Annotated in this window: 82 protein-coding genes, 2 tRNA genes and 2 CRISPR repeat arrays (1 of these 86 running past the window's edge); of the genes, 60 read left to right on the top strand and 24 right to left on the bottom strand. The window is 49.9% G+C overall.

Going from position 1 to position 115,343, the window contains the following annotated elements:
* A protein-coding gene (gene hglS, locus AC2A06_RS12740; RefSeq protein WP_484380530.1) for a 2-oxoadipate dioxygenase/decarboxylase HglS crosses the window boundary here: on the bottom strand, positions 1 to 779 show its 5' portion. Its footprint begins 634 nt before the window's first position; the window shows 779 of its 1,413 coding nt (coding positions 1–779); the start codon lies at positions 777 to 779; the stop codon falls past the left edge of the window.
* 795 nt (positions 780 to 1,574) lie between these two features.
* On the opposite strand from hglS, the gene AC2A06_RS12735 reads away from it, so the two are divergent.
* The 4 genes from AC2A06_RS12735 to AC2A06_RS12720 all read left to right on the top strand — a co-directional run bounded on the left by AC2A06_RS12735 (position 1,575) and on the right by AC2A06_RS12720 (position 4,193).
* Positions 1,575 to 1,796, top strand: a complete 222-nt coding sequence (locus tag AC2A06_RS12735) for a cold-shock protein (RefSeq protein WP_023489339.1) — start codon at positions 1,575 to 1,577, stop codon at positions 1,794 to 1,796.
* A 465-nt stretch (positions 1,797 to 2,261) separates the two neighbouring features.
* Positions 2,262 to 2,444, top strand: coding sequence for a Trm112 family protein (locus AC2A06_RS12730; protein WP_023489337.1), 183 nt, complete (start codon positions 2,262 to 2,264; stop codon positions 2,442 to 2,444).
* On the top strand, positions 2,441 to 3,190 hold the full coding sequence (gene kdsB, locus AC2A06_RS12725; protein WP_484380529.1) for a 3-deoxy-manno-octulosonate cytidylyltransferase: 750 nt from the start codon (positions 2,441 to 2,443) through the stop codon (positions 3,188 to 3,190). Before AC2A06_RS12730 ends, kdsB begins: the two co-directional genes overlap by 4 nt.
* Before the next feature lie 106 nt (positions 3,191 to 3,296).
* The gene (locus tag AC2A06_RS12720; RefSeq protein WP_473195506.1) at positions 3,297 to 4,193 is read left to right on the top strand and encodes a YcbJ family phosphotransferase; all 897 of its coding nucleotides are present in this window, start codon (positions 3,297 to 3,299) and stop codon (positions 4,191 to 4,193) included.
* On the opposite strand, the gene elyC is transcribed toward AC2A06_RS12720, so the two are convergent.
* On the bottom strand, positions 4,194 to 4,973 hold the full coding sequence (gene elyC / locus AC2A06_RS12715) for an envelope biogenesis factor ElyC (RefSeq protein ID WP_484380531.1): 780 nt from the start codon (positions 4,971 to 4,973) through the stop codon (positions 4,194 to 4,196).
* Between the two features lie 149 nt (positions 4,974 to 5,122).
* Here elyC and cmoM point away from each other — a divergent pair, with 149 nt between their 5' ends.
* The 7 genes from cmoM to AC2A06_RS12680 all read left to right on the top strand — a co-directional run bounded on the left by cmoM (position 5,123) and on the right by AC2A06_RS12680 (position 16,009).
* Positions 5,123 to 5,908, top strand: a complete 786-nt coding sequence (cmoM, locus tag AC2A06_RS12710) for a tRNA uridine 5-oxyacetic acid(34) methyltransferase CmoM (RefSeq protein WP_484380528.1) — start codon at positions 5,123 to 5,125, stop codon at positions 5,906 to 5,908.
* Positions 5,905 to 7,227, top strand: coding sequence for a chromosome partition protein MukF (mukF, locus tag AC2A06_RS12705; protein ID WP_023489332.1), 1,323 nt, complete (start codon positions 5,905 to 5,907; stop codon positions 7,225 to 7,227). The genes cmoM and mukF overlap by 4 nt, the downstream gene beginning before the upstream one ends.
* Complete coding sequence (gene mukE / locus AC2A06_RS12700) at positions 7,208 to 7,939, top strand: chromosome partition protein MukE (RefSeq protein ID WP_484380527.1); 732 nt, start codon at positions 7,208 to 7,210, stop codon at positions 7,937 to 7,939. The genes mukF and mukE overlap by 20 nt, the downstream gene beginning before the upstream one ends.
* Positions 7,936 to 12,390, top strand: a complete 4,455-nt coding sequence (mukB, locus tag AC2A06_RS12695) for a chromosome partition protein MukB (RefSeq protein WP_473195504.1) — start codon at positions 7,936 to 7,938, stop codon at positions 12,388 to 12,390. Before mukE ends, mukB begins: the two co-directional genes overlap by 4 nt.
* 164 nt (positions 12,391 to 12,554) lie before the next feature.
* Positions 12,555 to 14,396 (top strand): L,D-transpeptidase, encoded by a 1,842-nt coding sequence (gene ldtD / locus AC2A06_RS12690; RefSeq protein WP_484380526.1) that lies wholly within the window; start codon positions 12,555 to 12,557, stop codon positions 14,394 to 14,396.
* A gap of 326 nt (positions 14,397 to 14,722) precedes the next feature.
* A complete protein-coding gene (mepK, locus tag AC2A06_RS12685; protein ID WP_484380525.1) occupies positions 14,723 to 15,271 on the top strand; it encodes a peptidoglycan L,D-endopeptidase MepK in 549 nt (182 codons plus the stop codon).
* Positions 15,272 to 15,361: 90 nt separating this feature from the next.
* On the top strand, positions 15,362 to 16,009 hold the full coding sequence (locus tag AC2A06_RS12680; RefSeq protein WP_484380524.1) for an MBL fold metallo-hydrolase: 648 nt from the start codon (positions 15,362 to 15,364) through the stop codon (positions 16,007 to 16,009).
* 131 nt (positions 16,010 to 16,140) lie between these two features.
* Here AC2A06_RS12680 and AC2A06_RS12675 read toward each other — a convergent pair whose 3' ends face one another.
* The 6 genes from AC2A06_RS12675 to AC2A06_RS12650 form a co-directional block, all read right to left on the bottom strand.
* Positions 16,141 to 17,331 (bottom strand): amino acid aminotransferase, encoded by a 1,191-nt coding sequence (locus AC2A06_RS12675; protein WP_484380523.1) that lies wholly within the window; start codon positions 17,329 to 17,331, stop codon positions 16,141 to 16,143.
* Positions 17,332 to 17,580: 249 nt separating this feature from the next.
* The gene (gene ompC / locus AC2A06_RS12670) at positions 17,581 to 18,717 is read right to left on the bottom strand and encodes a porin OmpC (RefSeq protein WP_484380522.1); all 1,137 of its coding nucleotides are present in this window, start codon (positions 18,715 to 18,717) and stop codon (positions 17,581 to 17,583) included.
* A 306-nt stretch (positions 18,718 to 19,023) separates the two neighbouring features.
* Positions 19,024 to 20,424 (bottom strand): asparagine--tRNA ligase, encoded by a 1,401-nt coding sequence (asnS, locus tag AC2A06_RS12665; RefSeq protein WP_484380521.1) that lies wholly within the window; start codon positions 20,422 to 20,424, stop codon positions 19,024 to 19,026.
* Positions 20,425 to 20,722: 298 nt separating this feature from the next.
* Positions 20,723 to 21,928, bottom strand: coding sequence for a nicotinate phosphoribosyltransferase (gene pncB / locus AC2A06_RS12660; protein WP_023489323.1), 1,206 nt, complete (start codon positions 21,926 to 21,928; stop codon positions 20,723 to 20,725).
* A gap of 252 nt (positions 21,929 to 22,180) precedes the next feature.
* Complete coding sequence (locus AC2A06_RS12655; protein WP_484380520.1) at positions 22,181 to 23,887, bottom strand: GGDEF domain-containing protein; 1,707 nt, start codon at positions 23,885 to 23,887, stop codon at positions 22,181 to 22,183.
* Positions 23,888 to 24,081: 194 nt separating this feature from the next.
* Positions 24,082 to 25,161 carry a YeiH family putative sulfate export transporter gene (locus tag AC2A06_RS12650; protein ID WP_484380519.1) on the bottom strand — a complete coding sequence of 360 codons (1,080 nt, stop codon included), beginning with the start codon at positions 25,159 to 25,161 and terminating at the stop codon, positions 24,082 to 24,084.
* A gap of 131 nt (positions 25,162 to 25,292) precedes the next feature.
* Between AC2A06_RS12650 and yieE the strand changes: the two genes are divergently transcribed.
* The 3 genes from yieE (at position 25,293) to AC2A06_RS12635 (ending at position 29,702) form a co-directional block, all read left to right on the top strand.
* Positions 25,293 to 26,183: a DNA-binding transcriptional regulator YeiE gene (gene yieE / locus AC2A06_RS12645; RefSeq protein WP_484380518.1), complete on the top strand. Its 891-nt coding sequence runs from the start codon at positions 25,293 to 25,295 to the stop codon at positions 26,181 to 26,183.
* 159 nt (positions 26,184 to 26,342) lie between these two features.
* Complete coding sequence (locus tag AC2A06_RS12640) at positions 26,343 to 27,818, top strand: amino acid permease (protein ID WP_023492156.1); 1,476 nt, start codon at positions 26,343 to 26,345, stop codon at positions 27,816 to 27,818.
* A gap of 513 nt (positions 27,819 to 28,331) precedes the next feature.
* Entirely contained in the window at positions 28,332 to 29,702 is a 1,371-nt protein-coding gene (locus AC2A06_RS12635) for an APC family permease (RefSeq protein ID WP_473195495.1), read from the top strand.
* A 69-nt stretch (positions 29,703 to 29,771) separates the two neighbouring features.
* Here the strand turns inward: AC2A06_RS12635 and sbcB are convergent, their stop codons facing one another.
* On the bottom strand, positions 29,772 to 31,199 hold the full coding sequence (gene sbcB, locus AC2A06_RS12630) for an exodeoxyribonuclease I (protein WP_484380517.1): 1,428 nt from the start codon (positions 31,197 to 31,199) through the stop codon (positions 29,772 to 29,774).
* Between the two features lie 312 nt (positions 31,200 to 31,511).
* Here sbcB and tmaR point away from each other — a divergent pair, with 312 nt between their 5' ends.
* The 6 genes from tmaR (at position 31,512) to AC2A06_RS12600 (ending at position 36,478) form a co-directional block, all read left to right on the top strand.
* A complete protein-coding gene (gene tmaR, locus AC2A06_RS12625) occupies positions 31,512 to 31,829 on the top strand; it encodes a PTS system regulator TmaR (protein ID WP_023492162.1) in 318 nt (105 codons plus the stop codon).
* Positions 31,830 to 32,221: 392 nt separating this feature from the next.
* The gene (locus tag AC2A06_RS12620; protein WP_484380516.1) at positions 32,222 to 33,367 is read left to right on the top strand and encodes an MlaE family ABC transporter permease; all 1,146 of its coding nucleotides are present in this window, start codon (positions 32,222 to 32,224) and stop codon (positions 33,365 to 33,367) included.
* Positions 33,361 to 34,161: an ABC transporter ATP-binding protein gene (locus tag AC2A06_RS12615; RefSeq protein WP_484380515.1), complete on the top strand. Its 801-nt coding sequence runs from the start codon at positions 33,361 to 33,363 to the stop codon at positions 34,159 to 34,161. The genes AC2A06_RS12620 and AC2A06_RS12615 overlap by 7 nt, the downstream gene beginning before the upstream one ends.
* A 3-nt stretch (positions 34,162 to 34,164) precedes the next feature.
* Positions 34,165 to 35,106, top strand: coding sequence for an MlaD family protein (locus tag AC2A06_RS12610; RefSeq protein WP_484380514.1), 942 nt, complete (start codon positions 34,165 to 34,167; stop codon positions 35,104 to 35,106).
* Complete coding sequence (locus AC2A06_RS12605) at positions 35,103 to 35,744, top strand: ABC-type transport auxiliary lipoprotein family protein (RefSeq protein WP_484380513.1); 642 nt, start codon at positions 35,103 to 35,105, stop codon at positions 35,742 to 35,744. Before AC2A06_RS12610 ends, AC2A06_RS12605 begins: the two co-directional genes overlap by 4 nt.
* Positions 35,745 to 35,995: 251 nt before the next feature.
* The gene (locus AC2A06_RS12600; RefSeq protein ID WP_023490964.1) at positions 35,996 to 36,478 is read left to right on the top strand and encodes a glutathione peroxidase; all 483 of its coding nucleotides are present in this window, start codon (positions 35,996 to 35,998) and stop codon (positions 36,476 to 36,478) included.
* On the opposite strand, the gene AC2A06_RS12595 is transcribed toward AC2A06_RS12600, so the two are convergent.
* Entirely contained in the window at positions 36,475 to 37,917 is a 1,443-nt protein-coding gene (locus tag AC2A06_RS12595; RefSeq protein WP_484380512.1) for a protein adenylyltransferase SelO, read from the bottom strand. The genes AC2A06_RS12600 and AC2A06_RS12595 overlap by 4 nt on opposite strands.
* A gap of 309 nt (positions 37,918 to 38,226) precedes the next feature.
* On the opposite strand from AC2A06_RS12595, the gene AC2A06_RS12590 reads away from it, so the two are divergent.
* The gene (locus AC2A06_RS12590; protein ID WP_484380511.1) at positions 38,227 to 38,898 is read left to right on the top strand and encodes a hypothetical protein; all 672 of its coding nucleotides are present in this window, start codon (positions 38,227 to 38,229) and stop codon (positions 38,896 to 38,898) included.
* Positions 38,899 to 39,114: 216 nt separating this feature from the next.
* Here AC2A06_RS12590 and AC2A06_RS12585 read toward each other — a convergent pair whose 3' ends face one another.
* Entirely contained in the window at positions 39,115 to 46,764 is a 7,650-nt protein-coding gene (locus AC2A06_RS12585; protein ID WP_484380510.1) for an autotransporter outer membrane beta-barrel domain-containing protein, read from the bottom strand.
* A 784-nt stretch (positions 46,765 to 47,548) separates the two neighbouring features.
* Here AC2A06_RS12585 and AC2A06_RS12580 point away from each other — a divergent pair.
* Complete coding sequence (locus tag AC2A06_RS12580; RefSeq protein WP_484380509.1) at positions 47,549 to 48,235, top strand: PRC-barrel domain-containing protein; 687 nt, start codon at positions 47,549 to 47,551, stop codon at positions 48,233 to 48,235.
* Positions 48,236 to 48,671: 436 nt separating this feature from the next.
* On the opposite strand, the gene AC2A06_RS12575 is transcribed toward AC2A06_RS12580, so the two are convergent.
* Together AC2A06_RS12575 and AC2A06_RS12570 are read right to left on the bottom strand one after the other, a co-directional pair.
* Positions 48,672 to 49,166: a YbaY family lipoprotein gene (locus AC2A06_RS12575; protein ID WP_484380508.1), complete on the bottom strand. Its 495-nt coding sequence runs from the start codon at positions 49,164 to 49,166 to the stop codon at positions 48,672 to 48,674.
* Between the two features lie 172 nt (positions 49,167 to 49,338).
* On the bottom strand, positions 49,339 to 49,710 hold the full coding sequence (locus tag AC2A06_RS12570; RefSeq protein WP_484380507.1) for a PRC-barrel domain-containing protein: 372 nt from the start codon (positions 49,708 to 49,710) through the stop codon (positions 49,339 to 49,341).
* A 334-nt stretch (positions 49,711 to 50,044) separates the two neighbouring features.
* On the opposite strand from AC2A06_RS12570, the gene AC2A06_RS12565 reads away from it, so the two are divergent.
* The 3 genes from AC2A06_RS12565 to AC2A06_RS12555 all read left to right on the top strand — a co-directional run bounded on the left by AC2A06_RS12565 (position 50,045) and on the right by AC2A06_RS12555 (position 52,624).
* Positions 50,045 to 50,596: a lipid-binding SYLF domain-containing protein gene (locus tag AC2A06_RS12565; RefSeq protein WP_484380506.1), complete on the top strand. Its 552-nt coding sequence runs from the start codon at positions 50,045 to 50,047 to the stop codon at positions 50,594 to 50,596.
* Positions 50,597 to 51,059: 463 nt separating this feature from the next.
* On the top strand, positions 51,060 to 51,689 hold the full coding sequence (locus tag AC2A06_RS12560) for a Crp/Fnr family transcriptional regulator (RefSeq protein ID WP_484380505.1): 630 nt from the start codon (positions 51,060 to 51,062) through the stop codon (positions 51,687 to 51,689).
* 200 nt (positions 51,690 to 51,889) lie between these two features.
* Positions 51,890 to 52,624: a Crp/Fnr family transcriptional regulator gene (locus AC2A06_RS12555; RefSeq protein ID WP_484380504.1), complete on the top strand. Its 735-nt coding sequence runs from the start codon at positions 51,890 to 51,892 to the stop codon at positions 52,622 to 52,624.
* A 358-nt stretch (positions 52,625 to 52,982) separates the two neighbouring features.
* Here AC2A06_RS12555 and AC2A06_RS12550 read toward each other — a convergent pair whose 3' ends face one another.
* The 5 genes from AC2A06_RS12550 to AC2A06_RS12530 all read right to left on the bottom strand — a co-directional run bounded on the left by AC2A06_RS12550 (position 52,983) and on the right by AC2A06_RS12530 (position 55,289).
* Positions 52,983 to 53,159, bottom strand: coding sequence for a YMGG-like glycine zipper-containing protein (locus AC2A06_RS12550; protein ID WP_484380503.1), 177 nt, complete (start codon positions 53,157 to 53,159; stop codon positions 52,983 to 52,985).
* Positions 53,160 to 53,255: 96 nt separating this feature from the next.
* Positions 53,256 to 53,738, bottom strand: a complete 483-nt coding sequence (locus AC2A06_RS12545) for a hypothetical protein (RefSeq protein WP_484380502.1) — start codon at positions 53,736 to 53,738, stop codon at positions 53,256 to 53,258.
* Positions 53,739 to 54,021: 283 nt separating this feature from the next.
* Entirely contained in the window at positions 54,022 to 54,354 is a 333-nt protein-coding gene (locus AC2A06_RS12540; protein WP_473195478.1) for a BON domain-containing protein, read from the bottom strand.
* Between the two features lie 219 nt (positions 54,355 to 54,573).
* Positions 54,574 to 54,720 (bottom strand): lmo0937 family membrane protein, encoded by a 147-nt coding sequence (locus AC2A06_RS12535; protein WP_484380501.1) that lies wholly within the window; start codon positions 54,718 to 54,720, stop codon positions 54,574 to 54,576.
* Between the two features lie 493 nt (positions 54,721 to 55,213).
* A tRNA-Asn gene (locus tag AC2A06_RS12530) sits at positions 55,214 to 55,289 on the bottom strand.
* Positions 55,290 to 55,922: 633 nt separating this feature from the next.
* Between AC2A06_RS12530 and AC2A06_RS12525 the strand changes: the two genes are divergently transcribed.
* From AC2A06_RS12525 to AC2A06_RS12505, 5 genes are all read left to right on the top strand, one after another.
* Positions 55,923 to 68,828 carry an autotransporter outer membrane beta-barrel domain-containing protein gene (locus AC2A06_RS12525; RefSeq protein WP_484380500.1) on the top strand — a complete coding sequence of 4,302 codons (12,906 nt, stop codon included), beginning with the start codon at positions 55,923 to 55,925 and terminating at the stop codon, positions 68,826 to 68,828.
* A gap of 289 nt (positions 68,829 to 69,117) precedes the next feature.
* A complete protein-coding gene (locus tag AC2A06_RS12520) occupies positions 69,118 to 70,725 on the top strand; it encodes an ABC-F family ATP-binding cassette domain-containing protein (protein WP_484380499.1) in 1,608 nt (535 codons plus the stop codon).
* Between the two features lie 154 nt (positions 70,726 to 70,879).
* Complete coding sequence (locus tag AC2A06_RS12515) at positions 70,880 to 71,194, top strand: ArsR/SmtB family transcription factor (RefSeq protein ID WP_023491716.1); 315 nt, start codon at positions 70,880 to 70,882, stop codon at positions 71,192 to 71,194.
* 2 nt (positions 71,195 to 71,196) lie between these two features.
* Positions 71,197 to 71,679 carry an SRPBCC family protein gene (locus AC2A06_RS12510; protein ID WP_484380498.1) on the top strand — a complete coding sequence of 161 codons (483 nt, stop codon included), beginning with the start codon at positions 71,197 to 71,199 and terminating at the stop codon, positions 71,677 to 71,679.
* Positions 71,676 to 72,092 (top strand): GFA family protein, encoded by a 417-nt coding sequence (locus tag AC2A06_RS12505; protein WP_484380497.1) that lies wholly within the window; start codon positions 71,676 to 71,678, stop codon positions 72,090 to 72,092. The genes AC2A06_RS12510 and AC2A06_RS12505 overlap by 4 nt, the downstream gene beginning before the upstream one ends.
* A 373-nt stretch (positions 72,093 to 72,465) precedes the next feature.
* On the opposite strand, the gene AC2A06_RS12500 is transcribed toward AC2A06_RS12505, so the two are convergent.
* A complete protein-coding gene (locus AC2A06_RS12500) occupies positions 72,466 to 73,779 on the bottom strand; it encodes an SGNH/GDSL hydrolase family protein (protein ID WP_484380496.1) in 1,314 nt (437 codons plus the stop codon).
* 111 nt (positions 73,780 to 73,890) lie between these two features.
* On the opposite strand from AC2A06_RS12500, the gene AC2A06_RS12495 reads away from it, so the two are divergent.
* The 15 genes from AC2A06_RS12495 to csm6 all read left to right on the top strand — a co-directional run bounded on the left by AC2A06_RS12495 (position 73,891) and on the right by csm6 (position 92,360).
* A complete protein-coding gene (locus AC2A06_RS12495) occupies positions 73,891 to 74,832 on the top strand; it encodes a LysR family transcriptional regulator (protein ID WP_484380495.1) in 942 nt (313 codons plus the stop codon).
* Between the two features lie 598 nt (positions 74,833 to 75,430).
* A complete protein-coding gene (locus tag AC2A06_RS12490) occupies positions 75,431 to 76,144 on the top strand; it encodes a restriction endonuclease subunit S domain-containing protein (protein ID WP_484380494.1) in 714 nt (237 codons plus the stop codon).
* Positions 76,141 to 77,196 carry a PDDEXK nuclease domain-containing protein gene (locus AC2A06_RS12485; RefSeq protein WP_484380493.1) on the top strand — a complete coding sequence of 352 codons (1,056 nt, stop codon included), beginning with the start codon at positions 76,141 to 76,143 and terminating at the stop codon, positions 77,194 to 77,196. Before AC2A06_RS12490 ends, AC2A06_RS12485 begins: the two co-directional genes overlap by 4 nt.
* Positions 77,193 to 77,549, top strand: a complete 357-nt coding sequence (locus AC2A06_RS12480; RefSeq protein WP_484380492.1) for a hypothetical protein — start codon at positions 77,193 to 77,195, stop codon at positions 77,547 to 77,549. Before AC2A06_RS12485 ends, AC2A06_RS12480 begins: the two co-directional genes overlap by 4 nt.
* Positions 77,533 to 78,408 carry a type I restriction endonuclease gene (locus AC2A06_RS12475; RefSeq protein WP_484380491.1) on the top strand — a complete coding sequence of 292 codons (876 nt, stop codon included), beginning with the start codon at positions 77,533 to 77,535 and terminating at the stop codon, positions 78,406 to 78,408. The genes AC2A06_RS12480 and AC2A06_RS12475 overlap by 17 nt, the downstream gene beginning before the upstream one ends.
* A 638-nt stretch (positions 78,409 to 79,046) precedes the next feature.
* Positions 79,047 to 79,637: a YcxB family protein gene (locus tag AC2A06_RS12470; RefSeq protein WP_484380490.1), complete on the top strand. Its 591-nt coding sequence runs from the start codon at positions 79,047 to 79,049 to the stop codon at positions 79,635 to 79,637.
* A 603-nt stretch (positions 79,638 to 80,240) separates the two neighbouring features.
* A CRISPR array of direct repeats spans positions 80,241 to 81,602; the repeat unit is 36 nt; unit sequence GTCTTAATCCCTTTAAAAGCAGGGCACCATTATTAC.
* Positions 81,603 to 82,169: 567 nt separating this feature from the next.
* Positions 82,170 to 83,303: a type III-B CRISPR module RAMP protein Cmr1 gene (gene cmr1, locus AC2A06_RS12465; protein ID WP_484380489.1), complete on the top strand. Its 1,134-nt coding sequence runs from the start codon at positions 82,170 to 82,172 to the stop codon at positions 83,301 to 83,303.
* Complete coding sequence (gene cas10, locus AC2A06_RS12460) at positions 83,300 to 85,219, top strand: type III-B CRISPR-associated protein Cas10/Cmr2 (RefSeq protein ID WP_484380488.1); 1,920 nt, start codon at positions 83,300 to 83,302, stop codon at positions 85,217 to 85,219. Before cmr1 ends, cas10 begins: the two co-directional genes overlap by 4 nt.
* Entirely contained in the window at positions 85,216 to 86,352 is a 1,137-nt protein-coding gene (locus AC2A06_RS12455) for a type III-B CRISPR module-associated Cmr3 family protein (RefSeq protein WP_484380487.1), read from the top strand. Before cas10 ends, AC2A06_RS12455 begins: the two co-directional genes overlap by 4 nt.
* Positions 86,349 to 87,230 (top strand): type III-B CRISPR module RAMP protein Cmr4, encoded by an 882-nt coding sequence (gene cmr4 / locus AC2A06_RS12450; RefSeq protein WP_484380486.1) that lies wholly within the window; start codon positions 86,349 to 86,351, stop codon positions 87,228 to 87,230. The genes AC2A06_RS12455 and cmr4 overlap by 4 nt, the downstream gene beginning before the upstream one ends.
* A 2-nt stretch (positions 87,231 to 87,232) precedes the next feature.
* The gene (gene cmr5, locus AC2A06_RS12445; protein WP_484380485.1) at positions 87,233 to 87,628 is read left to right on the top strand and encodes a type III-B CRISPR module-associated protein Cmr5; all 396 of its coding nucleotides are present in this window, start codon (positions 87,233 to 87,235) and stop codon (positions 87,626 to 87,628) included.
* Positions 87,621 to 88,772 carry a type III-B CRISPR module RAMP protein Cmr6 gene (gene cmr6 / locus AC2A06_RS12440; RefSeq protein WP_484380484.1) on the top strand — a complete coding sequence of 384 codons (1,152 nt, stop codon included), beginning with the start codon at positions 87,621 to 87,623 and terminating at the stop codon, positions 88,770 to 88,772. Before cmr5 ends, cmr6 begins: the two co-directional genes overlap by 8 nt.
* Positions 88,769 to 89,692: a CRISPR system precrRNA processing endoribonuclease RAMP protein Cas6 gene (cas6, locus tag AC2A06_RS12435; protein WP_484380483.1), complete on the top strand. Its 924-nt coding sequence runs from the start codon at positions 88,769 to 88,771 to the stop codon at positions 89,690 to 89,692. Before cmr6 ends, cas6 begins: the two co-directional genes overlap by 4 nt.
* A 78-nt stretch (positions 89,693 to 89,770) precedes the next feature.
* Entirely contained in the window at positions 89,771 to 91,012 is a 1,242-nt protein-coding gene (locus tag AC2A06_RS12430) for a Card1-like endonuclease domain-containing protein (RefSeq protein WP_484380482.1), read from the top strand.
* Positions 91,013 to 91,073: 61 nt separating this feature from the next.
* Positions 91,074 to 92,360, top strand: a complete 1,287-nt coding sequence (gene csm6, locus AC2A06_RS12425; protein WP_484380481.1) for a CRISPR-associated ring nuclease Csm6 — start codon at positions 91,074 to 91,076, stop codon at positions 92,358 to 92,360.
* A 282-nt stretch (positions 92,361 to 92,642) separates the two neighbouring features.
* Positions 92,643 to 93,652: direct repeats of the CRISPR family, unit length 36 nt; unit sequence GTAATAACGGTTCCCTGATTTGAAAGGGATTAAGAC.
* Positions 93,653 to 94,019: 367 nt separating this feature from the next.
* Here the strand turns inward: csm6 and AC2A06_RS12420 are convergent.
* A tRNA-Asn gene (locus AC2A06_RS12420) sits at positions 94,020 to 94,095 on the bottom strand.
* A 155-nt stretch (positions 94,096 to 94,250) separates the two neighbouring features.
* Entirely contained in the window at positions 94,251 to 94,946 is a 696-nt protein-coding gene (dpiA, locus tag AC2A06_RS12415; RefSeq protein WP_473195452.1) for a two-component response regulator DpiA, read from the bottom strand.
* Between the two features lie 436 nt (positions 94,947 to 95,382).
* On the opposite strand from dpiA, the gene citC reads away from it, so the two are divergent.
* The 11 genes from citC (at position 95,383) to AC2A06_RS12360 (ending at position 107,486) form a co-directional block, all read left to right on the top strand.
* A complete protein-coding gene (gene citC / locus AC2A06_RS12410; RefSeq protein WP_484380480.1) occupies positions 95,383 to 96,441 on the top strand; it encodes a [citrate (pro-3S)-lyase] ligase in 1,059 nt (352 codons plus the stop codon).
* 11 nt (positions 96,442 to 96,452) lie between these two features.
* A complete protein-coding gene (gene citD, locus AC2A06_RS12405; RefSeq protein ID WP_484380479.1) occupies positions 96,453 to 96,761 on the top strand; it encodes a citrate lyase acyl carrier protein in 309 nt (102 codons plus the stop codon).
* The gene (gene citE, locus AC2A06_RS12400) at positions 96,745 to 97,665 is read left to right on the top strand and encodes a citrate (pro-3S)-lyase subunit beta (RefSeq protein ID WP_023492526.1); all 921 of its coding nucleotides are present in this window, start codon (positions 96,745 to 96,747) and stop codon (positions 97,663 to 97,665) included. Before citD ends, citE begins: the two co-directional genes overlap by 17 nt.
* Positions 97,662 to 99,167: a citrate lyase subunit alpha gene (gene citF / locus AC2A06_RS12395; RefSeq protein WP_484380478.1), complete on the top strand. Its 1,506-nt coding sequence runs from the start codon at positions 97,662 to 97,664 to the stop codon at positions 99,165 to 99,167. The genes citE and citF overlap by 4 nt, the downstream gene beginning before the upstream one ends.
* A gap of 4 nt (positions 99,168 to 99,171) precedes the next feature.
* Positions 99,172 to 99,717, top strand: a complete 546-nt coding sequence (gene citX, locus AC2A06_RS12390; RefSeq protein ID WP_484380477.1) for a citrate lyase holo-[acyl-carrier protein] synthase — start codon at positions 99,172 to 99,174, stop codon at positions 99,715 to 99,717.
* Positions 99,698 to 100,627 (top strand): triphosphoribosyl-dephospho-CoA synthase CitG, encoded by a 930-nt coding sequence (gene citG / locus AC2A06_RS12385; protein WP_484380476.1) that lies wholly within the window; start codon positions 99,698 to 99,700, stop codon positions 100,625 to 100,627. Before citX ends, citG begins: the two co-directional genes overlap by 20 nt.
* Before the next feature lie 30 nt (positions 100,628 to 100,657).
* Positions 100,658 to 102,121, top strand: coding sequence for an anion permease (locus AC2A06_RS12380; RefSeq protein ID WP_484380475.1), 1,464 nt, complete (start codon positions 100,658 to 100,660; stop codon positions 102,119 to 102,121).
* 263 nt (positions 102,122 to 102,384) lie between these two features.
* Positions 102,385 to 103,614 (top strand): bifunctional glucose-1-phosphatase/inositol phosphatase, encoded by a 1,230-nt coding sequence (agp, locus tag AC2A06_RS12375; RefSeq protein ID WP_484380474.1) that lies wholly within the window; start codon positions 102,385 to 102,387, stop codon positions 103,612 to 103,614.
* 132 nt (positions 103,615 to 103,746) lie between these two features.
* On the top strand, positions 103,747 to 104,394 hold the full coding sequence (alkB, locus tag AC2A06_RS12370; protein ID WP_484380473.1) for a DNA oxidative demethylase AlkB: 648 nt from the start codon (positions 103,747 to 103,749) through the stop codon (positions 104,392 to 104,394).
* 664 nt (positions 104,395 to 105,058) lie between these two features.
* Positions 105,059 to 105,484 (top strand): hypothetical protein, encoded by a 426-nt coding sequence (locus AC2A06_RS12365; protein WP_473195444.1) that lies wholly within the window; start codon positions 105,059 to 105,061, stop codon positions 105,482 to 105,484.
* 1 nt (position 105,485) lies between these two features.
* Complete coding sequence (locus AC2A06_RS12360) at positions 105,486 to 107,486, top strand: FKBP-type peptidyl-prolyl cis-trans isomerase N-terminal domain-containing protein (protein ID WP_484380472.1); 2,001 nt, start codon at positions 105,486 to 105,488, stop codon at positions 107,484 to 107,486.
* A 100-nt stretch (positions 107,487 to 107,586) separates the two neighbouring features.
* Here AC2A06_RS12360 and AC2A06_RS12355 read toward each other — a convergent pair whose 3' ends face one another.
* Positions 107,587 to 109,044, bottom strand: coding sequence for an AMP nucleosidase (locus AC2A06_RS12355; protein ID WP_484380471.1), 1,458 nt, complete (start codon positions 109,042 to 109,044; stop codon positions 107,587 to 107,589).
* A 69-nt stretch (positions 109,045 to 109,113) separates the two neighbouring features.
* Positions 109,114 to 110,010 (bottom strand): LysR family transcriptional regulator, encoded by an 897-nt coding sequence (locus AC2A06_RS12350; RefSeq protein ID WP_484380470.1) that lies wholly within the window; start codon positions 110,008 to 110,010, stop codon positions 109,114 to 109,116.
* Between the two features lie 112 nt (positions 110,011 to 110,122).
* On the opposite strand from AC2A06_RS12350, the gene AC2A06_RS12345 reads away from it, so the two are divergent.
* Both AC2A06_RS12345 and AC2A06_RS12340 read left to right on the top strand, forming a co-directional pair.
* Entirely contained in the window at positions 110,123 to 110,413 is a 291-nt protein-coding gene (locus AC2A06_RS12345) for a putative quinol monooxygenase (protein ID WP_484380469.1), read from the top strand.
* A gap of 91 nt (positions 110,414 to 110,504) precedes the next feature.
* Positions 110,505 to 111,518, top strand: coding sequence for a zinc-dependent alcohol dehydrogenase family protein (locus AC2A06_RS12340; RefSeq protein ID WP_484380468.1), 1,014 nt, complete (start codon positions 110,505 to 110,507; stop codon positions 111,516 to 111,518).
* Between the two features lie 117 nt (positions 111,519 to 111,635).
* On the opposite strand, the gene AC2A06_RS12335 is transcribed toward AC2A06_RS12340, so the two are convergent.
* Positions 111,636 to 113,033: an ABC-2 transporter permease gene (locus AC2A06_RS12335; RefSeq protein ID WP_484380467.1), complete on the bottom strand. Its 1,398-nt coding sequence runs from the start codon at positions 113,031 to 113,033 to the stop codon at positions 111,636 to 111,638.
* Positions 113,034 to 113,816: 783 nt separating this feature from the next.
* Here AC2A06_RS12335 and tssB point away from each other — a divergent pair.
* Complete coding sequence (gene tssB / locus AC2A06_RS12330; protein WP_023492511.1) at positions 113,817 to 114,314, top strand: type VI secretion system contractile sheath small subunit; 498 nt, start codon at positions 113,817 to 113,819, stop codon at positions 114,312 to 114,314.
* A 36-nt stretch (positions 114,315 to 114,350) separates the two neighbouring features.
* On the top strand, positions 114,351 to 115,343 hold a 993-nt coding region (gene tssC / locus AC2A06_RS12325), incomplete at its 3' end, for a type VI secretion system contractile sheath large subunit (RefSeq protein ID WP_484380466.1).

Genomic DNA, 115,343 nt, shown 5'->3' with positions numbered 1-115,343 from the left:
CACTTGCGCAGTGGTGGGCCTTCAATCACTGCTTTAGGGCAAATGCCGCGCTCAGGCATGGCAGACTGAACCCGGTCAATGTCCAGCGTTCTGGGTGTTAAGTGGTTGATATGCGGCCCTTTGAAGGCGACAACATCGGCAATTAAACGATGTTGATCGTGCAATTGTTGATATTCGCTCGCGCTGACTGTGGCCACACTATGCCAACGGAAGGTTTCAAGGGCTTGTTCAACAAACTCATTGGCTTGCTCAGTGGTTAATCCGCCCTCAGCCTCGTGTAGTGCGATCAGCTCCTGTGTTCTGGTGGTGAAAATAGAACGCTGTGCCAGTAACTTTTCAGCTTGTTGGCGCAATGGCGGGTTTTCGATCAGTTCAAGCCTGAGTAACGAAGTGAACACGCGAAATGGGCTGACTTCCAGATCAGACTCGTGTACCGCACGAAATGCAGTTGAATGGACAGGCACTCCTGCAGTTGACAAGTCATAGTAACCGACCGGTGACATCCCCATCACGTTGAACAGCTGCCGCAACGTTTGTAACTCTTGCGCTGTTCCGACACGGATAGCGCCATGGCGCTCCATTGTTAACCGGCCAATCTCGCCAGTAATTTGCAGGCAGTGCACTAAAGCGGCATCTTCACTCAACATCTGTCGGTTGGTTTCCGCTACTAGATCAAGTAATTCGCCGTACAACGGAACCTCTTTCTGATACATGGCCGAGAGAGCCCGCGAGAATTTGGCGCGAATGTCATTAGGTGAGACGAAAGGCGAGCCACTCATATGCTTGCTCCTTAACGTTAAGAATTTGAAAACTCGGTCTTGCGCTGCGCGGATAATAGGGTAACCGGCAGAAAGCATTGTTCGTCATACTTGAGTTCATTCAAACGGTTGGGGAGTCGCTTAGCTCCTGACTATAATTCAACTTATCTAGAGTATAATCACTGGGATAAAATGTTATGGTGTAATTTATTGAGAAAAATGTGATAAACCTCTTGTATTGATTAATGGTTTATGAGTTAATGCGTCTCCCCTTGCTATGCAGCTGGGTTTGAGTTTAGAAAAATAGGGTTTAGAAAGTAAGAGTTAGAAGTTAAGATTTAGACGCTAAGATTTATGAAGTTAGCGTTAAGCAGTTCCTCGCCAGATGTCATCATCCGATTACGCTGCAAAGATGAACCTCCTAAGTCCTTCCTAATAAGTAATGATTCTGAAACCAGTGATTTGCCGGAAGATAGCTTTCATAACTGTATTGATACTCAAAATAATTCCAGTGGTTTGACAAAACGCTGAGCATTGGTGCTTGTCCCAGTCAGGGTGGAACCCAGAGGGGCAGGTCACAGAACATGGCTGACAAACATGCAACATAAAGTAGGTTTATTTGTCATTAAATTGCCATATTGCTGGAATAGGCTTGCTTTATTGAGCAAGTGATCGCGTATTAACAGTAAGTGCTAGTACGTTTTTTATTTTTGCCCACGAGAGCTCTGTCACCAGAAACTCAAGTAGGGGCTGATAGCATCCGGACGATAATAAAAAAAGTGTTGTTAAGGGTGCACAAATGTAAGGAATTAAATAATGTTTAAAAATAGTGGATTAAAAATGGGCCGAGTGAAATGGTTTGATCAGGCTGAAGGCTATGGTTTTATTTCTCCGGTCGATGGTAGTGACGAAATTTATGTTAGCCGTCGGGCGATCGCCAATACCAACAAAAAATCGTTAAACGAAGGCCAGAACGTTGAGTTCTCAATTTATCGTAGTTCTCACGGGCTGACCGCAGCAGACGTTATCGCGTTCTGATCCCCACTTTCTCACCAGTGCCGGAGTCGCTCCCCTATGCACTGGTGATGAAAACCCCGCCAATATCCTCTATACACGTCATACTTCAAGAGGCAGTGGTGTTGGCTGCTGTTACTCGTCTCATCCATGAGACTCGCCCCTTACGGCGCCGCCGCCAGCGGCGTTCAAATCCGCTGCATACGGATTTGTCGTTCACCCTAGTCACATAGTTAGCTATGCTCCTAGGGATTCGCTCAGTTGCCGCCTACAAGCAACTCGAATTATTTTGTGTATCTACCTGTGACCAATCAAGCCGCGCAGTTAGCCACCGCATGGGGGCAGTGGCGGGATGAAAATGCTTAAATACGCACCTGGCGATGATTTAGCTCATTCCTTAAGTTGATCAGACGATGATTAAATAGTGCTATAGCGTTATGCTATTCTCTGACAAAATTCCCTGAAGATAGCTCTTCCCTTGGAGAAAGCATGGATCACCGTTTACTCGAAATCGTTGCCTGTCCGCTGTGCAATGGCAAGCTCTATTACAATAAAGCTCATCAGGAGCTGGTTTGCAAATTGGACAGCCTGGCCTATCCATTGCGCGATGGCATCCCAGTATTGCTGGAGAATGAAGCGCGTTCACTGTCATTAGATGAGAAACCTGCATGAGTTTTATTGCTATCATTCCTGCGCGTTATGCCTCTACCCGTTTGCCGGGTAAACCCTTGGCGGATATTCACGGAAAACCGATGGTGGTGCATGTGATGGAACGTGCACGTGAATCGGGTGCGTCTCGCGTTATTGTCGCCACTGATCATCCCGATGTGGCGCAAGCGGTAGAAATGGCGGGGGGTGAGGTGTGTATGACCCGTGCTGACCATCATTCCGGTACTGAACGCTTGGCGGAAGTGATTGAAAAGTACGCCTTTGCGGATGACCAAATTATCGTCAACGTACAAGGGGATGAGCCCCTGATCCCGCCGGTTATTGTACGCCAAGTGGCAGAAAATCTGGCGGCTTGCCGTGCTGGCATGGCGACGCTTGCCGTGCCGATAACCACGGCGGAAGAAGCCTTTAACCCGAATGCGGTTAAAGTGGTGATGGATGCACAAGGGTATGCCCTCTATTTTTCCCGCGCCACCATTCCTTGGGATCGCGAACGTTTTGCCCAATCGAAAGCGAGTATCGGCGATAGCTTATTACGCCACATTGGTATCTACGCGTATCGTGCCGGGTTTGTGCGCCGTTACGTCAGTTGGCAACCTAGCCTGCTTGAACAGATTGAATTACTCGAGCAGTTGCGTGTGCTGTGGTACGGCGAAAAGATCCACGTTGCGGTAGCCCATGCTACCCCGAGCGTCGGGGTCGATACGCCAGAAGACTTACAGCGGGTGCGAGACAGTTTAAAGTCGTAAGCCGGTTTTGGCCGGACAACAATGTTATACCCAAGCCGATTCAAGCGCAGCGCATACCGCGACCGCTTGAATGGCGGGTTTTTCTTAATCTGGAGGACCCCATCCCATGGAGCAGTTGCGTGCCGAATTAAGCCTTGTTTTGGGGGAGCCGATTAGTCGCTTGGAGCGCGTCAGTGAGCAGCCCTATGCGCATATGTATTCATTGTACGACCAGCAGGATCATGCGATCCCGTTGATGGCGAAAAGTTATGTTTGTGAAGGTATTGCACAACAGGAAGCCTACAAACTCTCGATGCTGTCACGTGAAGGGGATATACGCTTACCCACGGTTTTTGGTGTGGTCTATAGCCATCAGTCCTCCTATAAAGAGATCATGCTAATCGAACGGTTGCGTGGTGTCTCGGTTGAAGCCCCAACGCGGACACCTGACCGTTGGAATGTTCTGATGGAGCAGATTATCGATGGGGTATTAGCCTGGCATCGTATTGATAGCCATGGCTGTGTCGGTACTGTAGATAGTACGCAGGAAAATGACTGGTTCAGTTGGTATCAACAGCGTGTCGAAGTTCTGTGGTCCAGCGTGAGCAATATGAACTCACCGTTATTGACCATGGCGGACCGTCGTCTGCTATATCGCACGCGTGAAATGTTGACGACGTTTTTTGCTGGTTTTGATGACCCTTGTGTGTTGGTTCACGGTAACCTTTCGTTACGCAGTATGCTCAAAGATGTCAAAACCGACCAATTGCTGGCAATGCTCAATCCAGGAATGGTGCTGTGGGCACCCAGAGAATATGAGCTGTTCCGGCTGTGTGAAGCAGGTATGCCTGAACAGTTGCTGTTCCGTTACTTACAACGAGCGCCAGTAGCCGACTCTTTTTTATGTCGGCGTTGGTTATATGTGGTGTGGGAAGCGGTGGCGAGAATGATCCATACCGGCAAGCTCGACCGGCCGCTGTTCGATCAAGCATCGAAACAATTGCTGCCTTGGCTGGCCAATTAATCATTCCTGTTCGCTGGCGCTATTATTGCTGCTTTTTAACCGCTGCCAGAGCCTACCCAGGGTTTCATATACTGCGCGTTCGCTGTGGCCAAGGAACATGGCAGATGGCATCACGCGATCCCAGATGTTCAAGGGGGAGCTGATCGCCAACTGGTTGGCAGGTGCCGGGATAGGGTGTAACCCAAGCGCGGTAAAGAACACCATGGCACGTGGCAGATGATTGGCCGATGTCACCAGAAGAAAAGGCTGTTGCCCGACTAATTTAGCAACCTGTTCGGCTTCTTGCTCGGTGTCTAACGGGCTCTCCAGCATGACAATATCGCTAGCGGGAACCCCCAGGCTTTCAGCGACACGGGCTGCGGTGGCAGCGCTACTCAAGGTATTGGCACCACGTCCGCCAGTAAACACCATCTTGCTACCAGGATGTGCCAGATATAACCTGACACCCTCGGTGACCCGTGGCAGGCTGTTGTTAAGCAGATTTGAGCTGGGTGCCCAATCTGGATTAAACGTGTAACCGCCACCCAGCACGACGATATAGTCAATCGGGTCGTTGCCACGATAGGTCATATAGTCTGATTCCAGTGGGCGTAACAGGCGATCGGCGATGGGTTGCAGGCTGAGTAGCAGTAACAGCAACCAACTGAGGCTTAAAATAATTTTGCCGCTTTTTTGCCAGCGAGTGAACCACAGCAGTGACAACGCCAGCCCCATCAGCAATAACAACATGGGCAGGGGCATCATCAGGTTGCCGATGAGTTTTTTTAGATGAAATAACAGCAAAAAACGCTCCTTTTGGGCGAAAAAACGCCATTCAGGCGCAATTATGTCGTAAGAAGATTTATTCTAAGCCAGTCTGTGCAAAAATAGCAGGTTTGAATGGGGGTATTTTGCTGCAAACCAAGATAGAATCAGCGGAGCCGTTGAGCATGCATGATCGCAATTTTGACGATATAGCTGACAAGTTTGCACGTAATATTTACGGCACCACCAAGGGGAAAATCCGTCAGGCGGTGCTCTGGCACGACTTGACCCAGTTGTTGGCCCAGTTGCCGCAGCGGCCGTTGCGTATTCTGGATGCCGGTGGCGGAGAAGGCCATATGGCTTGCCAACTGGCTGAATTAGGGCATCAGGTCTTGTTGTGTGATCTTTCTGGTGAGATGATCCAGCGTGCTGCGTTGCTGGCAGAGCAGAAAGGTGTGCGCCACAAGATGCAATTCATACAGAGTTCGGCACAAGAGATAGGTCAGCATTTGGAACAGCCCGTTGACTTGATCTTGTTTCATGCGGTGCTGGAGTGGATTGCGCAGCCGCAAGCGGCATTGCAGGCGTTATTTGAATGCCTGTCACCCGGTGGCGCACTGTCGCTGATGTTTTTTAACGCCAACGGGTTGTTGATGCGCAATGTGGTGTTGGGTAATTTCCAACTGGTCGACCCTGAAGTGAGACGGCGTCGCAAACGTTCGCTTTCGCCGCAGTATCCACTGAATCCACCCCAGGTTTATGGTTGGTTGGAACAGATGGGGATGCAGATTTCAGGGAAAACCGGCGTGAGGGTTTTCCATGATTATCTGCAAAGCAGGCAATTGCAGACACAAAAATTTGACGAGTTACTGGCGCTTGAGCAGCACTATTGCCGGCAAGAACCGTATGTGAGTTTGGGGCGCTATATTCACGTCATGGCGCATAAAGCAAACCTGAAGGACGAACTATGAGTGAGTTTTCCCAGACTGTACCCGAACTGGTCGCCTGGGCACGGAAAAATGATTTCTCTATTTCGCTCCCGACTGAGCGTCTTGCGTTTCTGCTCGCCATCGCCACGTTAAATGGTGAGCGGTTGGATGGTGAGATGAGCGAAGGCGAGCTGGTTGATGCATTTCGCCATGTCAGCAAAGGGTTTGAACAGACGCATGAAACTGTAGCGATACGTGCTAACAATGCGATAAACGACATGGTGCGCCAGCGTCTGTTGAACCGGTTTACCAGTGAATTGGCGGATGGCAACGCCATCTATCGCCTGACCCCACTGGGCATCGGTATTACCGATTATTATATTCGTCAGCGTGAGTTTTCTACTCTGCGCCTTTCCATGCAACTATCCATTGTGGCGGAAGAGCTCAAGCGTGCAGCAGATGCGGCGGAAGAGGGCGGCGACGATTTTCACTGGCATCGTAATGTCTTTGCCCCATTGAAATATTCAGTGGCGGAGATTTTTGACAGCATTGACTTGACCCAACGCCTGATGGATGAACAGCAGCAGAGCGTCAAAGAAGACATCGCCGCGCTGCTCAATCAAGATTGGCGCGCAGCGATCTCCAGTTGTGAGTCGCTGCTATCGGAAACCTCTGGGACCTTGCGTGAATTACAGGATACGTTGGAGGCCGCAGGTGATAAACTCCAGGCCAATTTGTTGCGTATTCAGGATGCCACGCTGGGTGATGGGGAGTTAGGGTTTGTTGATAAGCTGGTATTTGACCTGCAAAGCAAACTAGACCGCATTATCAGTTGGGGCCAACAAGCCATCGACCTGTGGATCGGTTATGATCGTCATGTTCACAAGTTTATCCGTACCGCTATCGATATGGATAAAAACCGCGTATTTGCCCAACGCCTGCGTCAATCAGTACAAAATTATTTCGACTCCCCCTGGGCGCTGACCTTTGCCAATGCCGAGCGTCTTTTCGATATGCGCGATGAAGAATTGGCACTGCGTGGTGAGGAAGTGACCGGTGAATTGCCACCGGATCTGGAGTATGAAGAGTTCAGTGAGATCCGTGAACAGCTGACATTGATGATTGAACAGGCACTGAAGGTTTATCAGGAACAAAAAATGCCGCTCGATTTAGGCGCAGTGATGCGCGATTATCTGGCGCAATACCCGCGTGCGCGTCATTTTGATGTCGCTCGTATTGTGGTCGACCAGGCAGTGCGCCTTGGTGTGGCTGAAGCTGATTTTTCAGGGTTGCCAGCCCGTTGGCAGGCAATCAATGATTACGGAGCCAAGGTGCAGGCCCATGTCATCGACAAATATTGAACAAGTAATGCCAGTCAAGCTGGCCAAGGCATTATCAAACACGCTGTTCCCGGCGTTAGACAGCCAATTACGTGCCGGCCGTCATATTGCTATTGATGAGTTGGACAACCATGCTTTCCTGATGGATTTTCAGGACGAGCTGGAATCATTTTATGCACGTTACAGCGTAGAGTTAATCCGTGCACCGGAAGGTTTTTTCTACTTGCGCCCTCGCTCCACGACGTTGATCGCCCGTTCAGTGCTTTCCGAATTGGATATGATGGTGGGCAAGATCCTCTGTTACCTCTATCTCAGCCCTGAGCGTCTGGCGCACGAGGGGATTTTCAGCCAGCAAGAACTGTATGAAGAATTATTGAGCCTGGCAGACGAGAATAAACTGCTTAAGTTTGTTAACCAGCGTTCCACCGGTTCGGATCTTGACCGGCAGAAACTGCATGAAAAAGTGCGTGCTTCCCTCAATCGCTTGCGCCGCTTGGGGATGGTCTATTTTATGGGCAATGACAGCAGCAAGTTCCGTATTACCGAGGCGGTGTTCCGCTTCGGCGCTGATGTGCGCAGTGGTGATGACCCACGTGAAGCCCAATTGCGCATGATCCGTGATGGTGAAGCAATGCCGGTGGAAAACAGCCTGTCATTAAATGATGAAACCAACGAGGCGGAAGAGGTTGCAGCAGAAACCATCACCGACAGTGCAGAGGATGAACAGGAATGATTGAACGCGGTAAATTTCGCTCGCTGACGCTGGTTAACTGGAATGGTTTCTTTGCCCGGACCTTTGATTTGGATGAACTGGTGACTACCCTGTCTGGGGGGAACGGAGCCGGTAAGTCGACGACCATGGCGGCGTTTGTGACTGCGTTAATTCCCGATCTGACGCTGTTGCACTTTCGTAATACCACCGAAGCCGGGGCGACCAGTGGCTCGCGCGACAAAGGGCTACACGGTAAATTACGTGCAGGTGTCTGTTATGCCACGCTGGATGTCGTCAACTCGCGCCATCAGCGGGTGCTGGTGGGGGTGCGCTTACAACAGGTAGCCGGGCGTGATCGTAAAGTGGATATCAAACCGTTCACTATCCAGGGCTTGCCGACCGCCGTGCAACCGACAGAGCTGTTAACCCAGATGGTGGGTGAACGCCAGGCGCGGGTGCTTCCGTTACAAGAATTAAAAGAACGTGTCGAAGAGATGGAAGGGGTGCAGTTCAAGCAATTCAACTCCATCACTGATTACCATGCCTTGATGTTTGATTTGGGGGTGATCCCCAAACGTTTACGTTCCTCTGCGGATCGCAGCAAATTTTACCGCCTGATTGAAGCTTCGCTGTATGGCGGTATTTCCAGTGCTATTACCCGCTCGTTGCGTGATTATCTGTTGCCAGAAAACAGCGGGGTGCGCAAAGCCTTCCAGGATATGGAAGCGGCATTGCGTGAAAACCGCATGACGTTGGAAGCGATTCGTGTCACCCAATCGGATCGTGATCTGTTCAAACATCTGATCTCTGACGCGACATCTTATGTGGCTGCCGACTATATGCGCCACGCCAATGAACGCCGCATCCATCTCGATGGTGCGCTGGTATTGCGTAATGACCTGTTGGGTAGCCGTAAACAGCTGGCCAATGAGCAATTGCGCCACGTTGAAATGGCGCGGGAATTGGCAGAACAAAGTGCGGCAGAATCGGACCTGGAAACTGACTATCAGGCCGCCAGTGATCACCTCAATCTGGTGCAGACGGCGATGCGTCAGCAAGAGAAGATTGAACGCTATCAAGGGGACCTGGAAGAGCTGACTTACCGCTTGGAAGAGCAAAATGAGGTGGTGGAGCAAGCGGCTGAACAGCAGGCGGAAAGCGAGGCACGCAGCGAAGCGGCAGAGCAGGAAGTTGATGAGCTGAAAAGCCAACTCGCTGATTATCAGCAAGCTCTGGATGTGCAGCAAACCCGGGCAATTCAGTACCAACAGGCATTACAAGCCTTAGAGCGCGCTCGTTCGTTGTGCCAGGTTAGTGACCTGACAGCAGAAAATGCCCATGAGTGGTTAGATACCCTTCAGGCACGTGAGCAGGAAGCGACTGAAGCCCTGCTGATGTTAGAACAGAAACTCAGTGTGGCTGATGCTGCACACAGCCAGTTTGAACAAGCTTATCAACTGGTGTGTAAAATTGCTGGCGAAGTCAGCCGCAGTGAAGCCTGGCAAAGCGCACGTGAATTATTACGTGATTGGCCTTCACAGCAGCATCAGGCAGAGCGGGTGCAACCGTTGCGTATGCGTTTGAACGAACTGGAGCAACGCCTGAATGCACAACAGGATGCTGAACGCCTACTGCAAGAGTTCTGTAAACGTAACGGGGAAACCTATCAACCCGATGAACTGGTCACGTTGCAGCAGGAGTTGGAACTGCGCCTGGAGTCATTGTCGCAAAGCGTCAGTGAAGCAGGTGAGATCCGTATGGAGATGCGCCAGGAACTGGAGCAGATTCAGCAACGTATTAAAGAGTTGACCACACGAGCGCCGATTTGGCTGGCGGCTCAGGATGCCTTGCATCAGCTTGGTGAACAGAGTGGGGAAACGTTCGAAGATAGCCAACAAGTGACTGAGCATATGCAGCAGTTACTGGAGCGTGAACGTGAAACCACCGTTGAGCGTGATGAGGTTGCCAGCCGCAAACGGGAAATTGAGGGGCAAATTGAGCGTCTTAGTCAGCCCAGTGGTGCCGAAGACCCGCGTTTGGTCACGCTGGCTGAACGGTTTGGTGGTGTGCTGTTATCGGAAATATATGACGATGTCACCCTGGATGACGCCCCTTATTTCTCTGCGTTGTACGGCCCGTCACGCCATGCGATTGTGGTACCGGACCTGTCGTTGGTACGCGAACTGCTCGAAGGGTTGGAGGATTGCCCTGAAGACCTTTACCTGATTGAAGGGGACCCACAGTCATTCGATGACAGCGTATTTGCTGTTGAAGAACAGGACAAGGCGGTGGTGGTGAAGATAGCGGACCGGCAGTGGCGTTATTCCCGTTATCCAGAAGTGCCGTTGTTTGGCCGTGCCGCGCGTGAAAATCGCTTGGAAGTGCTGTATGCCGAACGTGACAGCTTGGCTGAGCGTTATGCTACCTTGTCGTTCGATGTTCAGAAAACGCAGCGGGCCCATCAAGCTTTCAGCCGTTTTATCGGTGCCCACTTGGCGGTGGCGTTTGATGCGGATCCTGAGGCAGATATTCGCACGCTGCACAGTCGTCGTGGTGAAATTGAGCGTGCGCTGAATAACCACGAAGCACAGAATCAACAGCAGCGGCAGCAGTATGATCAGGCCAAAGAGGGCGTCGCTGCACTGAACCGCCTGATACCGCTGGTCTCATTATTAAATGATGAAACCTTGCTCGATCGCGCCGAAGAGCTCCGTGAAGAACTGGAAGAAGCACAGGACGCGGCGCGTTATCTGCAACAACATGGCGCCTCTTTAACCAAATTGGAACCCCTGCTGGCGGTATTACAAAGCGACCCCGAACAACACGAGCAGTTACAGCAGGACTATATCCAGGCACAAGCCAGCCAGCGCCAGGCCAAGCAACAGGTTTTTGCTTTGACTGAGGTGGTACAGCGCCGTGCGCATTTTAGCTATAGCGATTCTGCGGATATGCAGAACGCCAACAACGACCTGAATGATAAACTACGTCAACGGCTGGAACATGCCGAAGCTGAACGTAGCCGCGCCCGTGAACAGTTACGTCAGTACCAGAGCCAATATACCCAGTACAGTCAGGTGTTGGCTTCGCTGAAAAGCTCCTATGATGCCAAGCGCGACATGCTCAAAGAGTTGAGCCAGGAACTGGTGGATATTGGGGTCCAGGCGGATGCCAATGCCGAAGTGCGTGCACGCACTCGTCGCGATGAACTGCATGCATTAGTCAGTAATAACCGTGCGCGCTGTAGTCAGCTAGAAAAACAACTGACGTTCTGTGAGGCTGAAATGGATAGCCTGCAGAAGAAACTACGTAAGCTGGAGCGCGATTATTATCAACTGCGTGAGCAGGTGGTGAGCGCTAAAGCGGGCTGGTGTATGGTGATGCGTCTGGTGAAGGACAATGGGGTGGAGCGTCGCCTGCATCGTCGCGAATTGGCCTATATGGACGGTGACGAGCTGCGCTCTATGTCGGATAAGGCGCTGGGGGCGCTGCGTCTGGCGGTCGCGGATAATGAACATTTGCGTGATGTGTTGCGCTTGTCTGAAGATCCCAAACGGCCAGAACGTAAAATTCAATTCTATATTGCGGTCTACCAGCATCTGCGTGAACGTATTCGTCAGGATATCATCCGTACTGACGATCCAGTGGAAGCCATCGAACAGATGGAGATCGAACTGGCTCGTCTGACCGAAGAGTTGACGGCGCGTGAGCAAAAGCTGGCGATCAGCTCAAAGAGTGTGGCGAATATTATCCGCAAGACCATTCAGCGTGAACAGAACCGTATCCGTATGCTGAACCAAGGCTTGCAAGCGGTTTCTTTCGGCCAGGTAAAAAGTGTACGGCTGAATGTCAATATACGGGAAGCCCATGCGACGTTACTGGATGTGCTGTCTGAGCAGCAGGAACAGCATCAGGATCTGTTCAGCAGTAACCGGTTAACCTTCTCTGAAGCCTTGGCTAAACTCTATCAGCGCCTGAATCCACAGATTGATATGGGGCAACGGACACCGCAAACCATTGGTGAAGAGCTGTTGGATTACCGTAATTATCTGGAGCTGGAGGTGGAAGTATTCCGTGGTGCTGATGGCTGGTTACGTGCCGAGAGTGGTGCTTTATCCACCGGGGAAGCGATTGGTACCGGGATGTCAATTCTGGTGATGGTGGTACAAAGTTGGGAAGAAGAGTCTCGCCGTTTGCGTGGTAAGGATATTTCACCTTGCCGCTTATTGTTCCTGGATGAGGCTGCCCGTCTGGATGCTAAATCCATTGCGACATTGTTTGAGCTGTGTGATCGTCTGGAAATGCAACTGATCATCGCTGCGCCAGAGAATATCAGCCCGGAAAAAGGCACTACCTATAAGTTGGTACGTAAAGTGTTCCAGAATCATGAGCACGTACACGTTGTGGGTTTACGCGGTTTTGCCAGCGACCAGCCTGCATTGAGCACGACCGTGGCGGAAACGCCGCAAGCTTGAAACAGGCGCTGATGACCGGGAAATAGCTGCCAGTCTTAGGGCAGCTATTTTTGTGTCAATTGGCGATATTTTTACAGCCAAGATCAAATAAGGCTGTTCTATTTGTATACTAAAGAAAGTTGCGTGTATTGGTAGTATTTTTGTGAGCCTACAGGGGGCGAGGGATGTTGCGGAAAAATGGATACAGAGTACGACGTTTGGTATTGAGCTACGCAATTGCGTCTGGTCTTGCCCTATCGTTTTTTGCTGGTGCGACCGAACAGGTACCACAGGTTGTCTCATCACCATCTGCTCTCTCGGTGGAACAGAGTCGAACAGAACTGCTTGCGGCGCTGCCAAAAAATGTGGTGCCACACTATATGGAGACGCTGGCACCGTTGTATGCGGCCAACCAGATGCAGCCGATGTGGCAAGATAGCCAGGCAATATTGCAATTTCAGCAACAACTTGCTGAGTTGGCTATTTCCGGTATACAGCCGCAATTCATCGAATGGGTGAAATTACTCACCGATCCTGCAGTGAGTGATATGGCCCGTGATATTGTACTGTCTGATGCGATGCTCGGTTATCTGCAATTTGTCTCGTCAATAGAGGCCAATGGCAGCAACTGGCTGTATAGCAAGGTACCTTATAAATTGGCGGTACCGCAGAACCCGGTGATCAATCAGTGGCAGCTTGCTGTACAACAAGGTAACACGCTGAGTTATGTTAATTCATTGGCTCCGCAGCATCCGCAATATGAGAGAATGCATCAGGCGTTGCGCGACATGCTGGCAGATAGTCGGCCATGGCCGGTGGTGCTCAATAAGGTCAGCTTGCGTCCTGGGCAGCAGAGTGATGATATTCCTGCATTGCGCGAGATCCTGAACCGTACCAGCATGTTGACGGCCCCAGCGGGAGATGCCCCCCGCTCTACCGAGGTTATTAATACTGCAGTGACTACGCCACCGGTAGTGGTTGATGACCTTTCGGTGGATGAAGAGAAGAACCGTGATGCGGCAGCAACCGTCGTCAGTCCGGCTATTGCATCGACTCAAGATTTAGCTTCTTCGACCAATACGCCAGCGCATCAGACGAAGTCTGTTTCAGCAACAGATAATCGCTATACCGATGATTTGGTTGAAGGTGTCAAACGTTTCCAAACTTGGCAAGGGCTGACACCGGATGGGGTGATCGGTCCTCGGACCCGTGAATGGCTCAACGTTTCACCACAAATGCGTGCTTCATTGCTGGCGTTGAATATCCAACGCTTGCGCATCTTGCCTGGGCATGTGGACACCGGCATTATGGTGAACATCCCTAATTATTCTTTGGTTTATTACATTAATGGTACTGAAGTGCTCTCTTCACCGGTTATTGTCGGTAGACCGAGCCGGAAAACGCCATTGATGAGTAGCGCGCTGAATAATGTGGTGGTTAACCCGCCATGGAATGTGCCAGTCAAGTTAATCCGCGAAGATATCGTGCCAAAAGCCATGCATGATCCCAGCTATTTCCAGAAGCATGGCTATCGCGTGTACTCCGGATGGAGTCATGATTCGGAAGCTATCGATCCGGCAATGATTGATTGGAGCATTACTTCTCCGCGTAACTTTCCTTATCGTATTCAACAGGAACCTGGCACCAGTAATTCGCTCGGGCGCTTCAAGTTTAATATGCCAAGTTCGGATTCTATCTATCTGCATGACACGCCGAACCGTGGTTTGTTTGCGAAAGATATTCGGGCGTTAAGTTCGGGATGTGTCCGTGTTGGCAAAGCCTCAGATTTGGCTAATATGCTACTGCAAGATGCCGGCTGGAATAACACGCGGGTGTCATCAACGCTTAAACGGGGCAACACCACTTACGTCAATATTCGCCAGCATATACCGGTTCAGCTCTATTATCTGACGGCTTGGATCGCTGATGATGGCAAGCCGCAGTTCCGCACAGATATTTACGACTATGATGTGACAGTAAAATCCGGGGTGCAGATTTTGGCTCTGGCTGAGAAGTTGATGCAGTAATATCCCTTTCCCCAGTAGGGTATTTGATGACCTGACTGGGGAACCTCTTTCTTAAACCCATGATACCTATCGGGGTGATAGGCGAGTCTGCTTTGGCCCCAACAGTTATGCGTTTTTTATACAGCTTGAATGGCAACACAGTGCGCCATTTTTTTTGTTAGAGCTTGTAAACGGCGGTGTATCGCGGGTTGACTCAGCTTGCGCGTGCGGTTATGGTGCTCACTGCTTGTGTTTTTATACCCAGGATGTTTCCGATTATGCACAAGTGATGATATGAATCATCTTGGGTATATATTTTGATATTATTGTCGAGTTTAAAAAGGATTATGGACAAAATTGACCATCATCGCCGTAAATGGCTGGCGTTTGGTATGGCCACCATGGGCATCGCACTGCTCCCTGGGCAGGCGCTTGCCAGCTTTTCAACTGCTCGCCCGCGTATTCTGCTGTTGAACAACCTGAATACAGGGGAATCCATCAAGGCTGAATTCTTTGATGGCAAACGTTATAACAAAGCAGAATTGGTAAGGCTGAACCATTTATTCCGTGATTATCGCGCCAATAAAACGAAAACCATTGACCCGGGTCTGTTTGATCAGCTTTATCGCCTGCAGGTGATGCTGGGGACCAAAAAACCAGTACAACTGATTTCTGGTTACCGTTCACTAGAGACCAATAGTGAAATGCGTGAGCAGCGTCGTGGTGTGGCTAAACAGAGTTACCATACCAAAGGGCAGGCGATGGATTTCCGTATTGAGGGGGTCCAATTGAGTAATATCCGCAAAGCGGCGCTGAAACTGCGCGCGGGCGGAGTAGGATATTATCCACGCAGCAACTTTGTACATATTGATACCGGCCCGCTACGTACCTGGTAATCGGCGCCTAACTCAAAAATACCCATCGCCATTCACGTTGCTGTTCTCCGGTAACCTGAATTGCGATGGGTTTATCGTTATTGGAGTGTTATGAAATACCACATTATTCCTGTCACGGCATTCAGCCAAAATTGTACACTGCTCTGGTGTGAGGTGACCAAACAGGCCGCCTTGATTGATCCGGGTGGTGATGCAGACAGGCTCAAGGCTGAAGTCGCCAAAATGGGGGTGCAGGTTAGTCAGATCCTGTTGACCCATGGGCACCTTGACCATGTGGGAGCCGCCGTTGAAATGGCACAACACTATCAGGTGCCTATTTATGGCCCCGATAAAGAAGATGCTTTTTGGCTGGAAAACTTACCTGAACAGAGCCGCATGTTTGGCCTTGAAGAGTGCCAGGCGTTTACCCCAACCCAGTGGTTATCAGAAGGGGACAGTGTGCAGATTGGTGAGCATTCGCTGAATGTACTCCATTGCCCTGGCCATACACCGGGCCATGTGGTGTTTATCGATGCAAAATCTCGTCTGGCATGGGTAGGGGATGTGTTGTTTAACGGTGGTGTTGGCCGCAGTGACTTCCCACGCGGTAACCATGAGACGCTGATTAACTCAATCCGCACTAAATTACTGCCGCTAGGCGACGATATGGCGTTTATTCCTGGTCATGGACCAATGTCTACATTTGGTCATGAGCGCCAAACTAACCCCTTCTTGCGCTCAGAACCGGCCATTTGGTAACTGACTTAGCCAGTAAACAATTAACCAGCCGATAAAATCATATAAAATTAAAGTTAAGTTAAAACCAAGGGGGCGCATTTGCGCCCCCTTGGTTATTACAGCATGTTATTGCAGCATGGTGCTGGTGGTGCTTATAGGACAGCCACAATAGCTTCACACAATGGCGCCATATTGTCTGGTGTCATGCCAGCAACATTTACACGGCCAGAATTCACCGCATAGACACCAAATTCGTCACGTAGACGCAGCACTTGCTCTTTGGTTAATCCGCTGAAAGAGAACATGCCGTTTTGGTTGATGATAAAACTAAAGTCCTGCTCAGCGCCTTTCTCCTGCAAGGTATTGACGAACAACTGGCGCATACGGTGAATGCGCTGGCGCATATCTGTCAGTTCTTGTTCCCAGATAGCACGCAGCGCTTCATTACCTAGAATGGTGGCAACCACAGAAGCACCATGAGCGGGCGGGTTAGAGTAGTTGGCGCGGATTGCTGCTTTGACCTGGCTGAAAGCTCGGTCGGCAGTTTCAGCATCGGCTGCAACCAGAGTACAAGCACCAACACGCTCGTTGTACAGACCAAAATTCTTCGAGTAGGAGCTGGCAACCAGCAGTTCCTGATGCTTGGCGGCAAAAATACGCAAGCCTTGAGCATCTTCTTCCAGGCCTTTGGCAAAGCCCTGATAAGCGAAGTCAAACAGTGGTAACCAGCCGTTGGCTGCAGAGAGCTCAGCTAACTCTGTCCACTGCTGTTGAGTAGGATCGATGCCGGTTGGGTTATGGCAGCAGCCGTGGAACAGCACCACATCGCCAGTACGGGCTTGTTTCAGGCTATTGAGTAGACCAGCAAAATCCAGAGAGTGATTGGTGGCGTCGTAATAGTCATATTCCAGAACTTCCAGCCCAACTGCGGCAAAAACATTTTTATGATTTGGCCAGCTTGGGTTACTGATCCAGATACGTTTGGCCGTGGTTTGGTTGGCGATAAAATCTGCCGCTACTCGCAGGGCACCAGTACCCCCCGGGGTCTGCGCAGTGCGGGCACGCTTGCTGGTAATGATCGGGCTTTGCTTGCCAAACAGCAGTTCTTGGGTATAGAAGGCGAATTCAGGGATACCTTCGATGCCAAGATAATTCTTGGTGGTTTCATTTTCCAGCAAGTATTGTTCAGCCTTCTTGACGCTGGTTAATACGGGTGTTTTACCGGTTTCGTCTTTGTAGACACCAATGCCTAAGTTAATTTTATTTGGGCGGGTGTCCGCACGGAAAATGTCAGTCAGACCCAGAATGGGATCAGCGGGTGCAGCGGTGATTTTTTCAAACATGTCAAATGCTTCCATGGCCTAGAGTTAAGCAGACAGAAACATTAGGTTAACGCCAGTTACGGGCTTTGCCAACTGTTTACCACAAAAACACTGTGATCTTGTGATACAGGTTAATTCAGCATAAAAAATGGCGGCAAAAGGCGGCATCGACGGTATAAAAATGGGTTAACCCCATTAAAACAAAAACAGGGCCGAAGCCCTGTTTTCTAACTTAACTGGCAACGTAAAGCTGCCATTAAGTGCAACAACTTAGAACTGGTAAACCAGACCAGTTGCTACGATGTTGTCAGTAGCGATACCAACAGCTTTGTAGAAGTTGTTGTCGTTGTTGTTCAACAGGTTGATTTTGTAATCAACATAGGTTGACATATTTTTGTTGAAGTAGTAAGTAGCACCGATATCAACATACTTAACCAGGTCCTGGTCGTTGCCTAGGCCGGAGTTAACGTCTTGATCCAAGTTTTTACCTTTAGATTGCAGGTAAGCGATGGATGGGCGCAGACCGAAGTCGAATTGATACTGAGCAACCACTTCAAAGTTTTGAGTTTTATTAGCAACTAAACCTTGTACATCGCCGAATGGAGTCATGTTGCGAGTTTCGGAATACATGGTTGCCAAGTAGACGTTATTAGCGTCGTATTTAGCAGCAACAGTCCACAGGTCAGCAACGTTACCATTAGAAGTAGTACCGCTATACTTATCAGTTTGCGGGTTATAAGTAAATGTTGATTTCTGAGCCAGAGTACGGTTAGAAGAGGTATAAGCAGCACCGAAGCTCAGACCGGTATCCATCAGTGCGTAGGTGGTAGAAACACCTACACCGTCACCGTTTTGCTTGTTGATATCACGGTTTTCGTTTTTGCCTTGGTATTGCAGAGCAAAGTTCCAACCATCAACCAGGCCGAAGAAGTTGCTGTTACGGTAAGTAGCAACACCGGTAGCACGTTGGGTCATAAAGTTGTCAGTGTTGGTGTAAGTATCACCACCAAACTCTGGCAGCATATCAGTCCAACCTTCAACATCATACGCAACGCCATAGTTACGGCCGTAGTCGAATGAACCCATATCGCCGAACTTCAGGCCAGCAAAGGCCAGACGGGTTTTGTCACCGCTTTGTGAAGACTCAGCATTGTTACCTGCAAAGTTGTATTCCCACTGACCGTAACCGGTCAGTTCGCTATTGATTTGGGTTTCACCTTTGAAGCCCAGACGCGCGTAGGATTTGTCGCCATCTTCGGCTTTATCACTAGAGAAGTAATGCAGACCAACAGCTTTACCATATACGTTAACTTTGTTGCCGTCTTTGTTGTAGATTTCTGCTGCGTTAGCTGCACCGGCTGCCAACAGAGCTGGGATTACTACTGCAAGAATGTTGCGCTTCATCATCGTTGTTACCCTCATTAGTGTTATTCGGACACCTGCCACTGCCGACAATAATTCTTAGGGAACTATTGTTGCTAGATTGGTGTCGTCCTGTGTCTGCACGCAGTGTTCCATTCACGGGCTCGTTAATCTAGAGCGAAAGTGCTACTAATGTCGAAAATTGATTTCACAAAGAAACAATGTGTAACAGAGTGTGTAATATAGGGAACTTTGTGACCTGAGTCAATAATAAAAAAAGACAAAGGCCAGCATTGCTGGCCTTTGAAAAGATAACGAATTGATTAAAAAGTATTCTATAGATGACGGGGTTTAGAAGCTGGCATTACGTGGAGTACGTGGGAATGGGATCACATCACGCACGTTTTGTACGCCAGTAACATAGGCGATTAAACGCTCAAACCCTAAACCAAAGCCTGAATGGGGCACAGTGCCGTAACGGCGCAGATCACGATACCACCAATAATCTTCTTTATTCAGCCCCATTTCTGCCAAACGCTGATCCAGCACCTCAAGTCGCTCTTCACGCTGTGAACCACCGATGATTTCACCAATGCCAGGTGCCAAAACATCCATGGCAGCCACAGTTTTCCCATCCTCATTCATGCGCATATAGAAGGCTTTGATATCTTTCGGGTAGTTTTTGACTACCACTGGCGCTTTGAAATGCTTCTCAGCCAGATAACGTTCATGCTCAGATGACAGATCAATTCCCCAGGAAACCGGGTTTTCGAAACTTTGCCCGCAGGCCATCAGGATATCAATGGCCTCGGTGTAATCGACCTGGGCGAAGTCAGAACAGACAAAACGCTTTAAACGATCAACGGCATCCTTATCCACTCTTTCAGCGAAGAACTGCAAATCGTCTGCGCGCTCGTCGAGTACTGCCTGGAAAACATACTTCAACATTTTTTCCGCCAGGCTGGCGACATCATCCAGTGTGGCGAAGGCCACTTCAGGTTCAATCATCCAAAATTCTGCTAGATGACGGCTGGTATTCGAGTTCTCGGCACGGAACGTGGGGCCGAAGGTGTAGATTTTAGACAGCGCGCTAGCATAGGTTTCGCCATTCAACTGGCCAGATACCGTCAAGAATGCCTCTCTGCCGAAGAAATCCTGGCTGAAGTCTACTGCGCCTTTATCGGTGCGTGGCAGGTTTTCCAGATCCAAGGTAGAAACCCGGAACATTTCACCGGCACCTTCAGTATCCGAAGCGGTAATCAGTGGGGTAGAAACCCAGAAATAACCGTTTTCGTGGAAGAAACGATGGATAGCTTGCGCCAGGGTATGGCGAACACGTGTCACAGCACCGATCAGGTTGGTGCGTGGGCGCAGGTGAGCCACTTCGCGCAGATATTCGATACTGTGGCGTTTGGCGGCCATAGGGTAGGTATCGGGATCATCAACCCAACCGACGACTTTGATGGCCGTGGCTTGCAGTTCAAAACTCTGGCCTTCGCCAGGGGATGCGACGACAGTACCGGTGATTTCAACCGAACACCCGGTGGTTAAATGCAGCACTTCATCCTGATAATTCGCGAGAGAGTGATTAACCACGGCCTGTAACGGGTCAAAGCAGGAACCGTCATAAACGGCCAGAAAGGAGATCCCGGCTTTAGAATCTCTCCGGGTACGTACCCAACCGCGCACGGTGACTTCACTGCCAACCTCGGCACGACCATGCAGTACATCGACTACAGGCACTACTGTCATAAATTTCTCTCTTATATATAGGTGTGGTTCACAAATAGTCATCCCCATCGTCTTGCCAGTAGCAAGAGGGGGTATTCATTATTTATTCGGCTCAGCCCACGCTGCCTTGGTTTGATAACCAGCGGCCTGGAAAACGGAGATATCACTATGTTACTTGCCGCATTATGGAGCACAAGCAGAAATCATCGCCATAACGCAACATTTGTTCAGTCACAGCAAAAGAGTGACATCAGCAAGATCTGTCGCTTCTATATATAGAAAGCGACAAGCAAGTCGTATTGGCTCACCTGTTGCTCTGTTAACTGGCTTTTTTTACCAATGGCAGAGCAAAGGCTTTGCGTAAGGCTTTTACAAATGCCGGGTCCTGGCAGATAGTTTTACCGGGGCTGTCTGACAGTTTGGCAACGGGTTTGCCTTTGCACTCAACCAGTTTGATCACAATATTCAGTGGGTCGACACCAGGGATATCACAAGTCAGGCGTGTACCGATACCAAAAACCAGATTGATGCGTTGATCAAAGTGCCGATATAGCACCAAGGCCTTATCCAGATCCAGGTTGTCGGAAAATACCAGTGTTTTACTCATGGGGTCGATACCTAGCTGCTGATAATGGGCAACCGCTTTCTCTCCCCACTCAACCGGGTCACCAGAATCATGGCGTAACCCTTGATAGTGTTGGGCAAACTGCAGACCAAAATCACGCAGGAAGGCATCCATAGTAATACAATCGGTGAGCGCAATACCTAGCTGGTCTGGATATTCGTCTAGCCAGACTTGCAATGCGACACGTTGGCTGTTGGCCAGAACCGGGCTTATCTGCTGATGTGCCTGGAACCATTCATGGGCTTGTGTACCCACCGGAGCCAGATCCAATTGATGAGCCAGATGGTAGTTACTGGTTCCCACCAGATAAGGGAACGCCTCTTTTAAGCTATGGACAATAGCGTACTGCACATCGCGGGAGAAGCGGCGGCGGGTACCAAAATCCATCAACTTGAAACGCGAGATATCAATATCACTACTGGCTTGTTTGAACAGCGTCAGTTTGCTCTGCAATTGAGTGACCGCCATCTCCGGTGTCACTAAGGGTGAACGGTGGCGATGGACAACCTCACTGATCACCGCCAGTAGCGGAACTTCCCACATAATTACTTCTTGCCAGGGGCCAGCGATACGGATCTGTAGATGACCATGGTGATCACTAATCGCTACTTGTTGCGGGTCATAACGAAAATCACGTAACCAGTTTAGGTAATCCGTGCAGAAAAAAGGAAGACCAGAAAGATAGCGATATTCAGCCTCAGTCAGTGCCAACTGGCTCATCATGGCAACCTGATGACGGAGCTCGTCGGCATACTCACCCAGTAATTCGTTGCCACGGCAACGGAACTCCGCAGCGACAGTAACGTCAGGGTAACGGTGGAACACTGCTTGCTGCATATGAAGTTTATAGGCATCAGTATCAAGCAGTGAAGTCAAAATCGGGGAGGCGTATAGAGTCATAGCGCGTTACAGCATCCTCGTCAGGCGCATGTCCAAAACCGGATAAGCAAAAAAGTGTTGTGAAGTATACCCGGATTATCCTGTTATTGAAGCCTCATCACATCACAAATGGCAGGTGTTGGTCGAGGATTAAATAATGTCTTTATTATGTGTAGCATTCGTTGTGGGGGAAACGGCTAAACAGACAACTTGAATGGTGAGTACAGGCTTCTGATGGTTTTTGCCCCGGCTCCTGCCAGTAATCCGAACCGTTTAGGGGATAAAACCCTGACTGGTATAGATGCTGACCCGGTTTCGACCGCTTTTTTTACAGTAGTAGAGCGCTTCATCAGCTTGTTTAATGGCTGAAGCGAGCCCCTCAATATTGTTAACGGAAGCGATACCACAACTGATGGTAAAACGTACCCGCTTACCGGTTGGCAGTTCTAGGCAGAGTTGTTCAGCCAACTCACGGAGTTGATTCATCAAGCGGGATGCCTCTTCCTGTGAACATCGGTTGAGCAACACTGCAAACTCCTCGCCACCGTAGCGGCAAAAAATGTCGCTGGCGCGGAAATGGTTGCGTAATAGTTCAGCGAACATCACCAACACACGATCACCAACATCATGACCATAAGTATCGTTGAGCCGTTTAAATTTATCGATATCAATCAGACAGAATGTATGGGGATAGCTGTTGGCAGGCAGTAAATTGTATTCGATAAAAAATTTGCGACGGTTATAAATATTGGTGAGTGGGTCAAAGAACGATGAAAGCTCAAGATCTTTGATTAATTGATGTTTTTCCTGCTCGAGTGCCAGCTTTACCTGATTGTACTGCTTCAGTTGGGTGACTGCATCGTTGATAGCCACCAGTTCTTGGCTATAAAACACCTCATTATTATCGATGCTTGTATCACCTTTAGACAGACGTAGAATATTGTTATGCGTTTTTGTCAGCCACCGAGTGATTCTTGAGCAGAAAATCAATAGCGGTAACAAAACAAACAAGATGATAATCCCTGTTAGGGCGATTAAACCATAAATAGTGGTCTGGCTGTGGTACAGCTTATTTTGCGTGGCGGCAATTTGCAGCTCAAAACTGCGCTGATAAAGCTGTTGAGAAAGCTGGTTGATTTCGTTGATGTATTGATAAATGGAATCAGCGTTATAACTGCTATTGAGATCAATCGCTTGGTAGAGACCTTGAGAGATATAGTTAAGTTGATCACTTGAAATGTATTTTTTTATGCTATCTACTAAGCTAGATATTTTCGGGTCATTGTAAGTCTGTTCAATAAAGGTCAAGCGGGTATTAAGCGATTTGATAACCCCGGTTAATTGGATGGCCTTAAGGTAAGCATCTTTACGTTCCAAGCTACTGAGGTTGACATCGATAATCTGATCAATTAATTCAGTCAGGGACAGTGTTAAAAGATTATTGAAAGAAATAGACTCGATAAACAACAGTGATTCTGCATTGATCATTTGGGGATCATAACTATATTGGTAAAAGGCTTTATTGGCTTGAACGATGTAATAGGCACTGTTGATATTGAAAAGATGAGCTGTGGCGGGATTATTGCTCTGTAAAATCTGCTGTACATCATTATCCAGTAATTTTTCTAGCAGACTAATCATCGACAGTAGGGTGAATTTTTGATTAACACTTTGAAAATTTTGGTTTTTATGTTCAGCGTGTGATTTTATGATGGCTATTTTATCATGAGCCTGTTCATCAGCATCCCGCCATTGGGCTTCGGTAATCGTCTGGTTGATCTGACTGAGTCTTTTTAATCGGTGAGCCGATAGTACAGCCTGGAATGCTTCAGAAATATCTTTAGTTCGCCGGAGTTTATAGAGGTTGCTTTCATTTTGAACGTAATGGGTATTTGCTATTCGTAGTGCATTGAAAACAAATAGGGAAAAACTCAGCATAATGGCAAAGGTAAATAGATAGATTAGGTATTTTACTTTCATGCCAGCCTGCTTCCCCACAGAATAACCGGCTGACTATAACATTGTGCTTATTGGCTTGTCCCCATAATTTTACTGATGCCAAATTGAGGAATAGATAATATCAGGTTGTTTCAAGTCATGCGTGCTTGGCTTGATGATTGGGGTGGCACTTGCTTGCTTTGTCACTTGAAGCAACCTGATAGAGTAAAAGGCTATTACAGTACATGCTGTACTAACTGATTGATGGCACCTCCGCCAATAACCAACCAGATAAATAGCAATGTTGCCAGCAAAATGGGTTTTACACCGGCTTGCCGTACCGCGCTGATATGGGTGGTCAACCCCAATGCCGCCATCGCCATCGCCAGCATCCAGGTATCGAGGGTGATCAGTTGCCGTACCACCATGGTTGGCAGCAAATTTAACGAATTCAACCCGGCCACCGCGATAAATAACACCGCGAACCAAGGGATAGTAATGGCAGATTTTTCACTCTGGTTACCGTTGCTATTACGGCGACTAAGGTAGCCGGATAGCAGCAGTAGGAAAGGGGCCAGCATCATCACGCGGATCATCTTGGTGATCACTGCCGCATTTTCTGCATCCGGTCCAATGGCATGACCCGCCGCCACCACTTGGGCGACTTCATGAACGGTAGACCCAATATAGATACCGAAGGCTTGCTGGTTGAACGGCAGCCATTGAAAGTGCTGGTTGAGATGATACAGCCAGGGGTAAGCAAAGATAGCCAGAGTACCAAATACCACCACGGTAGAGACGGCGACCGCCACTTTGCTGGAGTCAGCTTTTAATATCGGGTCAGTAGCCATCACGGCGGCGGCACCACAGATACTGCTGCCCGCACCGATCAGCATGGTGGTCTGGCTATCAATGTCAAAGACTTTTCTGCCTAGCCAGCAGGCCAGTAGAAAGGTAGTGCCAAGGGTAAGTGCATCAATAATAATGCCAGCGGCGCCTACATCAGCAATTTGCTGGAAGGTTAAGCGGAAACCATAAAGAATAATCCCCAGGCGCAGCAGGCGCTGTTTAGCCAGTTGGACGCCAGCATGACAACGGGGTTGCAACCAGGGATAAACCGTGTTGCCCACCACGATGCCGAGTAAGATTGCCAGCGTTAGGGCACCTAGCCCCAAATCAGCAACCCAGGGAATATTGCTCGCCCAGACTGCCAGTGCGGTTAATGCGCCGGTCAGCAGCAGACCCGCGATCAGCTTGGTGATGCCAAATTGGGGGAAATGGCGTGCAGGGCAGGCTGGGGTGGTATCACTTGCCATTAATCAATCCTCTATCAATTTATTAGCTGGAAGGATAAATGCTGGTGATCTAAAAAAGAAATTGATTATATATTTATAACCTATCGGAATAACTGGTATAGAACGGTCGTTGTTTGACCTTGAGGCAGAATATGCACATCACCTTGCGCCAACTGGAAGTCTTCTGCGAAGTGCTAAAAGGGGGCTCAACCACACAAGCCTCTGCGGTATTGGCTTTATCACAATCAGCAGTTAGCGCGGCTCTGGCTGATCTGGAAGGGCAATTGCATGTGCTGCTGTTTGACCGGGTGGGCAAACGCTTGGTCATTAATGAACATGGTCGTTTGTTGTACCCTAAAGCCCTGGCGCTGCTGGAACAAGCTGGCGAAATAGAGCAACTGTTTCGGCATGATAGTGCTGCTTTGCGTATCGCGGCCAGCAGCACGATTGGTAACTATATGCTGCCAGAGATGATGGCCCGCTATCGGAAAGATTTTCCTGCGACGCCATTGGAGTTAAACGTCGGAAACAGCCAGGATGTGATTGTCGCAGTCGCTGATTTTCGTGTTGATCTGGGCTTAATAGAAGGGCCATGTCATAGGCCGGAACTGGTGACTCATCCCTGGCTGGACGATGAGCTGGTGGTCTTTGCCGCGCCAGATAATCCGTTGTCGCTACATCCCATCACGTTGGATGCCCTGGCCCGTGCGCCCTGGATCCTGCGTGAGCAGGGTTCCGGCACGCGAGAAGTGCTGGATCATCTGTTGCTGGCAAAATTACCCCATTTTCAGTTGGTCATGGAGTTGGGTAACTCCGAGGCGATTAAGCACGCCGTGCGTTACGGTATTGGCATTAGCTGCCTTTCACGGCGAGTGGTTGAGGAACAGCTGAACAGTGGGGTACTGGTTGAACTCAAGATCCCATTACCGCCGCTGAGGCGGACGCTGTACTTGATCCATCATCGGCAGAAGCATCTGTCTCATGCATTACAACGTTTCTTGAATTATTGCGCGGTCCCGCTAGCGGATCTTGAGCGCCAGTGAAGGGGGAAGTTAGCACATTAGGGTTTTGCTAATAATCAGCGTTGGATTATGAAGCTATCTTATATTAGCGCATTGCTGCTAGTGCCTTGGCGGGTATTTGCTACAATCTGCCCCTCATTTTTGACATACCAGTATAAATATAGGGTAAGAAAGGCTCGAATGGATATAAAAACAACGGGGCAACCAGCACCGAGATTACGCCGTGAGTTGAAAGCGCGGCATTTGACCATGATTGCCATTGGCGGCTCTATTGGTACCGGTCTATTTGTTGCATCAGGGGCAACAGTTTCTCAGGCTGGTCCTGGGGGGGCACTACTTTCTTATGCGCTTATCGGCCTGATGGTCTATTTCCTGATGACCAGCTTGGGTGAATTGGCCGCATTTATGCCAGTTTCCGGCTCATTTTCCACCTATGGGGCCAAATATGTTGAAGAGGGCTTTGGCTTCGCCCTCGGTTGGAACTACTGGTACAACTGGGCCGTGACCATCGCAGTTGACTTGGTCGCTGCACAGTTGGTGATGAATTACTGGTTTCCAGATACGCCGGGCTGGATCTGGAGTGCACTGTTCCTTGGCGTGATGTTTCTGCTGAATTACATCTCGGTTAAAGGCTTCGGTGAGGCAGAATATTGGTTCTCACTGATCAAAGTGAGCACCGTAATCATCTTTATTGGCCTCGGCATGCTGATGATTTTCGGCATTTTACGTGGTGGTGAAGGGGCTGGCTGGCATAACTGGACCATTGGCGATGCACCTTTTGCCGGTGGTTTTTCAGCCATGATCGGGGTGGCGATGATTGTTGGCTTCTCCTTCCAAGGGACCGAACTGATCGGGATTGCAGCGGGTGAATCAGAAGATCCTGGCAAGAATATTCCCCGTGCGGTGCGGCAAGTGTTCTGGCGTATTTTGCTGTTTTATATCTTTGCGATTCTGATCATCAGCTTGATCATTCCTTACACAGATCCTAGCTTGCTGCGCAACGATGTGAAAGATATCAGCGTCAGTCCGTTTACCCTGGTCTTCGAGCACGCCGGTCTGCTTTCCGCAGCAGCAGTGATGAATGCGGTGATCCTGACGGCGGTGCTCTCCGCCGGTAACTCTGGGATGTATGCCTCAACCCGTATGCTGTTCACTTTGGCTTCCGAAGGGAAAGCACCACGTATTTTTGCCAAGTTATCTAAAGGGGGTGTACCGCGTAATGCACTGTATGCCACCACCGTGGTTGCAGGGCTTTGCTTCCTCAGCTCCATGTTTGGCAACCAGGAAGTCTATCTGTGGTTACTCAATACCTCGGGGATGACCGGTTTTATCGCCTGGTTGGGGATTGCTATCAGCCATTACCGCTTCCGCCGTGGCTATGTGGCACGTGGATTAGACCTTAACGATCTGCCCTATCAATCCGGTTTCTTTCCGTTAGGGCCTATTTTTGCCTTTGTACTCTGCTTGATCATTACCTTAGGGCAAAATTATCAGGCTTTCCTGCAAGACAGAATTGACTGGTATGGAGTGACGGCGACTTATATTGGTATTCCGCTGTTCTTGGTGATCTGGTTTGGCTATAAGTTGACACGCGGTACCCGTATTGTGAAATACGATGAAATGGAGTTCCCGAAGTGGGATGCTAATAAACAGTGATTTGCTGGTGATGGCGGTGTGTAGGAGGTCGTTCTGCGACCTGCCGCAGCTCTGTTAATCACTAAAATAGTTTGTTGTAAAAAGAGTTTGTCGTAAGGGTTTTCAGGGCTTGTTTTTCAGCAGCCAAATGTGCAAAATACACGAAATGCAGATAACCGACGTTTTAACGCGTCGGTTATTTTTTTGCATTGCGTAACCACTGTGAATTTCACACACCAAGCGAGGCCGGACATCGAGCCGGATAGATAAATAGTTTGTCACGATCAAACAAAACTTTATGGTCGTGAATCATGAGGATAAGAATAATGGGGCACTTTTTCACTTTAGTACCGGTACTCACCGGTTTCCGCTGCCGTGGCAGCGACTATGGAGCAATCAAGGCAATTTCGCCTCGTTATCCTGCTTCTCTTGTCCCTCTTTTAGAATTCAGTCGTCTGTTGCGATGTTTCCCCGCAACCTTAAGTCTTAGGGTATTAAGTATCCGTCAGGCTCAAGGTAAGGGGAGGCTGCGCAATGTCCGATAACATCATCAACGGCGCACCCGCCGGCCAACGTGTAAAACTGCGTAAAACGCTAACTCTCGTCCCAGTGGTGATGATGGGCTTGGCCTATATGCAGCCAATGACTATCTTTGACACTTTTGGCATTGTTTCTGGCCTGACAGATGGCCACGTGGCAACCGCCTATGCATTTGCATTGTTGGCGATCCTGTTTACTGCGTTGAGCTACGGCAAACTGGTGCGGAAATATCCTTCTGCCGGTTCTGCCTATACTTATGCGCAAAAAGCCATCAACCCTCATGTCGGTTTTATGGTTGGCTGGTCATCCCTGCTGGACTACCTGTTCATGCCGATGATCAACATCCTGCTGGCAAAAATATATCTGGAAGCGATTTTCCCAGGCATACCATCCTGGATCTTTGTAGTGGTGTTGGTGGGGTTGATGACCTTTTTCAACCTGCGCGGCATTAAATTGGTGGCAAACCTAAACTCCATTATTGTGGTGGTGCAGGTGGCGATCATGGTCGTGTTTCTGGGGTTGGTGGTGTATGGCCTTTCCCACGGCGAAGGTGGTGGTACGTTAGTCAGTAGCCGCCCGTTCTGGTCTGATAATGCCCATGTTGTGCCAATGATTACCGGTGCAACCATTCTCTGTTTTTCGTTTCTTGGTTTTGATGGCATCAGCTCATTATCTGAAGAGACCAAAGACGCTGAGAATGTGATCCCGAAAGCGATCTTCCTGACGGCATTGATTGGCGGCATCATCTTTATTGTGGTGTCTTATTTTGTCCAGCTTTACTTCCCAGACATCTCGCGTTTCAAGGATCCTGAGGCTTCACAGCCAGAAATTATGCTGTATGTGGCCGGTAAGTTCTTCCAGTCAGTGATTTTGGTATTCTCTTGTGTAACCGTACTGGCATCAGGCATGGCTGCTCATGCGGGGGTTTCCCGCTTGATGTATGTGATGGGGCGTGATGGCGTGTTCCCGGAGCGTTTCTTTGGCTATGTGCATCCAAAATGGCGTACACCTGTCCTCAACGTATTGCTGGTTGGTGTGATAGCGCTTTCTGCCATCGAGTTCGACTTGGTCACTGCAACGGCATTGATTAACTTTGGTGCATTGATTGCCTTTACCTTTGTGAACCTGTCCGTGATCTCACAGTTTTATATTCGTGAGAAACGTAATCGGACGGCAAAAGATATCTTCAATTACCTGATATTACCGCTGATGGGGGCATTGACGGTGGGTGCGCTGTGGATCAACCTGGAAGCCAGCTCAATGATATTGGGGCTGATTTGGGCATCCATTGGTTTGATCTACCTGGCGTTTGTTACCCGCATCTTCCGTTTGCCAGTGCCGCAAGCCTGCGAGGACGTAGTTTGATTGGAGGGGCTCAGCAATAAATAAGCTTGAGCCCTATCAATTGATATTCACCCTGTGCGGTGGCTGGGTTTATCCCACCAATTGTTTACCGTAATCAAACAGCGCTTTCAGTAGCGCTGTTTTCTTTTCATCCCCTTGGTACTGCTGGTACAGCGCGTCTAATTGCAACAGATACTCTTGTACCCTATCGATATTCAGCACATCCTGGCGGTGTAACAGCCAACGGCGTTGTTCGCTATCATCCAGGGTCTGCGGGTAATTACGTGCGCGGTAACGGAATAACAGCGCTTTGATTCTACTATCGCCGAAGGTCAAATCCAGCAGCGGCAGATCCTGCGGCTTGGTTTGCTGAATGATCTTCATGGCTGCTTTGTCGGCATCGCTAAAGAAACCTTCATACAACTGAGCATCAACATTGTTACTCGGGGTGAAAGTCGGCGCCTCGGCAAAAAGTGCGACGACTTTTTCACGAATTTCCGGGTGTTGGCGCAGTACCTTCAGGTTCTCAAGGCAGGCCTGGCGATCGATACCTAAGCGTTCGGCATTTTCTGGCAACAAGGTTTTGGCAGGAGCCAGTACCGGGCATTTATTGATATGCACCAGTTTGATGGGTATTGGTGCCTGATCTGCCGCCAAGCGATTGCGAGGGGTATAGAGGCGTTCCCGCAGCTCATCGGCGTTCAGTGTCAACAAAGGGGTAATATCACCAGCCAGATCACACATGATAACGGCATTTTTGTTATCCGGGTGCCAAGCAAGTGGTGAAACCCAACTGGTGTTACCCCGTGCCGCACCAAACATGCCGGAAACATGGACCAAGGGGGTCATTTCTGCAATATCAATCAGCGTATTCAGTTTGTGCTTATTACGATGCTGCAACAAATAGTCAAATAATCTGGGCTGTGCCTGTTTAACCAACTTAGCCATGGCGATAGTCGCATGGACATCGGACATCGCATCATGAGCCTGTTGGTGCTCTACGCCATTGGCCGCCGTCAAGTGCTCCAGGCGGAAACTGGGCAAGCCATCTTCATTTTCTGGCCAGTGGATACCTTCTGGCCGTAGGGCGTAGCAGGCGCGCATCACATCCAATAAGTCCCAACGGGAATTGCCATTTTGCCAACTATAAGCATAGGGATCGTAGAAACTGCGATAGAAAATATTGCGGCTGACCTCATCGTCGAAACGGATATTGTTATAGCCTAAAATACAGGTGCCGGGAACACTGAATGCCTGGTGGATTTGGCGGGCAAACTCGGCTTCATTAACGCCTTTAGCTAGCGCTTGCTGTGGAGTAATACCGGTGATCATGACCGCTTCGGGATCCGGTAAGTAGTCATCGGCAGGCGCACAGTAAACAACTAATGGCTCTTCGATAAGGTTGAAATCTAAATCAGTGCGCACCCCGGCAAATTGCGCGGGGCGATCCAGTGATGGACTTTTACCGAAGGTTTCATAGTCATGGATATAAAAAGTCGGGTTTGCCTTACTGCTCAAAATGACATCTCTTCAGTGAGATAAGAATAACTCCTATTGTAATCGCACAAAGGATGAAGCCAAGCAAATCTGGATATTGATTTTACCCTAGACTGATAATGGCATTACCGCTGTGCATCAAGAATGGCCTGTGGAGCACATGATGACGGGGCATTCACGATGACATCCATTGTTATTAACAGCGGGGCAGTGTGTTAATTATAGGTAAAATACGTCAATGACAGTTGTGCCTGACGACGACAAACCTGTATCTTGGTAGCATTGTGTGCGTATTCAATTGAATCTGTATATTACTAAAGCAAGGGTATAAAGATGGATAATGCAATTAAGCCGAGTTTTCAGAACGTGCTGGAGTTTGTGCGTATGTTCCGCCGTAAAAACAAGCTACAACGTGAAATTGTTGATAACGAGAAAAAAATTCGTGATAACCAGAAGCGGGTACTGCTGCTTGACAACTTGAGCGAGTACATCAAACCTGGCATGAGTATTGAAGACATCCAAGGCATCATCGCCAATATGCGCAGCGATTATGAAGACCGTGTTGATGATTACATCATCAAAAATGCGGATCTGTCGAAAGAGCGCCGTGAGCTCTCCAAGAATTTGAAAGCCATGGGTGAAGTGAAGTAATGCAAAGTAAGCAGGGTGAGTCGTAACCGCTAAGGTTTGCCCTGCTGACCAGTACCCATGTGGCTCAAACTGTCAGGCATGACATCGCTATGATTTCTGCTGTTTTGATTGCTTTGTCATTCAGTGACCGTCTGGCGGGATCCTGTGCGCCACCTATTGATATTTAGCCATAAGATAGCAAATTGCTTCAAACCCGCTACGCTAGTTTGTGTGCAATAAAAAGGTATGTGCGATAAAAAGGTGTGTGCAATAAAAAGGTATGTGCGATAAAAAGGTATACGCGATAAAAAAGGTTCTTGCCCTGAATTGTTATCTGTTTTTTGAGCTTTAATTAAATTAGCATTATTCAGTTAGCTGTTTGGCTGGTCAGCTTTAGGGAACGGGTTCTTTTTATGACAGAACAACAGATTAAAACATTACTCAATTTGGATGAAAGCACCCAGCCACCCAGAGTTTCCGCATCTGGAGATTGGGTATTAGCGAATTATCGCGAGTTAGAACCCGCGGTCAGGCAATTGCAAAACCGCATTCATTCCGGAGTGGTTTTTGATCTTGGCCAGCTAGGTATTCTGGATACCGCCGGAGCGGCATTACTGGTCAAACTGCTGGGAGAGCAACGAATATTCAATCTGCAACAGATTGCCCCTTCGTTGCCTGCCGAGCGGCGAGTTTTGCTGGAAACAGTCGGCCATGCTTTACACGATTTCCACCAACCAGCTGAAGAAAAAGCACCAGGCCTAGTGACTGAATTGTTGGCCACAGTGGGGCAGTCGATGGCCAATTTCTGGCAAAATCTGGTTGAATTACTCGGGTTTATTGGCCTAACACTAAATACTTTGGTGGTCAGCCTGTGGCGTCCTTCCCGTTGGCGTATCACTTCGCTGGTCGCCAATCTGCAGCAGATTGGCCTTAACGCGGTACCGATCATTATGTTACTCACTTTTCTGGTGGGGGCGGTGATTGCCTTTCTTGGCTCAACGGTATTATCAACCTTTGGCGCCAGTATCTTTACTGTTCATCTGGTGGTGTTTTCATTCCTGCGCGAATTTGCGGTGCTGTTGACTGCCATCTTAATGGCTGGCCGTACCGCGAGTGCCTTCACAGCAGAAATCGGGCTGATGAAAGCCAATGAAGAGATCGACGCTATTCAGACGTTGGGGCTCAATTCGGTTGAGCTATTGGTGCTGCCGCGGGTGTTGGCACTGTTACTGGCTTTGCCGATGCTGACCTTTATCGGCATGATTAGCGGGATTTTTGGCGGGTTGATAGTCTGTGCGTTGACTCTGGATATCTCTCCCACCATGTTTTTGACCATTATGCAAAGTAGCGGTGGTTTTCAGCATTTCCTGGTGGGGATGAGTAAGGCACCGGTGTTTGCATTCCTGATTGCTATTATTGGTTGCCTGGAAGGTTTTAAGGTGACTGGCAGCGCTGAATCGGTGGGCTCTCACACCACCGCCAGCGTCGTACACTCAATCTTTGTGGTGATCCTGTTGGATGCGGTCGCTGCACTGTTTTTTATGGAGATGGGATGGTGAACCAGTCAACGCCGGAAGCCATAATCCGTATCCGCAAATTGCGTAACTGTTTTGGCAAACAATGTGTGCACGAAGATCTGGATCTAGATGTGCGCCGTGGCGAGATACTGGGTGTCGTGGGTGGTTCGGGTACCGGGAAATCCGTGTTATTGCGCACTATTGTTGGCTTGCGCCGCCCAACTGCAGGCCAAATTCAGGTTTTCGGTGAGGATCTGATGACGCTGACCGGGGAGCGGCGTTCAGCGGTAGAACGGCGATTTGGTGTGTTGTTTCAGCGCGGAGCGTTGTTCAGCTCATTGACGGTGACAGAAAATGTGGCGTTGCCGTTAATGGAATATGGTGGCTTGCAGCGCCATGATGCGGAGCAATTGGCGCAGGTCAAGCTGGCGCTATCGGGTCTACCCGGCAATGCGGGTAATAAATACCCGGCTTCACTGTCAGGCGGTATGGTTAAGCGTGCGGCATTGGCCAGGGCATTGGCGCTCGATCCGGAAATCCTGTTTCTTGATGAACCCACCGCCGGGCTTGATCCTATTGGTGCCGCTGCTTTTGATAACTTGATCCGCACACTGCGCGATGCCTTGGGGTTAACGGTGTTTTTGGTGACCCATGATCTGGATACTCTCTACACCATTTGTGATCGCGTAGCGGTACTCTCGCAGAAGAAGGTGTTGGTGGTGGACTCACTGGACGTAGTCGCGGCAACGGATGATCCCTGGATCCAGGAATATTTTCACGGCCCGCGTGGGCGAGCAGCACAGCAAGCCGTCATGAACATAGCAGAGAGGCAATAAGAAATGGAAACCCGAGCTCACCATGTACTCATTGGCTTATTCACGCTGATCATTTTTAGTGCGGTGTTGTTTTTCAGCGTGTGGCTGACTAAATCTGGCAGTGATCGCGAGTTTACGCTGTACGACATCGTGTTTAATGAGTCAGTTAACGGCCTTTCCCAAGGTAGTGTGGTTAATTACAGCGGGATCCGCGTGGGGGAGGTGGTGCAATTACGCCTGGATAGAGAGGTGCCCACTAAGGTCTGGGCGCGCATCAGGGTAACGGCCTCGACCCCGATCCGCCAGGATACCCAGGCCCGCTTGGCTATGGCTGGAATAACCGGCACCGCCAATATTCAACTGAGTGGTGGTAGTGAAAGCAGCCCGATGTTGACGGCGCAAGGGGGTGATATCCCGGTGATTATCGCGACACCTTCGCCATTGAATCAGTTGCTGAGCAGTAGTGAAGATTTGATGACCAATATCAATGAAGTATTAATCCGCTTGAATCAGATTCTGACGCCAGATAACCAGCGGCGGCTAACCAATACGTTGGAAAACCTGGACAAAATTACCGATACCGTGGCTGGTCAGCGTGATGATATTCGCACCATATTGCAACAATTGGCGCTGGTGACCAAACAGAGTAATGACGCGCTGGTACAAGCCAGTCGGCTGATGCGCAATGCCAACACCTTATTGGATGGTCAAGGGAAACAACTGGTGAGTAATGCTGCCAATACCATGGCATCACTGGAGAAGACCAGTGCCATTCTGAATAAACTGGTGAGTGAAAATCAACAAGCACTGAGCAGTGGTGTACGCGGATTTAATGATATTGGCCCTGCGATGGATGAATTGCGTAGAACCTTAGCGGCTTTACGCTCTTCCATTAATCGTCTGGAAGAAAACCCCTCCGCCTTGCTCAGGGGGCGTGAACGTACCAAGGAGTTTACACCTAAATGAGTTACCTTAATGCACTACCCAATTACCTGTGGCGTTCCGGGTTACGACTGATGGCACTGATGGCGGTTATGATGCTGGCGGGTTGTAGCATTTTGCCGGAAAGCCCAATATCGCAGGTCTACTTGTTACCGGCTAATCCTTCTTCCTCGGCGGGGGGGCCAGAGTTAGGGCAGTCGCTGCGTATCGTGCAGCCTAACACCAGCCAGTTCCTTAACGGTTCCCGTATGGCCGTTCAACCGCAGGGTTCTGAGATCACCATTTATAGTGGTTCGCGCTGGAGTGATCCTACCTCAGTATTGGTGCGCAACCGTTTGATCCAGGAGTTTCGTACCGCGGGTCGCTTCTCCTCTGTGAGCAGTGACGACGACAATCTGCAAGTCGACTATGAGTTGAGCGGGGATCTATCTTCATTCCAGACGGTCTATACCGCCGGGCAGGGCGAGGTAGTGATTCGGTTTGATGCGCGTCTGGTTCGGCTCTCAGATCGCCGAGCGGTCGCTACCCGTAGCTTTGTGGTGCGTCAACCCATTGATGGCAGAAGTATGGAGCATGTAGTGACAGCCTTTGGCGCAGCGAGCGACCAGTTAGCGGCACAAACGGTGGCCTGGACACAACAGCAGGTTGCCAGTAATCGTTAAGCGGGAACTTGCCTTACTCAAGCGGCATGGTAGTTGATGCGCCATGTCGCTTGAGTCAATACGGATATATGCCTATTGCCATTTAAACCGTTGCTATTTAAATAATGGATTTCAGTTAAAACCAGCCATCAATAAAGGCAACAATATCAGTGGGTTGCATTATGGCATCTATTAGAATGCAATTGACTCGTTTCTGATCACCCTAAGTGGGGTTTTTATCATGCCCACCAGTAGTAATTCGGAGCCTTTATATGAACCCTTCTTTGTTATCTATCCCTTGTATGACCCTGCAGGGTGAATGCAAAACGTTGGCAGACTTCCCCGCACGGGTTTATCTGGTGGCCAACACTGCCAGCCAATGTGGTTTTACCCCACAGTATCAAGGGTTAGAAAACCTCTGGCAGCGCTACCGCGAACGTGGCTTGGTGGTACTCGGGTTTCCCTGTAATCAATTTGGTAAACAAGAACCGGGTAATGCCCAAGAGATCGCCGACTTCTGTAGCCTGAATTACGGCGTTAGTTTCCCACTTTTCAGCAAGATCGACGTTAACGGTGCCGATGCCCACCCGCTGTTCCGTGAGTTGAAGCGCAGAGCGCCGGGAATGTTAGGTAGCCAGCGCATCATGTGGAACTTCACCAAATTTCTATTTACCGCCGATGGTGATCAAATCATGCGTTTTGCCCCGTTAACTAAACCAGAGAGCTTGTCAGAGCACATCGAAAAGCTGCTTTAGCTTGAGCAGGAGATCTCCAGATGCTTGCCCCAGTCTGGCGGTAACGCCGCCAGATCCTCATACTGCGGGTCATCAGCAAAGGGTTGTAGCAATGCCTGGTGCAGCCGAGCCAGTTTATTGACCTCATCTTGTTCCGCCGCCTCGATTGCCTGCTGAGCCAGATAATTACGTAAAATCAACTGCGGATTCACCGCCTTCATGGCTTGCTGACGTTCGGCATCGCACACCTGTTCTTGCTGCAAGCGCAGGCGGTATTGCTGGTACCAATGATCAAACCCAGCGCGATCGATAAACTCATCCCGCAGCGGGGAGTGCTTGTTTTGCTGTTCAACCGCGCTCAATAAACGGAACGTACGCGTATAGTCGCGCCGTTCCTGCGCCATCAGTTGCAGCAGCTCAGTCAGCAACTCGTTGTCTTGGGTAGACGATGTTAAGAAGCCCAGCTTGGCACGCATCTGTTGACCATAAGCCTGCATCAACGCCGGTTCATAGGCGGCTAGTGCAGTCTGTAACTGCTCGGTGGTCATCAGGCCGGAAAGCGTTTGTGCCAACCGGTGCAAGTTCCACAGCGCAACGGCGGGTTGATTATCGAAAGCGTAACGCCCCTGATGATCCGAGTGATTGCAGATATAATCCGGCTGGTAATCATCAAGGAAACCATAAGGCCCGAAATCCAGAGTCAGGCCGAGGATCGACATGTTATCGGTATTCATCACCCCGTGCGCAAAGCCGACAGTCTGCCAATGGGCAATTAAACGTGCGGTCCGTTCGACGACATCAGTAAACCACAGCCAGTAGCGCTCATTTTCTTCGGCCCATTGTGGCCAGTGATGAGCAATCACAAAGTCTGCCAGTTGCTTCACCTGCTCTGGCTGCCTGCGATAATAAAAATGTTCAAAGTGACCAAAGCGGATATGGCTTTCTGCTACGCGTAGCAGCATCGCCCCCCGCTCAGGCTGTTCGCGAAATACCGGTTGTTCACTGGTGACGATGGTCAGCGCCCGTGTGGTGGGGACACCTAAGTGATGAAGCGCTTCTGAAGCCAGAAATTCGCGGACAACCGAACGCAGCACCGCCCGGCCATCACCCATACGGGAATAAGGCGTCAAACCGGCTCCTTTCAGGTGCCAGTCCATACTGCGGCCATCCGCCAACGTCTGTTCACCCAATAAAATCCCGCGGCCATCGCCTAACTGCCCGGCCCAAACACCAAACTGGTGACCACTATAAACCTGTGCCAGCGGCTGCATACCTGGCAACAGGGTTTCCCCCGCCCAAACGGGTGTTTTTTCCGGTGTAAACCAACTGTCATCCAAACCTAATTCACCGGCCAAGGGTTGGCTGTGGTACAGCAAACGGGCCCCGTTAAGTGGCGTAGGATGCAACTCGGTGTAAAAACCGGATAACTGCTGATGATAGCTATTTTCAAACTGTGGCATAAGCCCTCCATTACCTTCAGTGTAGAGCCTGAACAGGCAGATTAATACGGAGGAGTTGTAGGGATAATGCGTAGCAGGCTGTTAAGCACTGAACGTTGCCGAATAGGCCGTATATCGGAAAGAAGTTTCCATCAATATGTGAAAGGGTTATTAGCGGCAGAATGGTAAGTTGCCTGGGTGGTTAGCTAATGCGCTGCATCGTCATTTGCTTGATGACTGCTGTTTGGCTGTGATAATGGCAGTAGCAATAATGGATTATATGGAATATCCTTATTTAAGATAATCTTATAATTTATTGCGGAGGTTGAAATGACTACTTCCCATGATGTAGTGTCTTTCCCCACTTTGGTTGGGACACCACAGGAAGTCCGAATCCGGCTCGATAGCTCCAAGGCTGACCAAGTTATTGTCGTGACTATAGATCACTCGGATGCTCGACATGCTGACCAGATAGCTCATACATTGGCGAATATCGTCTCCTTTATCGATCTAACCTTGCGGGGACAGCGTGAGAAGACGATTAAAGCGCTGGTTGATGCTCTGGTACCGAAGGTGCCACCGACACCGAGTTTGCTTAAAGAGGCGACCATGATGGCGCGTTCACGGAACTCGGTACTGGAAGGTGCTGACTGGCTGACCGCAGCCCAGGTTGCTGAATTGGCGGGGCTGAGTGCCAGCAACCCCAGCACGCAGCCCAACAAGTGGAAACGCCAGAAACAAATATTTGCTATCACACATAATGGCGTTGACTACTTCCCAGGCTACGCGCTAGACCCGACTACAGGCTACCGGCCGCGCAAGGTATTAAAACCTATTCTTGAGGTTTTCGGTGAGGCTAAGGATGGGTGGGGGCTTGCGTATTGGTTCCTCTCGGCCAACAGTTTCTTGGGTGGGAAGCGCCCACAGGATGTGCTGGCTATGCGGGCAGAACACGTCATTGCTGCTGCCGAGGATGAGATAAAAGAGGTTGCCCATGGTTAAACGGAAGAAAGCCATTTCTGAGGGCGAACATCAGTTGGAAGAGGCCAATGTAGAGACACCACCACCGACTCAGCTTCACGTTACGCTTTGGCGGTATTAATTTTGAACAAAAAAACACCCTGTCAGCGCGTTGCTGACAGGGTGTTTGGGAGGATAACATCCAACCTTGCACCAGATTCAGTATTCGATCACCCGTGGTGACGCATACCGACCGGATTAGAAATTATATTTAACCCCCAACATCACGCTGGTATCGCTGTAGCCATCATTGCCCACTTGCTGACCGACATTGCCCCAGAGGTTCAGTTGTTTATTTATCTGACCTTCCGCACCCAGTTTGATTTCTGCCACATTTTCTGCGCCCGCTTGTTTCACGGTGACGCCGTCGACTTTAGTAGCAAAATCTTTAGTGTTATGGATCCAGTTAGTTTCGATAAAAGGCTTAAATTGCGAGCCGTTGTTGGCTTTATCTATGTGCTGCAGGATAAAGCCTTTGACACCCAGACGAGTCTGAATGTTGTTATTGCCTTCACCCGTGACAACAGTCCCATTACTTTCTGTATGAGAGTCAGCCTCCACACCCATCCAAGTGATTTGTGCTTTTGGCTGAATAAAGTAACTGCGGTCAGCACTTTCACTCACATTGAATGTATAACCACTCTCTACTGAAGCAATGAATCCTTGTGAGTTGTATTTTTCAGCCGCTAAATCCTGCCCGCTAACCTCATTGTTAAACCAGTTGTATTGCAGTGATGAATCGACATAGGCACCGGTTTTGTTCTCACCATCAGCAAACCAAGTTGCATACATACCCACGCTGTAGCCATCTACGGAACCGGTAGAACGATAACCGGTATTCTGAGCCACAGTTGAGCTACTGCTGTTGGCATAACCCGCCATTACACCCACACGCCACAAGTCCTGTGAGTTAAGACTCCATTGCGCGACATCCCCACCCAATTGTATAACGTAGCGGTTATCCTGTGTTTTTAACTCGCCGCTACCGTCACGGGAACGGTTATGACTGCCTACATTGCGTAGCCACAAGCTGGTAGTTTTCTTTTCACCGGTAAAGACGTCGGTGTACAAGGTTTCACCGGTGCGATCAGCAAGGTTACTGACGAACATGTTGTTCGCCGCTGCCAGGTTCGCGGTGTAGCTTGCCGGTTCTGGGCGACGATCATCCGCTTGGGTACGCAGATACCAGTCACCATCAGTCGGTGAACTCAGCCCTCCCTGATACAGGAAGTACTCATAAGCACCGGCAACCGCACGTCCTTGAAGGGTAAACTCACCCGCGGAATTACCTATGACATTGATGATTTTAATACCTTCATTGGTGCGTGCACCATTACCACCAATATTGTTTACCGTGACATAACTCTGCCCGGCGGTATCACCGGTAATCAAGAGTCGATCGGTGACTGCGGAATCTTCGCCCAGAACAGTGTTGAAGACTACCGTTCCCTGGGCACCAGTATAATTACCGTTAATGGTGAAAGTGCCGAAATCACCGCCAGTCAAGGCATTAGGCATAATCAGATTGCCGCGGTTCTCTACATTCCCGGTCACCTGACCATACCCCCCGAGGGAGCCAGCGGCGGTGATCAGGACATCACTCACCAGATTAGCGTCATTCGATGCCAAGGACATGAGCAGTGCATCGTCAGAAGGGGACTCTGCCAGTGACAGTGTTGAAGTCGCCGCAGAGCTGCCTAACTGCAACAGTCCTTGCTCAATCGTCGTCAGCCCAGCACTGACCGTGCTGCCTTCGATGATTACCGCGCCAGTGCCACGTTTGATCAGCCCACCATTACCACTGATAGTGTTGGTTAATGTCCACTGTGATGCGGTATCCAGTACTAAGTCACCGTTGTTCACAATGCTGCTGCCACCCAGATTCTGGGCATTATTGGCGGTTAAAGAGGTTCCGGCATTGGTGGTGAACACGCCAGAATAGCCACTGTTGTTACCCGCCAACAGGACATTGCTACTGTTGGTCAATAACACATTGCCGTTGCTACCCGTCAGGTTATTTGACAATACTCCGGTGCTGTTATCCAGATTCAGCATACCGTTATTGTTGATTGTCCCGCTGCCTAACCCTTGCACCTGGTACAAATGAGCCGTTGCGCCACTGGCAATATCAGTACTACCGGTAAAGCCGCTATTACTTTGGGTTATGCTGAGTTCCCCGGCAATCAGGGCAAGTTCGCCGTTACCCACCAGGGAACCATCCACCTGCCCCCCGTCCGTGACCGACAGTTTACCCCCGTTGAAATTCAGTGTACTGCCGATTTCCGTAGCTAATTCGCCAACAGTCTGCTGAGTCCCGTTTAGGTCTACAGTGGTCTGGTTGCTCATTGCCAGCAGAGAGGTTTTCCCAAGAGCTGAGTCAGCATCCAAGCGTAAGTTAACTGAACGAACCCAAGTTGCGCCGGTGTAATCGTTGGTCGAATTCGATAATGAGGCGATGCTACCATCATTGGCTGAAACAAAGGCCAGATCACCTTTACCGGTAATTTGCGCCGAGAGATCATTTGACTGCATGCCATTATTTGCCAACGTCGCTGTCAGCACCAGAGCGTCATCACCGCTACTTAACAGATCCAACACTTTCAGCCCATAATTGACATACAGACCATCATAATTATTACCGGTGGTGATACCGTAATCAAACGTGCCCATTGCAGCAGCGGTATTACTACCATTGTTATAAACCCCCTGATACACCGAAGCACTGAGAGGGTCACCATTCTCGTTGGCCAAGGTCAATTCTTGTCCACTACCGGTGGCTGCACCCGTTGCCAACGCGACGATGATACTACCTTCATCCAGTTCCATCACCGACAAACCGTCCAGGCTAGGTTCGACATTGTCAGGTAGATTAACCCGTACAGTACCGCCCGCGGTGGTGTCGATATTATTGGCAGCGACAATCCCTGCAGAACTGAGTACGCCCGAATTATCAACCAGATTGTTAAACAGTATGGTACCGCCGTTCATCATTAACTTACCGATATTCTGTACACCATCGGCTACCGAGACCAGACTGCCATTGGATAATTTCAGGGTGGAATTGGTCAACGCAGAGGTATTCAGCCCATCGAGATTAAAGGTGGTATTTTGCAGGTTCACCACACCACTGAACGCACTGCCTACCGTGCTACCAAAGTCGAACACGGTATTGGCATCAGCCTTCTCGACATTCAGCGTGCCGTTGCCGGTCAGTTGATGGTCGAACAGCGCGATATCCGCCAGATTCAGTTGTGCATCGGCAATATCTACCGCCACGGTATTGGCGACGGCGTTACTGTTGGTCAACGTCACCGTTGAACCAGCGTTAACCTCCAGGATACCAGTACCGCTGACGGCATTGGTAAAGGTGCCATCAAAGCCGCTCAAGGCCAGAATATCTTGTGCCCCGGCCAGCGTTACGCTGGATCCTGCTCCCAGGTTGTTCGTGGATGCGACGCTCAACCGACTGTTGCCCGCCAAGGCATACTGGCCGATAAAGCCACTATTATCCCCCGTCAGCGCGAGATCGGAACCGTTAACGATATCAACGGTTGACCCCGTCACACCGCTCAGCGTATTGGCAATGCTGTCACTAACGGCATCCAGCACGAGGCGAGAGGTAGCCGTATCCAGGTTCACCGTGGCTGCGGCCGCCCCGAGATTGCTGGCTTGACTCACCGTCAGAACACCCGCCGCCCCGACATGGTGTGCACCGCTAAAGTTGCTGTCGCCGCCCAGGGTCACTGCCGCATTAGTATTGATATTACCATTGCCGCTCAGCGCATTAGTCAGTGTATTGGCACCATTCAGATTCAGGTCGCCAAGTACATCGATGCCACTTGTGCCCAGTGAGCCTGCGCCGCTCAGGGTTGCCGAAGCACCCGCTGCAATGTTGGTTTGCCCAGTTAACCCGCTGTTGGCGGCGCTGATGGTCAGATCCCCAGCATTGATGTTGAGGATACCGTTCCCAGTCAGGCCACCCGTTGCCGTTGAAGTACCGCCTTCATCCAGGTTTAACGTCCCACCAGTCAGATCAAGAGTACCTGTATTGGTCAGTACGCCGCTGTTCAGTACACCATCCTGACCCAGGGTCACTGTACCTGCGTTGGTCAAGGCACCCACTGTCTGGCTGTACCCGTTGATATTGGCACTGGCCCCGCTAAGCACATTTAGCAATGAAGTCTGGCCAAAGGCACCATTTGCCCCCAGAACCAACTCACCAGCATTGACTGCGGTGGTCCCACTGTAGCTGTTATTGCCATTTGCCAGAGTCAGTGCGCCATTAGTGGCATCCACCTGCAAACCACCGACACCCGAAATCACCGTATTCAGCACCTTATTGGAAGATGCACTGCTACCCGTCGCCAATAACAAGCCATTACCCTCATTGGGCAACAGGTCCAGGGATTTCAGGCCGTAATTGACATACAGACCTTTGCCGCCAACGCCATCAGCGCTGGTCAGTCCATAATTATAAGTTGCGGTAGCCACCGTGGTACCGCCCTGCTGGATATTGGACGATACCGCCTGGGTGTCGGAAGTCACCAAGGTACCGTTGACCATCAACTGCAGGTTGTTGGTATCGCCGCTCACGTTGTCTGCGTTCACCAGGTCCATCATGATATTACCGAGGTCCTGATCGAGGATCGACAGATTCGGATCTACCACAGGGTTGGTGTTATTCCAGTCCTCGGTACCGGTTACGCTGATGGTCCCGCTATTCAGCACCAGATCGGTCACCGTGACGACGCCAAGGGCCTTCGACTGAGGTGCCGCTCCGTCAAAGGTTAGGGTGCCGCCATTCAGCTCAAGCTCGTTCAAAGTACGGTCTACGTTACCCACCGTGGTCTGGCTACCTGCCGACAGTTTCAGTGTGGCATTGGTGAGTGCTGCGGTATTGGTGTCGTTCAGAACGAAAGTACTGTTCTTCAGATCGACCGTACCAGCAAAGTCGGTACCGGTATTAACCCCAAAATTGAAAGCGCTATTGGCTGAATCAACATTCAATAACCCGTTGCCAGTCAGAGTATTATCAAACGTTGTAATGCCATTCAGATTTAATGTGCCTTCCAGCGAGAACTGGCTTGCCCCCATTTGATCATTATTGCTGGCGGTCAGCACACCCCCCTGATTAATCTGCCAGAGTCCGGCAAAAGTATTCGCCTGACTGAGGGTGACATTGGCACCGTTATTCACGATGGCTGAACCATCACCACTGACCACATGCCCTAAAGAAGCATTCAGTAGGCCATTAAAGGTGCTGCCAAACAGCAGTTCACTACCGCTATCGATATTCATGACACCACTGCCCACGTTGGTGTTAGAAGATAGGGTGATAAGGCTGCTGGTAAGATTGATATTGGTGAAGCCTTGCAGTGAGGTGTCGGCTGACAGAGTATCAGTTGACGTATTAAAGTTGAGGCTATTAGTACCGGAACCTGCGTTCAGTAAACCTAAATAGGTACTGCCCAGTGTCATATTATTGATGGTGAAAACATCATCACCAACCCCGGTGGTAATGGAGGCCACTTCAGCACCATTCTCAATAGTGACGCTATTATTGCCATCACCCAGATTAATTGGGCCGTTACTTTGCGAGAGCGCGCCAAGCGACAACGTGTCATTACCAGCACCGCTGGTCAGTGCATCATTTAATATCCCATTGTTATTAATGGTATTATCAGCTGCGCCAGCAAAGGTAACAGCACCATTCAGAGTGCCGTTATTAATTAATGTTTTAGCCGTGGTGCCGGTAAAATCGATTGCTGTGGCACCGGTGGCATTTATTTGTGTATTAGCACCAATCGTGGTGGTCGTGGCAGCACCATCGTTTATTTGCAGCGCCGAACCACCACTGTTGGTGACATTAATATTCAGGTTGCTACCTGATAAATCAACGCCACCACCGGTGACGTTGATTCCAATCCCTGCACCGGACACATTGATATCCAATGCCTGTGGATTCAGCGTGCCCAGATCGGTGTTGGATGCCACAATCCCAGTACCCGTCCCCGTAACATTAATGGTGTTACGGCCATTGGCGCTACTGGCGAAGGTTAGACCGCTCAGGCTGGTTAACGCAGTATTATTTATGGTGTTGAGGACCACATTACTCAATACCAGATTGACGCCTGCAGCTTTGCTGAAGGCACCACCGCTGCCCCCCAGATTGATAATCAAATCTGTCAGGGAATGGCTATTCGTCGTGCCGGCAAAAGTTAACCCACTGGCGGTACCGCTGGTATTAATTGTCCCGCCAACCAAGTTTAACAGCGCATTTGTCAGCACATTAATCCCGGTGCCTGCGGTGGCATTAATGGTTCCGCCGCTATTATTAACATTCACGGTTTGGGCTGAAGAAGAAGAGATTGCAATCCCTGCAACGGTGCTGTTGATAATGCCTTTATTCGCAACATCAATGGTTGCCGTCCCGCTATTGGTAGCGGAGATCCCGGTGCCAGCGGTAATTACACCAGCGGCTTTATTTTCCAGCAGGATGTTGCCATTACCAGCATGAGAAGCAGAAATACCGGCACCAGCAGTACCGGCATTAATGGCCGCGCCAGAACTGATATAGATCCCACTATTATTGGCTACACCGGTTTTGCTGGCCAGAATACCGTTGCTGGCCACCGCAGATACATCGATTTTCGAACCATCTGCCAGATTGTAAATTACATCGCCAGTTTGCGCCGCGCCATTTCCCATGCCTGCGGTATTACCACCACCCACGTTAGTGATCCCATTACCCGTGGTATAAGCCCCACCATTTTGAGCGGCAAGTTGTAATATTGCGCCGCTACCAAAGCCGGTAAAGAGATCGGCACCGATAATCTGGCTCGCGTCATAGCTACCGATCTCCAGGCCATTATTATCAGAGCCAAAAACATTCTGTGCCGAGTTTAAAACAAATTTAGCACCATCTTCCAACGTATATTGATAGAAACCGTTCCCGCCAGCACCATTAGTCAATATTGGGGTGGTGATGGTGACATCTGCGGTGCTGTCAAAATACATACGGCTGTAGGCATTGGTCGAGTTGGTCCAAAAAATAGCCGGAAAGCTACCTGTGGTAGCGGTTAAATCAAAGTGCCCAGTAAATCGGATGTTACTGGCTTGCGCAAGCTGGTGGTTAACGCCAAATGTTAATGATAAAGGGTTGGTAAAGTTCCCAATAATTAACTGGCTGTTTAAGTTTGGCGCACCCCCTGAACCCATGACACCCAAAACAGCCAGCATGCTGTCGGTCATATTGCCAATATTATCGACGGTAATGTTTATCGCACTGTTATTAGCATCCATCTTAAAAATAGTATATCCACCTGCGGTAGTGGAGTTGAGTGCTGCCAGGTTGGACAAGGCAAACGAGCCCGGCCCCCCCCAATCAATGGAGTTACTCTGGGAGGTAAAGGTAAAGCCGTAAAGTCCGCTGTTCAGGGTAAAACCGCCGCCGTCGATCACCAGATCTTTCCGATTACTGGCCGCTTGGTTAACGGCAATATCCCCGGTCAGCGTAATATCATTCAACATCAAGATGGTGGTGGCCGTTCCCCCATTTAGGGCAGTTGTTAATTCAGCATAGTTACTCACTGCCACACAGCTGGATCCCATGCTTGCACAATCCGAAGCACTGATGGCAAACGCAGGCTGACTACCGAGAACACCCATAATAGTGGCAGCCAGTAAGGCAAGCCTTGCAGGAAGTTGACGAGACGATGACTTGGTTGGTTGGGCGAGTGTGGCTAGCCGTTGCCCCGTTTTAGATTTTTGCCTTCCTTTGGCGAACTCGCAAACAGCAACCCATGTATTCAAAGATACATTCCAAATTACTTTATAAATTAAATTCATAGGTACATCCTTGAATAGTAAAAGTTACGTTATAACCTTAACTGAAAGTGCGGGTTAGTATTTAACCCTAATCTTAAGTAATATTAGCACTGGATTTGGCAGGTTGAGTCCCTTAGCGCTAAGAAATGTGATGAAAAATGGCATATTATTGGGTATAGGCAGTTTATATTAAGACAGTTGGTGATGAGTACGGTGAAATAAGTTTCTGCATCCAATGTGGATTATTCTTAAATCATTGAATTTAAAACATCTCCCCATCGACTAGGAATTTATAACGCGGTATATCTATCAATGCATGGCGACTTGCAGAAATCCCTTGCCATCGATGCTGTTGCGGACAGAAATGAAATAAATCGTGTTGATTTTGGCAATGAATTTTTCCCCAAGAATTGAACGGAAATATTCAAAAGTTTCGTCAATACGGATTGAATGCGTGCACAGACGCGTGCCACCTTTTCCAGCATTTTGCCTTCTGGTCTATGAATACGACTAGCCTGAATTGTCACAACTGTCGCAACTATTGCAGCAAACAGCAATATCCGCAGCTAGTCGCCAGTACTAACATCATGGTGGTGCCCGATATGACGTTGCTGCCCATAAAACTCGATTTAGTGCCTCCAGCCGCAGAATGAGGCTGGCTGCGCTGGCGTATTTTTCTACCGCCCTAAGCTGCATATGGGTGCGATGGCGAACAGACCTCAAAATACCAGGACGTTACTATTAGCCGGAGTATGCACCCAGCGCCGACTTTCCGGTGCTATGCATCCTTCTGAGGAACCACCGCATGAAAAACCAGCTTTTGAGTCGCGCTCTGCCTGTTATGGCACTGTCTGCCAGCCTATATGTTGCGCCTGTTGTGGCGCAACTGGTTGGTTCCACCACCACCGTGGTGGATGTCAGCGTCATTGAATTGACACAAGACGCAATGGGTTGGAGCGTTAAAAATTCGCTACTGGGCAAGACCCTGTATAACGATGCTAATCAGCCCGTGGGCAAGGTCGAAGACCTGATCATCGCGCCGAACACCAGCGTATCGTACGTCATCGTCGGTGCTGGCGGTTTTATCGGCATTGGTCGCCACGATGTCGCTATTCCGGTTAAGGCGATCAAGCAAGTGGGGAGCAAGCTGGTGATGGCCGGTGCGACCAAAGATTCGGTGAAGGCGATGCCAGCCTTCAACTACGCCACCGACACCACCACGCGTGACCAGATCATCGAGATGGCTGACAAAAATATTGCCCAGGGAAAAGCAAAAATAGCTGACCTTCAAATAAATGCCGCCGCTGCCGCTACTGACTCCAAGGTGAAGATTGAAGCGCAGATCGAAGCGCTAAAGGCGGATGTGGCAGCGGTTGAAGCCAAATTGGTCGAATTGAAACAGGCAAATGCGGCACAATGGCGGAAGTTCGAAGCCAGCGTGAATGACGCTACCGCACAACTTCGCAAGTCGATCTCCAAGGTCGGGAAGTAACAACGGCGTGGTACTTAAGATGAAGATCTTGGGTACTTCCGCAACCCCTCGGTCATTTCTCAACGCGCCGCCATGCCGAGTGCTACACAAATGAATGCACTCGGTGATTGCGTGCTGCAGTACTGAGCGCGAACGGTGAGATTACCTTAACAGCCAGCCTTGTTTTGGGGTTTGTTGCAGAAAGCTTTGGGGCTTGTTGCAGAGAGTTTTGGGGTTTGTTGCAGAGAGCGTTGGGGCTGGTGCAGCAAGGTCTTGCAGGATAACTGAAGGATCTCGGTATCCCAAAGTGAGAAAAAAACCGCCAGAAGGGTAGCTAGACCAACCTACTGGGCAGTATCGAATGACAGATTTATAGCCAGTGCTGCGGTGATGGTAATAAAAAGAAAAAAGCCCCTGGCCGTGAGGCGCAAAGGCAAATTAATTCAAGAATCGATGGTTACGTAGTGGGTGCCGAGTTCACATTAATAGGAACATTCTGCACCGGGACCAGCAGCAGATCGGCCCGAGTCCCATAGTGATTAATGACTTCCTGAATGGCATCCACAATAAAGAGCAACTGACCGTTTAGCGTAATGGTTGCGCTCAGAATGATACGCGCATTAGGCTGAATGTCCGCTGGGTTATACGGCAATACAAAATTGAACGGTGCCTGTTGACCCTCGGTACGCGTCACCAACTGTGCAATGACTTTTGATGGTGCATCAGCCAGTGATGCATCAGACAACGTGACCGTCAATACGGCATCCGCTGGCAATGCAATACGCTGACGGATATTAACCGAGCCGCTCACCGAAGGGCCTTGTAGCTGCGCTTGTGAAACTGCTGAGGGATTCTTGGATGATGTTGTTGGGACGGTTGAATTCTGGCGGGTACATCCTGCCAAAGTCACCGTCAATACGGTAATCCCCCCTACTAGTTGCCAGAGTTTCATAGATCGCTCTCCTCTATGTTTAAAATTAAGGTTAGAACTAAAAAATTAAAACCCATGACAATACCGTTAAGTTATCGAAGATATTGTACCTCGAGTAAATATTTCTTTTAGCAACCCGTTCTGTCTTTATAGCTAAGAGAATAGTCATTTAACCCTGGGTCGTAAGCCTCTTTCAAAAATCACGGGAATAATAGCAATCAATCCCACTTGCCCATTTTTGATTTGCCATATCAGGCCAGTCATTTTTATCAAAACCAGGTGCATTTTTCAAAATGTCTTTTTCAATATTTAAAACAAACTGTTTATTGAGTGTATCTAACGTCAATGCCCTCCAAGGCAATGCAAAAAGCTTGTCCCCCAAACCAAGGAAACCGCCGAAACTTAATACGGCATAACTGATCTTGCCTTCATGTACATTGAGCATTATCTCTTCAATTCGGCCTAGCTTTTCGCCTTCGATATTATAAACATTGTCCCCAATTAAAGTATGAGCTCCCATCAAACATGGGCCTGGACCTGCTTTTTTATGTTCATCTATGTTCATGTGATTACCTCTTAAAAGTGAGTATATTGGAAGGAATAAAAACTTGCCTGAAGAGTAACGCTATTACCTGCTGTTATCTGTACGATAGCACGCATATATATACTAATAATTCATCATTGACTTAGCGTGAACAGTTTATTCAGTCACTGCCAGAGCGCTGGTTGAAAAATATCCGGCAATGTAAAAGCTCAGCAGAGTTAAAATCATCAATTTAACAACAACATATTGAAATTTCTTGGCTGTCTGTACGCTTGCGTACAGAAGCTTTTTTACTATTAACTTATATTTGACTTGGCAACAAGATAAGTCAATGACTGAAACCCAGGAGAATAACATGAACATGCTGAAAATAAATGCACTGCCGATTATGGCTATATTATTGTTGGGTTTGACTACAGGGAACGCTTTTGCTGCCTCTGCTGAAGATTTGGATAGAGATGCAATGCAGTCACTCAAAATCCTTTACCAACATAATCCCGTGGCCGAAAAAATAGCGAAACAGTCACGTGCAGTTTTGGTATTTCCTAGCGTTATTAAAGCTGGTTTGGTATTTGGAGGCAGCTACGGAGAGGGGGTGCTGTTAAAAAATTCTAAACCGGTTAATTATTATAATTCTGTGTCCGCCTCTTGGGGGTTACAGGCAGGTGCACAGTCTTATAGCTATGTTGTATTCCTGATGAATGACAGTGCAGTAAATTATCTTCAAACATCAAATGGTTGGGAATTGGGTGTTGGGCCGACAATCGTGGTTGTGAATGAAGGGATAGCCAAGAATTTGTCTTCATCCACGTTGAAAGATGCAGCCTATGCTTTTATTTTTGATCAACAAGGGCTTATGGCCGGTGTAAGCATTGAAGGGACAAAAATCTCTGTTATTAAACGCTGATAAATCTGTCTATAGCCTCAACTTCAAGTCAAAAATGTGTAGGCTTTAATTACTCACCTTATCCTTGAAGTTCACTCCTATCGGGGCCGCTGCAAGCAGCGTTCAAATCCGCACTAAGCGGATTTGTCGCTCATCCCACGAGCTACCTCTTTTAACATGGCATCACCACCCTTGACTGGAACCAATGGGGTCATCTTCCACCGTCACATTTCTCAATGCATAGCAAAATATTTCAATAAAATTCAATTAATTTCTATATATTTCGTTATGTGCGGTAGCGAACAGTACCGTAGCCATATATGTGTAAGATAACAGTCATGTATTCATCGGATCCCTTCCACGTCACAATAGTGACACGCCAGGAGATTCAGCTATGTGCAACGATATTGAGTCCATCCAGAACCATTTACTTGCTTCCCTTCCTCCCGAACAGTGGCACCGGTGGAAGCCGGACTTGGAAAAAGTGGAGCTGACTCTCGGTCAAGTAATCTACGAGTCTGGCCGTCTGATGAGCCATGTGTATTTTCCTACGACGGCCATTATTTCTTTGTTGTATGTGTTGGAGAATGGAGCATCGGCGGAGATCGCCGTCGCCGGCAACGAAGGTATCGTCGGTGTGTCGCTATTCATGGGCGGCGGAACCACCCCAAGTCGAGGGGTAGTGCAGAGCGCTGGTTATGCATATCGGCTGAAAGCGAGTGCGATGCAGGCTGAGTTCGACCGTGGCGGCCCGGTATTACATCTTCTACTGCGTTACACCCAGGCATTGATCACCCAGATGACCCAGACAGCGGTCTGCAACCGTCACCACACGCTGGATCAGCAACTCTGCCGCTGGTTGTTGCTGAGCCTGGACCGGCTACATGGCACGGAGTTACGTATGACGCAGGAGCTGATCTCTAACATGCTGGGAGTGTGCCGTGAAGGCGTAACACAAGCAGCGTTGAAGCTACAGAATGCCGGTCTGATCCGCTATACGCGAGGCCCCATCACTGTGCTGGATCGTGCTGGTCTCGAGCATCGCTCCTGTGAGTGTTATGCGGTGGTGAAGAAAGAATATGACCGGTTGCTTCCAGACACTTGGGCTTCCTAGCGCTGAAGCAAAGTCATAGACGTTAGGAAGTTGGTTTTCAGTTTTGTGCGTATGAGCGTCGTTGTCTATAAACGCCGCAGTTCCTATATCGGCCCGTGGACGAACCGCCAGGCTCGATTTAATAGCCTTAGACTGTGTGGTTGGTTTTCTGTCAATCAGTGATGGAACACAAGGTCACACACAATAAGTGATGAAAAACCGTGCCAAACCATCAAAATAGCCTTATCGCGTTGTTACCCCACCAAGAGCGGCGGCATCTTCTGTCTGTTTGCGAACAGGTTGAACTGACGTTTGACCAAGTCATGTGTGAATCGGGAGTGCCTATGCTCTATGCTTATTTTCCCAGTGATGGGGCTATCTCTTTGCTTGCGGCCATCGACAGGCATGCAGGCCTTGGCGTTAGCATGGTGGGTCGTGAAGGTATGCTCGGGACGCACTTGATGTACGGAGTTGTTAACGCTCCATTGCAAGGATTGGTGCAAGGGACTGGCGTTGCTTGGCGCGTGGACCATTGCGTATTTCTGAGCCAATTGATGCATAGCGCAGCCTTACAACGCATTCTGGCACACTACACTTATGTGACGATGGCTCAGTTTGCATTGTCGATTGGTTGTCAGCGTTTTCATGAGCTTGCCGCACGACTCGCCCGCTGGTTGCTGATGCGACATGATCGCGCGCTATCTGACAGTTTTATGGTCACGCATGAATCATTGGGGCATATGCTGGGGGTACGTCGTGTCGGAGTGACGATCGCCGCTGGTGCCTTCCAAACACAAGGGCTCATAGGTTACAGCCGGGGAACACTGACGGTACTTGATCGCCGGGGGCTTGAGCAGGCAGCGTGCAGTTGCTATCTAAGGGATCAGTCTCTTTACACAAAATATATGTCATCGGCAACGAATATAAAGACACAAACTGGCGATAGGTTTAGCTGATGAAAAAGCGAACGTGTGTATATAGACTGGTTGTTTATCCAGCACATTCGATGTGGTGTATTGATAAACCAGCAATGGGTGCTCTGTAGCAAAGTTTGGTGATAAGCCACTTTTGGGTGAGCGGCGGCAGACAACTCAATATCCACCACCGGTAAGGTTTTTAGCGCGGGTTGCAAGGACCCCAGCAGTATCAGGTGCCCTTGGTGTAGCAGCGACTCCTCGAATCGGTTTGCGTTATCAACCAGAAAATTTCTATTAATTTGTTGATTCCTGTTCCTTCCTTTTAGCAACTTATTTTTCGCCGCAATAACAGATCTTAGAACTGGACCTTAGATCAATTTTTTATCCAAAGCTTAGGTTATTTGGCGTGGTGGTTCTGTTGGGATTTGCCATAAAGCCCCCCCGCCAAGCCGCCCAAGGCACCACCTACCGCAGCGCCAACAACCCAGTTGCCACCTGTCAATGCGCCAATGCCAGCACCAGCACCTGCGCCGATGGTAGCCCCTGAAAGGCCGCCCTGCTGGGTTCTCGACATATTGGATCAGGCCACTGGGCCGGCAAAAATCACCAATGCCAGTATGCTGATCATAGTAATTTGTTTCATCGTCTTATCCTTTTCTACCTTGCGCTATTACAGGTTTTTTTGTTTTTGACTTTTCATGACCTCGCGGATTCGCTTGGGAGTATCTTTTGCAGCAGCAGGTGAAGTCGATTCGATTCTGGGCTGCACCAGGTTAACCCACAACACTTCAAGGACAAGTTTGTCTTTTTCGCCAGGGTTATTGGAAATATAGCGGTTTACATTGCCGCGCAGACTATTAATGCTCATGCCGTCCATGCCCTGCGCCCAGGTGCCGATCATACTTTGCGAAAGCGGTAAAAGGCCCTTTTGTCCTTGCCATTCTTTTTCCAGCTCAACAATACTGACTAAACCCACCAAAAAAGAATTTTGCTCCTGTTCAGAAGATTCGCTCCAGTCCTTCAGGGTAACAACAGGGGCTGTGGCCGCTTTAACATCCGTTTCTGCCAGCGCATGGCCAGAAAGTCCCATGGCAACAGAGAAGGTTAATATGCCAAGGTAGTAACTCATGTGTTTCGGTACTAATTTGGTCATTATATTTTCCTTATATATCGTTTTAGCGTTATGTGAATAAAGGGACGGTAAAATTATCGCTAAACTGCACAATTAAATTACCGTTACACCTCCATGTGCTTAACGTGTGAGCACCCACTAGAGCTGTTGCAACAGCATGTAGATAAAAGTCAATATATACGCCAACTCTGGAAATAATGATCTGGCTTTAGTAACAGGGGGAAATAATCGGATAACAATAAAGCCAAGACCATTGCAAAGCGCTATTTGTATGCTTTTTGGACCGTATTTCTACGGAATACGTCTATTTCACTACTTGCAAATTATTGACAACCTGTTTTACGCCATGGGTCCGTTGCGCTACGGTAGCGGCAAGTTGCGCGTGCTCTACACTGTTTGTTGTGCCAGAAAGAACCACAACACCCTCTTTGGTATCCACACTGATCTGCATGGAAGAAAGCCCTTTTTCTTTCAGGATGTTGGTTTTTACCTTTGTGGTGATAAGCGCATCATCCATATATTCGCCTGAGGTTTGGCTGGACGTCGTATCAGCCGCTTCAACGCTTTGCGGTATACCCATGCCCAATGCACTTATGGCTAAAAAGCTAAGTAATACAGATAGTTTTATTGTTTTCATGATATATGTTTCCTTGTTGAATTGGGGAGGGTTGGGGTATTTACTCCACGTTCCCTAGGGACGAAGCGAATAAATCATCACATTTAAAACCCCCACTTTTTAAGTGATTTAATTTTAGAATATAAATACTTCACTCTAATATTTAATTTCACCAGTTAGAATCTTCACTACGTTTTTTGTATCTTGTGACTTGCATTGTAAAGCGACTTGTCGAAATGATTAAATTCTTCTGCGTTGAATAATCCGCAGGAGAATAATAATCACAGCCACCACCAGCAGTACGTGAATAAATCCACCCATGGTATAGGAAGGAACAAGGCCCAAACCCCATAAAACCAATAGGATGATAGCTACGGTCTCAAGCATACATGCCTCCATATTTATCTACGGAATGACTAAATGACTAACTGAAACGAAATAACAATAGCCGTATTTATAAAACCTGTCGGTGCGTTACAGCACTTAGCCATTCATCATTATACCTGATGACCCATGATCCTCAGTCATCGTCAAGCGCCGATATGACATCGGTGGGTTTGCCACGACCTATGAGCCAATTGAACACCAGGATAATTAAATGAATAGAATGAATATTATCTTGTAAATAATTCGAGTTATTTGAAGTGTGACGAGTATCAACGTAGCTCTCTGGTTTTCCTGTCTTTTTTAGGTTCATTCCTAATGAAAACCGAGAGGCCATTTGTATACAGCCCGCCCGTTGGTCGCACTAAAGAGATGGCAGGGCAGATACCCAAGGCCAGTTGCCACTCTTTTCCATCATGGCAGTATTTGAGATGTCGATGGTCTTCGGGCTTAAATGCAAAACCCCGCTTAGTTGCCTAAGCGGGGTTTCTAAATTTGGCTCCTCTGACTGGACTCGAACCAGTGACATACGGATTAACAGTCCGCCGTTCTACCGACTGAACTACAGAGGAATCGTGTGAACGGGGCGAATAATAGCGGGGGGAATTGCCTTTGTCAAAGCTCTAGCATGGGTGAAATGTGCGTTTGCTGACAGATTGAGCATATTGCCTTGTTTTTCGACATGGTAACTCAAGTTAAATCAAAATCATGCAGGGGACTTATCACACGGCCCTTGCGCGGGCTTGCTCCAGAACAAGGTCTGGTCAGCATCATTCACAGTTGTTATGGCGGTCATCTGGAGATATTGAATCCACGTTGTACACCATTGCCAAAACTAATCATGGTTAAATCAAAAAAGCCACCTTACAGTGCAAAAATTATACGTTTTACTAAACTAATACATAAATGTCTAAATAATTCGCGGCAACCTTTGTTTTCCTTTTTTCCTTTTCTTTTATTAATCCGGGTGAATGGCTTACCACTCGTAAGGCTCAAGCCTTTTTTGATATTTTTCTCAATGGGTTAAAGGAAAGGGGCAATGCGTATCGTGAGTGATGATGCAACCAAAGAATCGAGGGTTTACAGGCAATTTTACAGTAGCAACGTGATTTTTTGGTAGGCCTGGATTTAGTGTTCATGCTGAATTTTCATCAAAAATAAGTTGTTAAATTGCACTTATGTTGGCAACTGTGAGGTGATTAACGATGAATAAGATCTATAAAGTCATTTGGAGTGCAGTTTTACATACTTGGGTTGTCGTCAGTGAGTTGGTCAGCCTACACAAAAAATCTGCCACCGTAGGCTTGGGGCCATCACAAGCGCAGGATGTAATAGCGAGAGAGGGCGATAATTTAACCAAGAATAAGAACATAATGACTTTGTCACCACTCGCATTATTGCTCAGCGGTGCTTTGCTGTTGGCCGGATCTTTCTCAGTGTTGGCAGTGGATATGACTGCTGGGGGGAATGGGGGGGGGGCAACTGGGGGGATAGGCGCCTCCAGTTCCGCGACGGGTTCGGGAGGAAGTGGTGCTGCTGTCATTGCTGGAAGAGGTGGCGGTGGCGGTGGTGCCGGTGTTATCGGCGGCAGTGGGGCTACTGTTAATGGCTCGGTCGCCGGCGGTGCCGGTGGTTTGACACCGGGGGCTTCGGGCAGCAATGGTAGCAACTCTGGATCTTTTAATGTCGGCGGCAGTGGCGGGGGCGGGGGGGCTCATGCCTGGGTCATTACCAGTGATAGTAGTGAATCTGGTTCTTATACTGGTGGCAATGGTGGTAATGGCGGTGGTACCTGTAATGGTTGTTCTGCGAATAATGGAAGTGGTGGTGGTGGTGCTGCTGGCTTCGGTATTGTTGCTAATGGTAGCGGCATAAACCTAAGCGTTGAAGGTACCGCGCTGATTCGAGGAGGAAATGGTGGCAATGGTGGGCTTGCTCTCTCTGGTGCAGTCACTTCTGGCGGTGGTAGTGGGAATGGCGGTGAGGGGGGAATTGGCCTTTTCTTTACCAGCAATGGGACGCTTGATAACAGCGGTAGGATTGTCGGGGGCAATGGTGGCAATGCCGGTAGTGCCTCAGCCCTTGCCAACCGGGGTGCCAATGGTGCTGGGGGCGCGGGAGTCGCTGGCGCAAATTTATTTATTACTAATACAGGGACCATTACCGGCGGCAATGCCGGGAATCTGGCTTCACCGTTTGATTCTGCTGCGGGTGCCGGGATCACCGGTTCGGATTTAACCATCATCAATATTGGTACGATTAATGCTGGTCTTGACAGCCTCGGTACACGAGGAGATGCCATTGCCTTTACTGGTGGTAGCAATATCTTTGAATTGCATTCAGGCTTCTTGATTAACGGCAATGTCATCGCATTCAGTGCTGCGGATACCCTTCGCTTGGGGGGAACCGTCGATGATACGTTTGATGTCTCCACTGTTGGTACAGGGGCGCAATACCAGGGTTTCGGCAACTTTGAAAAAACCGGTAGTTCGACGTGGACGTTAAGCGGAACCACTACAGCTATCACTCCTTGGACTATTTATGATGGAATATTGGTTATTAATAGTGCTCAGGCGCTTGGAGATGATGCGGGAACATTGACCATCCTAAATGGTGCCAGGCTTGCGGTGACTGCACCAATGACCATCTCACAAGATATGGTGTTGGGCAGTGGTGGTGGTGTAATAGATTTCGGACTCGCGGTAGGGGCACCTCTCGTCACTATTGCCGGGGCAATAAGTGGGACCTCTTTAACTAAAGTGGGTGTAGGCGAACTGCAACTGACTGCGGCTAATACCTATATGGGAGGAACGACGATTACTGACGGCACCCTGAGGCTGAGTGGAGCTGGGGAGCTCAGCAGTAGCGGTACCATAGATATTGCCACCGGGGCTACCTTTGCCATTGACCAGACCAGCGCCAATGGCGGTAATTACACCTTTGCCAACCCGTTAACTGGGTCCGGGTTGCTGTCAGTGGCGCTGCAAAACGGCAGCAATAGCTTTGATTTTACTGGCACCACCGGTTCCGTCTTTACCGGCACCTTGGCGCTGGGCAGCAGCAGTTTTAACCTCTCCGGCAGCAATACTACAGCACTGAACCAGGCTACGTTGGAACTGGGTACCGGCAACGTCACCACCATCGGAGTGGGCGATCAGGCGGTAGGTAATCTGACCTTCAATGGCGGTACCGCGCGTTTTACCCACTTACCTACCGGTCAGGTGACCACCGGGGCCTTGGCTCTGGATGCAGGTGCGGTACAGGTGGACCCTACCACGGCCGCTGACAGCTCGGGGAGCCTGCTGCAACAGGATGAAGGGGCACAAGAGCGGTTGGTGGCTGCCAGTAGTGTCACCGGCGTAGCTGCTAACTTGAGCTTGATTGATTTGAGTGGCGCGGCCCTGTCGACAGCCGCGGTGAATATCCTTCAGGGCGGCAATATTGTCGCCATCGGCGACTACGGCTACGCCTTGACCAACGATATGACCGGGTTATTTATCAATGTGGTGTTGACCCAACTGGCGCTGCAAGACAATCAAACCCTGACCTTGTCGGGTGATAGCCTTACGCCAGCGGGTGCCAATAACATGACGGCGTTGCTCACCGGTTCAGGCAACCTGGCGATTGATGCTACCTCCCTGATTGAACTCAACAATAGCAGTAACAATTATACCGGCACTACCACCGTGGTCGGTGGCACCTTGCTGTTGGGCTCAGATAATGCGCTGGGCAACACCCGCCAACTGGCGATTAACACCGGCACCACCGCCGATATCAACGGCTTTACCCAGACTGTGGGCAGCTTGGCAGGGGCGGGGCTGCTGGCAATCAGCGGTGGCAACCTGACGGTCACCGATGGCGGGCTGTTTAGCGGTGTAGTGTCGGGGACAACCGGCTCTTTGACCGCCGCAACGGGCACGCTGGTGTTCACCGGGGCCAACAGCTACAGCGGAGTTACTGCGGTTGACAGTGGCGCGACCTTGCAAATCGGCAATGGGGGCACAGACGGAAGCTATGCGGGCAATATCAGCAATGCGGGTTTGGTGCTGTTCGACCGGACTGATGCGGCGAGTTATGCCGCGGTTATCAGCGGTAACGGCAGCCTGACCCAGAACGGCAGTGGTATCTTGACCCTGACTGGGGTGAACAGTTACATCGGCAGTACCACGGTGGCGGACGGCACCCTACGGCTGACGGGTTCTGGCGCGATCAATGCCAGCAGCGCGGTTGATATTGCCGCTGGGGCGACCTTTGCCATTGACCAGACCAGCACCAATGGCGGCAATTACAGCTTTGCCAACCCGTTAACCGGGGCCGGGGTGCTGTCGGTGGCGCTGCAAAATGGCAGCAATACCTTTGATTTTACCGGCACTGCCGGGTCTGCCTTTACTGGTACCTTGGCGCTGGGCACCAGCAACTTTACCCTGTCGGGTACTAATACTGCCGCGCTGAGCCAGGCCACGCTGGCGCTGGGTGCTGGCAACGTTACCACCATCGGGGTGGGTGATCAGGCGGTAGGTAGCCTGACCTTCAATGGCGGTACCACACGTTTCGCCAACTTACCCACCGGGCAGGTGACCACCGGGGCCTTGGCCCTCGATGCGGGAACGGTACAGGTTGACTCTAGTGGGGTGGCAGACAGTACCGGTAACCTGTTGCAACAGGATGATGGTGTTCTACAACAACTGGTAACGGCCACTAATGTTACGGGGGCTGCCAACAACCTGAGTTTGACGGACCTCACTGGCACGGCGCTGTCTACGGCGGCGGTCAATATTCTCCAGGGTGGCAATACCGTGGCCATCGGTGACTACGGCTATGCCTTGGCCAGTGACACCAGCGGGCTATTTATCAATGTGGTGTTGACCCAACTGGCGCTGCAAGACAATCAAACCCTGACCTTATCGGGTGATAGCCTCACCCCCACCGGTGCCAATAACATGACGGCGTTGCTCATCGGTTCAGGCAACCTGGCGATTGAGGCTACCACCCTAATCGAGTTGATTAACAGCAGTAACAATTATACCGGCAGCACTACGGTGACCGGGGGCACCTTGCAGTTGGGCTCAGATAATGCGCTGGGCAACACCCGCCAACTGGCGATTAACACCGGCACCACCGCCGATATCAACGGCTTTACTCAGTCCGTGGGCAGCTTGGCGGGGGCAGGGCTGCTGGCAATCAGCGGCGGCAACCTGACGGTCACCGATGGCGGGCTGTTTAGCGGTGTAGTGTCGGGGACAACCGGCTCTTTGACCGCCGCAATGGGCACGCTGGTGCTCACCGGGGCCAACAGCTATAGCGGTGTCACTGCGGTTGATAGTGGCGCGACCTTGCAAATCGGCAATGGCGGGATAGACGGTAGCTATGCTGGCAATATCAACAATGCGGGTTTGGTGGTGTTTGACCGTGCTAATGCGGCGAGTTATGCCGGGGTTATCAGCGGTAACGGCAACATGACCCAGAGCGGCAGCGGCACCTTGACCCTGACCGGGGTGAACAGTTACACCGGCGGTACCACGGTGGCGGAAGGCACCCTGAGGCTGACGGGTTCTGGCGCGATCAATGCCAGCAGCGCGGTTGATATTGCCGCTGGGGCGACCTTTGCCATTGACCAGACCAGCGCCAATGGCGGTAACACCACCTTTGCCAACCCGTTAACCGGGGCGGGGGTGTTGTCTGTATTGCTGCAAAATGGCAGCAATACCTTTGATTTTACCGGCAGCACCGGGTCCGACTTTACTGGCACCCTGACGCTGGGCACCAGCAACTTTACCCTGTCGGGTACTAATACTGCCGCGCTGAGCCAAGCCACATTGGAACTTGGCACTGGCAATAGGACCACCGTGGGGGCCGCTAACCAGACGGTGGGCAACCTGACTTTCAATGGTGGCATATTAAGTTTCGCTGATTTCCCTGCCAGTCAAATCACTACCGGGGAGTTGACCTTGGCATCGGGTTCAGTACAGGTTGATCCCACCGAGGTGGCCGATAATACCGGTAACCTGCTGCAACAAGATGAAGGCGTGCTGGAGCGGTTGGTGACCGCCAGTAGTGTGACGGGATCAGCTGCTAATCTGAATCTGACGGACCTCAGTGGAAGCGCGTTGGCGACTTCAGCGGTTAATATCCTTCAGGGCGGTAATATTGTCGCCATCGGTGACTACGGCTATGCCTTGGCCAGTGACACCAGCGGGCTATTTATCAATGTGGGCCTAACCCAACTGGCGCTGCAAGACAATCAAACCCTGACCTTGTCGGGTGACAGCCTCACGCCCACCGGTGCCAATAACATGACGGCGCTGCTCACCGGTTCAGGCAACCTGGCGATTGAGGCCACCACACTAATCGAGTTGATTAACAGCAGTAACAATTATACCGGCACCACTACGGTGACCGGGGGCACCTTGCAGTTGGGCTCAGATAATGCGCTGGGCAATACGAGCCAACTGGCGATTAACGCCAGCACCACCGCCGATATCAACGGCTTTACCCAGACCGTGGGCAGCTTGGCAGGGGCGGGGCTGTTGGCAATCAGCGGCGGTAACCTGACGGTCACCGATGGCGGGCTGTTTAGCGGTGTAGTGTCGGGGACAACCGGCACCTTGACTGCCTCAACCGGCATGCTGGTGCTGACCGGGGCCAACAGCTACAGCGGAGTCACGGCGGTTGACAGTGGTGCCACTCTGCAAATCGGCAATGGCGGGATAGACGGTAGCTATGCGGGCAATATCAGCAATGCCGGTTCGCTGGTGTTCAACCGAACTAATGCGGCGAGTTATGCCGGGGTTATCAGCGGTAACGGCAGCCTGACCCAGAATGGCAGTGGTACCTTGACCCTAACCGGGGTGAACAGTTATAGCGGCGGTACCACGGTGGCGGACGGCACCCTACGGCTGACCGGAGCTGGCGCACTCAGCAGTAGCAGCACCATTGATATTGCCACCGGGGCGACTTTTGCCATTGACCAGATCTCCGCCAATGGCGGTAACGCCACCTTTGCCAACCTGTTAACCGGGTCTGGATTACTGTCGGTAACGCTGCAAAACGGCAGCAATACCTTTGATTTTACTGGCACCGCCGGGTCTGCCTTTACCGGCACCTTGGCGTTGGGCACCAGCAGTTTTAACCTCTCCGGCAGCAATACTACCGCACTGAGCCAGGCTACGCTGGAACTGGGCGCTGGCAACGTCACCACCATCGGAGTGGGCGATCAGGCGGTAGGCAATCTGACCTTCAATGGCGGTACCGCACGGTTCGCCAACTTACCTACCGGGCAGGTGACCACCGGGGCCTTGGCCCTGGATGTAGGAACGGTACAGGCCGATGCGAGTACCGTTGCTAACAATTCAGGGAACCTGCTGCAACAAGATGAAGGCACCCAAGAGCGGTTGGTCACTGCCAGCAGTGTCACCGGAGTTGCTGCTAACCTGAGTTTGACTGACCTGAGTGGCGCAGCCCTATCTACGGCGGCGGTGAATATCCTTCAGGGCGGCAATACGGTAGCCATCGGCGATTACGGCTACGTATTGGCCAACGATGTGACCGGGCTATTTATCAATGTGGGTCTGACCCAGTTGGCGCTGCAGGATAATCAAACCCTGGCCTTGTCGGGCGATAGCCTTACGTCAGCGGGTGCCAATAATATGACGGCGCTGCTCACCGCTTCAGGCAACTTGGCAATTGATGCCACCACCTTGATTGAACTCAACAATAGCAGTAACGATTATACCGGGACCACCACGGTGACCGGGGGCACCTTGCTGTTGGGCTCAGATAATGCGCTGGGCAACACCCGCCAACTGGCGATTAACACCGGCACCAGCGCCGATATCAACGGTTTTACTCAGTCCGTGGGCAGCTTGGCGGGGGCAGGCCTGCTGGCAATCAGCGGCGGTAACCTGACGGTCACCGATGGCGGGCTGTTTAGCGGCGTGGTGTCGGGGACAACCGGCAGCTTGACCGCCGCAACTGGCACGCTGGTGCTGACCGGGGCCAACAGCTACAGTGGAGTCACTGCGGTTGATAGTGGCGCGACTTTGCAAATCGGCAATGGCGGGCTTACTGGCAGTTATAGCGGCGATATCAGCAATGCCGGTTTGGTGGTGTTTAACCGAACTGATGCGGCGAATTATGCCGGCGTTATCAGTGGTAATGGCAGCCTGACCCAAAGCGGCAGTGGCATTTTGACCCTGACCGGGGTCAACAGTTATAGCGGCGGTACCACGGTGGTGGAAGGCACCCTGAGGCTGACGGGTTCTGGCGCGATCAATGCCAGCAGCGCGGTTGATATTGCCGCTGGGGCGATTTTTGCCATTGACCAGACTACCGCCAATGGCGGTAACACCACCTTTGCCAACCCGTTAACCGGGGCGGGGGTGTTGTCGGTGGCGTTGCAAAACGGTAGCAATACTTTTGATTTTACCGGCACCACCGGGTCCGACTTTACTGGCACCCTGGCGCTGGGCACCAGCAGCTTTGATCTGTCGGGCACCAATACCGAGGCGCTGAGTCAAGCCACGTTAGAATTGGGTACTGGCAACATCACCACAGTGGGCATAGGCGAACAGCTGATTGGCGGTTTGCAATTTAATGGCGGTGAATTGAAGTTTGATGCCACTGTGCCTGCGCAACAACAGGCAAATGGCATGGTAACTGTCGCCAATCTAAACCTCACTGGAGTCGGACGTATCGCTATCGATCTTCCCCCCGCCCCCGGTGTCATTAACCCACCGGTTTTGGACAATACCAATATCCTTTCACAAGACGATGGGGGCGCTTATACCCAACTGATTGCACTGACATCAAGGGGAACGCTTAGTGGCCAGGGGGGGGCTTTGACCCTGGTTGATCAAAGTGGCAATGCGCTTTCCAATAGTCAGAGCGTGTCGATTGCCGAAGGGGGTAATACGGTCGCGGTAGGCACTTACGATTATCGGTTGAATACTGGGGCGCTGAATAATGGCCTTTATGTTGCTTATGCTTTAAAGCAGGTTGATCTACTTTTTGGGCAAATCCTGACCCTGACGCCTGATGCAACAGCAACCGGCAACGCACTTAATTTATCTGCTCAGATAACCGGAACAGGGAGCCTGGCAATAACTGGAGTGGTAGGACAGGTGGTGACTTTAGCCAACGCGCTGAACAATTACAGTGGCAGCACTACCGTCAACAGTGGCACGTTGCAATTGGGGTCGAACAATGCGCTGGGAGCTACCAGCCAATTGGATATTGCCACGGGCGCGGCCACGAATATCAATGGGTTCACCCAGACGATAGCCAGCCTGACCGGGTCAGGTCTGCTGGAGGTTAATGGCGGGGCTCTAACGGTGGCTCAGGGTGGGTTGTTTAGCGGGGTGATTGCTGGCACGACGGGTACCCTAACCGCCTCCAGTGGTACCCTGATATTAACCGGGGCAAACAGCTATAGCGGGACAACCACGGTGGGGAGTGGCGCGACCTTGCAAATTGGCAATGGGGGTATTGACGGTAGTTATGTCGGTAATATCAGCAACGCCGGTTTAGTGGTGTTCGACCGAACTGATGCGGCGAGCTATGCCGGGGTTATCAGTGGTAACGGCAACCTGACCCAGAATGGCAGTGGTACCTTGACCCTGACCGGGGTGAACAGTTACACCGGCAATACCACGGTGGCGGACGGCACCCTACGGCTGACGGGTACCGGGGCGCTAAATAGCAGCAGTGCGGTGAACATTGCCGCTGGGGCGACCTTTGCCATTGACCAGACCACCGGTAATGGCGGTAACGCCATTTTTGCCAACCCGTTAACCGGGGCGGGGTTGTTGTCGGTAGCACTGCAAAACAGCAGCAACACATTCAATTTCACCGGCTCGGCGGGTTCTGCCTTTAGCGGTACATTGGCGCTGGGCTCCAGCAGCTTTAACTTGTCAGGCAGTAACACCTCAGCATTGAGTCTTGCCACCCTAGAGATAGGTACCGGTAACGCCACCACGGTAGGGTTGGGGAATCAGGCTATTGGTAATCTGACGATGAATGGCGGTGCATTACGTTTTGCTAATCTGCCTAGTGGGCAAGTCACCACCGGTGCTCTGGTATTGGATGCCGGCTCGGTGCAGTTGGACCCGACGGTGGTGGCGGATAACGCGGGTAATCTGCTGCAACAGGATGAGGGCGTTTTGGAGCGGTTGGTGAGCGCCAGTAGTGTCACCGGTTCTGCATCCAACCTGACGCTGACGAATCTTACCGGCGGCAATTTAACCACCTCGGCGGTCAATATCTTCCAGGGGGGCAATATTGTCGCCATTGGGGATTACGGTTATACCTTGGTGGCCAATGCGACCGGGTTGTTTGTTAATGTCGGCTTGACTCAACTGGCGTTACAAACTGGTCAGACACTGACGTTCTCTGGTGATAGCACCACGCCTCCAGGTGCCGATGATATGTCGGCACTGATTACTGGGGCCGGCAATCTGGCCATTGCGGCGACCAGCGTGATCACCCTCAATAACAGTAGCAACGACTACACCGGTAGTACCACGGTGACCAGCGGGACTTTGCAACTGGGGTCAGATAACGCACTGGGATCCACTCGCCAATTGGCCATCAATACCGGGGCCGTGACTGATATTCATGGTTTCACCCAGTCGGTCGGTAGCTTGATTGGTACCGGCACGCTGAATATCAATGGGGGGGCGTTGACTGTCGACAATGGTGGGTTCTTTGCCGGGATCGTTGCGGGTAGTGACGGATTATTGACGGTATCAAACGGCACGCTGTTTTTCACCGGGACCAACACCTATATCGGGGAAACCCAGGTTAACAGCGGTGCTTACTTGCAAATAGGTATTGGCGGGACCGCGGGTAGCTATGCGGCGAACCCGGCCAATGGTAGTGCGCTGGATATCCTTAATGATGGCACCGTGGTATTTGATCGTAGCGATGCGCTGAGTTATGACGGCATCATCGGGGGGAGTGGCAGGCTGGTGCAAGACGGTAGTGGTACGCTGACCTTGACCGGTGCCAATAGTTATACCGGTGGCACCACCGTGGCTCAAGGTACCTTGAGGTTGACCGATTCTGGGGCCATCAGCAGTAGCGGTACGGTGGCTATCGCACCGGGGGCGACGTTTGCCATTGACCAAACTACCGCCAATGGCGGGGACTACGTTCTTGCCAACCCGCTAACCGGTGCAGGCGTGCTCTCAGTGGCGTTGCAAAATGGCAGTAATACCTTCGATTTTGCCAGTACCACGGGTTCGGCCTTTACCGGTACTTTGGCGCTGGGGCGCAGTACCTTTGATCTCTCCGGCAGTAACACCACCGCGTTGACCCAGGCAACCCTGGTGGCGGGGGTTGGCAGTGACATCGTGGTCGGAGAAGGTTATCAGACCATAGCCAATCTGACCTTTGCCGGTGGCAAGGTGGATTTTGATGCCCAACCCCCGGCGACTAACCAAGCCAATACCGTGATTGAAACTACGGGCACGCTGGATGTCTCAGGCACCGGGACCGCACAGGTAGCGGTTCCGCCGAGTTTCTCAGTGGAGCCCCCTACGGTAGATACCAGCCTGTCCATTCTGGAGCAGGATGATCAAAATCTGCTGGTCAAATTGATCCAGGCCAATGGTGAGGTCAAGGGAAGGGCAGGCAACATGACGTTGATTGATCAGGATGGCAATGTTATTACCAATGAAACCATCATTGGTCTGACCAATACCGATACCGGACCCATCGTGGCGGAAGGGCACTATGACTACCGGCTGACGGCAAGTCATGAAATCACTGGCCTTTATATCAATTATGGGCTGTTTGAACTTGACCTGATGGGGACCGGGGCCAATGCGCTGGTACTGGCACCGCGGGCGGGTGTTACTGGCGATGCTGCCGACCTCACCTCATATATCACCGGCTCGGGTGATTTGGCGATTGCCGCTGTTCCCGGTGACAAGGTATCGCTATCCAATATCAGTAATGACTACACCGGAGCCACGCTGGTACGTTCCGGCACCCTGCGCCTGATGGCGGATGGAGTACTTGGGCAGACCTCTGATCTGGCACTGAGTGCCAATGCCCTGGTGGATATTAATGGGTATCAGCAAACCGTGGGTAAGCTGAATACAGCGGTGGGGAGTAAGCTGGATCTGCAGGGTGGCACCTTAACAGTCCGCAATGGTGGCCTGAATGACGGCGAACTGACGGGGAGTGGGGCATTGCAACTGGACGGTGGCACGTTAGTGGTGACCGGGCATAACAGCAGCATGAGTGCCATGACCACCATCGCCGCCACCGCCACCGCACAATTGGCACAGACCGATGCCCTGGGCACTGGCGGGATCGATAACCGTGGCACGCTCGATTTTAAAGGGGCGCAAGGGATCCTGAGTAATGTTCTGCAAGGCGCGGGTGTCACGCTGTTTAGTGGGGCGGCCAATGTGGCGTTGAGTGTTGATAACAACGCCTTTACGGGTATTTTCCGCACTGAAAGTGGTACCCGCTTGAGCGCCAGCCAACCCGGGCAACTCGGGACGGCAAGTATCGACAATAACGGCACGCTGCTACTGGACGTCACACAAAATTGGCTACTCACCCACTCGGTCACCGGCAACGGTACTTTGGCCAAACAAGGTGACGGCAGGTTGCAGATTGCCGGAAACAATGTTCAGGCCAACATGACCCGTATCGAAGCTGGGTTGCTGTTGCTGGATAGCAGCATTCAAAGTAGGGCAAGCAGCGCCGCAGCAACACCTGTTCAACTCAACAGTTCAGTACAAATCCTTCAAGCGGGTAGCCTGGGGGCATCGGGCGTGATCAATGGTAGCCTTGAAAATGAGGGGCGCGTACTAATTGGGCAAGCCGCTACCGGCGGCAGTTTTGCCAACCTGACGGTCAATGGCAACTATACCGGCAACAACGGCGCGCTGTTGTTTAATACCACATTGGCGGGGGATAACGCCGCCACGGATCGGTTGACCATTAATGGTAGTACTAGCGGGCAGAGTAAAGTGATCGTCAATCAGGTAGGGGGCAGTGGTGAACAAACGCAACAAGGTATCCTGCTGATTCAGGTGAACGGCCAATCTGCTGGGCAGTTTACGCTGGAGAATCGGCTGGTTGCCGGGGCGTTCGACTATAACCTGTATCAAGGGACCCCGGCGAATCCGGGTGAGGGCTCCTGGTATCTGCGCTCAACCGGGCCGGATAACAACACCCCAGTCTATCGCCCGGAAGCGGGCAGTTATCTCGCCAATCAGGTGGCGGCACAAAACCTGTTCGCGATGCGTCATGAAGATCGTGGCCAGCGGGTGGCGGGCAGTAATATGTGGCTACGGCAGGTGGGTGGGCACAGTACCTTTGATGATACCTCGGGGCAAATCGATAACCGTACCAGCCGCTTTGTCACGCAAATAGGTGGTGATGTCTATGAGACAGAACACCTAGTGGCGGGGGTGATGTTTGCCTACGGTACCGCCCATTCAAACAGCCGTTCCAACCAGACGGATTACACCTCTTATGCGGATATTGATGGTACCAGCCTCGGGGTTTACGGCACCTGGTATCAGAATGGCCGTAACGCAGATGGCCTTTATATTGACGGTTCGTTGCAATACGCCTGGCTACAGGGCTCAGTGCAAGGGCAACAACTGCAAAAAGAGGATTACAGAATGTCTGGGGTTATTGCCTCGGTGGAAACCGGTTGGCGTTTGCCTTTGGCCCACTACGCTCATGGCAAGCTCTACCTTGAACCTCAGCTACAACTGACCTGGAACGATATCTCCGGCGGTTCACATCAAGAGCAGAACGGGACACAAGTGGATCTGAACAACCAAAGCACGCTACAGGCGCGTATTGGTGCCAAACTGGGGTATGACATCGCCATTAAAGACAGCGACCAACCGTTAACGCTTTATGGTGCCATCAACTTGCCTTACCAGAACAAGCTGACGCATGTGCGGATGGATGACAGTACTCTTGAGCAACAAGGGGGGCGGCGTAGTGGGGTAGAACTGAAGCTGGGGGCAGAAGGGAATATCAACAAGAACTTCTCTACCTGGGGCAGTGTATCGCAACTGTTTGGTCAACACAGTGTGACGGATACCACCGTAATGATGGGGGTGAAATATACCTTCTAAAACAGACTCTCACTGATAGCAAAACTATGGATTACTTGCCTGGCCCAGGGATGGGCAGTGCCCCAAAAAAGGCCATCTGCTAGCCATAGGTTCTAATAATATTTGCAATAAATGTAAATATGAGATTAATATCTGCAAGCTATATTCAGCAACCTTGTTGGATACATTTAAGACCACCACCTTCTGGAGCCATTAGCGAAAAATGAATATTCACACCTGTTGATATCTTGCCCCATATCCTGCACACCAGTGCGGTAGGGGATATTTTTGATTTCACTCAGGAGTGCTTATGGCTCATTTTGCGCAATCCCCTTATTTTGTTTTACACCAGTTAACCTGCCAGTTTGCCAACGGTGAAACGCTGTTTGGTCCTTTTAATCTTGCTTTTGAACAACAGCATTATGGGTTGGTAGGGCGTAATGGTGTCGGGAAAACACGCCTATTACGTATGATTGCTGGGTTAGATCTACCTGCTGATGGGCATATTGAAGCTAAAGCTTCCTTTACTTATGTCGCACAACAATCGTCTATCATTGAGCAGACCTCACTGTCGCAATTACTTGGCTATGAACAGATTTTTGCTGCACAGGCTCGTCTTGAGCAGGGGTGCCCGCAATTGGACGATTTCGAACATCTTGACGGGCAGTGGGATCTGGCTGAACGCCTTAAAGTGGTGTTTACCGCTGCAGGTTTACCTGCTTTTGAACCACAGCGGCCAGCCAGTGATTTGAGCGGTGGCGAACGTATGCGAGCCATACTGTGCGGCGCGTTTTTGACCAAAGTTGATTTCATATTGCTGGATGAAACGACCAACCATCTTGACGCTGCTGGCCGTGAATGGCTGTATCAGCAGATTGCAGCCTGGCGAGGGGGTTTATTGATCGCCAGTCATGATCGGCAGTTACTGACTCGAATGCAGCGGATTGTGGAACTGACTCCTGACGCCTTGCGCAGCTACGGGGGTAATTACCATGATTACTATCGACAACGAGAACAGGAGCAGCAAGCGGCACAAGCTCAGTTGGAACATGCGGTGTTGGAAAGGCGGCGTACCCGGGTTCGGTTACAGAAAAAACATGATGAATACCAACGCCATGCCGCCCATAAGCTGAAAAAGGTAGGCACACTCAACCTATCCTCTCCTGAAAAATCAGCAAGTAAAGCGGCAGCCCGTGATGTTATGGGCTCACTGCGCAAGCAACATCAGGGGCAAAAAAATACCGTGGATCAGGCCGTACAAGCCGCTCGTGCAAGGGTTGAAGAGGATAATCCGGTGATGCTGACCTTACCGGGTAGTGCGGTGGCTGCGCACAAGCAGGTATTGGTACTTGAACAACTGCAATTACCTTTTACTACGATGTCACCACTCAATTGGCGAATGAATGGCCCGATGCGCGTGGCACTTACCGGACCAAACGGCTGTGGCAAGTCCACACTGCTGAAAGTAATTCTGGGTCAACTCTCCCCGAGTGGTGGCAATTGCCGTTGTTCGGTGACGGTGGCCTATCTCGATCAAGACTTGTCTCAACTGGATCTGACGCGCTCGGTGCTTGATCACCTTGGCTTGCAGAATACGCCGTTAGCCGAAGGGGTATTACGTAGCCAATTGGCCCAATTGCAGTTGAATGCAGAACAAGTCATGCTGCCGTTAGCGTCATTGAGTGGTGGAGAAAGGCTGAAAGCGGCGCTGGCCTGCATGCTGTGGTGCCGTGAGCCAGCCCAACTGTTATTGCTGGATGAGCCAACCAACCACTTGGATTTGGTATCGACCCAAGCGGTGGAAGCGGCATTAGTGAATTTTCCTGGTGCCATGCTGGTGGTATCGCACGATGATGATTTTCTGCAGGCGCTAAAATTGACCCATCGCCTGTCTTGGCACAGAGGCAGTTGGGCCTAAGAAGACCATGACGATCTTGCTGTGGCGCATGGTGATAGCACCGTATAGCTTCAGGTGAGCCATTTTGCCGAACATAAGCTGATGCATAATTTGACATGCAGGTAATTACCTGCATATAATTTCTCACGTTTCACACCTCACACATAGACAACTAATGGACACTGACAAAGTTTTCAAAGCGCTGGGCGACCCGACACGTAGAAAACTGCTCGACTTGTTGTGCGAGAACAATGGGCAGACGCTGGGCCAGCTTTGCGAGCAGTTGGACATGAGGCGGCAGTCGGTCACCCAGCACATCGGGATTCTGGAAGAGGCCAATCTGGTTAACACGGTTTGGCGGGGCAGGGAGAAGCTGCATTTCATCAATCCGGTACCGCTGCATGAAGTCTATGAGCGGTGGGTGCGTAAATTCGAACGTCAGCGGCTCAGCCTGCTGTACGACCTTAAGAAAGAACTTGAAGGGGAATAACGATGAGCAAAGAACAGACGAGTTTCGTTTATGTGACCTACATCCGTTCGACGCCGGAAAAGGTGTTTGAGGCCATCACCAAGCCGGAGGTCGCGCAGCGCTACTGGGGGCATGAGAACCTTTCCGACTGGAAGCCCGGGTCGGACTGGGAACATGTGCGTGCCGACGAACAGCGCGACGTCAATATTGTGGGCAAGGTGGTTGAGGTGGTGCCGCCAGTGCGCTTGGTCATCACTTGGGCGAGCCCCTCGCAGGCCAGCGATCCGGCCAACATCAGCCGCGTGAGTTTCGACATTGAGGATTACGACGACATGGTGCGCTTGACCGTCACCCACGATGAACTCGAGGCCGGCAGCGGTATGGCTATGGGCATTCAGAAGGGCTGGCCAATCGTGCTTTCCAGCTTGAAATCGCTGCTGGAAACCGGGCAGGGCATTGACGTCTTCGCTAAACCGAAGGCGACCTCAAACGGGAGTCACTTATGAACCAACCTTATACCGGCGGATGCGCGTGCGGTGCGATTCGCTACACCACCAAGCACGCACCCATCTTCCAGAATCATTGCCAGTGTCGCGACTGCCAGCGGCGAAGTGGCACCGGGCATGGCTCCTGGCTGACCTTTCCCGCGCAGGGCGACATGACGATCACCGGCGAGGCGACACACTGGGAGGTGGCGGGCGATAACGGCAACGTGAAGAGCCATGCCTTTTGCCCGGTCTGTGGAACGCCTGTCTACTTGCGCTTTGCCGCTATGCCAGAGTTGATCGCCGTCCCGGCCGGTAGCCTGGATGAGCCCGGCCGTTTTGCACCACAGGTGCTTACCTACCACGTCCGTGGCCTGGAGTGGGACACCATCGATCCCTCATTGCAGGCATTCGAGCGGATGCCATCCAGTTAGGGTGCGTTATCAATTGACCAAACGGCGGCGGCCTTTTGTTTCAGAACCACTTTTGTTTCAGAGCAAAGGGCCATTTTTTCCAAGGGCCCTTATTACGATGCGTATAGCCATCCTCTTCAACCCGTTAGATTCATCGATGAGAGTAGTCATCTTTATTATTGCAAAGGCATTTCCTACGGTTGGTTCAGTTGGGCCAGGTTGTCAGGATTGCGAACAATGCATAGTAATGATAAGTCTGGCCGAGGTGCGTTGTGCATAATCCTCGGCCATTAGGCGGTAGGGACGTTATCGGCATCCGTATAGGTTATGGACGGCTGACGATACGCTCCAGATTGCCCAGTCAATAAGGGGAAAGCCTGGTTCAGTGCTCCTGTCAGTGGGCTGCCTTTAATAAGACCTTGTTGGCGGGAAATAACATTTTAAGATCAACGGCCTCTGCCATCGCTCGGTTACCTTCATCGCCAGGATGGAGCCGGTCACCAGAGTCAAAACGCGGCAGCAGGCGGGTAGGATGCACAGGGTCACGTAACACCGCATCAAAATCAATAACGGCATCAAAGGTGCCACTCCGGCGTATCCAGGCATTCACTTGTTGGCGTAAGGCCTCTTTATCCGGCTGGTAGTAATTGTCCATCGGCGTACCGGGCAATGCCCCTTCGAATGGTGTCAATGTAGCGCCGATCACCCGCAGGCCGCGAGCATGAACCTGCTCAGCCAGTTGGCGATAACCCGCTGTTAATGCCTCGAATGTGGGTTTTGGGCTTTGCGGGGCGAAAATGGTACCCGGCCAGGCAATATCGTTAATCCCTATCATGACAATAACGCTTTGCACGCCTGGTTGCGCCAGCACATCGCGCTCTAACCGTGCCAATGCATTGACCCCCATACCGTCAGACAGAAGACGAGCACCGGAGATGCCAGCATTGATAACACTGACACCCTGCGGGGCAAGGCGCTTAGCCAGGAAGTCTGGCCAGCGGCTGTCTTTATCGAGACTGGCAGTATTACCATCAGTAATGGAATCGCCGAGCACCACAACGGCCTGTGCCGTTTGTTCAGTTTTGACCTGAACCCCCACCAACAGCGGGCGTGCCGTGGTGCTCTGGGCGGAAGCCTCTGTCACCTTAAGTTCCAGCGCCGAGGTTTGATCGCCTGCAACAATCCAGCTAGTCTGGCGGCCATCCCAATGGAAGGTACTCATAGGGGTAGCTTTCGGTAGATAAACGCTTACTGCCACCTGATTCAGGGCGGGGATGGGTGATGCCACAGGATCGCTGACCAACAAAGCACCGGGGAGGATCGTCGCTGTTTCTTGGCCACCAAATGTCACCGTGCGTAAGCTATCGGCAGCAATGCTATGGTTGTTATGCGCCTGTGCGAAGGTGACTTTGCCGACGGTGAGCGGTTGGCTGCCATGGGTATTGGACAGCACGAGACGAAAACGCTCGCCACCCAGGCTGATGCGCGCTACCTGGCGCACTGTTTGATCATGCAGCTCAGTGGGAATATTGGTGGGAAGCGGAAAATCTGACCCCCATACTGGCTGTGGGCTGGCCCCCCAGGTTGCCACCCAAGAAGGCGAGGCCGCTACCGCAGTGGTGGTTACTGTGACAGCACTTATTACCAGAGCCCAAGTAAGAACTACCCGGGATGAAGTGGTAAAAAATGATTTGAAGTGGTTTTTCATACTAGTGAACTCAAAATTAAATTGTGTATTAATTGTGAATTAAAAGACACTGTGGCGATATACGGCTTATTGGAATAACATTTGTGAATTAACTTCATTAAGGAGGCAGCCATGGCCCGCCAAGAAGTCAACCGTTCCGGCGAATTGGAAGTATTTGTGCGTGTGATTGAGCTAGGTGGTTTTTCTGCCGCCGCCCGTGTCTGTGGCATAACCCCCTCAGCAGTCAGCAAGCTGGTGGCACGACTGGAGCAACGGCTAGGTACGCGGCTAGTGAATCGCTCCACACGACAACTGCAACTCACACCAGAAGGCTGTACCTACTACGAACGTGTAGTGCGCATCCTGGCTGATTTGGACGAAGCAGATCGCTGTGCCAGTGAAAACACCACGCCACGTGGCCGGTTAAGGGTCAATGCCAATGTGCCCTTCGGGCATCACTTCCTGCTGCCGTTGATACCTGAATTTCTGGCGCGCTATCCTGAGGTTATGCTGGATATTATGCTGACCGATGAGGTCATTGATCTTTTGGAGGAGCGTACCGATGTGGCCGTGCGTGCGGGGCCGCTCAAAAGCTCTAACCTGATGGCGCGCAAATTGGGGCAGACAAGCAAGATAATTGTTGCGTCGCCTGACTATTTGGCTCGCCATGGTACCCCAGTGACGCCAGAAGATTTATACCAGCACAATCGTCTCGGGCCGAATTACGTGCGTGCCCAACCTGGCTGGTTATTGCGTCAGGGTGACAAGGATACGGTGATACCCATTAGTGGTAATGCTCAAGTCAGTGATGGTGAGGCGATGCGTCGCCTCGCTTTGGCTGGGTTAGGGTTGGCGCGTCTTGCCGCCTTTCAGGTGTGTGAGGATATCGCTGCTGGTCGGCTGATACCGGTACTTGAAGATTGCAATCCTGGCTATATCGAAGAAATCCATGCCGTGTATGTCGGGCAGGGTGGTCATCTGCCGTTGCGTGTGCGCGCTTTTCTGGATTTTCTGGCTGAACGAGTCGATATCAGTAGCCGATCAATCAATTCAAAACCGCCTGGTAACCAGTGAAAATAGGGTATCTCGGCTATTATTTATACCCTAAATAATTCGAGTTGCTTGTAGACGGCAAGTGATGGAGTCCCAGGAGCATAGCCGACTATGTGACAGAGCTGATAGCGTGTTGCTAACACCCAGCAGCTTGAAATATGACGAGTATATAGCGAGAAATAAAGGCAGCTTATAGGTTTAGAGGAGTAACTTCATAGCCACAAGTGTATGAAGAACTGTTGTGCTGAAATGTTCATGCTGAGCATTGAAATACTGCCTAAGGCTTGTTTCGTTTTCGCGCTTTGATAGATTTAGGTTCAATTGTCATTACCCGCAGTGTGCCCAGAAAGCCAAGTCGTTTTAAGTGGAAGTCTTCTCAATCGTGCCCTCGTCATAGTGGTGTCAGGCTGATACAATTCGGAGCAATTTTTTGTGCATCTAAAACCATCAGTCATGAAGCGTGGTGTTGGCGAGATGCCCCCCTGAAGCCACGGTTTCAGACTCTTTTCCAAGAGCATTGATGTGGCCGATCCGAGAGGCCAAGACAACGCTCATGACTGACTTGTCGCGTTGATAAAATGCACGCTGAGCCTACCTCAGCGTACTGGCGACCCAATTTATGGCGGTGCTGGATTTAACCGCTGCGACAACAAAAATCGAGGAACAGACTAAACAATGCCGTCCCAAAAGCTCACACTCGCCCGCCTGGAAAGTCTGCTGCTTACCGCATGCGATGACCTGCGCGGCAACATGGACGCCAGCGAACCAGATTGGTGAAGAGGGGGTACTGATGGTCGGACAAACGGCGTTCACAGCAGACCGATCTGTTGACTTTTCACTGTGTCGACGTGGAAACGCGAGTTTCGAAGATATCAGGCGCTATGGTTTGTCGATGGGTGATATTTTAGTTACGAGGGTGTTTGCAACGGTGCAGGGGGTAGGTCTGCCAACGCTGGTCCCAAAGTTGCCTGAGCCAGCTGTTTTCGAATCAAATATGATGAGGTTACAGGTTAATCCACTGCATATTTTGCCTGAGTTTCTTTTTGAATGGCTACGTTTTCCAATTGCGCGCAAGTATGTTTACGCAGGTGCTAATGCGTCGAATCAATGCAGCGTTAATCAGGGAGTGTTAAATCCCATGCCAATTCCGCGCCCCGATGAGAAAGAGCAAGAAAGGCTTGTCACCAAGATCCAACATTTTGATAAATATATTTTTTCTGAACGTGACAGTTTGGAAAATCTAAAGAGCCAAAAACGTGGCCTAATGCAAGGTCTGCTTACCGGCAAAGTGCCAGTGCAGCTTGAGAAATCCGACACGGAGGTAACGGCATGACACCAGAGCGCCCGGCTTCATTGTCCCCAACGCCCAGCGGCTATGCCGATTGGTTGGCTGACTTGAAAGGACGCATCCACAGTGCTCAGCAGCGTGCCGCATTGGCGGTCAACCGCGAACTGGTGGGGCTGTATTGGCAGATAGGCCGGGATATTCTGGCGCGGCAGGCCGAGCAGGGCTGGGGGGCCAAGGTCATTGAACGGCTGGCGCATGACTTGCGCACTGCTTTCCCCGAAATCAAGGGTTTTTCACCGCGCAACCTCAAATACATGCGTGCATTTGCCGAGGCCTGGCCGGATGCGGAATTTGTGCAAGCGGTGCTTGCACAATTGCCTTGGTACCACCAACTGGCATTGCTGGACAAATTGACCCATCAGGAGGAGCGCTGTTGGTATGCCGCCAAGGCCATTGAACACAACTGGTCGCGCAATGTACTGGTGATGCAAATTGAAACCCGCTTATTGCAGCGTAGTGGCACCGCAGTGACCAACTTCGAGGTTAGCCTGCCTAAGGCGCAGTCCGATCTGGCGCGCGAATCACTGAAAGACCCTTACCGTTTCGATTTCCTCGGCCTAACTGAGCAAGCACAGGAACGTGAGGTGGAAAACGCGTTGGTCAAGCATGTGACTGAGTTTCTGCTGGAACTAGGCGCGGGCTTTGCTTTTGTCGGGAGACAGGTACTGCTAGACGTGGGCGGCGACGAGTTCTTTATCGACCTGCTGTTCTACCACCTGAAGCTGCGTTGCTATGTGGTGATCGAACTTAAGGGTGGCAAGTTCAAGCCCGAACATCTGGGGCAGTTGGGGTTCTACCTAACGGCGGTGGATCGACAGGTGAAAAGCGCGCAGGACAACCCCACCATCGGCCTCTTACTGTGCAAGAGTAAAAACAAGGTAGTTGCCGAATATGCCCTAGGTGATAAGTCTCAGCCTATGGGGATTGCGGAATACAAATTACTCGAATCCCTACCTGCGGAGTTGCAAACCAGCTTGCCCAGCATCGAGCAACTGGAGCGAGAGTTGGCGGGGGATGCGCAAGAGGGTTCTGTGTGAGCGAATGTAGCGAAGTTGAAAAACCTTTTCTGAATCAACTGGCCGAGCAGGGCTGGACGGTGATCGACCAGGGTAGCGGCATCCAGCAGCATGCTGGCCCCAGCCTGCGCAGTAACTTCCGCCAGTGGCTGTTGCCAGAGGTGTTTGATAATGCCGTGCGCGCTATCAACTGTACTGACGATGGTCGGGAATGGTTAACGGACCAGCAACTGGAAGACCTGCGCAGCCAACTGTTGAGCCAGCCCAACCGTACCCTGTTGGAGGCCAACGAGGCGGTGCAGGCATTGCTGTTTAAAGCGCAGGTTGATGCCAACAAACTGACTGGCAACCGACCCGGTGGTGCGCCTGATTGACTTTCACAACCCCGCAAATTACCAGTTCCATGCCATCAACCCGTTCCGCATCGACATCCCGGGTTGCGTGAAGGCATTTATCATTCCTGACATTGTGCTCTTCGTGAATGGTATCCCGTTGGCGGTGGTGGAATGCAAGAAGGGCTCGGAAACCTGCGCCAACCCGATGCAGGAAGCCTTTGTACAGTTGCAGCGCTATATGCGTCGACGTAAGGAAACCGCCAACGCGGGCCTGAAAGAAGGCGAGCCGCGTCTGTTCCACAGCAACCTGCTGCTGATCCGCAGTTGCGGCTTGGAGGCAGATTACGGCAGCATCACCTCGGGCGAGGAACATTTCTACGCCTGGAAAACGCTCTACCCGCAAGATGATGCCACCCGCGTAGGTTTGAACGCCCTGCAGCAACTGATTGCCGGGATACTGAGCAAACCCAATCTGCTGCATATCCTGCGTACCTGCGCGGTGTTTATGGATACTGACGGCGGGCAGCGCGTTAAAGTGGTGTGCCGTTATCAGCAGTTTCGTGCCGCAGGCAAGATTGTCCAGCGTTTGCGCAAAGGGGGGACGACGCTAGATCGCAGTGGCGTGGTGTGGCATACCCAGGGCTCGGGCAAGTCGCTGATCATGGTTTTTCTGGCACGAATGATCCGCGCCAGCGGCGATCTGAGCGATTACAAGATCGTGCTGGTGAATGACCGGCATGATCTGGAGGAACAGTTGTGTGACACTGCCAGCCTGATCGGCGGACGGGTAAATGTGAGAGACGTATACCAAGGATACATAACTAGCCGATTCGAGTCCTTGTTAAGCCCAAAAACGCCGGATTTCAGCACGTCTAATATGGAACAGAGTGTAATTTGATTTGCAAAAGGGGATTTTAAAATGGAAACGCCATGGACAACTGTAGCTGTCCATGGCGTTAAATTTGGCTCCTCTGACTGGACTCGAACTTTGTTTTAATTAATTGATTCACATGCTATTAAAATTGTATTTTCATCGTTAAGTCCACAATGAAGCCCTAAATTTTTCATAGTAATAAATGCGATGAATATCTCATCTTAACAGTGACACTACAGTGAATAATCCTTTTCGAACGACGGAGTTTCTGCTCCGCCTGAGAAATTTTACCGATCTAGTTATTATTGGCATCCTGATGATTCAATAAAGTGAAATGAACGGAAGAACAAATAGGTTTTTAGTAATGGCAGTTAAAGTGGCAGTATCAGGTGAGCATTGGCGCTAACACTCAGTCAGTAGAACTTTAATGCTGAAATATCGAGGGTCTGGTGGTTGTTTTTATATTGGCCATTTAGAACAGAGGACAGAACAGAACCTCTTACACCGTAAATGGCAGAAATCATGGTGCCCAGGTTATAAATGAATCATCAAGTAAAACTGTAGAGGCGGTAGCTAAAGTCGTATGCTCGATGATATACTCCTTAAAAAACAGCCTGATCAGAGCGAAGTGCTGTGCTAGTTAAAAATCTATGGGGTTATATATGATATCAAAAAGCAGGTTCATATTTGATTTTTCTTTATCAGTTCTTGAGAGAACGGAAGCGAGCAAATTCATTAAAGAACATGAAAAGAAAGAGATGATAAATCCGTATGATTTAATTTTATACGTAAAGAAGGCTGCTTTTATTGTACTGGCATTCAGTGGCCTAATTATCTTTATGATACTGATGTCATTAATCTTTAAAAAAAACCAGGATGCTGCATTCTTGGACAAACAAAGAGTTTTTTCTATTATTGCGATTTCTCTTTTTGTTTTTTTTATTTTGCTGAATGAAATTCATGATTACATTTTCAAAATAATGACAAAAAACAATGATGAAAAAGAAAAAGAGGATGAAGAGATTTCATTGAGAATAAAAATAAATAGATTTTATATAGAAACAATACAACACAATGGGAGCGGGAAAGTATACTGGGATTATATTAAGCGAATATACAGAAAAGAAGGGTTTATTTTTATTCAAATGAAAGATAATCGGTGTATTGTGATACCGGAAAGAGTATTTTCATCTGAAAATGATATCCTACAGTTATATGAATATATAAAAAATAAAATATCAATTTGTCAATAAATACGTGAGGGCATAGTAAGTGCTTGTGAGGTTTTTTTGACTGATCGGATAAGTGAATTATTAGAGTTCCTCACTATTTGGAGCCCTGTTTACCATTAAATAGGTGGAGTAATAATAACTCTTAAAGTCACACTAAGAATTTAATGGCAGGATATTACCCTGCGAGATGAGCCTCTGCTGCAATAAACAGAGGCTAAAACTTTTCAGTTGGAAAATAAAGTTAATTACCTATAAGGCTGCTTTAAATTCGATAAGAGTGTTCATGATAATGTCTTTACCCTTATTCCCCCTTCTGTTCCCTTTTGGTCATTATGCCGAAGGTAATGACGAGTTCAGCCGGATTATTCGGTGCTCACGATGTTGCATTTCGTTTCAATTCTGATTCAACAGTAATTTCTGCTGGTTGGTGTTTGTGACGGAAGGAAGGGATTGAAGACTGTCATTCCATTTAAATTGAATAAAAATGAGAGTTGAGATCAGTGGTTAATGTTCAATCCGACATTACATAATATGAACTACTACGCAAGTTCTACAGTTTCAATCCCTTTAAAGGCAGGTGCCGTTATTACACTATTTCTGCATTATATGCAGCTGCGGGGTCAAGTCTTAATCCCTTTAAAAGCAGGGCACCATTATTACTCACCTACGACGACGATACAATGGTTATTTCAGTCTTAATCCCTTTAAAAGCAGGGCACCATTATTACACGAGGCGCTTGAGAAGTACGGGTTTGATACAGCGTCTTAATCCCTTTAAAAGCAGGGCACCATTATTACTTTACGCAGAAGAGAATGGCTACGATCCTGATGTGTCTTAATCCCTTTAAAAGAAGGGCACCATTATTACATGATTTCGCAATCATAACGGCGGTGTAAAATGGGTCTTAATCCCTTTAAAAGCAGGGCACCATTATTACATGTTCAGCGGGATGAAGACGCAAAGTTTCAATAGTCTTAATCCCTTTAAAAGCAGGGCACCATTATTACGGAAGCGCGTTGTTGACCATGATGTGACCTTTGAGTCTTAATCCCTTTAAAAGCAGGGCACCATTATTACAGAAAAAAGCACGTAAAGCAGTAGCCGAAGTTAAGTCTTAATCCCTTTAAAAGCAGGGCACCATTATTACATATAGAAAATTTTTACATAACTTCAATATTCTGTCTTAATCCCTTTAAAAGCAGGGCACCATTATTACAACCCACCGTCTGAAAATATCGAACTTGAAACAACGTCTTAATCCCTTTAAAAGCAGGGCACCATTATTACAAATGAGCTACAAAGTAGTTTGGAAGCCACTACCGTCTTAATCCCTTTAAAAGCAGGGCACCATTATTACTTATATACCTTTATGCAGAAAACACGGTGTTTACAGTCTTAATCCCTTTAAAAGCAGGGCACCATTATTACGCTATTGCTCGCTCAATCCGAGACAAAGACGAAAGTCTTAATCCCTTTAAAAGCAGGGCACCATTATTACCAAAAGAGAAATTTAAAACCGTCACAAATTTATGGTCTTAATCCCTTTAAAAGCAGGGCGCCATTATTACGCTGATGGCGCAGGAACGCTGCCCGTGAATATAGTCTCAATCCCTTTAAAAGCAGGGCACCATTATTACATAATATAGATTTTGTATTTATAGATGAAGCTGAGTCTTAATCCCTTTAAAAGCAGGGCACCATTATTACATTGTCGCCAAGGAATTAAATAACCCGCTGGAAGTCTTAATCCCTTTAAAAGCAGGGCACCATTATTACCGAGGCATTACGCAGAGCTGGCATATTCTTTATGTCTTAATCCCTTTAAAAGCAGGGCACCATTATTACCATTAAATGGATGAGGTAATGGCAAAACTTGAAGAGTCTTAATCCCTTTAAAAGCAGGGCACCATTATTACATAAGATGCAGGAAAACAGGGGATGGTTATCTGGTCTTAATCCCTTTAAAAGCAGGGCACCATTATTACCTTCGCGAGCTGCCCTTAACCGCCGTGGACCACGAATATCATAACAAGCCAGATAATGACGCATTGTCTACCTTTAAGTTGCCTGCTTGGGGTGGTTAAAGTGTAGTTAATAAATGGCTATTTTCTAGGCGAGATGTTCAAGGTCGGTATGATACTAATGACCTAGGGCCTGTGGCACTCGGATTATTAACCCAATTGTTAAAGAGCGTAATCAGCGTCTGACAATGTTCATTGCCAATGGTTGCGAGTAAAACCGTTACCATCCTACACCGTTTTCAAGCAAGGCAAGTGCCATGCTACAGACTATTTATGCTGCCTTGTTATCTGTGGCAACACCTACAAAAACCTCGGTTCTGCCATTGGCAAAATAAGGGTGAAAAAGCTGACTCTGTAAGATTTTGCTGCATAAGCAAAAGTTCAATTGACCATTCAGTTAAAAAATACTAATAATTCTTCTATTGATCCAGCATATAATTTGCTGCGGATATGACTTTGAGGCCACTGGTGGTGTGTTGACCTTGACGATGGTCATACCTGAGCAAGCCAGCATAACAAGGAGGTGAATCTGTGATCCACAAACTGGAAGCGACGTTTATTCTTTCTGCTCCTCTGATTATGTCCAGTCATTCTCCTTTAGAAACGGGGGAGTTATTGAGATTGCCCTCAATTAAGGGATCCTTGCGTTTTTGGTGGCGCGCCTTACAGTGGCCTACCGTGCGCAGCGAACATGATAGTGAGAAGAATGCGCTAAGGGATTTACACCTACAGGAAGCCAAACTGTTTGGTTCTACCGCAGGTGGGAGTGGCACACAGTCACTGATCCTGCTGAGATTTAAAGGCAAACCGTTATTGGATCGGCGAACGAACCTACCACACAGCCAAGGAGAGAAGTATTTACGCGGTCAAGGACTGAGTGAGCGTATTGGATTGTCAATGTCATCTTCATTTTGTTTGTCGCTGCTATGGCGAGAAGATATGCTCACTAAAAAGCAACAAGATAGTCTGATCTTGGCGATACAAGCACTTGGCTTGCTTGGAAGCATCGGGGCAGGGGCACGTAAAGGGTTTGGTTCTTTGTCATTACAAACGCTCTATCTTGATGATAACCCATTGTCCGTTCCGGGTAATCGGATTGAACTGAAAAAATGGTTCGCTGAACTGCCTCGTGGTCTCTGTACTGACTGGCCCCCATTTACCGCTTTTAGTCCCCATAGCCGCTGTTGGATGCTTAACAAACTCTCTGCTACAGACCTGCTTAACCAATACGGTGAGAAGATGCGTTGTTATCGCGGGACAAAAAACACCGGTAATAATAAGCAAAAACCGGGGCTAGGATTATTCGAAAATGATATTCGCAATCTGCGAAAATTGTTTGAAAACGAACCTATAGAACAAGCACCAAGCCGCGCTATATTTGGCTTGCCGCATAATGTTCAATTTCTTCATCACGGTACGGTAAAGGTCAATGTTGAGCCGTGCTCTAAAGAGCGAAGAGCTTCGCCTTTACTGGCTCATGTGCACTGTTTTCCAAACGGTGATCAGGTGATGCTGGCGACACTGCTACCGGCGCAATTCCTGCCCGATGGAGAGCAACTTAAAATCTCAGCAGACAAAAAGTCGCAACAACTGGCTTTCCAACCGCCCTGGTCAGTGATCGAAGATTTCATTATCTACTGTGGTGGTGAGGAACTGACAGTATGAGCCAACACCATTTTCACTTTACCCTCGGCCCAGTACAAACCTTTGTGGCCCAAGCACGCACAACCCGCGACTTTTGGGCAGGGTCATTTTTGCTGAGTTGGCTCTCCTCTGTCGCTATTCAGGCGGTTCAAGTCCAAAAGGGGGAGATTCTCTTTCCTCAACCGCAGGTCGGCTATATGGACTGGCTCATCGGCAAGGGGGTGGGCGATCCACCCAGACAAGGTAGTATTCCCAACCGTTTTAAAGCAAAAGTTGATAGTGATGTCTTTGATCCAGCTCTGGTCTGTAGCAGTGTGCAACAGGCTTGGCAGGCACTTGCAGAGTGGGTCTGGCAAGGGGATTTTGTCCCGCTTGAAGCAAAATTAGGGCCAGAACAATTCGCCCTGACTCGCGCGATTTGGCAACGCCAAATCAGTGGTTTTTGGGAACTTAACTGGGTGCTGAGTGATGATGACGGTGCCAGTAATCTGCTGGATCGTCGCAAGAATTGGCGCAGCCACCTGCCGCCACAAGAGCCGGGGGTAAAATGCATGCTGATGGAGGGCTGGCAGGAGTTATCCGGCATCGCTACACCACATCGGGAGGGGTTGAACCTGTTTTGGGAGAAGTTACGCAGTGGTCCTAGTGGTAGACTGCAAATAGACCTCCGAGAAGGGGAGGTCTTATGCTCGCTGGCGTTTATCAAACGTCGTTTCCCGCGTTACTTCGCCCAATTACAACACCCTATGCCAGGGGGATGGACACTGCACGGTTGGCCTATGACCAACGGTGTGCCGAGCTTGGCCCATATTGCAGCAGCCCGCTGGTTAGAAAAATTGGTCACCCAAGCCGAACAACGCGGAGAGCGGCCTAGATTGGAGCAATTGCTCCGTCAAGTTGAGGCGGCAGCTAACGAACGTGATTCAGCTTTGCCACAGACGCGGAAACACGCCGAGCAACACAGGCTTACCCAGGTAGCAGAACTGGATGGCTCGTTGTGGTTTGCCAGCCAACTGGCGCAGCAGCGGGATGAAGGCATGCCCATCACCCAGGAGCACTGGGCAGATGAAGCGCTCATAACGCTCACTCACTTGCAAAAGGTTCCTCAGATTGGTGTTCCGCACCCCTATTATGCGGTACTGATGATGGATGGTGACAATTTAGGTCAACAAATGAGCGTGCCTGACAAACAGCAAGGGATTAGTCAGGCGCTTGAAAAGTTTACGCAGCAAGTGCCGGTTATTGTCGAAAAACACAATGGTTTTTTGGTGTATGCAGGGGGAGATGATGTGCTCGCTTTGCTCGGTGTCAGCGATGCGCTCGTCTGTGCTGCTGAACTGCAGCAGTGTTATACCCACTGCTTTAAGCAAGATGACAACATTATCAGCACACTTTCTGGTGCGATCAATATCGGCCACATCAAATGGCCGATGCGCGCATTACTGTCAACCGTCCACCAACTGCTCGACGACGTCGCCAAAGAGAAAGCCGGGCGTGATGCCCTAGCGATACAGGTGTGGAAGCACGATAAACCGCATCTGTGCTGGAGCCAGCCCTGGAAGGTGGTTCTTCAGGATAACCTGCTGCAGCAATTACAGGATGGTTTTTCGCAAGGGATCACTAGCCATGGTTTTCTGTTCAAACTACAGCAATTGATCAATCAACTTCAACTGGATAAGCCCCACAAATTTGAGGGCAGCATATTAACGAACTTGCTGCGAGCAGAATACCTGCAAAGCCAGGGGCGAGAACCTCAAGAGGCGCTACCCGCCGAAGCGTGGTTTGAAGCGTTGATCACACTATCAACCCCACACACGCGTAATGTGAACGGTGTTCTGGCAGGTGAGAATACGCTTACCCCCGATGCCGCTTTGCTGTTGCGGTTTTTGAAGCAGGCCAACGCCGCGACAGCCACTCCTCAGGAGAAACAGGCATGATGACGCTCGCCTTTTATCCACTAGATACCTGGTTCTTTCGCGATTCCCGTCCGATGGAAAGCCTTGGTGGCACCGCATTGGGTAGCCAGTTCCCCCCTTCTGCTGCCACCGTGATGGGGGCGTTGCGCACCCGTATCGCTGAACTGTTGGGGGTTGATTGGCAAAATAGCGCTACGCTGCCTGCATGGTGGGGGGATGCAGACCAGTGGGGGGAACTCTCGCTAGAAGGTCCATGGTTGCGAAAAGATGACGAAGATTATCTGCCAGCACCCGCTCATCTGTTGCAGAGTAAAGAAGGTGCTGCATCCTGTTTGTTGCTGCAACCGGGCAATGTCGTACATTGTGATCTTGGCCGGGTACGTATTCCTGCCTTGCCTACTGACAGCCCTATTGCGGTGAAAGCCCTTGGCGACCACTGGTTACCCCGCCAGACCTTGAGTGATGTGCTGGCTCAACAGTTGCCCGATGCCAGCAAGCTGTGTTCATTGAGCACTTTTCGGCACGATGAAAGTCGCTTTGGGATTGCGATTGACGGGCGCTCAGGCACGGTGAGTGACGGGCAGCTTTATCAGACGCGTCATGTGCGCCCTAGTGATGATGTGGCTGTGGTGGTGACGTTGCATGGCCTGCCTGAGGAACAGGAGCAGGCATTGCGCAGTAATCTGGACTGCGCACCATTGATGCGCCTAGGGGGAGAAGGCCGAATGGCAGAAGTTAAAGTCGTCGCAGATCCCCCCGCGCTTGTGCAACCTAAGGCTGTACCTGAAGGGGCTAAAGCATTGGCTGTGACCTTGGCTCCCTTAACCCTTGCACCCGGGGTGTGGCCGTTGCCTGGATTTCTTAAACAGCAACATCAGGGGCAGGATCGCTGGCACGGTGAGCTATGTGGTACCCCTTTCACCTTGATTAGTATGGCCGCCTCCAAGGTACACCGTTTGGGTGGCTGGGATCTTAAGCGTCACCAGCCAAGAGCGGTTCAAAATCTGTTACCAGCCGGTACGGTACTTTTCTTTGATGAAGGATATTTTCCCCCTCTGGCTTCGCCGTTGATTGTGTCCTTGGCCGGTCAGAACATCCCGCTGGCCTTTGGGTGGTGGCCGGATAATCAAGCTTTTGCAAGGAGTGAACGATGAATCTGTCTCTGCTTCTCGGGCTGCACGCCCAGACCTGGATCCACGCTGGCAGCGGCGAAAAGGACGGCGTGGTCGATATGCCCATTCAGCGGGAATCCCACACCAGTTGGCCAGTGATTTTCGGTTCGTCCCTAAAGGGTGCGTTGCGCAGCCAGCTAACCCGCCAGCCATCAGGCGGGTTGCAACTGACTACCTTGTTTGGCCCGGAGTCACTTCACGCTGGCGTCAGCAATGAGCAAATCTACGCGGGTGCCTTGCTGGTGTCGGATGCTCGCTTGCTTTGGCTACCTGTGCGCTCATTAACCTCGCACACACGGTATGTCACTTGCCCGGCACTGCTACGCCGCTTGCTGGCCGATCTGCGTCGCGCTGGTCAACCCTCAGACTTAATAGTGCCTAAGGTTGAGGTACAGCAAGCATTATTGGCGGTTCAAAAAACACCCCGCCTGTATCTGGAAGAGTACGCATTTAACGCCAGGGAAGCGCCTGAACTTGACAAATGGTGCGAACTGCTAGCCCAATTTACTGACATTGGGAAAGAGCAGGTCATAGAGCAAATTACCCTGATTGCTGACGATCACTTTACTCACATGTGCCAGGCCGCGATCCCTCTGCATCCGCATATTGCTATCGAGTATGAAACCAAGAGTGTGCGCGACGGCGCGCTGTGGTATGAAGAGGCGCTGCCGCCTGAAACGTTGTTTTATACTCTGCTGATGCTGACCGATGCGCGTGATAGTAGCCAGCTCAAGGCTGACGTGCTTAAAAAACAGTTGGAACAGGCTTTGTTGGGTGATGCACCCTACTTGCAGGTGGGGGGCAACGAAAGCACCGGGATGGGTTGGTTGCATTTGGTCCAGTTCAAGGTAGAGGCATAGCCATGGAACAACTGATTTCTCAACAACGGGCTGCTTTTGCGCTAGAGCAGATAGAAACAGCCTTACGCAATAAACCCGATAAGCAAAGCCAAATTCGCACCATCGCCAATAGCATTCCCGCGCAGATTCAGCGCACCGGGTTGGGGCAAACCCTGGCCTTTGCGCTGAGTAAAAAAGAAAAAGAAGTGGCCTGGGGCTTTTTCTATAACTTGTTGCAAGAGTGGTTATGCCAAAAGCAGCAGATTTATGCTGGTGAAGAATTGATGAAAAGCCTGTGCGTGGGGGAGATGCACCAGTACCAGCAAGCCCAGGCAGAAGCGCTGGCACTGCTTGTGTGGGTACGTAAGTTTGCCCGTGCCATGCTGAAAAGCAAACAAGAGGAGGAGCAGAATGGCTGATTATCTACAGCGCCTGCCCCTCTACCAGAGTGAACAGCACCGGCAATATATCGAGTTAACAACGGCCAACAAGGGGTTGCTGTTTGAACGCTGGTTTGGCAGATACGATCAAGACTGGAACGTTGATAAAAAGCAACAACCCCACCCGCTGGCTTTATTTAGCGGCACTTGCGGTCATCAACCTACCCTAGAATTCGCCCGTGATCGTCAATTGAACCTGATTGCGGCTTTGGGTGGCCAGGCAATAAGCTGTGATCTCTACTGGCATATGGTGACTGGCATGGGTGAAGCTCACCCATTGGAAAATGGTTTCCGTTGGCATCACAACTTGGCCGTGCCCTATCTGCCAGCTTCTTCCATTAAGGGGATGCTGCGTGCCTGGTTGACCTGTTGGCAAAAGGAGGTTTTCTCACCGGAGATGATCCTTACCCTGTTCGGTAACGAGCGTGAACATAATGAGTCCCAGCAAATTGGCTCGTTGATCTTTTTCGATGCTCTGCCTCTTAAGCCCACCACACTCGCACTGGATGTGATGACACCTCATATGGGCGGCTGGTATGAAAAAGGCGCTTCAGAAGCGGGTAACGCAGATACCGTGCCTGCCGACTGGCAAAGCCCAAGTCCCATCAGCTTTTTAGTGGTTAAACAGGCCAGTTTTCTTTTTACGCTGGCAGCGCGGGATGAAACAGGAAAAACACAATTACCCCAGGTGATGGAGCAGCTTGCCGAGGCTTTGGCGATATTAGGTATTGGCGCCAAAACTGCGGTTGGTTATGGCTTGATGAGCAAAAAACCAGAGAGTGCGCGTGACAGTGGTGAGCACTTGCTGAATACGCTAAAAGAGGAACGACACAAGGATCAACAAAAGCGAGAGAAAAAACTGGCTCGTGACATGATGTCCCCTAATGAGCGCAGTGTGGCCGAGTTATCCGAGAAACTGTTAGCCCGAGATGACAGAAAACATAAGGAGGGATTCAACAACGCCATTACCGATTTGGTCAACCTTGCTATCAGCAGTGGCTGGTCGGTGCACGAACGCCTGGCCCTGACAGCCTTAATCATCTCCGATAGTGTTTGGCTGCATATCAGCAAAACAGGGAAAGCCTCTGAGCGCAGAGCTCTTTTGGCTAGGCTAAAGGCATGACTATGTCTGTTGAGAGTCTGCTAAACCTTTGCCGCCGTATTGAGGTTTTGTCACTGGAGTGCCGGGTGGAAATGGCCGGGCCGGGGGCTTTTGATGATCGGGCTGGGAGTTTGATCCACGGTAGCCTGGGATGGGCGATGAAAGCGGCATCTCCCACGTTATGGCAAATCGCTTACGGTCCTTTAGAACAGGGAGCGGTGCGGCCACTCTCAATTCATCTGCCTCGATTACCTTGTACCTGGCAGCAAGGTGAATACGTCACCTTTGGTATTACCCTGTTTGCTGACTTGGCGCGGGATCTTCAGGGGGTCTTGCTTGCTTTGGGTGAGATGGGTCGCCGGGGGCTGGGTCCGCAGCGTATAGCGTTCGAACTGCGTGAACTGACGCAACGCACACCGTTAGGACGGCGCTTGTTGTGGGCTCAATCTGCCCAAGCGTTGCCGCTGATGCCGATGGCAGGTTGCCTGCCAGAAGCCATTCTTTCTGCCGCTGCATTATCAGGGGAACAGCAACCCGCACTAGTGCAACTGCGCGCACTCACTCGGCTACATATTAAAGATGCCGGGCAGGCTGTGGTACGTGCCCCTTCGGCTCTCTTGCTTGGCCGCACGGTGTGTCGCCGCTTGCTAGCGTTAGTAGGATCGCATAGTGAACAGGAGCGTCTGTCAGTGCAGCACTACCTTACGGGGTTGGATAAAATCAGTGTGTGCTGGGATCACACGCACACCTCGCCGCTCAACCGTTATTCTGCCCAGCAGCAGCAGCGCCATAGCATGGAAGGGCTTATTGGCCAATGGGCTTATCAAGGGGATATAGGTCGCTTGTTGCCTTGGTTGGCTATGGGGGAGTGGATCCAGGTGGGCAACAAGACCAGTTTTGGATATGGCAGCATTGAGTGGCAATTGGCTTGTACTGGTTGAGCCCCACCAATTGGTCGCAGCGGTTATTCCCCAAATTGGTTGCATAATGGCATCACACTAAACAGCGAGGATATTGTTATGCAAACCATTCACATTAATTTAGTTTCCGACCAATTACAGCCCAACCTGATCGCCACCTTTGCCGATCCGCATTGTGTTGGTGTAGTGCTGATATTAGGGGATAAAGAGAAAGCCATCTATGCCGAGCGGCTTGAGCAGATTTATCGGAGCAGACAATTGACAGTGACCCGGTGTGAAGGAGAAAGCAGCTTTCAGTTGGGTAAATTGCAGCAGCAGGCGCAAGAGTGCATCGAGCGTCTGGATTGTGAACACAGCGATAAACAGTGGGTACTCAATGCTACTGGTGGTACCAAGCCGATGATGCTGGCCTTTGTTGATGTGTTCAAGAACTTCAACGCTAAGTGTGGTCCTCATCGGAAGCAGGCGGCGATCCTCTATACCGATACGCAACACCACTCCATTGATTTGTTTGACCCGGTACCAAGTTTTGAGCTGCTCTGGCGTCCAGTGCTCACCTTGGAAGAGCTGCTGGCGGTCAAGGGGTTTTCCATTACCAGCCAGACTAACGATCAGAATGATCAGCCTGTCCAGGTAAGGGCTGCGTTGACCCATTATCTTTCAGGACAATTTCATGGCGTATGCAAAGACTTTCTTAGCACGTTACAGGGTACTGCTATTCGTCCCATTAAAGAGAAGAAAGATGATAAAGGCTTGATTGCCAAGTTGCATAAACAGCCCAAAGGAGATCATGCTCAGCTATGTAAACGTTTGCAGGCAGAGGGGCTACTAACGTGGGATGGCGTACAAACGCTGCATTTTACCAGTAGGGAGAGTTGCCGGTATCTGGCGGGTGGCTGGCTGGAGGAACTGACATACCTTGCTGCGCGGACATTGCCTTTTGAACAGGTGGCGATGGGGGTTACCGGCGAGTGGCAAGGCCAAAAGGTCAATCGCGGTGGCCAACAAGGCAATAATAATGAGTTTGATGTCTTGGTGAGCAATAATAACCAACTGGTTGTTATTGAGTGCAAAGCTAAAAATTGGGAAAAAAGAGGAAAGGAAAAGAAGGAGAAAAAAAGTGAGGAGATCTCTCCACAACTTGAAGTGCTCAAACTGGAAAGCCTAAGCCGAAAATTAGGTGGCTACTATGGTCAACGGCTGCTGGTGAGTGCCAAACAATTAACCCCTGCCATGCAGATACGGGCGCAGGATAACCAGATTACCGTTTGCGAAAATGCCACTGAGCAATCAATTACCCAGGTTTTGCAAGATCTATACCGCAAGATGCATAAACAATAGCGACTGATAGATAGCAACTTGAAACATTAAACCACTCTACCTCGTATTGAGAGAACTCGCGATGGAACATCTCTTATTGGCGGTCGCAGGTATGACACCACAAATCATTACCGAAACCTTGTACGGCATCTACCGCCAGGACCTGGCTAGGTTACCTTGCCGTATCGTGGTGATCACTACCCGTGATGGTCGCCAACGGTTGGCAGATAATCTGTTGGGAGAAGATAGTCCGCTACAGCGTTTGCAACAGGACTATCACTTGCCAGCGATCACGTTCACGTATGACGACATATTGGTTCCTTTAGGGGATGAGAGTGAGCCTATTGACGATGTAAGAAATGAACGTGAGCAGGAAATCATCACTGATTTTATCACCAATCAAGTGCGTCAGTTGACTGCCGATCCGACATTGGCAATTCATGCCTCACTGGCTGGGGGGCGTAAAACCATGGGTTTTGCACTGGGGTATGCCATGAGCTTGTTTGGTAGACAGCAAGACTGCTTAAGTCATGTTCTGGTTAGCGCGCCCTATGAGTTAGTGCCAGATTTCTATTACCCGACACCACGACCTGTCTGGCGTTCGGATATTGCTAAAAGAGGTCAACATGATCTGAGTCAGGCGGAGGTTACACTTGCTACCATCCCACTGGTACTGATGCGTGAAGAGATGCCGGTCAGTCTGATCACCCAGCAAACGCTGAGCTATACCCAAACAGTAGAGCGTATTAATAAAGCGAATGCACTCACCGCATCTACGGCTAGTGTTACCCTTGATTTCGATAATATGAGTCTATGGTGTGATGGCGAAGAGGTTCGGTTAGAACCTGCTTGTTTTGCCTTTTATAGTTGGTTGGCGCAAGACAGTAAAGAGAACCCAGACGAAGGAGTGGATGCTCCTCGATTGGGGATGAGTGAGAAAGAACTTAATCAGCGTCTAGAAAATTATTTTCGTTCAGCAATACATCCAGATAATCCATTTGATTGCTCATTATCATTGGAGGAGAAACTTGAACAGGTCAATGATGTAGTGAGCCGTGTTGTAGAGAATGATGAGAATGAATTGAGTAAACGTAGAAATCGTTGGTTATTACGATCTGATAAAACAACATATTTTTTGTGTGATCAGGACAGTAATCGTAACCTCGATAATTTGATAAAAAGTCATAAGAATCTATGGGATCGACTGCTGTCAGAGACGAACAGAACACTGAGCGATGCTTTTGGGGAACGACTTGCTGGCTATTACCAAATAGTGACAGTCAATACGAGCAAAGAGGCCAACCTGCGAGCGCCTTATGATTATAAGGGGATAAAACTGTTGGCGAACCATATCAATGTTATCCCGTAACGTTCTTAAAAAGAGTCGTGATAGTATGGTAATAGGCTTATTACCTTGATTTTTCTGCTCTTTAAAAATATAGTTCTGTGACCTGATTAGTAATGGGATGCATCTTATCTATTTGATTTATTAGTGTGAGTAGATATTAATAGTTAAAATGGCTACTTTGGGGGTGCTTTATGGTTTTATACTCTATGAATGGTTTTTTTTAGTGATAAATCGGTGTGATCTGCTGGATGAAATAAGGGGCTTTCAGAGTGCTTGTGCCACAAGGCCTCCAGTGTTAAGTCGGTAATAACGGTTCCCTGATTTAAAAGGGATTAAGACATATTCTCCAGGTTTTGGTTTACAAGCTCAAAGTGGTAATAACGGTTCCCTGATTTAAAAGGGATTAAGACGAATTCTGGTTTTCTTGGTATGTTTCAATGTAGGTAATAACGGTTCCCTGATTTAAAAGGGATTAAGACCTATGACCAGATCTGAAGCGGTGTAACTCAGCTGTAATAACGGTTCCCTGATTTAAAAGGGATTGAGACTTACCTGGCTTAACTAGATCAGCTTCCACTTTTGTAATAACGGTTCCCTGATTTGAAAGGGATTAAGACCCAAAAAACGATATATTTTCCCCAGCGTCATTCGGTAATAACGGTTCCCTGATTTGAAAGGGATTAAGACTGTCGCCCAGGCTGGTGTTAAACATGGCGTTGAATGTAATAACGGTTCCCTGATTTGAAAGGGATTAAGACATACAAAGGTCATATCCAGATCCCCTCTTCGGAGTAATAACGGTTCCCTGATTTGAAAGGGATTAAGACTAACACACAACACTATTTTTACTATTGAAATAATGTAATAACGGCTCCCTGATTTGAAAGGGATTAAGACTGGAATATAGGTATAACGTTCACTTCGTGATTCGTAATAACGGTTCCCTGATTTGAAAGGGATTAAGATAGATATGTCATGCCATCAGCCGGATCAACTTTGGTAATAACGGTTCCCTGCTTTTAAAGGGATTAAGACCCATAAGATTCATATATTGCGCGGATTTCTTGCGTAATAACGGTTCCCTGATTTAAAAGGGATTAAGACATTTTAAAAAACATGGGTTGTCCTCTGGACTGTTACGTAATAACGGTTCCCTGATTTAAAAGGGATTAAGACGAAACTCAGCGTAAGCCATGTTATCAGCGTTCCGTAATAACGGTTCCCTGATTTGAAAGGGATTAAGACGTGATTAATGCTGCCATTCTGATCTGCTTACGGTAATAACGGTTCCCTGATTTAAAAGGTAACCGAACGGTGAACTCGCGTTGCGTCACCCATTCCTATTCGAGTCAGCTGCATGGGCCGATCAGTGCAGGCTACCAGAAAACGAAGAATGGAAAAGTTGATCGGGTGCTTGGTACAGTCACGGTGCCATTAACCGGATGGGGGATTGTGCTACACCCAGATGATATGAATGAAGCATCTTCCAGAGATGAGTTTAATAGATGGGTTGCAGCAAATATCGCTTAGCGTACTAAGGTTAGCTTTGGTCCAACTTAGGCAATAATTCAAGATTGTACGCCATCCAGAACCGCCATAGCGGCACTTAAGATATCGATATTCTTCACCAAACCTAAATGCAAAAACCCCGCTTAGTTACCTAAGCGAGGTTTCTTAAATTGGCTCCTCTGACTGGACTCGAACCAGTGACATACGGATTAACAGTCCGCCGTTCTACCGACTGAACTACAGAGGAATCGTGTGAACGGCAAGAATCATAACGGGGTGCCGCAAGGAAGTCAAAGGAGGATTATGCATTCTGTGATTGTTTGCTTAAAGAATGCGCAACCCATTGAAGTTTTAACAGATTTAGCCTGTTAAATCCCACTTTGAAATCCATTGATAACCGGATCAGAGTGGCTCGCTGCTGTCCGCAGAGCGATAAATACGCTGTGGTCTGCCCACCTTGCCGTAAATAATTTCTGCGACCAATTGATGACTGGCGGTGAAAAATTCCAGGTAACGACGGGCAGTGGTGCGGCTCAGGCCGATTTGCTGCGCTACGCTCTCTGCGGTATGGCGCGCTTGTGGATCGTCAAATAAGGTGCGTATTTTCATTAAGGTCAGTCTATCAATACCGGTGGGTAAGGAGATTTGTTCACCACCGCGTGCATAGGTATTAAACATCTCGTCAATACGGCGTTGGTTGAGCCGTGCTTTGTCTTTTAGCGCCTCGCGCAGTTGGCTAAAGCGCTGTAGGGTTTGGGCTAACCGATCATAGGCCAGTGGTTTGATCAGATAGTCAAAAACGCCATGGCGCAGTGCTTCTGCCACGGTATCCATATCACTGGCGGCAGTAATAAACACAATCCCCCCCTCGAAGCCTTGCAGCGTTAATTCACGCAGCAATTCAATCCCTTGACCATCAGGCAAAAAGTTATCCAGCAGGATCATGTCAGGTTTGAAACGTTCGGTCATCATGCGTGCTTGCGCCAGTGTGCCCGCCAGCCAGATCTGTCGGCAGCCCCCATGTTGCTTGATAAACTCCGCATGCATTTCTGCCAGTGGGGTTTCATCTTCTACGATCAGAATGTTAAGCCATTCCATTTTCACTTCCTACAGCTTGAATTATTTAACGGATACTGATTAAACGCGATTTAATTAAACACTACCGGCACAGTAAAAACAATAAAAATAATTAAGTAAATAAAAACCATTAAACAATTTTTATACACTAAAGGGTTTGTGAAATAGGTCAATAATTAAGGCCATTTTTATGTTTAACATAGCCCTATTAGCTCTTTTTTAAATTATTACCATTATGCTTGCACACTATATCAGCAGCGGAGGTTTATCTCGCGACTGGGCAGGATAGGGCAGATGGGACTTGTTAGCTTGCTACCTAATGCGCTTTGATTTTTAAAGTAATAACGCTTTGTAAATCAATGCATTGTTTTAAATTAGTGATTTAATTTGTTTGCTATTGGTTAACATTCTTATTGTATTTTAATTGTTATTTTCAGGTTATTTTAGAGAGACCAGTATGTTAGGTGATACCCTATTTAATCGAGTGAAAAGATCAGATCACAAAAATATAACGGCGATTAATGCTTTCTTACGCAGTAACGATCTGAATATTGACACCACGGTGGAGGTTTTTATTACCGTGACACAAGGTGAACAATTAGTTGCCTGCGGGGGTATTGCCGAAAATATTATCAAATGTGTTGCCATCAGCCCGCAGATGCGGGGTGAAGGGTTGGCACTGTCACTGGCAACCGAGTTGGTTAATCTGGCCTATGAGCGCCATCACACCCAGTTGTTTATCTATACCAAAGTGCAAAATGAGGCGTTATTTCGCCAATGCGGCTTTTACCCAATAGCCAATGTGCCAGGCATTGTGGTGTTGATGGAAAATAGTCCGTGCCGCCTGAAACGTTATGCCACACAACTGGCCAAGTTGCGCCAGCCGGGGGATACCATCGGCAGTATCGTGATGAATGCCAATCCTTTTACCCGTGGTCACCAATATTTGATAAGGGAAGCCGCAGCCCGTTGTGACTGGCTCCACCTGTTTCTGGTAAAGGAGAATACCTCTCGCTTCCCCTATGAAGATCGCCGAGACCTGGTATTGAAAGGCACCGAGGGGATTGAAAACCTGACGGTGCATGAAGGCTCACAGTACGTTATCTCTCGGGCCACCTTTCCTTGTTATTTCATCAAAGAACAAGGGGTTGCCGATGATTGTTACACCGAAATCGATCTAAAAATATTCCGCCAGTATCTGGCCCCAGCGTTAGGGATTACCCACCGCTTTGTTGGCAATGAGCCATTTTGTGCCGTGACGGCGAAATACAACCGCGATATGCGCTACTGGTTAGAAACCCCCACCTTGCCGAGCCCAGCTATCGAGCTGCTAGAGATCGAACGCCTGCAATATCAAGGTACCGCGATCTCCGCTTCCTGGGTGCGCAAGCTACTGGCAGCGGGGGACTTTCACGCCGCTGCGCCATTGGTGCCAAAAGATACCTTGTACTACTTGCAGGATCTGCAGACACAGCGGCGCTCAACGGTAACAGAACAAAAAATTGAATCTGCTTAATCAGGTGAAGAATGAAAATAATCCGAGAGGCCATGGCCGGTACGTTGGAATCCAGTGATGTGATGGTTCGCATCGCGCCAGCAGAAGGCCCCGCACATGACTTGCTGATTGCCAGCAGTGTGGAAAAACAGTTTGGTGACGCCATCCGCCGCACCTTGTTGAAAGTGTTGCAGCAATACAACGTGCCGCCAGTCCAGGTCATGGTTGATGACAAAGGTGCGCTGGATTGTGTGCTGCGTGCGCGGTTGGAAACGGCATTAATGCGCGCCAGTGACACCGCCAGCCTGCCATGGGGGGATCGCCATGAAAACTCTGAATAAACACCGTATGCGCCGAAGCATGCTGTTTGTGCCAGGTGCCAATGCGGCGATGGTCAGTAACGCATTTATCTATCAGGCGGATGCCCTGATGTTCGACCTTGAGGACTCGGTGATCCTGCGTGAGAAAGATGCAGCACGTCGCCTGGTCTATCACGCACTACAACACCCGCTGTATCAGGAAGTGGAAACCATTGTGCGGGTTAACGCGCTGGATTCTGCCTATGGTGTGGCTGATTTACAGGCGGTGGTGCGTGCTGGGGTGGATATCGTCCGTTTACCCAAAACCGACACGGCACAAGACGTTGTGGATATGGAGCATGAAATTGCTGCCATTGAACGTGCCTGCGGTCGCCCCGTGGGCAGTACCGGTTTGCTGGCGGCAGTAGAGTCAGCCCAAGGTATCACCAATGCGGTGGCTATTGCTCATGCATCCCCACGGCTGGTGGGCATGGCTCTGGGGGCAGAAGATTATGTGCGCAATTTGCGGACCGAACGCTCGCCGGAAGGGGTAGAACTGCTATTTGCCCGTTGTTCCTTGCTACAAGCCGCCCGTGCCGCAGGTATTCAAGCCTTTGATACCGTCTATTCCGATGCCAATAACGAAGCGGGCTTCCTGCAAGAAGCGGCATTGATCAAACAGTTGGGTTTTGACGGCAAATCGCTAATTAACCCACGCCAAATTGAATTGCTGCACAACCTGTATGCCCCCACCGCTAAGGAAGTCGACCATGCCCAACGGGTGGTGGATGCGGCCGAAGCGGCAGAAAAAGAGGGGCGTGGGGTGGTTTCGCTCAATGGCAAGATGGTGGACAGCCCAGTCATCGAACGAGCCCGTCTGGTATTGCAACGTGCGGCACTTTCCGGTGTACGCGAAGAAGTGAACCGCAGCGAGGAAGCATCATGAAACGCCAACAACGCCTATCAACTCTGGATAATCTCGCGGGCATGAAGCTTTATCAGGACGTCTCCAAGGCCAACCAACAGGCGCGGAAACCTCGGGGTATCAAACGTTGTGACTCGCTGGAAGAGGCTATTCGCCGCAGCGGTTTGCAAGATGGTATGACCATCTCGTTCCACCATGCATTCCGTGGTGGTGATTTAACACTCAATCAAGTGATGGAAGTGATAGCTGCCATGGGCTTTCGCAATCTGACACTGGCACCCAGCTCGTTAACCGATTGCCATGCTCCCTTGGTTGAACATATCCGCAATGGGGTGGTAAGCCGTATTTACACCTCTGGCCTGCGTGGGCCGCTAGCTGATGCTATTTCACATGGTTTATTGAAACAGCCGGTGCAGATCCATTCCCACGGTGGCCGTGTTGATCTGATTGAGTCTGGCGAATTACAGATTGATGTTGCCTTCCTGGGGGTACCTAGCTGCGATGAGTTCGGCAATGCCAACGGCTATACCGGCGAGGCCTGCTGTGGCTCGTTGGGTTATGCCAAGGTGGATGCCGCTGTGGCACGTAATGTGGTGCTGTTGACTGAGGCTATCGTGCCTTATCCACATCATCCTGCCAGCCTGGCACAAGATCAGGTGGACTTGATCGTTCAAGTGGCCCAAGTGGGGGATGCTGACAAAATCGGTGCCGATGCCACACGCATGACCTCGAACCCGCGTGAATTACTGATTGCGCGCCGTGCGGCGGAGGTGATTGTCGGCTCAGGTTACTTCACGGATGGTTTCTCTTTGCAGACCGGAACTGGCGGCGCTTCTCTGGCGGTAACCCGTTTCCTGGAAGATAAGATGCGCCTGCGCGGGGTGCGTGCTGGTTTTGCTTTGGGGGGCATCACCTCCACCATGGTCGAGCTGCATGAGAAAGGGCTGATCCATAAATTACTCGATGTGCAAAGTTTTGATCGTGCGGCGGCAACCTCATTGGCGCGTAACCCTAATCATATCGAGATCAGCGCCAACCAATATGCCAACTTCAGCTCTAAAGGGGCTTCGGTTGATCGTCTGGATGTGGTGGTGCTGAGCGCGCTGGAAATTGACACCAGCTTCAACGTCAACGTCTTGACCGGTTCAGATGGCATGATCCGTGGCGCTTCGGGTGGTCACTGCGACACCGCAGCCGCGGCACGGTTGGCGATTATTGTCGCCCCGTTGGTGCGAGGGCGTATTCCAACCTTGGTGGAGCAAGTCACTACCTGTGTAACACCGGGCTCCAGCATTGACATTTTGGTTACCGATCATGGTATTGCGGTTAACCCGGCACGCCCTGAGTTGGCGCAACGTCTACGTGAGGCGGGGTTGGAGGTGGTCACCATCCAATGGTTGCGGGAACGCGCCCTGATATTGACCGGTGAACCGCAGCCGATTGCCTTTACCGATAAGGTGGTGGCGGTGGTGCGCTATCGTGACGGGTCGGTCATCGATGTTGTGTATCAGGTCGCAGAGTAACCCCATGTTGCACATTGCCCCCGAATTGGCCACCAGCCACGCCATTGAGTTGCCGGAACTGCTTTCCAGCCGTGAATGCCGGCAGGCTCGGCAACAGGCGTGGTTGGCGCGCCACCAAAGCACGCTGTTGGTCTTGACGCTGGTGGTGCCCGGGGCAGTGAAAGACAGCCCAATGACGCGGCAGGTTTTCAACCTGGGGTGGCAGGCTTTACAGCACAGGTTTCAGCAACTGGCTTGGCGCAGTCTACAGCAGCAAACATGGGCATTATCAACCGGGTGTGAAGGTTATCTGGCGTTGCAGGCTGATGCCTATGCAGTGAAGAAAGCCACCATTGAGCTGGAACAGCAGCAACCGGTTGGCCGCTTGTGGGATATCGATGTACTGACACCACAAGGGCAAATTTTGTCACGTTCTGATCTAGGGCTGCCAGAACGCCACTGTTTGCTGTGTGATCAGCCAGCCAAAATCTGTGCCCGCCAACGTATCCATAGCACTGAACAACTGCTGAATGAAATGCAAAGGAGGCTCAATGTTGCTCTCGCAATCTGAACGCTCGCCAGCACTGAACCTCTCTTCCACCAGCCAGCACTTTGCCGACAATGCCTTTCAGGCATTACTGGTGGAGGTGAATTTAACCCCGAAACCCGGTTTGGTGGATCGCCGCAATAATGGTGCCCATCGTGATATGAACCTTGGCCATTTCTACCGCAGTTCTCGGGCTATTGCCCGGTGGTTACCTCATTTTATTCGCCAGGGCGAGGCGGATGCAGGTTTGCCAGTGGAACAGCAGTTGGCACGTATTCGCCCACTGGGCCTGGCTTGTGAAGCACAGATGTACCGGGCCACCGGGGGCGTTAATACCCATAAAGGCAGCGTATTTTCTTTGGGGTTGCTGTGCAGCGCGTTTGGCCGTTTGCAACAGCAACAGCGGCAGATTGATAGCGCCAGCCTGTGCCAGTTGGTGGCTCAGATCTGTCGTGGTTTGGTTAACCGCGAGTTGTTACATAACAACACTGGGCAAACGGCGGGCCAGCGCTTGTTCGCCGAGTTTGGCTTGAGTGGGGCGCGCGGTGAAGCTGAATCGGGCTTCCAACAGGTGATCAACGGGGCGTTGCCACAGTATCAACAAAAAATGGCTGAGGGGTGCAGTGAACAGATTGCGCTGCTCGATAGCCTGCTATGGCTGATGGCCTTTAACGATGACACCAACGTCGCTTCTCGGGGCGGCATCGCTGGGTTGCGTTGGTTACAACAGCATGCGCAGCAACTATTGGACCAAGGTGGGGCCGGGGCACCGCAGGGTATTGCTCGCCTGCGCCAGTTTGATGCCGCTTGCATTGCACGCAACCTTAGCCCCGGTGGCAGCGCCGACTTATTGATCGTGACTTGGTTACTGGCACAACTGCCACAGCCACTACAACCACCACCACAGCCATCTAGTGATACCCAATTGGATTGAGAAAAATAACAAAGCTTCAGGAGAGTGTGTATGTCGGAAACCAAAGAGAAAATATGGAAAGCACTGGCCCCGTTAGTGGTGCTTGCGGTGCTTCTACTGATACCCGCGCCGGAGGGGATGCCGCCACAAGCCTGGCGTTATTTCGCCATCTTTGTGGCGATGATTGTCGGTATGATCCTGGAGCCCATCCCAGCAACGGCAATCAGCTTTATTGCGGTGACGGTCAGCGTGCTGAGTTCCAACTGGGTGCTGTTCGGGGCGGAAGAACTGGCTAACCCGGGTTTTAAGGCCGGTAAAGAGGCACTGAAGTGGGGGCTGGCTGGGTTCTCCAGCACCACCGTTTGGCTGGTGTTTGGCGCTTTTATCTTTGCCTTGGGCTATGAAGCCACCGGGTTGGGGCGGCGCATTGCCCTGTTCCTGGTAAAATTTATGGGTAAACGCACCCTGACGTTGGGTTACGCCGTGGTGATTATCGATATCCTGCTGGCACCTTTTACCCCATCGAACACCGCGCGTACCGGGGGAACGGTATTCCCGGTGGTGAAAAACCTGCCACCGTTGTTCGACTCTTTCCCTAATGATCCCTCTTCACGCCGTATTGGCGGCTACCTGATGTGGATGATGGTGGTTGGCACCAGTATCAGTTCCTCAATGTTTATCACCGGTGCGGCACCGAACGTTTTAGGTATTGAGTTCGTGAGCAAAATTGCCGGGGTAAATATCAGTTGGATGCAATGGTTCTTGGCTTTCCTGCCAGTGGGGCTGTTGTTGCTGATCATTGCGCCGTTGATTTCCTACTACTTGTATAAGCCAGAAGTGACTCACAGTAATGAAGTGGCCAGTTGGGCGGACACGGCACTGGGGGAGATGGGCAAACTGACGGGTAAAGAGTATACCCTGATTGGTCTGGTACTTCTTAGCCTGAGTCTGTGGGTATTTGGTGGTCATTTGGTTGACGCCACAGCCGTGTGTTTGCTGGCGGTTTCACTGATGCTGGCACTGAGAGTGGTGAGTTGGCAGGCGATTACCCAATACTCCAGTGCCTGGAATACCTTGGTTAACCTGGCAACGCTGGTGGTGATGGCCAGTGGCCTGACGCGCTCCGGTTTTATTGACTGGTTCGCGGCCACCATGAGTACCCACTTGGACGGTTTCTCACCAAAAATGACGGTGATTATGCTGGTGCTGGTGTTCTATTATGCGCACTACCTGTTTGCCAGCCTTTCTGCCCACACTGCAACCATGCTGCCAGTGATCTTGGCGGTGGGTAAAGGGTTGCCAGGGGTGCCGATGGAGCATCTGTCCATCCTGCTGGTGCTGTCTATCGGTATCATGGGGGTCTTGACGCCTTATGCCACCGGCCCGGGGGTGATCATTTACGGCTGTGGCTATGTGAAATCGAAAGATTATTGGCGGCTAGGGGGCATCCTTGGCGTGGTCTATATCTCGGCATTACTGTTAATTGGCTGGCCAATTCTCAGCCTGTGGTATTGATTGAATCAGCAGCCATCCACCGATGGCTGCTGTTCCCCCTCACCGTGATACCTCTCACATACTTTCCTCTCTAATGCCCCCATGATAGCCAGTGAACATTAACCCTTTAAAAGTAATCATATACTCGTCATCCTTCAAGCTGCTTGGGTGTTAGCTGCACTCTGTCACCCCAGTCACATAGTCAACTATGCTCCTGGGGATTCCATCCCTTGCCGCCTACAAGCAACTCGAATTATTTAGTGTATATTTAGGGAGTCTCGCTAATGAAAAACAACCGTTTATTATTCTGCTTACCACTACTGTTTAGTGCCACCGTTGTTGCTGAAACTCACCATTATCAATTGGAACAGGTGCTGGTGATGAGCCGCCATAATTTACGTGCGCCGCTGGCGAACAATGGCAGCGTATTGGTGCAGTCCACCCCGAAAGCCTGGCCACAGTGGGATACTCCGGGCGGCTTGTTGACCACCAAAGGGGGCGTGCTGGAAGTGTATATGGGGCACTACTTTAATGCCTGGCTCAAGCAGGCAGGAGTATTGCCAGCAGAAGGTTGCCCGGCTAAAGAGAGCGTTTATGTTTATGCCAACAGTTTGCAACGTACCGTGGCGACCGCACAGTTCTTTACCAGCGGGGCCTTTCCAGGCTGTGATATCACCGTTCATCATCAAGATAAAATGGGCGAGATGGACCCCACCTTTAACCCGATTATTACTGATACCAGCGAAGCTTTTAATCAACAGGCGTTAAGTGCCATGAATGCCGCCCTGGCTTCACAAAAGTTGGACGCGTCCTATAAGCAGCTGGCAGAGATTATCGATTATCCGCACTCTACCGCCTGCACGCAGGATAAGCAGTGCGACCTGACGGCTGAACCGAGCAAAATGAGTGCGGTAGCGGGCAAAGAACCGGGGGTGTCCGGGCCATTGAAAGTAGGTAATTCATTGGTGGATGCCTTTATGCTGCAATACTACGAAGGTTTCCCCATCAAGGAGGTAGCTTGGGGCAAAGTCACCACGCCACAGCAGTGGCAGCAGTTAGCCAAATTGAAAGATGGCTATCAGGACTCGCTGTTCACCTCGCCGGTCGTGGCGCAGAACGTTGCTAAACCGCTACTCACCTATATTAACTCGGTGTTGATAGGGGAACGTAAATCCGATTCCCCCAAACTGACGCTGCTGGTGGGGCATGATTCCAATATTGCTTCACTGCTTTCGGCGATGAAATTCAAACCTTACCATTTACCGAATCAATATGAGAAAACCCCCATTGGCGGTAAATTGGTGTTTCAGCGTTGGCACGACGCTAAGGATAATCGTGATTTGTTGAAGATAGAGTATGTCTATCAATCTACCGAGCAACTGCGGGGCGCTACCCCGTTAACGCTGCAAAATCCACCACAGCGCGTCACCTTGGCGCTGGAAGGTTGCCCTATCGATAAACAAGGGTTCTGCGCCTGGAGTGATTTTGAAAAAACCATGAAGACAATGCTCTAGCCGTGGTCTGACGGGGCACAGGGTGCTGTGCCCTTTACCTGCATTTTAAGCAATCTGGTATATTATATTCTCCGCTTGCACTGCTTTGTGACATTGTCACAAAATTAATTCATTGGTAATGATAGGTAGGCAATGACGATCGACCTGTTTGAAGATGCACTTCCTCCCCCATGGCGTGAAGAAATCGCTCCCGGTGCGCTGGTGCTACATGGCTTTGCCCGCAACCACGGTGCCGAATTGCTGGCAGCGGTGAATAGTGTGGTGGATCAGGTACCCTGGCGGCATATGACGACGCCAGGGGGATTTACCATGTCGGTGGCGATGAGCTGGTGTGGTAACGGCTGGAATAGCGACAGCAATGGCTATGGTTATTCGCAACGGGACCCGGGTAGCGGAGAATGCTGGCCTGAAATCCCCGAAATCCTGATGGCACTGGCGGATGAAGCGGCGATGCAAGCGGGTTTTGGCCACTATGTGCCTGATGCCTGTTTATTTAATCGCTACGATCCTGGTAGTAAACTTTCATTGCATCAAGATAAAGATGAACGTGACTTTAGTGCACCGATTGTGTCGATATCGCTGGGGCTACCGGCCATTTTTCAGTTTGGTGGGTTGCAACGCAGTGACAAAACCAGACGTATTCCCCTCGCTCATGGCGATGTGGTGGTGTGGGGCGGGCTTTCACGCCTCTGTTTTCACGGTATTATGCCGGTGAAAGAGGGCTATCACTCGTTGGTGGGTTCACACCGCATCAATATCACTTTGCGCAAAGCGCTGTAATGGGGGAGAGGTTATAGGGGGAGCATGTTGTTTTTATCGCATCAAATATTTTCTCAGATGATGGCTCATTGATGCCATCACAAAAATTAATTTCTGCATCATAACAGGTCGAATGTAAAAAATATTATTTAGGAAAATTCTAACTATTAACTTGCTATATTCTGATTATCAAAATAACTATTGATGCCATCCTTAATGATTTATTATTCACTCGGTGAATTTATTATAAAAAATAGTAATTTCTCTGAATGGTTTAATGCTGGTAAAAATCCGCCAATTTTAATTTTATTTATTCTTTTATTTTTTAATTTATCAATAAAAATCATCATGTTAAGTTGATTCTATGAAGTTAATTAATTTGTTTTGGTGGATTTATAAAGTGGTATCGGTAAGGTTTAGTTGTTCACCTAAATAGAAATCCCTTAAAACACTAAGGGTTGCCGGAGTGAAAATATATCAGTATTATATTGCCGCAATGCGCTAAGCTAACTATCGATGTATCTAGGTAAAAATAATGTGAGTTGCAGGGCTAGTACAGTTTTAATCAGCCGTGTGATGTGTCGGCCCTATTTCAATGTGTCTCTAAGAAGGTTTCTCTTTGCCACGCCTGCTTAGATTTAACTGAATTAATTTTAAGTATGACCATTTTTAAAAGGTATTTTCCATGAGAAGCAGTCAACAGAAATTCTATTTAGGCGTGTTATGGTGCGGTATTTTGCTGTTGGCGGGCTGTCAGGCTACTGCAAAGAAAACCCATCAGCCGGAGACAGTGAACATACAGGCTCCGGTTAAATCCAACAGCGAGGTTGCCACCCCGAAAGTGGTTGAGGAACATAAAGCCAGCCAGATTGGCTTGTGTCAGAGTGAACTTGCCTCACTGAAGCAGATCAACCCGAAGGCTTATGCAGCCAAGCAAGCTCACTTCAATCGTTTGGTTAATAATGCCTCGCTCTATAACAGCGTGCGCGGTGAGGTCAACCCGGCGACCAAAGATACGATTGACGCCTTGTACAAATATAAGACCAATCAATTATGTGCCGATATTGCGCGCGAAGTGATGCAAGGCTTGATACAGAAGGGGGAGGGTTGATGTGAAACGCAGGATATATTGCGGTGTGTTGATGACATTGGCGCTGCCGCTGGGTGGTGTAAGGGCCGAGGGAACCGCGACGACCACCGCGGAGACATTGAACTTACTGGAAGTGCTTACCAATCAAGAGAGCAATTCACCTGAAGTCTTGCTTTTGATACCTTCACCCAGTGCTACGCAATACCCTGCAAGCAGCAAGCTTATCCCAGCAAATTCACCTGATGTATTAATTAAGCCCGCCAATGAAAGTACCCGAGGTGATATCCGAAAAATACAGGCGCTGCAGGATACTATTGGTCAGCTAAAGGGGAAAATCAGTAAGCAAGAAGTAGACCTGGAGGCATTGCGTAAAAAACCATCGCAGCAACAATCATTACTGCAACAACCATCACAGCAACAACCTCAGGCTTCTGAATACGCCAGCTTGAAGCAGGTATTATTGAAATTACCGCAGCAATGGTTGATACAACTCAGTAATAACAGTGACAAACAGCAGTTAATAAAACAGTCACAGCAAAATCAGCAGCAACTTGTGAGTTTACAAGAGCAATTGGCGGTACAGGCCAAACAGAATGAGCAAAAAACAGATAAAATTAAGCAATTACAGCAACAACTGGCGTTAACCGGTCAGGAACATTCGCAACAACGCCAGCAAGATCAACAAGCCAGCACACTCCTACAACAGCAGTTAGCGACCCAACGCCAAGATAACCAACAGCAAGCCGAACAGATTAAGCAGTTACAGCAACAACTGGCGTTAACCGGCCAGGAACATTCGCAACAACGCCAGCAAGATCAACAAGCCAGCACACTACTACAACAGCAGTTAGCGACCCAACGGCAAGATAACCAACAGCAAGCCGAACAGATAAAGCAGTTACAGCAACAACTGGCGTTAACCGGCCAGGAACATTCGCAACAACGCCAGCAAGATCAACAAGCCAGCACGCTGCTGCAACAGCAGTTAGTAGCCCAGCGCCAAGATAACCAACAGCAAGCTGAACAGATAAAGCAGTTACAGCAACAACTGGCGTTAACCGGCCAGGATAATGCCCGGCAATCTCAGCAATTGACACAACTGCAACAAGCTCAGCAGGAACTGACCCTATTACAGCAACAGTTAGCCGCGCAAACTAAGGAGAGTGAGCAGAAATCATTGCAGCTGGTGCAGTTGCAACAGGCACAACAAGCCAGCCAGCAGGAAAATGCGATGTTACAGGGGCAATTGGCTACGCAGAGCAAAGAGAATCAGCAGAAAACCGACTCTCTGAAACAACTCCAGCAAAAGTTGACTGATAGCGAGAAGCAACCAGCCAAGCTGGTGGTTGCTGCAATCAACCCAAAAAGTGAGCAGGAAAAACGCGATTATGCCATCGGCACCGCCTTGGGCAGTGACATTCTAATGTTACTGGATAGCAAAAAATCACAAGGGGTGGAGGTTAATCATCAATTGGCGCTGGCGGGTGTCACTGATGTGATCAATGGCCAGCCAAAATTGCCCCAAGAGCAGATTGTTACGGCTTTACAGGCCAGTGAAGTAGAACTGGATAATCAGTATAAAAAGATCAAACAACAGAATGAGCAGCAAGGCAGCCAATATATCAATAAGTTTAAAAAACAGCCGGGTGTCGTTAAGTCTGAACAAGGCTTTTATTATCGTATCAATTATGCTGGTGACCAGATATTTAGTGAGCAAGATACGGTGGTAGTGGTGGTGAAAGAGAGCCTGACGGATGGCAAAGTGATCAAAGATATGGAACTGACTGGCACCTCAATTTCACAACCTTTAAGCGACTATCCACCCTTGTTTCGTGAGGCAATGGGTAAGCTCAAGAATCATGGCAACATGACCCTGGTGGTGCCCCCTGAGCTGGCTTATGGTGATAACGGTTTTGCACCCGATATACCGCCAGCAGCGACCATGGTCTATAACCTACGGATCCTTGATGTGATAGCCGAATCGGCCAGTCAAACCAGCAATATTAATTTACCTAAGCAATAACAATTTACCTTAGCAATAACAACCTACCTCAATCAGGGGTTGGTCAGTAACCTGAAAGGGTAGGCCGGTATTGTCGGCTAGTTAAATCGCGATGGGGTGATCAGCGGAATGGAGGCTCATCGAAAGTGCGAAGCTTGCGGGAGTGCAGGCGCTCTCCTTCAGCCCTGAGCAGGTCGATGGCACAAATCCCAATCTGCAGATGTTCGGAGATCGCTCCTTCATAAAAACGGTTTGCCTGACCAGGTAACTTGATCTCACCATGCAATGGCTTATCCGATACGCATAACAATGTGCCGTAAGGTACCCGGAAACGGTATCCTTGCGCGGCGATGGTCGCACTTTCCATATCTACCGCCACGGCTCGGCTAAGGTTAAAGCGCCGTGCAGAAGCGGAATAACGTAGCTCCCAGTTACGGTCATCGGTAGTGACCACGGTACCGGTACGCAACCGCTGTTTGACCGCTTCCCCCGGCATACCACTCACTGTTTTGGTAGCATCAAACAGCGCACGTTGTACTTCAGCAATACTGGGGATCGGAATATCTGGCGGTAAAACCGAATCCAGAACATGGTCGTCACGCAGATAAGCATGTGCCAGCACATAATCACCGATTGACTGACTTTCCCGCAGACCACCACAGTGACCAATCATCAGCCAGGCATGTGGACGCAGTACCGCCAGATGGTCACAAATGGTTTTAGCATTTGAAGGGCCGACACCGATATTGACCAGAGTGATCCCTTGGCCATTGTTGGCAATCAGATGATAGGCGGGCATCTGGTGATTTTTCCAGGCCAAATCAGAGGCAGCTTGTTGCTGATTGAGGTTTTCTGCTGTCACATAGTGCCCCCCAGCACAGGACAAGGCATGGTACTGGCTGTCAGGATCGGCGATTTGGCTACAGGACCAACGGACGAATTCATCAACGTACCGGGTATAGTTGGTGAACAAGATAAAATGTTGAAAGTGCTCTACCGGCGTGCCGGTATAGTGGCGCAGGCGTGCGAGTGAAAAATCGGTGCGTAGCGCATCGAAATGGGAAAGGGGGAAATGCTTGGCAAAATGGAACAACCCATCAGCGGTTTCATCCCCGATCTGTGCCAGCTCAGTGGTAGGGAAGTGCTTGGCAAGGCTGGCGCTCATGCTCCTATCCAACAGCAGATTGGAACCATCGATCACATAGGGAAAGGGGATCTCCTGTTGTGAGGGCAGCACTTCAATGGTTGCGGTGTATTCACTTTCCAGCAAAGCAAGTTGCTCGGCTAAATAAGGGCGCAACAACTGCGGGCGAGTAATGGTGGTGGTGTATTTACCTGGTCGATTAAAGCGACCATAAGCCCGAGTTTTACTCGGGGTTGGCGGTTCCCCTTCCCAGTGGATGCGCAGCTCAGGGTAAGAAAACAGCCCATTATCCCGCGCCTGTGCTGTTGGCAAGGTACCATGGGCGATAAAATCCTTGATGGCTTCACGCAAGGCAGATACCGAAGCGTTGTACATCGCTTCGAGTTTGTCGAGGGCTTGCTCTGCCGTTAGCGTGGTTTCTGGCGGTGTGCTCATGGTGTCCCCTGGTTTTTGCAACATCTCAGCATAGTAAAAAGTACAGACAGTGTAGGTTAAGCAACAGATTCATACCATCAACAAGGGGTTTTGCTGGCAAAAGGTGGCTAGATGCTCAATTAGCGCGCGGACCCTGGCGGGAACATATTGTTGCTGGGACCATACAGCATAAATCTCACGTGAGGAGGTCTGCCACTCTGGTAATAGTTGAATAAGCTCCCCTCGTTGCAGTGGGTTATGACACAAACTTTCTGGGCAAAACAAGATCCCTAATCCCGCTAAGGCGGCTTGTAGTGCCAGATAGACACCGTTAACACAAAACTTCCCTTGAGGTTGCCAGCTTACCGATTCGCCGCTTTGGCGGTGCCGCATTGACCAAGTAGATAACGGGGTACTAATCAGCAGGTCGTGCTGCTTTAGCTCCTCTATTGATTCTGGGGTGCCATTTTTAGCCAGGTAACCGGGAGACGCCACCAGCAGGACTGCTTTGCTCTGCCCTAATTTCCGCATATTCAGTAATGAATCTGGTTGAGCGCCGACTCGGATCGCGAGATCTGCACCACTGCCGATTAAATCCTGCGTGTAATTATTCAATTCCAGTTCGAGCCGCACTTCTGGATATTGCGTCATAAATGATATCCAGGCTGGAGCCAAATTATCATTGGCTAAATCCGTTGGTGCCAATACGCGGATCAGCCCGCTAACTTCATGCAGTGTTACATCCAGCTTGGCGGTGGCTTGCTGCAGAGAATGTATCAGTGGTCGGCACAGCTCATAATATTGCCAGCCTTCGCGGGTCGGGGTCATCCGTCGCGCGCTACGATGCAACAGACGGCAACCCAAGTGCTGTTCTAACTTCTGCAAGCGACGGGTGAGCGTCGGGGCTGGCATAGAGGCCTTCTCTGCTGCTGCCCGCAAACTGCCCGCTTCAACTGTACTGACAAACAGTGCTAATTCATCCAACATGATTTCATATATGGAATTTAAGATTTAATTATTCAATCTAGTTTCATTAATCCGCCTTGTCTACAATTTCTCTTCGATTGCGATAAATGTTTTTTACCAGAGGAGAATGACCATGAACCACAATGCTGAAGCAACGGAGTTAATTAAATCCAAACCAGGCAAAGAGGCTGAACTGAAATCTGCCATTCTGGATTTAATCGAGGAAACAGTAAAAGAACCAGGATGTGAGCTTTTTAAGATTTTTCAACATGAGAGTAACCCGCAAGAGTTTACTCTCTGGGAAATTTTTACCGACCAGTCAGCGCTGCAGGAACATCTGGAAAAAAGTTACACCTTAAATTTCTTCGCTCTTGAGCTCACTGAATCCATTTCCGCCATTCATCACCGCCAATTGAGCCGGTAGTTGTTGGCGATAAAGCCAAGAGAGTGTTATGCACTTGTTAGCAATCTAATACACAGGGAAGTAGTGTATTTATCGCCATAGGTATACTCAGATGCAAAGCTATCGTTTCAAAGAATTTGGCAATCTTGAAGACTTAGGCCTTTATCAGGAGGACTTACCTGTGCCGCAGGCTCGGGAGGTGTTAATCCGGGTACGCGCAACTTCGCTGAATTATCGAGACTTGGCGATTATGAACGGCCAATACACCTTGCCGTCTAGCCCTGGACATATCCCATTATCAGATGCGGCGGGTGAAGTGATGCAAATTGGTGAACGTGTCGAACGCTTTAACGTTGGCGATCGGGTGGTGAATACTTTCATGCCTCGCTGGTTTGGCGGCTCTTTTCAGGCCTCGGCACGGGATGAACTTTATGGCAGTAATCGCGATGGTTGGCTTACTGAATATAAGGTGGTTAGCGAGGAGTCACTGTTACCCTTACCCGATTACCTCAGCTTTGAGCACGGGGCAACGCTGCCTTGTGCTGCAGTCACTGCTTGGTCAGCCCTTAACGGAGACCGGCCAATAAAAGCGGGGGAGACGGTATTAACCTTAGGTAGCGGTGGCGTTTCACTGTTTGCTATACAGTTAGCAAAAGCAATGGGTGCCCGGGTTATTGCCACTACCTCAAGTGAAAGTAAAGCCGCACAGTTACAGGCATTGGGCGCAGATGAAATCATTAACTATGTGCAACACCCAGCATGGAGTCAGGAAGTATTACGCTTAACGGCTGGGCAGGGGATTAACCGAGTGATCGAAGTCGGGGGACCCGGTACGCTAAATCAGTCAATCGATTCTATCTGTATTGGGGGGGAACTGGCGTTGGTCGGTTTTGTGGCTCATGATGCGCAGGCAATCAATTTCTTCAGCCTGTTCAAGAGTGGCGCACGCTTTCGGGTGATTAGTGTTGGTTCACGTGAGGATTTTGAACAAATGAATCGAGTACTGGTTCAACACAAAATTATCCCGGTCATTGATAGCGTTTTTCCATTTGCCGAAGCCAAACAAGCCTGGCAACGTTTTGCTTTACGCCAACACGTGGGGAAAATCGTTATCACTCATAGCTAAGTGCATGGGGGAAGGTGTTCCCCGTTGCCTTGAAGGGTAATATTGGTTTCTGGCTATGGCGGACCTACACGGTTAACCGAGAGTGTTCTTTAATCTCTGGTTTAAGGTGACAGAACTTTATTTTTCTACACCGCAAACTTCCTCAAGCCGTTGCTTACCATCAGTGAATAAATCCTCAACGTGGAGGTTAGATAGCGCTTCGCGGAGCTGCTTACAGGTTATGCCTGCGTTATGCAATGCACTGACCACGTGCGAACCCTTCTCCTCGGTATAAAACCCTTGAGCAAGCTGCGACGGCAACCAAGGGGCATGGCGCGCTAATATGTCGGACATCACGATCGTCAATACCTGCGGATCATCCCCAGCGTATTTTCTTGCTCGATAGATCGCTTTTTCCAACACCGGGTTTTTCCCGTCGCTATCTTTATAATCCGCCCACTGAATTACGTTGCGTTCAAGAATGGCTTGGACCACCGGACGTGGAGCATACTCAATCAGGTATTCCAATAGCGATTCAGAGTGATGGGCGGCTGGTTCCTCTTTAAAAATATCTGGAGTGGCGGCGATTTTATCCGCAACAGTTACCATACCCAGTAACGCTTCGGCCTGAATACGGTAAACGGGTTTTTCAGGGGGATGGTACCCCCATAAAAACTGAATAAGTTCCGCATTGCCTTCCGGTAGAATTCTGGCGTAAACCTCATTGCTCAGGAGCTCAGGCATCTTATCGAGGATAATTTTCGCGGTAGTTTTATACTGCTGTTTTTCTTCTTTCGTCGGTATATCAGAAAAGTAGAAATTCTGATCTAACGGATTTTCCTTGCGCAGAATGGCTCGGTTGCTTTGTGCCTGCTCATCACCACCATCCAACAACTCGCTAAACGCACGTAGTGCATTAAGATTGTGATGTTTTACCGTTATCGAGAAGATGGTGCCATCATAGGCATATGTCTGAAATGGGTCCGCGCCTCTGGCCAGCAATCCACGAAACGTGGCTTCAGGCATATCCCAGCTTGCGGCTTTGTGCAACATTTCCTGGCGGAATTTCGTATCTTCGAGTCGGCGATTAAATGCCTCACTACTTTGGTCGATATCACGTAGCTGGCGCATATCTCTGCCAGCCTGCAGGTCTTTATACAAATTTGGATTGAAGGCGTTAAAGAGGAAGATAAATAATACCAACGCTATGATATGGCCAAATAGTAGTCCGCAACCAACTGATTTCAGTGTTCTAAAAATGATTGCGCAAATAGCAACCCCTACCAGCATGGCTATAGAAGCAATGAGAAATGCGCTGACTGCCTCATAGACGTAGTAAAAATCTAGAACCCACCAAACGATCAGCGCGGCTAGAAATTGAGGTAAAATTAGCCATAGCAAAAGGATACGGCTTCCCGAATGACTGAAGGACATTGCCAGTAAAAATAGGGCCACCACTCCCATAATAAAGGGAGTCACCAACAGTATAAACATGATTAAAACATCAAACCCAGTAAAACTGATGGGAACAAGCATTACTAACATTCCTTATAACTTCGTGTTAAAAGACCCTGGTACCCGCAGATATCATAAATCACATTCTGTGTAAATTATCATGGAAAGGCGAACACGATAGCTAGAAGCCTTTTACTTTAGTTAAAAAGTACCTGACGGTTCCTTATTTGCAGACAACTTAGCGCGTCATTGGTGAGCCGATAGTTATGTAAAGGTCGTGCTTTCGATTCATTGAGAACTTTATAGATGTGGCACTGCTGATCGAAGACGGCAATATTGCCACAATAGGCGGAGAGGCACTAGTGAGGAACGCCATAGAACTCAGTGATACGTTGAGACATCTTGCACAAACAATCACTGGTCGGCAGCTTATTAAGAAAAAATGCCTATAGCACAACAATTTTTTCTGTGTTAATCGGCTACTGATTAATGCAGCTACAGCGCAAAGCATTGTTGGGATTCCCTGGGAGTCATACTAAGAAAAATCTTATAAATCATTGAAGTGAGGTATAATGCGCCCTGGTGGGGTTTGAAATATTTGCTTACAATTATCTTGTTTATTAATTTCCTTAATGCTTCTATGGTGGTGGCCATAGGTTTTTATCTGACCATTTTCCAGCCTCAGAAAAACTTATGATACACAGCGCTCTGCCCTTATCCTGTAATATGAATATGTTGGTTGGTGACCCTGTTGTTGTCTGCATCCGGTGATGCAAAAGGAAGTGGTTGTTTGGCAAGGGGGCCATGCCGGTTTATTTTCCGGGGCAGACCGTTCTTCATTCTCTTTGTTGAGCAGGGTTAGCTATGTCAAATTCCTTCCAAAATGAAATACCGAAAGCCAGGATCAACCTGAAATTAAACCTCCACACCGGAGGGGCGCAAAAGAAAACCGAATTACCGTTGAAATTGTTGGTGGCGGGTGACTTTAGTCATGGTCAAGAGACGGCCTCATTGTCTGAGCGCGAAAAGCAAAATATTAACAAAAATAATTTTAATAGCGTCCTACAGGATTTCTCACCTTCTGTCAATATTGCGGTGGAAAATACCTTGGCGGGGGATGGCAGTGAAGAAAATATCCGCCTGACCTTCCAGAACATGAAAGACTTTACCCCGGAACAGGTTGCTCGTCAAATCCCCCAACTCAAAGCCATGCTGGCGATGCGCAGTCTGCTGCGTGACCTCAAATCCAACCTGCTGGATAACCAGGCCTTCCGTAAAGAGCTGGAAAAGATCCTGCGTGACCCTGCCCTGAGCAATGAACTGCGTTCTGAACTGTCTGCCCTGGCGCCTCAACAGCCTTAACTGGCGAGCGGTTTTTAATGGATTAACACGAGAGAAATGCTAATGACTGTAAAACATGAAAATGCGACCGCGGGTGAAAGCGTGGTATTAGAGCGCCCAGCAGCAGGCGGTGTTTATGCCTCCCTGTTTGAAAAAATCAACCTGAGCCCGGTTTCCCACCTCAGTGCGCTGGACAGCTGGCAGGATGCACAGGCGATGTCTGATGCCACGGCCGATGAACGTTTGACCGCCGGGGTGCAGGTGTTCCTCGAGCGTTTGCGCCTGGCCGGCACCAAAGTGGAAAAACTGGATAAAACCCTGATTGACCACCATATCGCCGAACTGGACTTTCAGATCAGCCGCCAACTGGATGCGGTACTGCATCATGAAGAATTTCAGGCGGTAGAATCTTTGTGGCGTGGCGTCAAATCCCTGGTGGACAAGACCGATTTCCGCCAGAACGTGCGCATTGAACTGCTGGACTTGTCGAAGGAAGATTTGCGTCAGGATTTTGAAGATGCACCGGAGATTATCCAGACAGGGCTGTACAAGCACACGTATATCGATGAATACGATACGCCTGGTGGCGAGCCGATTGCTGCACTGATTTCTTCTTATGAATTCGATGCCTCGGCACAAGATGTGGCGCTGTTGCGTAACATCTCCAAAGTGTCAGCTGCGGCCCATATGCCGTTTATCGGTTCAGCCGGGCCCAAATTTTTCTTGAAAGACAATATGGCCGATGTTGCCGCCATCAAAGACATTGGCAACTATTTTGACCGCGCCGAGTACATCAAGTGGAAATCATTCCGCGAGACCGATGACTCCCGCTACATTGGTCTGGTGATGCCGCGTGTGCTGGGCCGCCTGCCGTATGGCCCGGATACCGTGCCGGTACGCAGCTTCAACTACGTGGAAGAGGTCAAAGGCCCGGACCATGACCGTTACCTGTGGACCAATGCCTCGTTTGCCTTTGCCGCCAACATGGTGCGCAGTTTTATCAACAATGGCTGGTGTGTGCAAATCCGTGGCCCGCAGGCCGGTGGTGCG

The organism is Serratia sp. HNCC26DJ244, assembly GCF_057180565.1.
The sequence above is the reverse complement of the archived record's forward strand: the minus strand, read 5'-3'. Positions and strand labels throughout refer to the sequence as shown.

Bases quoted from the DNA above. Each gene is read 5' to 3' on its own strand.
- AC2A06_RS12345 (WP_484380469.1), top strand. From the start codon at position 110,123: ATGAACCACAATGCTGAAGCAACGGAGTTAATTAAATCCAAACCAGGC.
- cas10 (WP_484380488.1), top strand. From the start codon at position 83,300: ATGAGCCAACACCATTTTCACTTTACCCTCGGCCCAGTACAAACCTTT.
- cmr6 (WP_484380484.1), top strand. From the start codon at position 87,621: ATGGCTGATTATCTACAGCGCCTGCCCCTCTACCAGAGTGAACAGCAC.
- mukB (WP_473195504.1), top strand. From the start codon at position 7,936: ATGATTGAACGCGGTAAATTTCGCTCGCTGACGCTGGTTAACTGGAAT.
- tssB (WP_023492511.1), top strand. From the start codon at position 113,817: ATGTCAAATTCCTTCCAAAATGAAATACCGAAAGCCAGGATCAACCTG.
- AC2A06_RS12680 (WP_484380524.1), top strand. From the start codon at position 15,362: ATGAAATACCACATTATTCCTGTCACGGCATTCAGCCAAAATTGTACA.
- citD (WP_484380479.1), top strand. From the start codon at position 96,453: ATGAAAATAATCCGAGAGGCCATGGCCGGTACGTTGGAATCCAGTGAT.
- citX (WP_484380477.1), top strand. From the start codon at position 99,172: ATGTTGCACATTGCCCCCGAATTGGCCACCAGCCACGCCATTGAGTTG.
- cas6 (WP_484380483.1), top strand. From the start codon at position 88,769: ATGACTATGTCTGTTGAGAGTCTGCTAAACCTTTGCCGCCGTATTGAG.
- AC2A06_RS12565 (WP_484380506.1), top strand. From the start codon at position 50,045: ATGAACATGCTGAAAATAAATGCACTGCCGATTATGGCTATATTATTG.
- AC2A06_RS12490 (WP_484380494.1), top strand. From the start codon at position 75,431: ATGGCGGTGCTGGATTTAACCGCTGCGACAACAAAAATCGAGGAACAG.
- AC2A06_RS12580 (WP_484380509.1), top strand. From the start codon at position 47,549: ATGAAAAACCAGCTTTTGAGTCGCGCTCTGCCTGTTATGGCACTGTCT.
- AC2A06_RS12640 (WP_023492156.1), top strand. From the start codon at position 26,343: ATGGATATAAAAACAACGGGGCAACCAGCACCGAGATTACGCCGTGAG.
- cmr4 (WP_484380486.1), top strand. From the start codon at position 86,349: ATGAATCTGTCTCTGCTTCTCGGGCTGCACGCCCAGACCTGGATCCAC.
- citF (WP_484380478.1), top strand. From the start codon at position 97,662: ATGAAACGCCAACAACGCCTATCAACTCTGGATAATCTCGCGGGCATG.
- AC2A06_RS12515 (WP_023491716.1), top strand. From the start codon at position 70,880: ATGGACACTGACAAAGTTTTCAAAGCGCTGGGCGACCCGACACGTAGA.
- ompC (WP_484380522.1), bottom strand. From the start codon at position 18,717: ATGATGAAGCGCAACATTCTTGCAGTAGTAATCCCAGCTCTGTTGGCA.
- AC2A06_RS12620 (WP_484380516.1), top strand. From the start codon at position 32,222: ATGACAGAACAACAGATTAAAACATTACTCAATTTGGATGAAAGCACC.
- citG (WP_484380476.1), top strand. From the start codon at position 99,698: ATGTTGCTCTCGCAATCTGAACGCTCGCCAGCACTGAACCTCTCTTCC.
- AC2A06_RS12495 (WP_484380495.1), top strand. From the start codon at position 73,891: ATGGCCCGCCAAGAAGTCAACCGTTCCGGCGAATTGGAAGTATTTGTG.
- tmaR (WP_023492162.1), top strand. From the start codon at position 31,512: ATGGATAATGCAATTAAGCCGAGTTTTCAGAACGTGCTGGAGTTTGTG.
- AC2A06_RS12545 (WP_484380502.1), bottom strand. From the start codon at position 53,738: ATGACCAAATTAGTACCGAAACACATGAGTTACTACCTTGGCATATTA.
- mukF (WP_023489332.1), top strand. From the start codon at position 5,905: ATGAGTGAGTTTTCCCAGACTGTACCCGAACTGGTCGCCTGGGCACGG.
- AC2A06_RS12650 (WP_484380519.1), bottom strand. From the start codon at position 25,161: ATGGCAAGTGATACCACCCCAGCCTGCCCTGCACGCCATTTCCCCCAA.
- AC2A06_RS12610 (WP_484380514.1), top strand. From the start codon at position 34,165: ATGGAAACCCGAGCTCACCATGTACTCATTGGCTTATTCACGCTGATC.
- AC2A06_RS12635 (WP_473195495.1), top strand. From the start codon at position 28,332: ATGTCCGATAACATCATCAACGGCGCACCCGCCGGCCAACGTGTAAAA.
- AC2A06_RS12335 (WP_484380467.1), bottom strand. From the start codon at position 113,033: ATGCTTGTTCCCATCAGTTTTACTGGGTTTGATGTTTTAATCATGTTT.
- AC2A06_RS12605 (WP_484380513.1), top strand. From the start codon at position 35,103: ATGAGTTACCTTAATGCACTACCCAATTACCTGTGGCGTTCCGGGTTA.
- AC2A06_RS12455 (WP_484380487.1), top strand. From the start codon at position 85,216: ATGATGACGCTCGCCTTTTATCCACTAGATACCTGGTTCTTTCGCGAT.
- AC2A06_RS12570 (WP_484380507.1), bottom strand. From the start codon at position 49,710: ATGAACATAGATGAACATAAAAAAGCAGGTCCAGGCCCATGTTTGATG.
- AC2A06_RS12575 (WP_484380508.1), bottom strand. From the start codon at position 49,166: ATGAAACTCTGGCAACTAGTAGGGGGGATTACCGTATTGACGGTGACT.
- csm6 (WP_484380481.1), top strand. From the start codon at position 91,074: ATGGAACATCTCTTATTGGCGGTCGCAGGTATGACACCACAAATCATT.
- citE (WP_023492526.1), top strand. From the start codon at position 96,745: ATGAAAACTCTGAATAAACACCGTATGCGCCGAAGCATGCTGTTTGTG.
- mepK (WP_484380525.1), top strand. From the start codon at position 14,723: ATGGACAAAATTGACCATCATCGCCGTAAATGGCTGGCGTTTGGTATG.
- AC2A06_RS12535 (WP_484380501.1), bottom strand. From the start codon at position 54,720: ATGCTTGAGACCGTAGCTATCATCCTATTGGTTTTATGGGGTTTGGGC.
- dpiA (WP_473195452.1), bottom strand. From the start codon at position 94,946: ATGGAATGGCTTAACATTCTGATCGTAGAAGATGAAACCCCACTGGCA.
- AC2A06_RS12590 (WP_484380511.1), top strand. From the start codon at position 38,227: ATGACTACTTCCCATGATGTAGTGTCTTTCCCCACTTTGGTTGGGACA.
- AC2A06_RS12510 (WP_484380498.1), top strand. From the start codon at position 71,197: ATGAGCAAAGAACAGACGAGTTTCGTTTATGTGACCTACATCCGTTCG.
- AC2A06_RS12585 (WP_484380510.1), bottom strand. From the start codon at position 46,764: ATGAATTTAATTTATAAAGTAATTTGGAATGTATCTTTGAATACATGG.
- AC2A06_RS12525 (WP_484380500.1), top strand. From the start codon at position 55,923: ATGAATAAGATCTATAAAGTCATTTGGAGTGCAGTTTTACATACTTGG.
- cmoM (WP_484380528.1), top strand. From the start codon at position 5,123: ATGCATGATCGCAATTTTGACGATATAGCTGACAAGTTTGCACGTAAT.
- pncB (WP_023489323.1), bottom strand. From the start codon at position 21,928: ATGACTCTATACGCCTCCCCGATTTTGACTTCACTGCTTGATACTGAT.
- AC2A06_RS12600 (WP_023490964.1), top strand. From the start codon at position 35,996: ATGAACCCTTCTTTGTTATCTATCCCTTGTATGACCCTGCAGGGTGAA.
- AC2A06_RS12655 (WP_484380520.1), bottom strand. From the start codon at position 23,887: ATGAAAGTAAAATACCTAATCTATCTATTTACCTTTGCCATTATGCTG.
- AC2A06_RS12550 (WP_484380503.1), bottom strand. From the start codon at position 53,159: ATGTCGAGAACCCAGCAGGGCGGCCTTTCAGGGGCTACCATCGGCGCA.
- AC2A06_RS12540 (WP_473195478.1), bottom strand. From the start codon at position 54,354: ATGAAAACAATAAAACTATCTGTATTACTTAGCTTTTTAGCCATAAGT.
- AC2A06_RS12430 (WP_484380482.1), top strand. From the start codon at position 89,771: ATGCAAACCATTCACATTAATTTAGTTTCCGACCAATTACAGCCCAAC.
- AC2A06_RS12730 (WP_023489337.1), top strand. From the start codon at position 2,262: ATGGATCACCGTTTACTCGAAATCGTTGCCTGTCCGCTGTGCAATGGC.
- AC2A06_RS12675 (WP_484380523.1), bottom strand. From the start codon at position 17,331: ATGTTTGAAAAAATCACCGCTGCACCCGCTGATCCCATTCTGGGTCTG.
- AC2A06_RS12350 (WP_484380470.1), bottom strand. From the start codon at position 110,010: ATGTTGGATGAATTAGCACTGTTTGTCAGTACAGTTGAAGCGGGCAGT.
- asnS (WP_484380521.1), bottom strand. From the start codon at position 20,424: ATGACAGTAGTGCCTGTAGTCGATGTACTGCATGGTCGTGCCGAGGTT.
- citC (WP_484380480.1), top strand. From the start codon at position 95,383: ATGTTAGGTGATACCCTATTTAATCGAGTGAAAAGATCAGATCACAAA.
- AC2A06_RS12365 (WP_473195444.1), top strand. From the start codon at position 105,059: ATGAGAAGCAGTCAACAGAAATTCTATTTAGGCGTGTTATGGTGCGGT.
- AC2A06_RS12520 (WP_484380499.1), top strand. From the start codon at position 69,118: ATGGCTCATTTTGCGCAATCCCCTTATTTTGTTTTACACCAGTTAACC.
- AC2A06_RS12735 (WP_023489339.1), top strand. From the start codon at position 1,575: ATGTTTAAAAATAGTGGATTAAAAATGGGCCGAGTGAAATGGTTTGAT.
- kdsB (WP_484380529.1), top strand. From the start codon at position 2,441: ATGAGTTTTATTGCTATCATTCCTGCGCGTTATGCCTCTACCCGTTTG.
- mukE (WP_484380527.1), top strand. From the start codon at position 7,208: ATGTCATCGACAAATATTGAACAAGTAATGCCAGTCAAGCTGGCCAAG.
- yieE (WP_484380518.1), top strand. From the start codon at position 25,293: ATGCACATCACCTTGCGCCAACTGGAAGTCTTCTGCGAAGTGCTAAAA.
- AC2A06_RS12720 (WP_473195506.1), top strand. From the start codon at position 3,297: ATGGAGCAGTTGCGTGCCGAATTAAGCCTTGTTTTGGGGGAGCCGATT.
- AC2A06_RS12340 (WP_484380468.1), top strand. From the start codon at position 110,505: ATGCAAAGCTATCGTTTCAAAGAATTTGGCAATCTTGAAGACTTAGGC.
- agp (WP_484380474.1), top strand. From the start codon at position 102,385: ATGAAAAACAACCGTTTATTATTCTGCTTACCACTACTGTTTAGTGCC.
- AC2A06_RS12485 (WP_484380493.1), top strand. From the start codon at position 76,141: ATGACACCAGAGCGCCCGGCTTCATTGTCCCCAACGCCCAGCGGCTAT.
- AC2A06_RS12500 (WP_484380496.1), bottom strand. From the start codon at position 73,779: ATGAAAAACCACTTCAAATCATTTTTTACCACTTCATCCCGGGTAGTT.
- AC2A06_RS12380 (WP_484380475.1), top strand. From the start codon at position 100,658: ATGTCGGAAACCAAAGAGAAAATATGGAAAGCACTGGCCCCGTTAGTG.
- AC2A06_RS12355 (WP_484380471.1), bottom strand. From the start codon at position 109,044: ATGAGCACACCGCCAGAAACCACGCTAACGGCAGAGCAAGCCCTCGAC.
- AC2A06_RS12470 (WP_484380490.1), top strand. From the start codon at position 79,047: ATGATATCAAAAAGCAGGTTCATATTTGATTTTTCTTTATCAGTTCTT.
- AC2A06_RS12505 (WP_484380497.1), top strand. From the start codon at position 71,676: ATGAACCAACCTTATACCGGCGGATGCGCGTGCGGTGCGATTCGCTAC.
- AC2A06_RS12595 (WP_484380512.1), bottom strand. From the start codon at position 37,917: ATGCCACAGTTTGAAAATAGCTATCATCAGCAGTTATCCGGTTTTTAC.
- ldtD (WP_484380526.1), top strand. From the start codon at position 12,555: ATGTTGCGGAAAAATGGATACAGAGTACGACGTTTGGTATTGAGCTAC.
- AC2A06_RS12615 (WP_484380515.1), top strand. From the start codon at position 33,361: ATGGTGAACCAGTCAACGCCGGAAGCCATAATCCGTATCCGCAAATTG.
- alkB (WP_484380473.1), top strand. From the start codon at position 103,747: ATGACGATCGACCTGTTTGAAGATGCACTTCCTCCCCCATGGCGTGAA.
- cmr5 (WP_484380485.1), top strand. From the start codon at position 87,233: ATGGAACAACTGATTTCTCAACAACGGGCTGCTTTTGCGCTAGAGCAG.